The organism is Fibrobacter sp. UWH4, assembly GCF_900142475.1.
Lineage (GTDB): Bacteria > Fibrobacterota > Fibrobacteria > Fibrobacterales > Fibrobacteraceae > Fibrobacter.
In genome coordinates, this window is the sequence record NZ_FRAY01000002.1 from 57,672 (window position 1) to 173,014 (window position 115,343).

A 115,343-nucleotide genomic window follows, 5' to 3' on the forward strand; every position below is an offset into this window, starting at 1 on the left:
TGCGTTTCATCAATCCACGACTCCGCTAATCTTAAGCACGGCGAAATTCACGAACTTGCCACAGGAAGTATCTTCGGGCGACAGAAACCTCTCCAACTTAAAAGACTTGTTCAATGGTTTTTCGCGTTCGTTGACTTCCCTAAAATAGTACGACAACGACTCGACTGAATCCACTTCCGCCCCATAAGACGGCAGCTCGATTGCACGTCCATTGCAATAAAAAGCGAGACGAACTTCCAGTTCATTCTTCGCACCGAAATTGAGCGAATCATAATCATCACGATACACAGCCTTCGATGTATCCAAACTGCCGCTGCAATCCCTGTATAAAAGGGAATCCCCCAAATAGACCTGCATTTCGAGAGAATCGACACCGGTCGGTTTTACTGCAAACAAATTAATGGATTTCGGAGGATCTACCCACAAGTCCGGATCGCAGCTCATACCACACAGGCATAGCGCAAACGCCAACAAAAGCCCCAAAAAGGGAAAACGAACCCACCTCACTAACATACAAATAAAATAAACAAAGTCAAAAACGGAGTCAAGTAAAAAAAAAATACAATCAACTCCGCGCAGTCAACTACAACAGCCTACAACCGCCCAAATCGGCCCTTGAGTTTGGCGAGGGCATCGTCTTCGATCACCTCTTCGGAATCGTCGCCCTTGCGCTTGAATTTGAGGATTTCGAAGTCCTCGAGCATGGCGCAGGCCTGCAAGTAAAGTTCCGGGAATTCGGCTTCGTCAGCAGAGAGACGTTCCATTTTCGAAAGAAGGTCGCGCGCCTTTTTCAGTTCATGATCCTTCATGAATCGCGCCTTGAGGAAGGGGCGGAACTTTTCGCGGAGCGTGCGCACCGATAGTTCGGGTTTTAAGGGAGCCTTGTCTCGGAGCAGGTTCGGTGCGCCCGGAATCATCTCGCCCAGAACGCAAAGCCGTTCGAACAGGGTCGTCTCCTTATCGGAGGTATAGAGGGCTATGATTTTACCGATGGATTTGTGGTTCGCCGTGATAACACCGAGGGCATCGCGGGCGTGCTCGCCACCTTGGCGCATGGCGACCGAGAATTCGCGGAGAATGTCCCAGAAGGTGACAAAAGCTTCGGCGCCAAGCAGGGCCGACTCGTAAGTCGCACGCACCAAGGCGAGGCGTACCTCGTCATCTTCGCTGCGGGAAGACACGGCCAAGTTCTTGAAATCGTTGATTTTCTTGCCGCGGGAGAATTCCAGACCCGAAAAACGCACGCAGCGGTTCGCATCCAAATTGTCAGCAGCAAGGGACTTTAACACCCAGGCCTTGAGGGCCGTCTTGAAACCGTCGGCATAAAGTCCGCCGGTCTCAAGCAGGTTCAGACGATCGGTAATGAGCGTATCGGGCTCGGCCGGAACTTCAACACGTTTGCGGAACGCCTGCCAGAAAGAAGATTCCGCCGGAGTCATGAGGGCCGATTCGCCGAGGCGCCAGCCAAAACGCATTTCATCCAAGGCAAAGTCGATACCGAATGTCACCACCACCAGGCGAACCGCTGCAAATAGGTTAAAGCTCCCCCATTCCGGCGAAAGTTCAAACGAAAATTTAGGAGAAGTGTATGAAACCCCTCCCTCGCTACGCTCAGTCGAGGAAGACTTTTGGGCCTTGAATACCTTTATGTGAAGGCGCAAGTGATTTTCCTTTTCGGGAGTCACCGTCGGGATGTCGCAATCCAGCTGCTTCATACCCGCAAAGACTTCGTACAAGAGCAGGAGTGGCGATTTGTGCGGATTCGCCTTGAGCTTGTCGCAGAAGGCATCGTCGATAAAAGTGCGGCGATTTTCCAACTGTTTCTTGGCGGCCTTCGGCATTTCGCGAATAATCGATTCCGCCATCCATTCGCGCCATTGGTGAATCGAAAGCGCAAGTTTTGCAGGGGTCAGTTGCGGAATCAAGTCGTAGGGCAATTCCAGCGTAATACCGTCGTATTCCTTGGTAGCGTCAAAGACCATCTCGCCCACCACCATGCGACTGGAACCGTCAAGGCCTTCAACGCGGAACTGTTCAATGGAACCGCCTGGCAAACTCGGATTTCGGATTTCGGATTTCGGAGTTTTCGTTAGTGGAATTTTCACACCAAATTTATTGGATTCAATTCTGAATTCTGAATTCTGAACTCCGAAATCATTCTGGTCCAGCCAAAATTTCGCATCAAATTTCAGGAACTGGTCGGTGTGTTCCTTGATGTAGTCCTTGAGCGTCTTGATGGAATTGACGCTGTGAGCGATGCGCACGTAATAATCCACCAGGGCGTCTTCGCTGGGGGCAAGCCCGAACTGGCGTTTGCGAGCCTCCAAGGCATGCAAGTCTTCGACCACGCGCTCGTTGTGCGTCATAAAGGCGAAGGGACGCGCCATTTGCCCAAGCACCACAGCCTCGCGCCAGAAAATTTCGGCACATTCGTCGGGATTTACGCGGGCGTAATCCACCCGGTGTCCGCGACTGATGACAAGACCCCTGAAGCTCACTTCTTCAACCGCTTCCACGAATCCGCGTTCCTGGTTCCACATCGGCGAATACCATCGGCGGGTGCAGAAGGGTTCTGCCACCTGCATAATCCATTCGGGCTTGATTTCGGCACCCTTGTTCAAGAAGATGCGGCTCGTCTCGCGGACTTCGGCGCTAAAGAGCCATTCCACACTCTTGCCGTACAAATCGCTACCGGGGAACACATGCGTTTCACGACCGCTCACCAGTCGGTAGCAGCCGTTTTCGATATCGCGGCGGGCAATTCCCCCGAGGAAACCCGAAAGAAGCGCGATGTGCAAGTTATCGGCGTGGAAACTATCCAGCGGGCAGACGCGGTTTTCGTATTTCACGTCGAGAATGCGGCCAAACTGTTCGTAAAGGTCAATCCATTCACGGCAACGCAAAAAATGGAAGCTGAACTTGTCGCAGAATTTGCGCAACTTGTTCCAAGATTTTCCGTCCCATTCAGCGCAGAAGGCGTTCCACATGCAAATGTAGGTGAGAAAGTCGCTCTTGTGGCCCGCAAACTTGCGGTGCAGCTGACGGATTCGGGTGCGCTCCGGCTCCTCGCCGGGGACCACTCGCGGGTCCTGAATCGAGAGTGCCGAGCAGACAATTAACGCGGGTTGTAGCACTCCCGATTCGCGCGCCCGCAAAAGCACCGCCGAAAGCGCCACATCCATCGGGAGCCGCGTCATTTCACGGCCAAGCTTCGTCACATGGCCACTGGAATTATCCGCAGTCAACGCGCCGAGTTCAAAAAGCGTCTTGTACGCGCCGCGGAACGCCGAATGCGGTGGCGATTGCAAGAACGGGAAATTTTCCAGCTCCAGCCCGAGGCTTCTGAGTTGCAGAACCACGTTCGCGAGATTACTGCGCCGGATTTCCGGCTCCGTAAACTCGTCTCGCTTCTCGAAATCTTCGGGAGAATAAAGTCTTATACATACGCCGGGCTTTACACGCCCCGCGCGTCCTGTACGTTGTCGCGCAGACGCTTTTGAAATTTCTTCGACCGGGAGTCCCTGAATACGCGACTGCGCATTGTACCGCGAAATGCGGGCCATGCCCGTATCCACCACATAGGCAATTCCCGGTATCGTTAAGGAGGTCTCGGCAATATTTGTCGCAAGCACCACGCGGGTTTTGCCCGTATGCTTAAAGATGCGGCGCTGTTCATCGGGACTCATGCGGCCGTAAAGCGGAAAAATATCGAAACTCGCCGAATCCAGCTCGTGCGCAAGCTCCCCCGCTAAATCCTGAATGTCGCGTTCCGTCGGCAAAAAACACAGCAAATGGTCGCGATGGCGCGTTTCCAAATCGAGAATCGCATCGCGGGCTTCATCCAGCAAACCGGAATCCCCTTTACCGCTGGCATCTCTCAATTCCGAATTCTGAATCCCGAATTCCGAATTAAAATAATACTCCACATCGACCGGGTACGTTCTTCCCTCGGCTTCGAGCACGCAACTGTTGTCGTAAAATTCCTCAAAAAGCTTCGCATCCAGCGTCGCGGAGGCCACAATCAGCTTGAACTCGGGGCGAGCCTGTAAAACCGTCTTGAAAATGCCAAGCAGGATATCGATATTCAGCGAACGCTCGTGCGCTTCGTCAATCACGATCGCCGAATACTGGCGGAACAGCCTGTCGCGGCGGAATTCCTGCAACAAGATACCGTCGGTCATCACCTTGATGGGCGCATCACTCTGGCCCTGTTCCCAGAAACGGATCTTGGTGCTGACGAGCGTTTCGTCCTTGAGTTCTTCGCGCAAGCGATCCGCAATAGAAATCGCAGCCAGGCGCCTCGGCTCCGTCACACCGATTTTAAAGGGGTTCTGAGGACGCGCTTCGCGCTCTGAGGTATGGGCTCGGACTTCGCCCTTTGAGGAATACCACTCTAGCAAAAACTTCGGCAACTGCGTCGACTTGCCCGAACCGGTGTCCGCCTTGACAATCACCACCTGATGCTTTTCAAGCAACTCAAAAAATTCTTCCCGATGTTCAACAACAGGAAGTTCCGGGTATTCGATTTTCAGCGAAGACAAATCCATCAGAAGCTACACCGACTTGACGAGTTTCGCGCAATAAATGGGGCCCCTGCCCTCGGAACGGTCCGGCAAGATATGCACACCAAATTCCGTGCGGTCTGCACCGGGCAGCAAGTTTTCAATCTCGACCATCCGCATCGACGGTCTTTTTTTCAAGATTTTCTTCACCACGTCGTCATTTTCCATCGGCGACAGGGCACAAGTTCCATAGACAACCGTTCCCCCCGGTTTCAGCGCATCGACCGCCGAAGCAAGGAGCGCCCCCTGCTCCACCGATAGCCTTTTGACTCGCTTGGCTGACCACACCTCCAAATGCGCCGGGGAATTCAATACATGACGATCCGAAGAACAAGGCGCATCCAACAGAATCTTATCAAAGCATTCTTTCTTGTGGAGTCCAAACTTCATGCCGTCGTAGCCAGTCACCTTGATGATGCCGCGCCACGCTTCCGGCAGGGAATTTTCGATTACATGCTGCAACCGAAGCCTTCTATCGGGCGACCGGTCATTACTCTGCAAGGAACCTTCCCCTTTTAAAAGGGATGCGATTACCAGGGTCTTTCCACCAGGGGCCGCACACATATCGAGTACGTCATCTCCCGGTTGCACATCCAGGGCCTTCGCCGCAAAAACCGAAGCTTCATCCAAATAATACGGCTCAAGACCTTCGCCAAAACGCAATTCCGTCGCGCAACCATCCCCCTTCAGGGATTCCAGCAAGGCCGGCCAGCGTTCACCGAAAAGATTCTCGTAGTAGTCGAAAAATTCCATAGCGCAAATATAGTAGACTGGAGCTAGGAGCAATCATCCTGGAAGGAGCATCTTAAAAAAAACTCTCTGCTCAGGGGTATGAGCAAAGAGTCTTCGTTGAGCTACCAGGATTCGAACCTAGACAAACAGAGTCAGAATCTGTTGTGCTACCATTACACCATAGCTCAGTGCGCCACCAAAGTTAGTAAATAAAAATCAGTTCGGCAAGGGGTTATTTGAAAATATTTTGACTTGGCGGCGTATAAGTCATCCATTGCTGCTGCTGGACACCCCCTTCAGGAAGCGTAACAGCCGTAAAAGTCACGTAAAACAGCATCGGAACCTCCGATTTACGCAGCTTGTTCATCACCTTGGGGTCACCCGAATAGAGAACCACCTGCTGGTCTCCCGACGGAAGTCCGTCCAGCATGAGCATATAGCAGGTCACATCGCGCACGAAATGCGAGGTTCCCTTGATACCCACCACCACGCTATTGACCATACAGTTGTTCGACTGCGTCGTATCTTCGCGGTCAACGACAAGGCTCACGCCACTCACCAGCGAAGAAGCCTTCGTGAGGGATGTTTTTCCGATATTCAAGGTATCCGTCAGCCCTTCAATTTCCTTTTTGGTCAAGTAACGGGAAATTCCGACTTGAGCCACCTTTTCGTCCTGAACCCAGCGGAATTCAAACCTGAAAGAGTCACCGGGCAACGAATCCGGGACAGGCAACCACCAGCGACCGAGACTGTCCGTCGTTGTCTGCGCCACAAATTCCAAGGAATCGCCTTCAACGAATTCAAATCCGTAAATGTCGCGAATAGTCATCACCTCGACATTGGCACACGGGTCCCCGTTCTTGCAGAGCAACGTTCCTGAAATTCTCGCAACATTCTTCGTTTCCTTTTCCGATTCCTTGATTAAAGTATCCGCCTTGGCCGTCATACTCCACACGACAGGGCCAGGGCTCACGGTATCGCCTTCGTACATACGGTTCAAGTTCAAGCTGCGGTAGATCAGGCTATCCGCAAAACCCAGCGAACGCATACGGGCAACCATCAGGGAATCTCCCGGGAAAATTTCAAGTTCCCAGTTACCGGCAGGAACCAACATATAGAAGCTATCGGCAGCAAAGACGTCATTGCAGAACGGCGTTCCCGAAAGGCAGGTCACAAAGTGTCCACCCACAGAAACAGCGGAGTCCTCAACCTCTTCAAAATAAAGCACGCTGTTCACGACAGCCGCCTTCGCAAGCTGAATACTGTCAAAAGCCTTCGCCTTCAAGGTCGTACGAGGCAAGAAGAACACTTCCACAGCCGAAGTATCAATTACTGCCAGCTGGAACGTATCCGCAATCACCGAATCAAAGGCGTACACGCCATCGGAATCCGTGACGACTTCAATCTGTTCCGGAACATGCAGGACACTATCGAAAACGGCCATACGAGCCATACGGACAACAGCTTCGGACGCAGGCGATCCATCGACACGACGAACGACACCGGCCACCACATCGGCCTCGGCAACCGTATTGCCCGTATCCGTTACAGTCCCGGCAGTCTTGTCGTTGCTGCAAGCGGTAAAGGCTAACGCAACCGCTGCTGCCAAGGTCAAAAATGCAAATTTCAAGTTTTTCATTTTTCCTCCTCGGTTTCCGGCGGCAGTGCCACCTTTTCCTTGCTCAACGGGAAAAACTGAATATTCATCTGGCAAACCATCGTCTCGCCCTCGTCGGAGCGGATGATGTCGACCACTTCCTTGCGGAACAGGTCGATTTTGCTGATGATGCGTTCCAGTCCTTCGGCAGAAACGCTCATCGTCATACAAGATACATTTCTGCGCTCGGTGCTGTAATGATCCAGGGCGTCTTTACCCAAATCCATCATCTGTTTCTGGAACTGATGAACGAAAAGCGACGAAATTTCGGAACCGCTGAAGATGGCCTTGTTTACCGAGCGGTAAAAGCCCTTTTCATCCAGTTCGATCAGCTGCATCGACAGGAGCAGTTGGATAGCCTGCTTTGCCTGCGGAAGCGTGATGCGCGGGTTCAGGAACAGCGCCAGTTCCTGGATATTTTTAGGACCCACATCGAGAACGGACAACGCCTCGCGGACCGCCACATAATACCACTTACTATAATACTCCTGCTGGCTCTTGGTAAGCGACTTGATCGCGCTCGGGAGGAGCGCCGACATCTGCTCGAAGATTGCCTGCTTCGACGCCGGCGTAGTCGCGTGCGTGAAGTCCACCATCAGCGTAAAGTAACGGCCTTCCTTTTCGTTCAGGCCTAAAGCCGCAATAAACTTGGGCAACATCTGGGGCGTAAGCGACTTGCGCCCGCGGACCAGGTCCAAATAGAATCCCGACGAGGAATACCCCGCCTTCTTGGCGAAGGACCTGTAAGAAAAGTAACGTTGCACGGACTTACGGTAATCGTAATAATCCTGCAAATACTTTCGGTAGTTGTAGTAAGCGTATACGTTCATCACTTTTAAATATAATTTTTTCTTGATTTTTTGGGAACACTTTTTTTTTACATCGGAGTAAAATTGCGTAAATTTCCGTAAACAGAACAATCTGTGAACACTTTTAATTTTCGAAGTGATACGCTTCGTCATTTTTTTAGATATATTCAAGGAACACCCAATCCCATCCTATGGACTTTCGTTTGGAAACAGGCGAAAGTCCTTTTTTCTAAATTTAGACGCAAATGGAAAAAATAAAGCTTTTTCTCAGGAACACCCTATTTCGGCTTTTGCGCTTTGCAGGGATTCTTTTAGTTATCTACGTCAGCATGGTTTTCTACCTTGCACTCACCGAACGCAGGAACGCTTTTCCACGCGCCATCTACCATAAAGAAGCGAACGAGGCCATCCAGGGTAAGGCAAGACCGCTCACCTGCACCCTCGAAGACGGAGTCGCGCTGGACGGTTTCAGCATGGGAAACGAGAACGACCCCATCCTGCTCTACTATCCCGAAGCAGACGAAGACGCGGCGCAGTTCCTGGCGCAGGTGGAAACACTTCCCGGAATCCACATCGTCACTTTCAACTATCGGGGCTCCGCCCAGAACAAGGGAACTCCCTCCGAAGAAAATTTCGAAAGCGACGCCAAGCAGATTTTCGAATGCGCCACCCAAGTCAACGGGAAAGCACCGCAATACCTTGCCGGGCGCGGAATGGGAGCCATATCAGCCATCAACCAGTCAAACGGACATCAGGACGTCATCCTGATTGATCCCATTTTAGATATCGCCGACGCCATCGCTCAAAAATACAAGGCACTTTACCCCAGGTTCCTTATCCGCACCCAATTCAAGGCAGACTCAAATAAATTATCGAACCCCACCGCGCGCCTGTCCGTAATTTACGACAAGAAGGCTGTAGAGCAACAGGCCAAGGCATCTGTGACCGCCGTCACATCCAAAGAGGAATATTTTCGGAACGGCCAAACTCTTGCCACAATCCTCTTGCAAGTTATAAGTAAGAATTTATCACCATAAACGCAAACAAATTCACCCCCAACTACATTACTTTACTTACAAAGCCCTTATTTTTCGAGAGTTTTTTGCATATTTTTTCTAAATCACTTGCTTTTGTTAATTTTTTTTATTAGTTTACCTTGAAAACCACAAACAAAAAAAAGAGGTGTTATATGGACAATATTATTGTGAAGATGGATATCCGTGGTTTCCTACGGTTTCCGGAGCAGGCCATCAAGGCGATGAAGCTCGACAAGATGGCAAAACAGGGGACTGCAGCCAACGGCAAGACGGTTGAAATCGGTCCCTACGCAGACATCGAGGTGGACCCCGTCGGAAAGCGCTTCGCCATTACCCCCACTAAAGAAGCGAAAACGACCTCCTTCCGTTTCATTGTCGGCGTCAACTCCACCAAGTCCAAGTTCCTGTACGTCAAGGGCGCCCTGAACGCCATCGGCTCCAAGATTATCACAGGCGCTTACACCTTGGAAAAGGAAGGCAACCGCTACATCTTCACGGCCAAGGGCGAATCCAAGAAAAAAGGCCCGTGGCAGCTGATCGCCTGCCGCAACTCCATCGCCAACAAGACGATGCTCTCGATTGACTCTCGCGGCACAATCATCTTCAACCGCCACACCAGGGACGCCGTGAACACCCAGGTGAACAAGACCATGATTGCCGAATACGACCGTGCCAAGAAGGTATTCAAGCTCACCTTCAGCAAGGACAAGGGATTCATCAACGTGCGCACGATCGCAAGCCACGCCAACGCCTCCTTCATGGGCACGTTCTCGTCTCACGGAATCGCACTTCCCAAGCAGAGTTTCCGCACCGAATGCAAGGTCGAAGGCAAGACAATTTCCTTCAGCGTTGCCGCCCTGATCGCCGAGCAGAAGGCTGCCGAAAAGAATTCCAAGAAGTAACAACCGAGGTCAACTATGATCGACATTCTCAAGTTGTTCTACACGACCCACTATAATCTGGGTGCACTTGCAATCCTGATGTTACTGCTTTTGATTTTCTTCCTCACCAAGAAGAACTTCAAGGGTGCCATCATCGTATTCATCCTCCTTATAGTATACAATGTCGGCATCTACAAAAGAACCGAGGGCAAGTCCTGGACCATCGAAATCGATCCGCCGGAAACGGCATCTAACGGTTACGACAGCTATAGCAAGCCGCAGCCGATCAAGATGACCTTCTCTGCGACTCCCGAAAAATGGACCATCACCGATAGCAAGGGAGAAACCCATCATTGGTGCTGGCTCGACGCGGCATGGGACAAGGTTGCAAATACGGACGTCGTCGCCTGGATTTGGGGCGAAAACTCCAGCAAGAAAATGATGAAATCGACCGAAAACCGTGCTAACGACGCACAAAACGCCGACTAGCCGACAAATTCGAATTCATTGAGCGTTATCTCTCCTGCTTCCATCCGGAGGTAGGAGAGTTTTTTTATCCACTCGCCTGCCGAGGCGACCATACCGCCATCGACAGTCCAAAGTCCCGAAACGTGATGATGTCCGAGAACGCAGCAATCGCACTTTTTCGCGCGAAGCATGCGTTCAGCCCAATGCAGGTACTCTTCCATCTTGATGATGCGGGACTCCCCCACCTTGCGGCTATTACGCCCCACAAAACGGGCTAGAGCCATCCCCCAGTCCGGGTGAATCTGGCTGAAAAGAAACCGATTCAACGGGAAATCGAGAATTTTGCGAAAAATTCGGTAGCCGAAATCGGACTTCGCCACGCCGTCGCCGTGTCTAAAAAAGACTCGCTTTCCCTGAATTTCCAGGATAACATCCTTATGGACCTGAACCCCGAGACTCTTCGGGAAAAAACTTCCATACGCAAAGTCGTGATTTCCCTGCAGCAGGTGAACTTCGCAACCGGACAGCACCAGTTGACGCAGCGCAAAGAATAGATCAAAATGGTTACGGTTCACGTAGTCGTTGTACTCGTACCAAAATTCGAACAAGTCGCCCACAATGACCAAGTGCGAAGCTCGCCCCCTGAGGGTCTCTACGAAACGGACCAAGGCTTTTTCGCGGTCAGGAACAGCTCCCGGCGGGTTCACGCCCAGATGCGCATCAGAAATAAAGTAGGCGGGTAAAGTCATCGTGAACGAATATAGCAACTATTCGTAATCCGAATTTATAGCGGACCGCGAACCGCGACTTCAACAACGAAGCAAATCAAATCTAGCGACGATGAACTCTTTGTTATATTTTGTTACGATGAAAATGTTTTGTGCAAAAGCCGCATCCTGGGTTGCAATGGCGACAGCTTGTTGTGGCTTTTTAGCAAGTTGTTCCGTAAGCCACACGAAATACGATCTCCAAGAATACCCGAAAGCGGCATCCTTCTTCGAGCCGATCACATTCACCTTCGGAGACAAGACTTCCTATCTGGATTCCAACCTGCAAAGCGCCTATTCGACCGCCATCGACAGCCTGTTTTTCCCAAAAGAAAGTTGTAGGGGCAACGCCCAAATTACGGCAAAGGTTGTCCCGGACAACGAGACCAACGATTGGGGCATCGGCGCCGCCTTTATTCCCTTCTGGCCGGTTCTCCCCGTCAGCGAATCGTGGCATTACCACATGGACGTTCGCATTCTCTGCAACGGAGCATTGGCATTCTCGGCGGAATTCGAAGAAAGCGAACATGTCGAAGCCTTCTGGTTCGGGCGTATGCGCGCAGACCTCGTCAACGACGCGTCACAAGAAATGCACCGGAAATTAATCGAACGCCTCAAGTTCGAAACGCAGCTAGGGCGATACACCGACCTCAATTCGGCGCAGGACTTTTAAATCAGGCGACCGCCACCTCACGCGTTCTTCCCGCCTGCAACCAAGCCACCAGCAAGGCAAGCACCAAATACAGCACTCCGAAAACGAGCAGCGTCATTTCTACCGCATCACCGATATGCGTGTAGACCGTGTCGCGCGACCTGAGCGGCATTTTTCTCTGGATGACGCGGTCGGTAAAGATTTCCGTATTGCCGTCAAAATGGCCGTACTGGTCGATAAATACAGATACTCCGCTATTCGCAAGGCGCGCCACCGGCATTCCGCTTTCAACCGCGCGGTAACGGATCAAGTTCAAGTGCTGGTAAGGGGCTGAACTCCGGCCGAACCAGCCGTCGTTCGTAATGTTCACCATCAGGCGTGAACCGCTGCGGATAGCCTCGCGCACCAAGTCACCGAAAATGGCGTCATAACAGATATAGGGAGTCCAACGGAACGGACGATAAACGGGAGTTTCCTTGCCCGCCACGAAATCGCCCTCGCCCAAATCCACATAGTTCAAAATCGGGAATACCTCGTCGAACGGAATTCTTTCGCTGAACGGCACCAAGTGTTTTTTGATGTAACGATCAGGATAGCCTCCGACACCCGGCGTGAACAGGAAGGCGGCGTTATAGATGTCGAACTTGCGCACGCTTCCCGGTGGATTCCTCCGGTAGTCGAGCGCTCCCGTCAAGATACTCGCCTTTTTTTCATCGGCCGTCTTGTGAAGAAGATCAATCACCCGAGGTTGCCTGCGAATATGATCCGGAATGGCCGTTTCGGCCAGGACAATCAAATCCGCACCATCCTTGACGCTGTCGTTCACCATGCCGACCGTCTTTTTCACGATGGCGTCGAAACGTTCCTTGCTCCACTTGGCCCCCTGCTGGATGCTCGGCTGCACCAGAGCTATATCAGGAGAACCTTCGCGTTCTTCCCCGTAAAAAGGGGCGGCCTCGGGCTTCGAGAGCACGATACTCCCCTGCACAAGCAACGCTACAAAAATGACCGCCGGGAGCGCCAAAACGGGAGCCGCCTTTTTCAAATTACGCGCCCTGCAAAACACATGCGCCACGGCCTGGTTCGAGGCCACCACGAGAATCGTATAGCCAAAAATTCCGATATACGAAAGCATCTGGATCAATTCCAGCTGGTTCCCGAAAACATACCCCAGGTGACTCCACGGAAACGCAAAGTCGCCGTAAGTCCGCGTCATTTCAAGTCCCGCGTAGAACACCGGATAAAGCAACAAGAAAACGGGGCGAAGCTTTTGCGGCGCATCCTTCGCGAGCGTATAGGCAAAACCCGCCAAGGTGTTATAGGCGCTAAAGAAGGCAATCAGCAGAATCAGCCCGAAAAGGATCAAGCCCGAAGGCGCTGTTTCCACATGCATCACATTATAAATCCAGTAGTAGTTGACCGCATTGTAGAGCATGCCCGACCAGAAGGTCGCAAACATCGCCTGTCCGCGCGTATAGCGGTTCAAGACAATAAACCACGGCACCAGCAACAGCAAGGCGGCAGGTCCCAGCGGCATCGGCGGATATGCGAACGCATAAAGGCCCCAGCTAAAAGAAGAAAGCAGGAGCGCCACGAGCGAATCGCGATTCCTCAAGTGCGAAAAATTCCAAACCGCAAATAAAATCAGCCAGAAAAGCCCTATAGGGCAAAACGCCAGAACCACCTGGACAAGCCCCGCATGCCCAGCACCTGCAAAATCACCTATATTATAGTCCAGCGCCAAGAACAGGAACGAAAGCAACGCAAAGGCGTAGAGCATCCGCTTGAAATTCTGACGGATTCCCCTAAAAACCAGGAACGGCACCGACACCGCCAACGGCAACCATTGCAGATTCATCGTGTAAAGCCCTGGCGTATCGGGACGCAAGGCGAACACGACAATTTCTGCGACTAGAAGGACCGCTACATAAATCCAAAAAATCTTCGGGAGTACCTTAAGCCGCGACTTCATTCTTTCAAGCATCAGAGCCCGCTCTTGTCCTGAGGGTTGAAAATCAGCACGAATTCGCCCTTGGGCGGATGCGCCTTAAAATGCGCCGTAATCTCGGCAGGAGTCCCTACCAGATGTTCCTCGAACTTCTTGGTCAGTTCCCGCATCAGGGCAATCTTGATTTCACCGAAAACTTGGCCGATTTCTTCGACGAACTTGTCGATGTTATGCGGGCTTGCATAAAAAATCTGCGTCGCCTCTTCTTCCTTAAGTTTTTCGAGGAGGTGAATGCGCTGGGCACTCTTCTTCGGCGAAAAATACTGGAAGCTGAAATGGTCCGTCGGCATACCGCTCGAAACCAGCGCCGTAATCATCGCACAGGCACCGGGAACCGCACGCACGTCTATACCTTCGCGAACGCACTCGCGCACCAGATTGAACGCAGGATCTGCCACACCGGGCGTTCCCGCATCACTCACGAGCGCAATGTCACCTTCATTCTTCAGGAATTCCACATACCGAGGAGTCACCTTTTCCTTGTTGAAATCATGGTACGCCTCCATCGGAGTGTCGATACCGTAATTGTCGAACAGCACCCGCGTATGGCGAGTATCTTCGGCAAGGACCAACGGCACTTCCTTCAGGATACGCACGGCGCGGTAAGTGATATCTTCCATGTTCCCGATCGGGGTCGCGACAATATAAAGAGTATGCATAGCCCAAAAATAGAAAAAGCAAACTATTTTCAGAAAAGGGAAAACGTTATCCGCCGCAAAAACGATTTTGTCTTGCCAATGCACTCATTTTTCAAGGTTGGACATAAAAAAAGTGAATTTCAGCCACATTTATATGTCCAGCTGCAAAAAAAGCTATTTTATAGGAACGCAAACCCATCAAAGGGACAGGTTAAACGCACTTGCAGCCGGAGTAGTCCATGTCTTTAAATCAAGAAGAAGAATTTCAACTCGAGTGGATCAAAAACCACCACATGGAAGACAAGGACGAGCAGGCGCGGAAGGACGCCGAAGAGCAAGCCGCCGCACGCCCCGCGCGGTCCCCGCGCGGGCGCAAGATGCGCCGTAACCCGGCCGCCTGGGAACTCCCCGTGCCCGAAGACGAAATCGACCTGCACGGCATGACCTCGGACGAGGCGGCCGAAGCCGTCGAACGGCGCATCGATGACCTGATGATTGCAGGCCTCAAGATTCTCAGGGTCATCCACGGCGGCGGAAACCCCAGTTACGGCAACGTGAAGCGAATCATCGACCGCAAGGTACGTTCCGAATGGAGCAACCGCATCCAGCTGTACAAAGTCGAGCCCGACAACGCTGGTTCGAGCATCATGATCCTCGGAAAACCGCTCCCCGCCCCCGCCAAACGCCCCCAAAAGCACCTGAAAAAGTAAAAAAAGAAACCTTTTTTCACTTTTTTGTGCCTATCCCCTTTAAATTCTTCAAGTTTTTTTCTATTATTGGACCACCGAACCGGAATATAGCTCAGCCTGGTAGAGCGCTTGCTTCGGGAGCAAGAGGTCGTGAGTTCGAATCTCGCTATTCCGATAAAAACGAAAAGGACACCATTTGGGTGTCCTTTCGTTTTTTTATTGCAACTAGCGCGAGATGAGAACTCACGAAGTGAGTTCGATTACGCTCTAAGTGAACGAAGTGAAACGCAGAGCGGAAGCCTTGACCTGCAACAAAGTTGCAGGCAAGCCCGAAGGGCGAAACGGGAATAACAAGACCGTTTCGGCAATCTCGCTATTCCGATACGTCGAAGGCGTCACCAAATCACGCCATGAGCGAAGCGAATTTTGCGTGATTTAGAGATTTTGGCGAAGCCAAAACCCGGAGGGCAAAGCCTGAAACGAAGTGAAGGCTTTGTCTAATCTCGCTTCATTCAATAAAGGCTTGACTAAATGCGAAATGAAATGAGCATTTTGTCTAATCTCGCTTCAACAGGCGTCACTCTCGCTATTCCGTTTCGTCAATCTCGCTATACCGGCACAAAAGTCTTAATTTTGTTCAATTCCTCGGCAATTTCAATTTTAAGATTACGAATGTCAATATCATCTTGCAAAGAGATGAAGTAATCGTCAGAAACGCCAAAGAATTTTGCAAGCCTCAAAGACGTGTCAACCGTAATTCGTCTGCGATCATGAAGAATGTCCTGGATTCTTGAAACCGGAACATTGATTGCCTGGGCGACCTTGTAGGCAGACAAACCCATAGGCGTAAAAAACTCTTCGTTCAGAATTTCTCCGATAGTAGGCGTTTCAATATGTTTGCTCATGGTTTGCTCCTAGTGGTAGTCAACAATCTCAACGTTATAAAAGTTTCCTTCGTTCATAGAAAAACAAATGCGCCATTGATCGTTTATGCGAATGGAGAATTGTCCTTCTCGGTCTCCATGCAAAGCCTCTAAACGATTGTTCGGAGGAATCCGCAAATCGTTCAAATTTTTGGCAATGTCTATCATCATGAGTTTTCTTAGGGCCACCTTTTGGATTGTATTTGGCAACCGTTTTGAAATCTCCTGATTATAGACGAGTTCTGTTTCTCTGTCTGCAAAACTTTGTATCATTTAATATACCTATTCAGCGTGTATATGTCAAGTAGGTAGAACGTATTTACAGCACGTCCCTATTACTATACACGCTCTTTTGAGGCGTTTGAATACCAATTTTTTGAAAATTTATTTCTTTTGACAGGAAGTCAAACGCTAAGCCGACAGCGTCTTCAGCAATTCTTTCTTGGTTGCACCTAACGCGAAGAACATCTTGATCATCAGTTCAAGGGAAACGCTGGAGTCCGCATGTTCCACTTTGGCGTAACGAGACTGGCTCGTTTTCGCGATAATTGCGGCAGAGACTTGAGTTTCACCAAGAGACTTCCGCTTGGCAACCAACGCCTTAGCCAAAGCGACCTTCATTTCAACAATCGCCATTTCAGCGGGACTCAACCCCAAAAAATCGTCAACATCCCCGACTTTCCACCCCTTTTTCTGCAATCTTTCTTTTTTCAACTTATCCATAAACTAATCCTCCGCATCATAAGTTTTCAATCGTTGACGACACAACTCAAGAATTTCATCAGGCGTTTTGCTCGTTTTCGTTTCAACCCTCGCTTTTTGAGATAACGGTGGTGTCTGCGGCTGTTCATGCAGCCAAACCAATGGTTTATGACTCGGACTCATAAAATATATATCAGATTTGACATAAAGTCAAGGGCTAAGGTGAATTTTTATACCCCCTATTACTATACACGCTCTTTTGAGGCGTTTGAATACCAATTATTCGAAAAAATTTATTTCTTTTTACAAAACGAAAAAAAATTGCACCGAAATCCATATAATCGGTCGCGAATTGCGGCAAGCATAAATTTGATTATTTATATTTGCCCCAAAATGAAAGTTTGGTGGGATTTTACAACTGGAGGTCTTCTGTGAAGATTTTTAAAAGCGTTCTTGCCCTATCTGTACTCCTGACCATGCTTGTCGCATGCGGAGATGAATCCTCTTCTTCTGTTTCGCCGGAACCGGGCGACGATTCTTCGTCTTCAGTTATCCCCGCCTCGAGCGGGGATCTCCAATCCTCGTCTTCTCAAAAGAGTTCCGGCAAGGATAAGTCTTCTTCCTCGATTGAAGAGAAATCTTCTAGCTCTGTAAGTGGCAAGAATAGTAGTTCGTCTGTAGTTGAGTCGAGTAGTTCTGAGTATCTTTTTTGTAACGAAGGTGATCGGGATACGGTTGTAAAGGATTGGGGAATAAAATATTATCGTTGTGAAAATAACGACTGGGTTGTAGATACAATTGTCTATGTTGATTTACCCAAGGTCTACCCCAATATGGACAGTCTCTTTGCTACGGAGTATAGTCCCATCTATAGCGAGTTTGAAGATCCTCGTGATCATCAAGTGTATCGGACGACAATCTTAATAGACCGTAATGGCTCTGATAAAACAATAGAGGTCTTTGCGCAAAATTTGAATTATGGGGCGATGATAGATACTAGCGTACTTGTGCGTGATGACAACAAGGTTGAAAAGTATTGTGATTTAAATGATGAATGGTTTTGTAATAATGGCTGGGGGGGGCAATATGCTTGGAGTGAGGCAATGGGCTTGCCTGCCAAATACGATTCTGTTCTTTGGAAAGATACTGTAGGTGGCGATACCCGTATACATCAGGGAATATGTCCAGAAGGTTGGCATATCATGAATGGTTATGAATGGAAAAATTTTGCATCAACTGCGGGACAAGATCTGGTTTCAAAGGCAAACTGGAAGTTGAATGAACGGTATGTAAATTCCTCTGGAATGTCGGTTCTTTTCAAAATGAGAGCGTATGAACTTAGTTGGATGCAAGCGTATTTCTTGCTCCCTAATGAGTCTAGTGCTATTGGAACTTATGCGGTTACCATTACAGATAAATATGTTTGGTTCGGGGATAATGATCATTTAGGGAAGCATATTCTCTATAGTGTTCGCTGTGTAAAGGATTACTAATCCTTTAATAATCATCTACCAAAAAGTTTAACAAAAAAAATAAGGGCTTTGGGGAAAAGCCCTATGGGAGTTATATATGTCCAAGAAGAACTAAAAGATGTCTAAGAAAAACAATCGCAAAAATTACAAGATCGAGTCTCTTGAACCGCGCCTGCACTAAAGCGACGGCGAATGCCTGGCCGCTAAGCGAACAGTAAAGGCCGAAGGCCGTAATGTGTCCGCGCGCGGAGCAGGCTGAGCCGGAGCGCTGTTTTTTCAGGGATGGAGAAGAGAAGCCGGGGCGTTGCGGGGCGGCGAGCGCCCGCAGAGGGGGTGCTGGAAGACTTGCCTTGGATTCTATCGCTTCACTCCAGAATGACAGGCTCCAGGGTGACAACAAGGCAAGGCTGCAAGCAGGGGGATGCCTCCCCCCCCTCCTAAAAATAATCGCAATTTTGCAATCAATAGATTGCACGCACCAGCCATTTCTTGTTTTATCTTTGGGCAAGAATTAAGGAAATTGCGAAAAATGACAAGACCGCCCACTTTACAACATTTGCACTACAGACACTTTACAAACGCAACCAATTGTTGTATATTTAGAGGTATGAGTACCGTGGTAACAAACATACGAATCGACAAAGAGCTCAAGGCTCAGGCAACCGAACTATTCAACGACTTGGGTTTGACACTCTCCCAAGCGTTTACGGTTTTCCTGAAACAAGCCATTCTGCACCACGGCCTGCCTTTTGCCGTTACAAGACCTCCGTCCAAAGAACTCCTCGAAGCCATCAAGGAAGGCGAAGAACTCGCCCACGATCCTAATGCAAAAACTTACGCTTCGTTCGATGAACTGCTTGAGGAACTGGACATAAAAAAATGAGTTCTAAAGACGGATTCAAGTATAATTTACGGATTACAAGCCGCTTCAAAAAGCACCTTAAACAAATTGCCAAAAGAAACATTGAACACGTCAGCAAGATTGAAGGCGTCGTTAACTCCCTGCAAAAAGGAGAAACTCTTGAAGCTCGATTTAAGGACCATGCTTTAGTCGGAAAATGGAACGGCCATAGGGAATGCCACATTCTTCCCGATCTTTTGTTAATCTACAAAATCGAAGAAAACATTCTTATTCTAGAACTTGTAGACACCGGCTCTCACGCCGATTTATTCGGGAAATAATTACCGCACGCACCTGACCGAGAATCCGAAGTTCTTAGGTTTGGACATGTAGCCAAACGCCATGGATTTACTGGTGAGGTACCACACGCGGGCAGAGCCGGGAGCAACGCCTTCGGAGGAGTCGTCGCTACTCCAGAAGAAGGCGAACTTGGCGGTGTTGCCGTAGGTTTCGTCGTCGAAACGGTTGCCGGCAGGCATGGCCGAAAACTTGAGAGTGTCGTTGCCGTTGGTGTCGCCCGACCAGCCGTAATCGGCCTTGATTAAGTAACCCGCGTTAAAGTCGGCGCCCGCCGCAGTCCAGAGGCTTTCGAAGTCGGCGTGCGTGGGCAAGCGGAACCCGGCGGGGCATGCTTTTTTGGCCGCGTCCCAAGTGTAGAGCCTGCCGTAGACCATGCACTGGTCGTCATCGTCTTTGTAGCAGAAACTGCCCTCGGTTTTGTAATTCAGGTTGTCGCCCAGCCATTCGAGGCCGGCAATTTTGACCGTGCGGTACGTCTGCTTGTCGCGCGGATCCTTGAACTCATTTTTCTTTTTGGATTTAGACGCCGCAAACGCAGAGCCGCAGACAACAAACAAACTAGCAAACAGAATAAACCATTTTTTCATATTAATCCTTTACAGATTATGCCGCTAAAGCGAATTGCCCCACCGGCGTTCTGGATTCGGGCAATGATCCTCATGACCGTCGGGCCACACCCACACTTCATTTTCGAAAGGGCAAGCATCGCATTTGCCCCCGACGGAACAAAGGCCTGCGTCCTGCTCAAAAAACAAGCTGCCCCCGTATTTCACTTTTGACGACCGTAGCGCTCCGGACTGCATTTCCTGCCGAAGCATTTCAAACAGGCGATTATCCACTCCGAACCTTTCTCGTAACGAAGGAGAATTTTTCTCCAAGAATACGACACGATTCCACTTGATGCGGTCAATTCCCAAATTCTCGGCAAAACGTACAATTCCTTTAGCCCATTCAACCGTTGCCATTTCGTTCGCGGCATTTTGCCCATGCAACGTCACCTGCAACGACACTTTCGACAAACCGTTTCCAGTAACATTTTCAGCCCGATTGCGGCACTGCATCAGACGCTCAACGTTTTCGCTCCAAAGCGAATAGGGAAGTCCACCCGTTTCGTAAGAAAGCGTACTGATCTTGATATCCGAGCAGGATCCCAGAAGCCTTTCCATGCCGCTGTCGCTCCCCCACGGACCAGGAAACGACCCGTTTGTCGTCAGGTTCAACTTCAGTGATTTCGCCTCACATACCTGCAACAACTCGTTGAATTTCGAATAAAGTAAAGGTTCCCCCATCGTCGAGGGAATCACTTCGCGCAACAGCCGATTTCCATATTCATCGCATTCCGACGCATACCTTTCAATAGCCGCTCTAGCCACCTTTATAGGCATTTCACCAAAGCGTCCCGTGACACCGCACTGATTCAAAAAACACAGTGGGCAATGCAAGTTGCACAAATCTGGGTTTGTAAGGAGTGTTATTCGCCGCATAGGGAAAAACGACTGAAGCAGGCTAGGCCCAGTTATTCAACCGAAGCCTTACTTCCTATGTTCGCGCAAGTACTTAATCGCAGCAAGTCCCGCCTTTGCACCTTCGCCCACGGCTACGGCGACCTGGAGAGTTCCACCGGTACAATCCCCCGCGGCAAACAATCCGGGAACGGTCGTCTGGAAATCCTTGTCGAGCACGAGCATTCCACCGTCAAATCCGGCACCAGCCTTTTTGGCGAGGTCTGTCGCGCTTGCACTTCCGAGCGCCACGAAAAGTCCGTCAAAATTTTCTTCGGTACCGTCTTCGTAATGAACGCCGCTGAATTGGCCTTCACCCACCAGCGACTGCAAATGGCGTTTTTCGATCCTCACATTTTCAGGGAAAGCTGCAGTTAGTTCCGCCCCGTTCGTCAAGAGCGTCACCGAGTTCACGACCTGCAGGAGTTCCTGCGCCTCGTGAAGGGCATATTCGCCACTTCCAAGAACGGCCACGTTCTTTTTACGGTAGAAGAAAGCGTCACAGACGGCACAGTAGCTCACGCCATGACCTTCGAGTTCGGCCATTCCCGCAATCGGATGCTTGTTACGGGCCGAGCCCGTCGCCATAATGCAGGCCTTTCCACGATATTCACCCGCAATGCCTTTCGCCACAAATTCCGTGCCGTCAAATATCAGATCCGTCACTTCGTCATCGGCAATCTTTGCGCCAAGGTCCAGAGCCTGTTTCTTGCCGACGTTCATCAGGGCTTCGCCCGTAAGCGGCTTTTCCAGGCCATAATAATTCTGGATCATGTGCGCCTTGGCAAGCGCACCACCATCCTTTCCGACCAGCTGCACATTGAGTCCAGCGCGGAGTCCATAGAGTGCGGCAGAAATCCCCGCCGGTCCGTAACCAAGAATTAACATGTCGGACATAAATACCTCTCTGTTTTTTGAGTTCATTCTCTTATCAAGATACAAATTATTTATTTTAAACAAGGTTGTATTGGGAGATTCGAAAGAAGGAACACCATGCAGAGATATACACCGCGCGATATGTTCGTCGAGGCCGGCTACGGCCCCAGTTTTGCAGCTCAACTTATACAAAACGCCTATAGCAAGCTCTTCGAAGGCGATCCTATCAACGAACGGGTTTGCTTCGACGCATCTGAGGACATGAGCTATATCATCGATATCGGCCATGACGACATCCGCTCCGAAGGCATGAGCTATGGAATGTATATCACTGCCCTCACGGGCCACGAGCGCCAGTTCGACAAGTTATGGAACTTCTCAAAGCGTTACCTCCGTAACGATGACGGTCCGCACGTAGGCTACTTTGCCTGGCAAGTTTCCACGACCGACTTTAGCAAGATGGACCCAGGTGCAGCCCCCGACGGCGAGGAATACTTCGCCATGGCACTCCTGATTGCCGCCGAAAAGTTTAATCGACCGGACCTCAAGGACGAAGCTATCGGCCTTATCAACTGGCTACGCAACAAGCCGAACAACGGCATTGTCGGTCCGATCATAGACCCCGAAAACAACCTTGTCAAATTCTCCCCAGTTCTCGGCAACGATTTTACCGACCCGAGCTACAACACGATTGCCTTCTACCGAGCCTTTGCCGAAGCCACCGGCGACGAACGGTGGCTAACGACAGCAGACAAGAGCCTCGAATACCTGCAAAAAGCAGCGCACCCCGTAACAGGGCTTTGCAGCGAATACTCCGAATACGACGGAACCCCGCGCCCCACCCCCTGGTATCCCGAAAGCGGATGCTTCAGCGGCGACGCATGGCGTGTAGCCATGAACCTGAGTCTGGACTACGCGCTGTTCCACGGTCACGAGTGCGAAAAGAATATCTGCGAACGCCTGCTATTCTTCTTTGAAAGCCGTCGTCCGTACCTTGCCGACTACGCCATTGACGGAAGCGACTTTCCACGCCAAGGCCGCAACGCAACGCCGGGAGTCATCGCCATGAACGCAGCGGCCACGCAAGTTCTTCCCGAAGGGGACCCGCTTATCAAGCCGTTCGTGAAAGATCTCGCAGCGCTTTCCGTCCCTTACCGATTCTGGCGCTACTACGACGGCATGCTCTACTTAATCGGCCTTTTGGCTACGGCTGGAAAGATTCGTTTTTAACAATCATCGGTTGGAGTTTTGGGACAAAAAAAGGAATAGAAGATGAACAAATTAAGCAATTTCATACATCCCGCAATTGTCGCGGGGAGTCTAGCAACCGCTTTGTTCTTCGCCGCCTGCGAAGATGTTCGCACCGAGGAATACCCGAGCGGAAAAATTCGAATCCAGTCCACCTACGTCAAGGACAAGAAGGAAGGCCCCGAAAAGGAATTCTACGAAAACGGCAACCTCAAGCGCGAAGCCAACTACGTGAACGACCGTCGCGAAGGTGTAGTCAAGGAATACTACGAAGACGGAACTGTCGAAGCGGAATACAACTACGCCGACGGATACATCGATGGACTCGTCACCCGCTACCACAAGAACGGCAAAATCGCCTCTAAAGCTCAATACAAGCAGAACAAGCAAATCGAATTCGGCGAATACTTCGACGAAAACGGCGAACCTGCTACTAGCGGAAGCTACAAGGACCCGCGCGACGGCTACGCCTACGAATGGATTCGTATTGGCACGCAGCTCTGGACAGCCGAAAACATGAACTACGCGACCGCGTCGGGTTCGCTCTGCGCCCAGTGCAACCACTGGGGACGCCTCTACAATTTTGAAAACGCCAAGAAAGCCTGCCTCGATGGATTCCACATGCCCTCCAAGGAAGAATGGGAAGTGCTACTCACCTATGCCGGCACCAGCAAGCCCGTCGGGATCGTCCTCAAGGCCGGTTACGGCTGGGATCCCATCAAGGGTACCAACAACTACGGCAACGGCAAGGATGAGCTCGGATTCGGCGCCAAGGCCGGCGGTGGACACTTCGCCAACAGTGACGTTCCCCTCAAGGAACGCAAGCTCGAAGGAGCAGGACAAAAGGCTTACTTCTGGACCGCCGAAGGTGAAGTCCTCGTATTCTTCCACGACAAGGACATCGCCAAGTTCGAGAAGTTCAATCCCGAACACGGCGCCAGCCTGCGCTGCCTAAAAGACTAACGGCAGTCATCCTCGACCGAGTGTAACGAGGGAGGGGATCCAAAGAAGCTTTTCAAGCAAAATAATCTGTCTACGGAATCAGACATCTTTTATAAAGCAAAACTCCTCGGCAAAACCGAGGAGTTTTTCAATCACTGGATTCCTCGCCCCTTTGGGGCTTAGAATGACAATTCTTTTTTCAGATTACTTTGTAACCAATTACGTGGTGTATTCAGCGTTAATCTTCACGTAGTCGTAGCTCAAGTCGCAAGTGAATGCGCTCGCACTAGCGTGCCCGATGTTAAGAACGAGCGTTACTTTGTATTCACGCTGGCGGACTACCGCATGCAGAGCCTTCATCTGTTCTTCGTCGAGCTGCACCGGGCGGCCGTTAGACAGCACCTGCACATCGCCGAAGAAAAGGTCCGTATGTTCGGCGACCATGTTGCAGCCGCTGCTGCCTGCACTGCTCAAGATGCGGCCCCAGTTCGGGTCTTCGCCGAACATAGCGCACTTGGCCAAGTTAGACGTACCAATGAAGCGGGCCATGCGCAAAGCCTCTTCGTGGCTTTCGGCCTTTTCGATGCAGAGTTCAATCAGCTTGGTCGCACCTTCACCGTCGCGAACGATATCCTTGGCGAGTTCCTTCATCACAAGCATCAGAGCGGCACGGAATTCACCCTGTTCAGTAAGCGTCAGGTCTTCGTACTTGACGCCGCTCATGCCGTTTGCAAGGAGAATGCAGGTGTCGTTCGTGCTGGTGTCGCCATCGACCGTAATCGCATTGAAGGAATCCGCGATATCGGCGCGGAATTCGGCAAAGAAATCAATCGGGAGAGCCAAGTCCGTGGTAATAAAGGCAAGCATCGTCGCCATATTCGGATGAATCATGCCCGAGCCCTTGCAGGCGCCACCAATCGTCACCACACCCTTTTCAGTCTGGATTTCAACGGCATGGCTCTTAAGCGCAAGGTCAGTCGTGAGGATTGCACGACCAAATTCTTCGGAAGCATCGGCGTGCAGCTTTTCCACAAGCTTCGGAATACCGGCTTCAATCTTGTCCATCGGCATCAGGTGGCCAATCACGCCGGTGCTGCAAACGAGCACACTCTTCGGAGTAAGTTTCAAGGCTTCTTCAGTAAGGGCTGCCATGCGTTCTGCATCGCGGAGACCCTGTTCACCGGTACAAGCGTTTGCGTTACCGCTGTTTACCACTACGGCAGAGGCAAAATGGGCATGTTCAAGGGCAGCCTTGTCATAGAGCACCGGAGCGGCCTTCACCTTGTTCGTTGTAAACACGGCAAAGCAGCGTGCAGCCTTTTCACTCTTCAAAAGCGCCATGTCGGCGTTACCGCTGGCCTTGATACCGGCACAAATTCCAGACGCGGTGAACCCCTTCGGGGAACAGACGCCGCCTTTTTCCAATACAGTGTACATAGAATCTCCTATTGTTTTCTACCTCATAAATTATAGAAAAATGCAACAATGTTGAACACCCCCCACATCTGCCCCGCAAAAAAATTCTAATTTAAGGTCATGGCAAAAACACCCTGTACTAAAGAAACTTACGACAAGCTGGTTGAACGTTACACCTTCCTCAAAAAGGTCGAACGTCCCCGCGTTGTCGATGAAATGGAAGAAGCCCGCAAACAAGGCGACCTGAGCGAAAACGCCGAATACCATGCCGCCAAGGAAATGCTGGCTCATATCGATCTGGAAATTCCCAAACTTGAAGACCAGATTTCCAACGCGATTATCGTTGAATTCGACGCAAACTCCGACACCGTCCGCTTTGGCGCCACCGTCACTGCCAAGAACCTCGCGACCAAGAAAGAAGTGGTCTACCAGTTGGTGAGCCCCGAAGGCGTCGACCCGATGAACGGCAAAATCAGCTTCAAGAGCCCCATGGGCTCCGCATTCATGGGTAAAAAGAAGGGTGAAATCGTCGAAGTCGTGACCCCCAAGGGCAAGAACCGCTTCGAAATCATCGACTTCAAGTAATCTATGATTGTCGCCCTTATCGGTAAGGACCAGTTCTCCAAGGACAAGCACATCGACAGGTTCCTGTCCGAAGCCCTTGGAGACAACGTCAACGACCCGTTTGCCAAACAGGTCGTGTATGCTACCGATATCAACATTCCCTCCGTAGCGAACCTCATCATGGAAAGCTGCGGAACGGTCTCGATGTTCGCTCCGGAACAGGCTGTGGTCGTCCGAAAAGCGAACGAAATGAAAGCGGACGACACCAAGGCACTCGCCAGTTGGCTGAAAAACGCCCCAGACTGCAAACTTTTGCTGGATTTTGACGAACTCAAGGCCACCTCCGAACTCTACAAGGTTCTCCAGAAGGTGGGTACGGTCGCCAAGTACGAAGAACCTCGGCAGTACAAGATGCAGGAATGGATTTCAGCGACTATCCCCAAGTTCTTCGGAAAACCGATTGAACCGGCCGCCAGCCAGTACCTGGCCGACGCCCTCGGCACCGACACCAAGCTCGTCTGTGAAGAAGTCGAGAAAGCGCTCATCTACGCCCCTGACAGTCCAAACATCTCCTACGACCTCGTCAAGACGATGATCACGCCCCGTCGCGAAATTCCGCCTTACGAGATTCTGAATTTCTTCGGGATGCGCGATTCCGTCGGTTATGTGCACAAGCTCCACGAAATCCTCTACGGCAACAAGAACACTGACGCCATTGCGATCGTGAACGCCCTTTACAGCCATGCAGTTGACCTGCTCAACTTTATGATGCTTTCACCGAAGATGGGCGCCGAAGAAGCAGCCAAGGCTCTGGGCAAAAACTACTTCCTTTTCTGCAAGCAGGGCAATGCCCCCGAATGTTGCCGCCGTTGGGGCAAGCCGCTCCTTTGCCGCGTCATTCGCCGTCTTGCAGACCTCAACTATGAATTCAAGAGTTCCAGTTGGACCGTCACAAGTCAGGAACTCGCCCTTGCCGCCCTCGTGGTGAGATAGACTTAGTTGGTAGAACGTAGTTAGTAGAACTTAGAAACCTTTAGCAAATCAAAAAACCTCGAACTTTATGTTCGAGGTTTTCTACTAAGACCTAAGCTCTATCAATCAAACTAGTTCCAGTCTTCCACTTCTTCAGCAGCGGGTTCCGGTGCAGCCGGAGCCTTGGCCGGAGCGGGCTTTGCAGCCGGGGCGGCCTGCGGAGCGGGCTTTGCGGCAGGAGCGCTCTGATCAGAAGGAAGCTTGCCCGTTGCAGGAGGTTCCTTTTCAACCACTTCCGGAGTAGCCATGGAAGGTTCAGAAAGTTCCACATCACCAATGTAGTTGCGGATGATGCGCGGAGTCACGAAGATGATCAGGTCACGCTTTTCAACCTTGTTTCTCGTATACTTGAAGAGGTTACCGAGCAGCGGAATATCCTTGAGGAAGGGCACGCCTGTTTCGCTCTGGGTGTTTTCGTTACGGGTAAGACCACCGATCACGACTGTTTCACCATCTGCCACGACCACCTTGGTCTGAGCTTCCTGCGTACTGATAACCACCTGTCCCTGCGTATCGTAACCATAGGAGTCGTTTTGCGGATGCAGATCCAGCAAGATGCGGTTGTCGCCGGACACGTGCGGAGTCACGGTCAGCTTGATACCCGCTTCCACCAGCTGCGTCGAAGATTCACCGCTATCGTCAATCACGCGGATAGAAATCTTATCGCCCATGTAGACCTTGGCTTCGGTATTGTCGAGCGTCGAGACCTGCGGAGAAGCAAGCACTTCCGTTTCAGCATCACTCATGATATTTGCAATCGCAATCTGGAGGTTGTTATCCAGAAGGCTTGCCGTAATGGCGGTCGGAGCCGGATTGTCAGCCGTAGCACCCACTGCATTCAAGCTACGAGAAGGCAACGAATGGGCGCCCATGCTTGTACGGGTCGTACCTACCCCACCACCGCTAAGACCGTTTGCATCGGAAATGGTTCCCGGAGAAAGAGCCGTAGATCCGGAACGCAGGGCCCAGTCTACGCCAAGTTCACGGGACTTTTCGCTACTCACGACCACGAGCTTAGCCGTAATCATAATCTGCAAAGTTTCCACATCGAGTTCCGTCAGAGCCTTTTCCATCTGTTCGATCTTTCCGTCGGTATCGTAAACGATAATGGAATTCGTTCTTTCGACCGTGGTAATGCGGCCGCGGTTCGACTTCATGCTTTCGAGGACTTTCACCAGTTCTTCGGCCTTCGCATGACGGATGGGGAAATTCTTACGCACGAGCGGAGCATTCTGCTCGGCCTGGGCTTCTTCATCCGCAATTTTCTTCTGTTTTGCCTGGTAGGTGCTAGACCTCTGGATCATAATATACTTGTCTTCGACAACCCAGGTCAAATCGTTCATACCGCAAACGATGTCCAAGGCTTCCTGCCAGGTCTTCTTGGTGATATTCAGGCTCGTCTTGCCCTTGACTTCGGGAGCAAGGATAATATCGATCTGGGCCACCTTGGAAACCGAGTTGAACACGGCGTCGAAACTCATGTCGACAAAACTGAAATCATACAGTTTCGTATTAGGGGCTTTCACCGAACCTTCGGCGGGAGCAGCGATAGATATACCTACCGCCAAGAGAAGAACAGTCAGTATTTTAGTCATATTTTTCACTTTTGACCCCCAAATTTATCGGGAAGACCCATGGTGTAGCGACGGCTCACCCCGAATTCCTGAATCAGGAAGAGGACGTCAGTTTGAGTAATTTTTAAGACCTTTCCATTAAGAATCTTGTCGTCTTCCTTAAGAGTGTAGGAAATCGACGGATTCTTCGTATCGACCAGAATTGCCATCGGCACATCGGATTCCCAAATGATACCGACCAGTTCGACCTGGTTGATGTTGATACCTTCTTCAACAAGTCCCTTGACTTCGACAAACGGATCGCGACGACCGAAGGAGCTGTAGGTCACCTTGTCTTCGTAAAGTCCATCCAGCTGGCTCGTTATGGCCCCCGCATTGACAGCGAGGTTCGTTCCACGATCCAGGTCGACCTGCTTCAGGCGTTCCGCCTGCACCGAGGTCAGTTCGTCATAGAATCCCACGGAACGACGGTTCACGTAACCCACACGGTTGCCGTATTGCACCTTGCGGTAAAGTCCCGTAAGGTCAAGGCTAACCAGGCGGTCGCCGAATACCAGACGCTGCAGGACCTGAGAATTTTCATTGGGTGCGGCATAGAATTCGATTTCATCGGCCACCACGATGAGCTCACGCAACACCGGGCGCAAGTGGAAAGTCTGCGAACCCGAAATAATCTTCTTGCTTTCCTTTTCCAGACGCTTGACGAACACGTCAAAGTCGGGTTTTTCTTCGACAGCCCTCATCCAATCGCGGATAAAGATTCCATCCGGACGGGCACACCACGAAATCAGGCCATCCTTGTTAATGGCATCTTCTGCAACCTGCAAGACCAACACGCCGTCCTGAACCAGCATCACCGGCTTCACAGCAGTCTTCAACTGTATCTTAAGACCGTTCGCACCCCAGGTAACAGACTTCACCAGGGAACCCGAACCAATCCTGAACAGCGGGGACCTCTGAGGACCGGCAAGACCAACCGTAAGGGTATTGTTCTTGTCGGGGCCAGAGACGTTGCGAATATCAATCGGGCTCTCGGCCACCAGGCGGAACTGTTCCATACCGGAGCCCATCAGAACCGTCATTTCCTTCAGGTTCGGGAGCAGGGCGGAAATCTTTCCGCCTTCGTTGATAGCCTTGTCCAGCTGCTTCTGCTGTTCCGCCAAAAGCTTTTCCTGTTCGCGGGCAGCCTTTTCGGCAGCTTTCTTTTCTTCGGCTAGGCGCTTTTTCTCTTCGAGAGCGGCCTTTTCAGCGACCTTCTTTTCTTCAAGAGCCTTCTTCTCGGCAGCCTTCTTCTCGGCGGCTAGGCGCTTCTTTTCTTCGAGAGCGGCCTTTTCAGCAGCCTTCTTATCTTCGATAGCCTTTTGCTCGGCGGCCTTTTTCTCTTCGAGAGCGAGCTTGTCCGCCTGTTTCTTGCGATCGGCAAAAAGCTTGGAAAGCGTCCAGGACTTACCGCCCTTGTTCTTGAACTTGATCAAGAAATTGGACCTGTCCAGACCAATCTCGTTCTTGTCCGTCGTTATCGAGGAGCCCACCGTCATTTCGAACTTAAGGAAGGCAGTCCCCTTGTAAGTATCCTTAACGACACGAACAGACTTGATGAACTTGGAATCGGCATCTACATCAAAGTCGCCTTCACCAAGGGCGAAAGAGGTTCCCGAGAAACCGACCGTCAGCTTTTTGGCAGACGCATTGAACTTTTGATAGAACGACGGCAAATCCTTATCGGATGCAAAGGCAAATACCGTCTGGCATCCCGATGCATCACAGACAAAGCGCACATCCTTAATTTGTGCGGAGTACGAAGCGACCGCAAGCGACATCAGTAAAAGGAGGGACTTGCACTTCATCATTTACCCACCTTCTTGGAAGTGTAAGTGGTCAAGTTGAACGTTGCCGACATGGTAATCGGTGTCCAACCATGGGTTTCCGCTTTCTGAAGTTCTGCGGCAATACCCGAATAACGGCTCAACCTCAGATTAGAAATAGAGGTCGGATACTTAAAGTTCGCTATAGCGGCAAACAAGTTTCCCAACTCATGGTAACCGGAGTTAACCGCAATGGAATAGCGGTTTTCCTTGTAGTGTTCCTTTTCAGCCTGACCTTCGGGATTGAACTTCTGGATAAGCACACCCGTGCTGCGGATTACCGCATAGAGATCCTGCAAGCGGAGGGGAACCTTTTCGTCTTCGGGGAACATGTTCTTCAGTTCCTCGAAATCCTTTTCGGCCTGCACCAGCTCCATTTCAAGACGAGCAAGGTCATGTTTCTTGGCATTGATCTTGTTCAGTTCTGTCTGAGCGGATTCCAGATCTCTTTCAAGAGATTCCCTCTGGTAGACATACGGATCCCACATGTAGTTATACACCAGATGCGCCGCCACCATAATCAACAGGCTAATCGCAATGGCGTATACGTTGCGTTTGTCTTTAAGATCTATCTTACCCATTATCACCCTCCCCAGCATTGAGGTCCTGACGCAGGACAATCTTGATGGTGAAGTTGTAGGCTTCGTCGCCATCGATCTTTGTCGTAGATATGGTGACGAGAGAAACAGACTGGACGCTCACCTGCTTTTCGAGTTTAACCATGTACTCGGCAACCTCGGGGAAGTCCAGCGTGACACCGCGCATTTCCATGTCGAATTCACCCAGCTGGTTGATACTGGTAATCCACATATTCGGCGGCAGCACCGAGGAAATGTTTTCGAACAAAACAACCCAACGCTTCTTGCTCACCTGGATTGACTTGAGCGCGTTGATCTTGGTCGTCACGACGCCCTTCTTTTGTTCTAAATCACTGATCTTGGAAAGCAGCGGACGTTCGCGTTCCACTTCTTCTTGGACACGGCTCAATTCGCTGCTCAAGCTGCCGATTGTCTCGGCGATAAATGTCTGCAACATCAGCACGGCAACAATAGCGACAACAGCCGCCACGGTCGGCCAAATGATACGACGGTCCGTTACCCAGGTAAAATCCTTCTGCTTCTTGCGGAACTCCGGCGGAAGCAGGTTGATGGATATCGCCAAGGCATTCTTAACAGGTTCTTTTTTATTAGACGCCATTAGAACTTCCTCATCGCGAGACCCAATGCAGGGGCATAGATGTTAGACAGCGCAATAGAAATACCACCTTCACCGAACACCTTGGAATCACAGGGAACAAGCCTAAACGGATTCACAGTATCGGTTTCGATTCCGGAACGTTCCTCGATAAAGTCCTTCAGACCGGGAGCGGCGGCACCACCACCACCCAGCAGTATCTTGTTGAGCGGCTTAGAGTCTTCCGAGGAAGAGAAATAGCGGATACCGATGTCGATCTGGGCCATCAGGTCCTCGTATGCCAGTCTAAGCGCGGCTTCCACTTCGGCTTCGGAAAATCCGTCCACCACCGACAGATCGCCCTTACTCAGAATTTCATGGCATTTTTCGGAATCAATACCCAGGTTCATACAGGTCTTGCTGACCACCATGTCCAGCGAACCACCCGCCATGGCACGCATCGAATGGAAAACACCGTCCTGCACAAAGGCAACACTCATCTTCTTTTCGCCCACGTTGAACAAGGCCACGGTCTGATCGCGATCCTTGTCTTCCATGGTAGCCACGTAAGCATTCAACATTCCAAAAATATCGACATCCAGCGCAGCCAGTTTGACTCCCCGGCGGTTGAAGAACTGAGCCCAGGAATCAAGCAGGGCACTTTTGGCGGCCACCACGTTCACCTTGAGTTCATCGTTCTCGCGGGATGAAATTTCGTAGTCAATCACGTTGTCCTGGTCATCGAAGGGCGGACGGGACTGGGCGGTCTGAAGAATAATCGCCGCCTCGTTACCGTTCTTGGGAACCTTCACGGAGATTTTGTCGACCAGAACGCCTCCGGCGCCGGCACCACAATTCACAGAAGCCACAACATCGCAAGAGTCATCAATCGGATGGCGGAGCAACAATTTGTTCAAGGCATCGCTCAAGAGTTCCGCGCCGTCTTTTTCGCGCTGACCATTCTCGTTAGTAGGAGCATCGCCCTCACGCACCTGGATTTCGCCATTGACGATAGAACCATCAGGCACTCGTTCCAGGTCCGCGTCGACCACAATCTTGTTCCCGCTGGCCCCGTGCAAGACCTTGACGTACTTGATGCTGTAATGACCAACATCAATACCGACCGTCTCGCGCATGCCGCGGATTTTTGAAATCAATCCTAAAGCCAAAGTAAACTCCGATTGTAAAACATTTCCTTACTAATTCTACCTTTATAATAGACGAATGTCAAGCGGAAAATTCATCTAAGTCATTGAAAATGAAGTAGTTAGCCCTCTTTTGCCCATTTATGGGACTCTTTTTCGGCCTTATTGACCTCAAACAGATACTGAAGGACCCTTTCCTGGGTCCAGCCGAAGGCTCCGCGGAACGATGCCGTAAAACAGTTATAATGAGGATAATCCTTGTTTTTTCGTCCTAAATTGCGCAAAATCTCAATTTCAACGTCTTCGTCGCCAAAACTCGGCAGTTCAAACTGGATTCGCAAATGCTGTCCTGGATAGCAATCCCTGGGAAGCCCGACCATAATACCGCCTGCGGAAAGATCCAGGAGAGTCCCTCCGATGTTGGATCCGTCATCAAAGACGGCCGTTACCGTGAAAGCGACCTGTTTACGGACCCAGCGACGCAACTGACGCTTATCGAGGTTCGAAGAGTGCAAGAGCACCAAATGCCCCGCTTCCGCGTAACGGACCGGCAAGACCGTCGTGTAAATGGCGTCGTCTGGCCTAGTACAGCGGACCTTGATTTCCTTATTGACCAAGGAGAACGACGAACCGTCGCTCGTATCGAACGAGATTGTCCAATCCCTTTCGGTACGAGCCATGATTTCGGAAAACTTGACACGGAGTCCGTTTTCGAGCAACAGATCAACACGATCTCCCACATTGAACTGCCTTGTCGAAAAGACTTCCGACAGCGGATTTGACGCCGTGAAATTCAGCTTGACGCGAAGCCGTTCTACAGCAGCAAGCGTTTTAAGCATTTCTTCTTTATCGTCAAACACATCATGCTTGTCGTAATAAGTCGAAACAGCCTGTTCAAAAAGACCTGACGAATTCAAGATGGCATCCTTATTTTCAAAGGACGACGCTCTGATTATTTTGTCCAAAGTCTCTTTTTCACTGTCCGTAAAACCGATTGCCGCGGTCTGTTCGTCAAAGACCTTTGTGCCAAACATAACCTCGTTCTCGCGACGATAGTTGATGCGATGTATTTCAATCAGCACCAGCAGCGCGAGACACATGCAGGCGATAAAGGCAAACCAGACAAGCTGAAGAGGATCAATCATACTAATTCAGAATTCGGAGTTCAGAATTAGGAATTCAGAATCGTTGGAATTCCGAATTCCGAAATCTTAATTTAACTTAGTCCAGACTCCGTTGATGTAGGTTGCAAGAATCGACGACGGGAGTTCCTTGCCGAGGAGCGGAGAATTGCAGACATGGCCCGCGAAGTCGCTTTCGACGACTACGTGCGGTTTATCTGCAGCAAGCACGACCACAGCGGCAGCATGATTTTCGCCACGGACTGCATTTGCCAAGCGAGCGGGAGCCGTCGAGAGAAGCTCGATGGCACGAGCATCGCCCACGCGTTCGCTCAGCTTTTTCCAGATGGCAGGCAGCGCGATTTCTAGCGAAAGGGCTCCCGGTACGGAATCTTCAAAGTTCACCACTTTGTCCTGACGGAGCACCGGCGTATGGTTCATGCTGATGGCATTCACCGTACCGTCTTCGATTCCCTTCCACAGAGCTTCGCGGTCTCCCGCGGAGCGAATCGGCGGCATAATGTGATATGCCGAGTCAAGCGTTTCAAGGCAGGAATCGTCGAGCAGCAAATGATAGAGTCCAACATCGCAGGTCACATCCATTCCCTGCTTGCGGGCGTTACGAATCAAGTCCAGAGTCTCGCCGCAAGTCACCTGCTTAAAGTGGACAGGCACCTGCAGGAAGCGAGCCGTTTCAAGCACCGTGTAGGCGGCAATCGTCTCGGCGATGCGAGGAATGCCCTTCATGCCGAGCATATCGGAATAGGCGCCTTCGTGAACGCATCCGCTGTGGCGAAGCGTCCTGTCCATCGGCTGGAAGAAGAAGCGCTTGCCCGTCATCTTACCGTATTCCATGGCAAGGCGGAGGAAACGGGAATGTGGAATAGCGGCATTACCATCGCCGAAGCCAACAACTCCCGAAGCAAGCTCCATCATTTCGGCAAGGCTATCTGTACCAAAGCCCTTGCTGTAGGCACCGAGGAAACGCATATCATAAGCCGTACCACCAGGACCTTCATTAAAATCGCAGGGTCTACGGTTATCGGCAGCGGTCAACTTATCGACATCATCAATCGGGTTGGCGGCACTTTCGTATATGGCTCCATAAAAACCGCCCCTGCGCATAGCATCCACACCATCCACATAGGTATAGACATCGTCGCGAAGCGGTTCCATAAAGTCAACGCCAAGAGCAAAGAGCGCAGGCAAAACAAGCGCGCCATTGCAGTCATATTCAAGAGAGTCGCTGTTGCTAGAGGAACCCGTCAGACGGACTTCATCACGCAGTTCAAAGGACTTACCGTTCCAGAACTTCGCGTTTTTCAAGACAACATTCGCATAATGTTCATAACTAGGCTTACGAGTTTTCATTGCGGCCTCCTGCCAAAAGGAAGAGAACGGCCATACGGACAGCAACGCCGTTGGTCACCTGATCAAGAATTACAGAATGTTCGCCATCGGCGATGTCGGAATCGAGTTCCACGCCGCGGTTGATTGGCCCCGGATGCATGATGATAACCTTGTCCTTGGCACATTCCAGGAGTTCTTCGGTAATGCCGAATGTATTGCGGTATTCGCGCATGCTCGGAAGCAGTGCGTCGTCCATGCGTTCCTTCTGCAAACGGAGTGCAATAATGGCATCAGCATTTGCGACAGCCTTCTTCACATCCGGTTCCCACGTCACGTGGTTCATGAGGTCGGTATTGCGCGGCACCAGGGTAGACGGTCCGCAGAGTGTCACATGGGCACCCATCGTGGACATTCCCCAGAGGTTACTGCGGGCCACGCGGCTGTGGCGGATATCGCCAATGATGGTCACGTTCTTGCCTTCGAGCGTTCCGAGCTTTTCTTCGATCGTCAGCATGTCAAGGAGTGCCTGCGTCGGGTGTTCATGGGCACCGTCGCCAGCGTTCACGATAATGGCATTGCTGTTGTCCGCAAGGAACTTCGGCACGCCCGTCCCCTTGTGACGGACGACCATGATGTCAATCTTCATGGCTTCGATGTTCCTAAGCGTATCGACGAGCGTTTCACCCTTCTTGACGCTGGAGTTAGAGCTTGCGAAGTTCACCGTATCGGCGGAGAGTCGCTTTTCGGCAAGTTCAAAACTGGTGCGCGTGCGGGTGCTGTTTTCGAAAAACAGGTTCACGACCGTCATGCCCCTAAGGCTCGGTACCTTCTTGACCGGGCGTTCGAGAATTTCGCGGAACTGCTTTGCGTTATCCAAAATAGTACGAATATCGGACTTGGATACCCCCTGAAGTCCGAACAAATGCTTGATCTGCAATGCGCCCATCTTAGGCCTCCACCTCTACGAGATAAACGGAATTTTCTTTATCGATCGGTTCAATCTGCACGCGGACTTCCTGGTCCTGTGCGGTTTCAACCGTAAGACCTACGCAATCGGGTGCAATCGGAAGTTCGCGGTGACCGCGGTCCACCAGCACACAAAGGCGGATTGCCGCCGGGCGCCCGAGGTCTAGAATCGCCTGCATGGCGGCTCGCACCGAGCGGCCCGTATAAAGCACATCGTCCACGAGAATCACCGTCTTGCCTTCGACCGATGCAGGCATTTCGGTAATGCGCATCTCGGTGGAACCCACATGCTTGCGGTAGTGGAAGTCGTCACGGTAGAAGGTTGCATCAATGCTCCCCATCGGGACCGTCTTGTTAAACTTTTGACTTAAGCGCTCGCAAATCTTTTTAGCGAGAGGGATTCCGCGACTTGCCATGCCGAGCACCACCATGTCGTCGGCAGTCGGATGCATCTTGGCAAGCTTTGCCGCCATTTCGTCGAGGGCGAATTCCATCGCCTGAGCAGACAGAAGCTCTCTGATTTTTTTACAGTTGTCTTTCATATAGGTATCAGGTCGGTCGCAAAGCGCCCTCTGAGGTTCGAGGTCACTCGCGCCGCTCGTTTTGAGTTTTTCTGCTAGAAATTAGTTTTTTTCTTGACTTTTTTCTTGAAAAAGTTGTAAAACACCCCTATTTTTTATATATATAAGGAAAACAACATATTACGCTTTTTGCTAGAGACTATTCCTTTCAAACTCGCAGCTCAAAGCGTAGCGAGCTCATACCTCACACCTATAGGAGATTCCATGTTCAATCAGCTGGGTAAACCCGAAGCAGGCGAAACCATCGCCATCATGAAGACCAACCACGGCACCATGAAGCTGCGCCTTTTTGAAGAACTCGTCGGCGAATGTGCCACGAACTTTATTGAACTCGCCAAGCAGGGCAAGTATGACGGCGCCCCGTTCCACCGCATTATCAAGGACTTTATGATCCAGGGCGGCGACTTCACAAACCGTAACGGTACCGGCGGACACTCTGCCAAGGGTCCGGGCACCACGATCGGCGACAAGTACGATTCCCGCCTCACCCACATGCGCGGCGCTCTTAGCTGGGCAAAGACCGCCATGCCGCACAGCATTGGCAGCCAGTTCTTCATTGTCCACGGCGACAATGTGCATTTCTTGGACCACGACCAGGTGGGCCCCGGCCCCGCTGACGGTTACTCCGTATTCGGCCAGCTCTACGAAGGCTTCGAAGTCCTCGACGAAATCGCAGGTGTCAAGACCGACCGCCGCGACGCACCGTTTGAAGACGTGATCATCGAATCCGTGACGATCGAGAAGGCTTAAGAAGTAAACAGTAGGCAGTGGTTAGTGGTTAGGAATGCAATAAGAACGTTTCTTTTACGTCCCTACTTGCGAACAACTAAATCCTTTCCTGTTTACGGCCTAAAGGCCTAATCACTGTTTACTAACCACTGTCGAAAAAAAAATTCATTTTTTTTCATATCCACCCTTGACAAGGCGAACCAAACATTCTATATTTGGGCCAGCCCTCGGGGTTATAGCTCAGTTGGTAGAGCGCCTGCATGGCATGCAGGAGGTCAGGAGTTCGACTCTCCTTAGCTCCACTGAAAAACCGCTTGATAATCAAGCGGCTTTTTTTTCATTTACAACAGCATTTGAAATTCTGAATGCAACACATTCTCGAAATTTATTCTTTTTCCGGAAATTTTATTCCAACATCGGAGCGACCGTCAAAATGACGAGCCCGATAAGCACCGCATTCAAGAAGAAAAAGGAGCGGCGCACAATCTTGTAGAAAAGAGGCAACCAGTGAAACTCATGGTCGGACGGTTGCAACAGTTCCTTGAACCCGAGAAAAATGCTTATCGCCCCCGTCACGATCATCATCATTGCACCAACAAAATAGCCTTCGTTCCAAACGGCCACCGTAAGGATGGTTCCCATCAGCATCGCAATGACTCCGATAACGACTCCTATGCGTAAAATCAGCGTGTTCAATTTTTGCAGTTTCAAGGGAATTCCTCTAGGTTGGGGTTCTTAAATATAAAAAAATAAGCTCCGATTCAAATTACAAATCTGTAGCAGCTCCGCTACGGTAACAATAACAGCGCAAAAATGTAACTATGATTTTTCAAAAGACGTTTCTAATTTTGCTCCATCCAAAATTAGGATTCTCCATGAAAGCCCAAATCATCGCAATTATTACGGGAGCAGCCGCGGTTTCTATTTTTGCCGGCGGCCTGAACACCAACACCAACCAGTCCATCGCCTACCAGCGACACGTCATGCGGTACGCCACCACCGACAACGATGCGCCTATTTTTAACCCGGCGGGAACCGCATTCATGGAAGACGGATGGCACGTATCCCTGAACTCCCAGGCATTCTGGCAGACACGCACCATCTATACAGAATCTCCACTTTTCGACGAAGAAAAGAAATTCGAAGGCAAGGCACAAATTCCTGCAATGCCAAGCCTGCTTGCTACATGGCACCGCGGCGATCTCGCCATTTCAGGCTATTTCGGAATCGTAGGCGGAGGCGGAAAACTCGACTACAAAAAAGGCATTCCCTCTTTCGAAACCGCCGTGGCGCAGATTCCGGGGCTTTTAACCAAGAACGGACTTACAACCACCGACTACAGTGCCGACCTGTCGCTCAAAGGAACCTCGTACGTCTTCGGTTTCGGTCTCGGCGCCGCATACCGCATCAACGAGATGTTCTCCGCCTATCTAGGCGCCAAGTTCAGCTACGCCATCAACCATTACGAAGGCAAACTCCAGAACGTACAGGTCAACCCCAAAAATGCGCAGCTCGGTCTTGACGGAGAAATGGTCAAGGCGGCGGTCACCTTCAACCAGCTCTCCGAAACCTTGGCAAGCTATGCCGAACAGGCCGCCGAAGGCGCCCAAAAAGCAGCAGCCGCAGCCAAGCAATATGAAGCCGCGGGTGACAAGGCTACAGCAGCCCAATATACAGCCAAGGCAAACGAGCTGAAGGAATCCGCCAAGGAATACACCATCAAGTCCAAGACTTTCGAAGCCGTCGCAGAACAGGTTTCCGACAAGGAACTTGACGTGGAACAGACCGGATGGGGCATCACCCCGCTCGCCGGCATTTCCTTTAAATACAAGGACCTGACTGCCGGTATCAAATTAGAGTACAACACCTCGATCGAAATGAAAAACGACACAAAGAAAAACGAAGTCGGCCTCGCTGCTTACGACGATGGAGTCAAGTCACACAGCGACATTCCTGCATCAATCTATATGGGATTGACTTACGCCCTCTTCGACAACTTCCGCATCAGCGCCGGTTACGGACACTGGTTCGACTGGTATGCCGATTTGCCGGGCGATCAGGAAAAGCACGCCGAAGGTACCGACGAATTCTTGGGTGGCGTCGAAGCAGACATCTTAACGCGTTTGACTATCAGCGGAGGCTTCCAGATTTCGCAATACCACCTGGATGACGAATACATGAGCGACATGAGCTTTATCATGGATAACGTGACCCTCGGCTGCGGACTCGCTTTCCGAGCCACCGACTGGATCAAGATTAACGTTGCCTACTTCCATTCCATTTACGACGACTGGAAAGAAAAGGAAGCCTACGGCAGCAACACCTACAAACGCACAAGCCACGGAATCGGACTCGGGGCCGACCTGGATTTCTAACCCACACCCCTTAAAAAATTTGGTGAGCCATAAGCGGCTCTGCGCAAGCGAGCCGTGATGGCGACCTTTGACCACTTAGTGCTTTAGCACTTATGTGGGCATGGCCACCTTTAGGTGGTAGCGAGCGCTTCGGGGACGAACTTAGTTATTTGGGCGCGAGCGGTCTTATAAGGAGAAGGCTTCCTCTAATAGAGGAGGCTTGTTGCATTTGGGAAAGGGGGGTGTTAGGGAGGGCGAAGCCTTCCCTAGTCGGAGAATGCCTCCGCTGTTAGCGGAGGCATTCAGATAAGGGGCGGTTGTAAGCCGGGTTTTGTTCCTTCTCGCGAAGGCGATGACCATCTCTCTGGACGAATCGTTACCGACCGCCTCAAGCAACCTACCCGAATTCCAGCTGGCGCGGGCCGCTCCAGGTTCACTTGCGTGAACGGAATTCTGCTTGGTCTTGCACCGGATGAGGTTTACCGTGCCACTCCTGTCACCAAGAGCGCGGTGAGCTCTTACCTCGCCATTTCACCCTTACCGCGCAGAGCCGAAACCCTACGAGGCGGTTTACTTTCTGTTGCACTTTCTGTCGTGTTTCCACGCCTGGACGTTATCCAGCATCCTGCCCTGCGGTGCCCGGACTTTCCTCCAGCATTGCTGCCGGCGGCCATCCGCCACCCCAAAGTCAAATATAGGAAATTACCCCTAAAAATAAAAGGGAGAACTATTCCTTGATATGCCCACACTTGTCGCAGGTGAGCTTGTAGCTGTTATCCGGGTCGACAACCATCACGCCGTCGCATTCAGGAACTTCACACGGGAGCTCCCCCGGCATGACTTCGCGGTACGTTTCTTTTTCGGCCATATTATTCTCCGATTTCCTTGAGGTAACGGGCCAAGGCATCTTGCCATGTCGGAAGAGGCTTGAAACCAGCTTCAACGAGCTTACTCTTGTCGAGACGGCTGTTGAACGGGCGCGCCGCCTTGCTCAAGCCATATTCGGCGGTAGTTACCGGCAACACCTTCGTGGAGAGGCCCGCCTGTTTGTAGATTTCACAGGTAAAGTCGTACCAGCTGATGTACCCGCCTTCGTTGGTGGCATGGTAGTAGCCGTACTTTTCCGTTTCGTTCATATCGATGAGCAAGCGTGAAAGGTCCAGCGTATATGTGGGCGTACCAATCTGGTCATTCACCACGCGCACGGTATCGTGAGTTTTCCCCACATTCAACATCGTCTTGATAAAATTCTTGCCATTCAGGCCGAACACCCAGGCGATTCTCACGATAAAATACTTCTCAAGCGTGTTGGCGACCGCAAGTTCGCCTTCGAGCTTAGTCTGACCGTAGACATTCAGAGGCTTGTAATCCTTGCAGTCGGGTTTCCACGGTTCCGTTCCCTGACCATCAAACACGTAATCCGTACTAATGTAGGTCATCTTACAACCCAAGTGATGGCAGGCATCGGCAATATTCTGCGTACCGCCGGCATTTACTGCGCGAACCTTCGCCACATTGGCATCGTCTTCGGCCATGTCCACCGCCGTCCACGCGGCACAGTGAATCACGGCATCGGGCTTGATTTCAGAAAGCACATTGTCAACTGCGGCGCTGTCGGTAATGTCGAGCTGCACATAGGGCATCGTCGTCACGGCGGAACCGTCGGCTACCCCGCTGTAAGCTGGCGCCATGTCGGAGCCAACGCCCGTATGTCCGCGCTTCGCAAGTTCGTTCATTACGTCGTGACCCAGCTGGCCACCTACACCCGTCACAAAAAATTTCATTTTTTTACCTCAAAGAGAAATATAGCTAATCGGCATTATGAGATTCCGCAAAGTACAAAAAACGCCCCGTGTGGCAGGGCGTTCTCTTGTCATCCTTGATATAGGAGTGCTTTAGGAATTGACAAATTCTTAACGGGTCACGCGCACCAGATTGAGCTTGCTTCCCTGCTTCACCATGTAGACTCCAGCCTTCTGGAACTTGGCGAAGAGAGCGTCGGCAACGGTGGCGCCATTGGCTACATCGACACGACCGAGCGTACGCCCCTGCATGTCGAACACCTGGTAGGTCTTGCCAGCAGCGTTCAAGCGCAGCGTCGATGCGATTGCCTGGGGATTACCACCTTCGCTACCAGTGGTGAAGACCAGCTTGACGTCACTAATCTTGACTGTACCTGTAGCTTGTCCCAAATTGAAGGCAAACTGAGCGGCTTCATCAGTATCTTCTTCCATAGCAAAGATAAATGAGTATTCCTTTTCCGTAGTGGTGATGTCAAATTCCTTAGTGGCGTATGCACCCCAGGGGTCTACGGATTGTTGGAAATTAACTTCAATCTTGCGATCTACATCAGCGCTAGCCTTAAAGGACAACTTGTACTTCATGCCCTTATCAAGAGCCAGATTGTACTGAACAAGCTGCGGCTGGTAAGTTTCTGCACCAATAGTGGTAACGTCAACCGTAGCCGTGCCACCAGAAACAGATGTCTTTGCAGCAGAGTTACCCCAGTTTGTACCCTGCCCCAGGAACCAAGATGCATCTTGGCTTGTAGAAATCACACTGCCGCTCGGGAAATCACCATCCTTAAGAAGGTTCACTGTGGTTTCGCCGACCAATTCAAACTTGGCGACAACAGACTTTTCCTTGTCCATGGTTACAGAAATGGTTTCGGTAGAGCCGGTAACATCACCTTCCCAACCCACAAACTTCCAGCCTTCGTTGGCTTTGGCGGTGAGCTGTACAGCTGTTTTTGGAGCATAATAGTTAGCTTCGGGGCTCTTTGTCACAGTACCTGCAGCAGCCGGAGATGCAGTTACATTGAGGCCAAGTTCATCGGCACTGCCACCGATTTTCAGCAGGTTCTTCTTAACGGTAGCATGACCTTTTGCAGAGCCCGTATTTCCGGTGTAGGATTCAATTTTCATGGAAGCAACTTCATACAGTCTACCCATCTTCATACCCACTTTAGCCCATTCGCTGAAGTGCTTGGAAATAGAAATGGTGCCCTTGGTGCGATGCTGGCTCGTATTCTTCGGGATGGACCAATACTGTTTAAAGGTGCTGGTACCCGAAAGAGAAGGTTGCTGAATACGGTCGGTAGTATAGAAATCGTAGTCAATACCATCGATCTTTGCAGAACCAAAATATTTACCGTTCGAGGTAGGATTGTAGGGTCCTCGATCCTGGATAATGTAGTATTCAATTTCATCGGTGAAACCACTGGGAATGTCCGCCTTGTCATAATAGCCCCAGCCATAGACACTGACATACTTCACGTTGTCGGTGGAGCTCCATTCCACTTCAAATTCGGAGGTAATATTACCCACATTCTGTACGGTAACAGTAGAGTTAGACCCCCAACGCTTTCCGGAACGGGCCAACATGTTGATAGTACCACTCCATTCAACGGAGAATGCACCACCATTTTCGGTGCTCGGGTTAAGCGTCATAGTTGCGTTACCGGCACCATTCTGGCTCCAGAGTTCGTAATCATAGCCTGCGCCGCTACCCATTTTCTGGGACGTGCCATTAGAGCAGTTAAGGGTGGTCTGCCCCCAGGAAATGGATGACGAAATTGCGGCTACGGCAAAGGCTGTTGTTAAAATTTTCTTTACACTCATATTTTTCCTCTTAGGGGGTGGTTTGTATTCCCTTCTAATTTATACTATTCTACATAGGCAATCAAGTTCTACTGGATAAAATCCGTTGTTACCTTTTACAACAGAAAAAAAAAGGAAAAACGGCGATTTTTGAGTAAAAAAGCCTGTTTTTGATACAGAAAAGCCCCTCTCAAACATGAGAGGAGCGTTATTTATATACGGATTGCATAGGCCCCTTTCGAGGCCCCGCACCGTTTTATTCTTCGTCGTTTGCCGGCACACCGATCTGCTGTTCCGGCTTGTCTTCGACCTTTTCCACAGAATCGTCGTCAACTTCGACGCCTTCCACCTTGTCGAAGGTTTCCTTCGCCTCGGCGCTATCCTGTTCGATATCCTCGACGCTCGGGAGTGCGGTCGCATCTTGCACCACATCGCCTTCGCGCAGGCTGATTGCCTTGACACCCTGGGCGTTACGGCCCGTGAGGCGGATATCGGCAGCCTTGATACGAATCACCTGGCCTTCGCGGCTGGTAATAATCAAGTCATAGTCATCGGCGACGCTTTCCACGAACACGGCGGAGCCCACCTTGTCGGTCACGTTCAAGTTGCGCACGCCCTTGCTTCCGCGGCGGGTAATGCGGTAAGTCGAAGGTTCGCTGCGCTTGCCATAGCCGTTTTCGGTGATGGTCACGATCTTGTTGCCGGCCTTGAGCCACAGGAGCGAAATCACTTCGTCGCCTTCGGCGAGGGTAATGCCCTTCACGCCGTGCGTGCCGCGGCCCATGGCGCGGAAGCAGCTGATCGGGAAGGTCACGGCCTGACCGTTCTTGGTGGCAAGCATCAGCAAATCCTTCGGAATCGGATGACCTTCGATATCTTCTGCGTCTTCGGATTCCTCGGCGATGGCGGCCTCGGCAGCCTGTGTTTCGGCTTCGGCATCAGCGTCTTCGCCTTCGGCAGCCTGGCTAGCCTTGAAGTCTTCGGCAGACATGCCCACGAGCTGCACCTTCACCAGTTCATCGTCTTCGTCCAAGCTGATGGCATTCACGCCCGCCTTGCGCGGACGGCTGAAGAGCGTGAGGTCCATCTTGTTGATGACACCCTTCTTGGTCGCAAACACGAGACAGAAGTTGCCACCGAACTTGCGCACCGGCACAATCGCCTGTACCTTTTCGCCTTCGGTAAGACCGATAAAGTTGATGATTGGGCGGCCCTTGCCGTTACGGGTTCCTTCGGGGAGTCGGTAAACCTTGGTCCAGTAAGCGCGACCCTTGTTCGTGAACACGAGCAAGTAGCTGTGGGTGCTTGCGGTAAAGATCTGTTCGACGTTGTCTTCTTCCTTGAGAGTTGCGCCGATAATGCCCTTGCCGCCACGGTTCTGGGCCTTGAAGGTATCGATCGGCAAACGCTTGATGTAGCCTTCGCGGCTGAGCGTAATCACCTGTTCTTCTTCAGCAATCAGGTCTTCGTAATCGTAGTCGTCAACAGCGTCTTCGATAGAAGTACGGCGGTCATCGCCACACTTGTCCACGATTGCATCGAGACGGTCGAGCATAATCTTCACGCGGCGTTCGCGCTTTGCGAGAATGTCCTTCAAGTCGGCAACAGTTGCAACGAGTTCGTTGTATTCGTTTTCCAACTTTTCCAAGTTCAGGCCAGTGAGCTGGGCAAGGCGCATGTCGACGATCGCCTGCGACTGAATGTCGTCGAGGTTGAAGCGGTCCTGCAAGGCAGTCTTTGCAGCTTCGGTCGTCGGGCTCGACTTGATGATCTGCACCACTTCGTCGATGTTCTGCGTCGCAATGCGGAGCCCTTCGATAATGTGCAAGCGGACTTCGGCCTTGCTCAAGTCGAACTGCGTAGAACGCGTAATCACTTCCAAGCGGTGGTCCACGTAAACCTGGATAAGGTCCTTGAGCGTCAGGAGCTTCGGCAGGTTGTTGACGAGCGCCAAGTTGTAGATGCTGAACGTCGTCTGCAGCTGCGTATTTTTGAACAAATTATTCAAGACAACTTCGGCGACCACATCCTTGCGCATTTCGATCACGATGCGCATACCTTCGCGGCTAGATTCGTCGCGGATGTCGGTAATGCCGTCAACGCGCTTGTCCTTTACGAGTTCTGCAATCTTCTTACAGAGTTCGGCCTTGTTGACCATGTAAGGAATTTCAGAAACGATAATGCGCGGTTTGCCTCGGCTATCGACATCGATTTCGGTACGGGCACGCACGCGCACGCGGCCATGACCCGTCAAATAAGCATCGCGAATGCCCGCGCGGCCACAAATCACGCCGCCGGTCGGGAAGTCCGGACCGGACACATACTGCAAAAGATCTTCGCCAGAGATATCCGGATTTTCAGCCACCGCATGAATGGCGTTTGCAATTTCGCGGAGGTTATGCGGAGCCATGGAGGTCGCCATACCCACGGCAATACCGGTGGTACCGTTCACGAGCATGTTCGGGAGAGCGGAAGGCAGCACCTTCGGTTCTTCCAAAGATTCATCGAAGTTCGGGCCCATGTCGACGGTATCTTTTTCCAAGTCTTCCAGCATGAGGGCGCCCATGTTGTTCATCTTGGCTTCGGTGTAACGCATAGCGGCAGCGCCGTCGCCGTCGATAGAACCGAAGTTACCCTGACCGAACACCAGCGGGTAGCGCAGCGAGAAATCTTGCGCCATACGCACCAAGGTTTCGTACACGGCAGAGTCGCCATGCGGGTGGTACTTACCGATCACGTCACCCACGATACGGGCGGACTTGACCGTCGGCTTGTTCGGCACCACGCCGAGCTTATGCATACTGTACATCACGCGGCGGTGCACCGGCTTAAAGCCGTCACGCGCATCAGGCAAGGCACGAGCAACAATCACGCTCATGGAATAGCGCAAGTAGCAATCCTGCATGTCCTTTTCGATTAAGGACCTGATTTGCGAACCTGGTACCAATTCTTCTGACATTCTTTTTCCTCAATTAGTGGTTAGTGGTTAGTGGTTAGTGGTTAGGACATCCTAGCCGCAAGCACCTCCCGCTAACATTTCATTTATTACTTCTAAACTTTCTTCGTCGGTCTGGTCGATGCGGTGGGGCGTAATCGTCGCATAGCCCTGATTCAACAGATAGTCATCGCTATCCTTGGGTTGTTCGTCCCACAGTTTATCGCCATCCAGTTGCCACAGTCCGTTTTCATGGGAGTAGTGGTCCGTAAACATTCCAAGGGCCATCTTGGTCGCCTTGTACCCCTTGAAGGTATCGGCTGTAGCCTTGGGAAAATTCACGTTCCAGAATACACCTACGGGAATCCGTTCGAACAGACGGTCCTTGACCACTTTCACGGCAAATTCCTTCGCCGTTTCGAGCATATTCGGAGTCGTTCCCCTAAGTGAAAGAGCGATGCCCGGCACACCCCAAAGGGCAGCCTCGCGGGCACCAGCGACAGTCCCCGAATAAAGCGACGACACACCGGAATTTTCGCCGAGATTCACGCCCGAGAAACACACATCAAAAGTCCCCGGACCGGCCCCCTCGGTAGTAAGTCCATGGGCGGCAAAATGGCCCAACGCAAACTTGACGCAATCGGCAGGGGTCCCCGACATGGAATACGCCTCAATGGCTGAATTCTCTGTAATTTTGACTTTTTTGACCGAAAGTCCGCGTCGAACAGTAAAGGCGTGTCCTACCCCGCTCTGTTCCACTTCAGGCGCAAAAACGCACACGTCCGCATAAGGGGCGAGTGCACACGCCAAAGCGAGCATATAGCCACTCTGGATTCCATCATCGTTTGCGATGAGGACACGTGTCTTCGGGTAGTCTTGCATGTAAGATAAAAGATAGAAAATAGTGCGCAGAAATTAGAGCCTAGAACTTAGATTTTATGGCATTTACAAGCCCATCCAACCCAGTTCTGCCAACTGCCGACTAAGTTCTAAAATCTATCTTTGGAGCATGTTTTCCGAGAAGAAGTTTTTAGCTACCAAAGAGACCTCCAAGGCCAAGCGCATGGCCGAACTTTTGCGCGTCATCATCTTGCAGCTGGGCGATGACGTGCCCCGCGCCAAGCGTGAATTCGAAACCTACGCCGAATGGATGAAACTCCCTGAAAGCGAGCGCCTTACCGGAAAAAACCAAGCGCAAATGATCGACCTCTACAAGACGTTCCGCACGCGGGCGGGCCTCGGGTTCGAACGCGACGTTTACCTGGAGCAGGAACCGGGGGACCGCGAAGTCGCAAACGAAGCCCCACTCCCGTTCGCCGTACTCGTGCACAACTTGCGTAGCGCCTTTAACGTAGGCTCCATCATCCGCAGCACGGACTGCTTCGGGCTCGAAGGAGTCCACCTGAGCGGTTACAGCTGCGGGCCCGACCACGTAACCGTAAAAAGCGCCGCTCGCGGCTGCCAGGAATGGATCCCCATCAAGCGCTGGGACAGCCCCTTCGACTGCGTCAAGTGGCATAAAGAAAACGGCTACGAAATTATCGCCCTTGAAACCGGCGAAGATATTCCGAGCATCAACAACGTAACATGGCCCGAAAAAGGTCTGATCATTCTCGGGAACGAAGAATTAGGAATCGCCCCCGAGCTGATGGCAGAGGCGACCATGAAAGTGACTATTCCGATGGCTGGCCGCAAGGCGAGCATGAACGTTGCCGGTGCGTTCGCCATTATGGCATTCTGCCTACGGAGCCGTTGCGGCAGGGGCTGACGATTTCTCGTTATTCAACGCCTTCACCGCTTCGGTCAAGCGATCGATGGCCTGAATAAGTTCATCCATCTTGGCATCGCTTACACCACCGGCTACAGCGGCAGGCACATTTGCAACAGCTGCGGCGGCTTCGGCAGCAGGTTTCGGAGATTCCTTTACCGGAACCTTGCCAAGCCAGATGTCCGGCCAGCGGTCGTTACCTGTATGATACGTAATACGCGTTGCCGATTCCACCGGTTCGCCAATCTTCCAGATATAGAGCTCATAGTCGAACAAGTCGTGGTCGTGGCCCTTGTCGGTTGCCCCCCACACGAGCCACTTGCCATCGGGAGAAAGACGCGGGAAGTATTCGTGACTGCGGCGGCCAGGCAAGTCCATCAGCTTCACGTTCTTCGGAATGCCAAAGAAGCCCACCTTTTCAATCTGCTTGCCGTCTTTGGCGCTGAACCAGAGAATTTCGCTCGGAGCAGCGGTACCGCCGTTACCCGTGGGGTTCACGCGATAAAGCTTGCTACCATCAAAATTCCAGTCAATCTGGCAACCGTCACCGGACTTGGTCCAGGCGTTCTTCGACAAATCCCACACGCCTGTTTCGCGCATGGAACCGCGGAGCGTAATGGCCACGTGCTTACCATCGGGACTCATATTCGGCTCCTGCAGAATCACGCCGGACTTGTTGAAAGCCTTTTCGCCATCGAGCACGAGAGTCTCTTTTTTGCTGGCAAGGTCCATCGTAAACACTTTGCCTGCGCGGCTAAAAACGATTGACTTGCCGTCGGGCCTCCAGGTGCCCCACGTAGCATTGTCCACCACCTTGCGTGCATTTTCGCCCGAAATATCGACCATCCAAAGGTCCCACTTTTCGGGATAGTTCGCATCGTTTTCAGGTACCCAACCGCCCTTGCTGCGGTTAAACAGCACCGTCGAGCCATCCGGAGAAATGCGCGGGAACCAGTCCACATTGTCGCCGCTCGTAAGTGCGCGGGCATTCGTACCGTCAGCGTTCATAATCCAAATATCATGATGGGAATTTGCACGACTTGTCGCCCAAACAATGGCACCTTCAAGCTTACCCCTGAGGGCAGAAAGCGCCTTTTGTTCATCGGCAGTCGGGTCCACAGCTGCTCCCGTCGGAGCCCCTTGCTGGGCAAAAACAGTCGAAAAAGCCAACAAGGCGGGAATCGCAAACTTCATCATGTTCATATAAACCTCAAAAAAGGGTTCATTCCTGTAAGAACGGACCATACTGTATTGCGTAATCTAGTAAAATGCCTCTAAAAAACGGCACCCAAAGCCCCAAAAATATGACAGAACTCACACTTTACACATCCGTAAACAAAAAAACAGCACATTTTTTTTCCATCTACAAGATGAAAATTTATTTTCAATAAAAAAAGGGATGTCGACAATGAAAAAAACACCGAAAATTGCATTTCTGTCGTCTTTGGCACTGTGCACCTCGCTTGCAGTAGCCCAAGACATCACCCCCACCCGCGTGGGCCCTGTCAGCCAGTACGGTCAGCTCGTAACCGGCAAGAACTCGCAAGGCAAAGGCCGCATTTACGGCAGCTGCGAAGGCGTCAAGGACGGTGCCGAAGTCCAGGTACGCGGCATGAGCCTTTACTGGAGCCTTTTGCCCAAGGCAACGGAATTCTGGACATCCGAAGGCATTTCCACTATGGTCCGCGACATGAATATTCAAGTCGTGCGCGCCGCCATGGCAACCACAACCGATGACTGGTGGGGCTGTAAAGACGGTTCTGAAAGCTGCGGTGACGACAAGTCCAAGCACATCACCGGCTACGCATCCGACCCTGAATTCCAGACAAGCCTCATGAACACGGTCGTACAGGCCGCAATCGAAAACGACATTTACGTCATTATTGACTGGCATTCTCACCAGGCGCACTCTGAAGTTGACAACGCCACCAAGTTCTTTACCGAAATGGCCCAAAAGTGGGGTAAGTACGACAACGTCATCTTTGAACTTTATAACGAGCCCATATCTACATCTTGGAGCGAGATCAAGACTTATGCCGAAAAAATCGTACCCGTCATCCGTCAGCATTCCGACAACTTGATTCTTGTCGGCAACAGGCAGTACGACCAGAATCCGCAAGAAGCGATCGGCAATACAGTTTCTGGCGAAAACATCGCCTACACATTCCATTATTACGCCAATTCTCACTGTTGGAGCGGACAGACCTCCTGGGGATCTGCTTGCGAAGGCGCAAATGCACAGCAGGCAATCGATGCGGGTCTTTCCGTATTCGTTTCCGAATGGGGTACGGGTAACGCCGATGGCGGTGGCGAACCGGACCAGAGCAAGAACACGGGCTGGCAAAACTGGATAGACGGCAATAAACTCTCCTGGGCGAACTGGTCCGCATCCAAAATTAGCGAAGGAACCGCCGCATTCCAGGGTTCTTCGAGCAAGACCTCGCTCCAGTACACCACTTCCGGCAACATGGTCAAGGGCTACCTTGCCTCCAACCCCACCAGCTACACCAAGTGCGCGAACGGCGGTGAAAGCGGAGGAGAAACCCCGATATTTGCCAAGACCGATCTGAACTACAATGTAACCTTTGCGGGCAAGACACTCCACATTGCTGGAGCCCCAGCAACCGTTGAAATTTACAATCTCCAGGGAAATCGCCTGATGGTTCTTGAAAACGTGAGCGGTTCACTCTCGCTCGCAAGCCTCCCGGCAGGCAAGTACTTCGCTCGCATCATTAAGGATTCGTCCAAAATGACGCGCGTATTCCAGATCAAGTAAGTTCGTTATACCAACGAGAGAGAAGGAGGTGCGACACAGGTCGCACCTCTTTTTAGTTTTTATCGAATACGGCAAAATATTCGTCGCGGTAGGCAAGGTGCCAGCGGGGGGATTTTGCGAGAGTCTGCAGCAGGGCGTCCCAGCGGGCGTAATACTGCAGCGGGAATAAGGCTCGGTCGATGCCTAAGGAATCGGCATCCGACGGGAATCGCTCCGGATGGGTCGCGTACGCGAGATAATTTTCAAAGAAGTCGGCAGTTTTTAGAATGAAGCGCCCATCGATGTAAATGGAATCTGCGGGATTCACAAAGGCAAGGTAGCCCCCGGCGCGGTCATCATTAAAAAGTCGCCCCTGGTGCGGATGTTCTTGCATCCACCGCGTTGCTTCGACGGGAACACGCTGGTAGGCGACCATAGAATTGTCGTAGGCGGAAAGGGAACGCGCCCAGAGACCCAAGATGAAGAAAGTCGGCAGTAGGCAGTAGACTGTAGGAAGAGGAACGCGAAGGATGAGGGACGAGGTCGCAACCTTCGGTTGCTTTGAGGAGGTTGTCAACACTCCTATTAGTACCGGTAAGAACAGCACAAAGTTGCGCTCGGCAACAAGGGCAAGGATGGCTGTTATCATAAGCCATATCAATTCTGAATTCCGAGCTCCAAATTCTGAATTACGGCAAATGAAACGTTTTATTGCAAAAAAAATTCCAACCAGGCACAATACAATCATCAAGGCACTTTGGAGTGTATTCTCCCCCGCCAGCAGCAAGGTAACCGGCGAGCGGTTCTCTGCGATTTCACTGGCAAAGATTGCAGCAGAAGGAGTCATACCCAACAGACGGTCCAGCAAGCCGAACGGATACAGGAACAGGTTCAATCCCTCACGGTGCAAGAAGGGCATCGCAAACAACGCTGCCACAAAAGCGACGCGCCACGTAACAGCCTTTGGCGGAAAAACTTTTCCACCTTTGCGAGAATCCCAAATTTTCGCAAGCAGCACAAGCAACGCAAAAAACGGACCGAGAATATAAAGCCCCTGACATTTGCACCAAAGGAATTGAACGACAAGGACTAAAGTTACAAACATCAGTTTACAGGTTTTAGAGGATTGAAAACAAGTTATTGAATCTTGAAATGGCTCTCTGGATCCCATCGCGCGATGCGCTCCAGGATGATCGTTACTTGAAAATGCCGCATCCCGGAGGGAATCGCTATGACAATATCCAAAAATACGAGGCAAGACATTCCAGTAGATTCCGAGGAACAGGAGTGAAAAAAGCACTGGACGAATCTCAAAATGATAGCGGAATATAAAAAGAAGAACAACAGCAACTAGAGGTAGACTCATGCAACTAGAGAATGCCGCGACTTTTCGGGTTTCGCAACGACATTTTTGGGAGGCCGGCAGCAAGAAAAGTGTAAACGTGACGCCCCAAAGAAACGCCTTGAACGCAACGAGAAGCGGAGCGCCACCGAGACTGTAAACAAAGCCTACCACCAGCTGAAAATATTCATGCACATTCACAACGGGCGTTCGCACTGGAGTCCATGTCGTCACCCACTCCCGGGCACATGCCAAATGCCACCAGATATCCGTATCGGTCAGTGGAAAGATGGAAAAAAGTATGACGGCAATCGACAGCAACCGCATCTATGCTATTCCAAAGTAATTAACAGGGAATCCAGACGGGCAGTCAACTGTTCTGCACCTTTGATACTCAAATGGTCCGTATTGAGAGCCATCTGGTCGATGTAATCATGATTTCCGTTACGGTTTTCATCAAGAACGTTAAAATGAGGGATGCGATCAGCCAATGCCTGAACGGCTTCTATATACTTTGCGGCGGCAGAACGCTGAGGGCCGTAACGGCCCCAGGAACCCGTTTCTCGATAACGGGGATTCTGGGGGAAGATCACCCCGATCACGTTGATTTGCAAACGGTCCATTTCCTTCGCGAAAGATTCTAGACGAGCCAAGTTCCAATCCAGAGCCTGCGCTTGCGTCTTAGACCAATTAGAATCAGACTCCACCAAAGGGACGCCCCATTCAGCCGCTTCATTTCCCACCCAGCCCCTTGATTGTCCGTAGACCTCGATCGCAATCGTCGAAAAAGGCGAAACGGCCTCGACGATCTGCGAAAAATCAGCCATATCCTCATTTTCCCAGAAGAAATGGTTCTTGTCATAAATGTAACCTGGAATATTCATGAACAGGTAATCAGAGAAATCTGTTTTATTTTGCCACAAATCAAAATCCAGCGAAACAACAACTGTCTTCAAATTTTTCAGATGCTTCGCCCCATAATTTTCTGCAACATAAAGCGAGGCGTTCATATCATTTCCCGAATGTCCCATATTCAAGGCGAATCCCGACTTTATTTTGGTTGCAACAATGCCGTCTTCGGTTCTGGAGCTGCCGACACACAGAATCTCCACCTGGTTCGCATATTTCCACATCAGGTTCATCTTATAGGCCAACGCCTCGTGCGGCCAATCCTGGCCTTCCACAAAATACACTCCCGCACTGTCCAGGTCAAAGACAAATTCGCTCACCGAAGTCTGGACATCACTACTCCACAAGCTCGGGTGCCAAAGTTCATCCCCCTCTACAAGTTCCACGATGTTGCCGTCGTTTAAGTCAATAAGTGCAATTTTTGTATGGGCGCCGTTCGCATTCGCAAGGGTCGCCACGGCATAATTACCGTTCGTCACCCATTCGCTATGGTCAAAGGAATAACCCGCAGGAGCAGCAAGAGTCTGAACCAGATTGCCGACGCTATCAACAACAAGAAGACGTTCGTGCGTTCCATAATTGACACCCGCATATTCGCGACCTGTTTTTCCACCGAAGTCAAGGAACAATGTACGCTTGGAGCTGTCCTTGGCAAGCGACGCATTGCAAGCCTGTTCGGCCACACCCTCATTTTGATACCACACCGTATCGTGGGCACTCGACATTACCGTTGAGCCTTTATTCGCCAGGCGGGCTCGCAGAAGTCTCGCCCCTGTCACGGCAAGGGTATTGTCTTCGCTGATACCGCCGTGGTAAGCTCCATCAAAAAGCTTTTGCGGCTTGCCGAATTTACCATTCGCAAAAGGCACCTGCCAGGTTGATGCCGACTTGAAAGCGGTTTCTTCCTTGTTGTTGCCCGCATCGGTCACATAGACGATTACCGTTTCACCTGATTCTAGCACTCGCCAACGCGGAATCGCAGCCGATTCAACTTCCAGTTTCACCAAATTGGAAACTGCTGCATTCAGATCCCGCACATAAACATCAGATTTTCCAGACACTCCTTCAAGTCCCGTACAAAAAGCGACATATTTGCCGTCAGGAGAAATTTCAGGATGGTAAACCTCAAGCGTATCCTCTATTTCATACACAGAAAGATTTCCGCTGGAATAGTCGATATACGCTAAATTTCCCGACTTATCGTCCCGGAAAGCCAACTTGACCCTATAGGTTTGAAATAGGGAACGCACCGTTGCGGAACTCGTCAAAGGGACTACGCGACTCGATGACGCCTTACCATCGTTTCCCATCCAAGTCGCCCCAGGAATCGCACCAAAAGCAAGACGGAAACCCACATAATCAGCCCTCGTCGACGACGTCACCGTGTATACATCCCCGCGACTGTAAAGAGTAACGGATTCCGCTGAATTGCGGTAACTACCTCCCTTCACGATACGCTGTCCAAGCGCGCCACCATCGGGAGCTCCGACAAAGTTCGTCACCGTCGTATCGCGGAACTTTCCGAGCCAGTCGTTCACCCACTCCATGGCGTTTCCCGCAACATCACAAAAATGCACAGACGAATCCGTTTTTTCGCAGACGGGATGCAACCTGTAATTCGAATTTTCGGAGGTCCAACCGCCAGCTACGTTCCAGCTCGCCGTTGTCACAAAAATCCATTCCGCTTCGGTCGGCAAACGATACGCGTTCTTTTCGGGACGGTACGCAAAGCCTTCCAAATTTAAGCAATGTCCTTCCGAATCAAAAATGGCGCGGCTGTAAGTATAAGCCGTATCAAAGCCCTCGGACTTGCTACGTTCATTTGCAAAAAGGACCGCATCGTAGTAGGTAATGTTCGTCGCAGGAACCGAAGCCTCACACGACAAAGAAAGTCCCCTTGCCGTCATCAAATCGTTAAATTCAGCACAGGTGACTTCGGTGCGTCCCATCGAAAAATCATAGTCAAAACGAGCCTTCATCGACGGTCGCTCATTTGCTTTCGCCGTCACCTCGTTGGTTCCCAAGAGAATCGATTCGCCAGTAGCCTTGATACGGTGCATTCCTACTAACGAATCACCCTCAATCTCTATGTTCGTAGAATTTTCCGAAAACACCCCTTCCGAATTGGAACAAGCTGCCCAAAAGATGAATAATATGACCGGTAAAACAAATCTCAAGAAGTCCACCCTCCCCTATTCCAATCCATTTAAAATGAGGTCAACAGTCGCCGTAAAGGACTTGGCACCTTCGATACACAAATGGTCGTCATCCACGAACCACTCACTCGGATAACCATGATTACCCATCCTGTTTCTATCAATAAATTTAAAATTGGAATAACTTTTTTCAAGTTCTTGAAAACGGGAAACAAATTGTTCTGCAACACTTCTACGCAACCCATAACGACCATAGGCACCCGTATTCTGATAATCCGGATTTTGAGGGAACAAGATTCCAATGACAACGATATCCTTATTTTGTGCACTTTGAATAATGTCTACAAGAGACTCAAAACTTTTTTCATACAAATTCTTTTCCGAATCATACGCGGAACTATCTCCTTCAACCAACGGAGGATTAGCCCAACCGCCGCAGAACGGGTTCATAATAGCGCCACGATCAACTTCATGCAACAAGTACGGTTTCACCTCTAAATAGTTTTTCGTATACTCAAGCAAACCTTCTGGATAGCCGTCTTGCCAGTAGTTATGATTTTTGTCGTAAACATAGCCCGGATATTTCTTATAAGCATTCTTGAATAAGTTATCACTATTATCGCCATCCGGCTTGTTCCAGAAATCAATATCCAAAGACAGCACAACATATTTCAGCTTTTTCAGATGAGGGAACAAATACAATTCAAGAAAATCCCTTGACATGTGAATGCTATTGGGAGTCTGCGCAAAATTCACCATAAAGAAACGGTTACTCATCAACGATGGCCACAAGGAGTACAGAGGTCTCGAAGAACCTACCACAGCAACATTGACGGAATCCCTGTATTGCCACAGCAATTCCATATTGTAGCGCATCAGGGCTACTCCCCAGTCATCACCATCGTTCATATAAATTCCAGCACTATCCGAATCAAGCGAGATATTCACCTCATTGTTTTTTTCTTGACGGATCCACAAGTTCGGATGCCAAAGTTCATCACCTTCGGCAAGGTCCACCACGTTCCCTTCGGTCAAGTCAATTAGCACCATTTTCGTATGGGCGCCGTTCACATTCGTAAGCGTTGCTACGACAAAGTTACCATTCGAAGCCCATTCGCTATGATCAAAAGAATATCCCGTCGGAGCAGCCAGCGTCTGAATCAAGTCACCTATACTATCAACAACAAGAAGCCGCTCGTGCGTGCCATAATTTTCTCCAGCATATTCACGCCCAGTTTTGCTTCCAAAATCAAGGAACAGAGTACGTTTGGAACCATCTTTCGCAAGAGACACATTACAGGCCTGTTCCCCATTGTACCATACAGTATCACGGCCGGAAATGCGGGCACGAAGAAGGCGAGCCCCCGTTACAGCAAGGGAGTTGTCTCCGCTGACACCCCCATGATAAGCTCCGTCAAAAAGTTTTTGCGGTTTACCGAATTTGCCATTTGCAAAAGAGACCTGCCAGGTAGACGACATTTTGAATGCTGATTCTTCCTTGTTGTTCCCCGCGTCACTCACATAAACAATCACCGTATCGCCCGAATCAAGTACGCGCCATCGCGGAATTGCCGCCGATTCAACCTCCAACTTGACTAGGTTCAAGCCTTCGGCACTCAAGTCCCGCACATAAAGGGACGATTTTCCCGATACACCTTCAAGCCCCGTACAGAACGCCACACGCTTGCCGTCCGGAGATATTTCCGGATGATAGACATCAAGGGTATCCGCAATTTCAACCACCGAAAGAATTCCGCTAGAATAATCTACATAGGCCAAATTTTCAGTCAAATCGTTACGGAACGCGAGACGAACCTGATGCGCTCCCACCACGGAACGTAACGTCGCAGAGCTCGCAAGCGGCACAATTCTGCTTGATGCAGCTTTTCCGTTATTTCCCATCCAGACCGCAGCAGGAATTGCGCCAAAAGCGAGTCGGAAACCGACATAATCTGCACGAGTCGAAGATGTCACCATATACACGTCGCCTCGACTATACAAATTAATCGATGTTGCAGAATTGCGGTATGAGCCCCCCTTGACAACACGCTGTCCCAAGGCACCTCCATCAGGGGCACCGACAAAGTTCGTCACCGTCGTATCACGGAAAACGCCTAACCAGTCGTTGACCCATTCCATGGCGTTCCCCATCATATCGCAGAACTGCACCGTTGAATCCATCTTTTCGCAAACACGGTGCAGTTTATAATCGGAATTTTCCGCAGTCCAGCTATGCTCCGCATTCCATTCGGACGACGCCACTAAAATCCATTCAGCTTCCGTCGGCAACCGGTAGGCGTTCACCTCCGGTCGATAAGCAAAGCCTTCTAAGGCTGTACAATGCTTTTCGGAGTCAAAAACAGCCGACGCATAGGTATAGGCCGTATCAAATCCCTCGCCCTTGCTTCGTTCATTCGCAAAAAGAACCGCATCATAGAAAGTGAGACTTGTTGCCGGAAGGCTATCATTATCGCAGTCTAAAACAAGTCCAGAAACATTTTCCATCACCGAATTGAACTCTCCACAGGTCACCTCATGACGCCCTATCGAGAAATCGTAGTCAAAACGGGCCCGCATTTCGGGGCGTTCATTCACCTTCGCCTTGGAATCCAAAGTTCCAAGAACAGTAACGGATTTTAGCGTCTGCACACGCAGCATTCCTGCGAGGGTATCCGTAGAAACATCCACCAAAGGCTTTTTTTCAGCCGACACGCCCACCGAATTAGAGCAGGAACAAACCAGCAGGGAAAAGAATCCGCATATCAACGCAAGCCATTTCATATTCAAATTTCCTTTTCCCTAGCAGTGACAAGTCCTACTCAAAAGTCCTCAAGACTGCATTGATCCGCCTCGTCATTGTCGGTGCACCGATAATGCACAAGTGATCCGTATCAGCAGCAAATGCATCAGGATAATCGTGATCCCCCATCTTGTTTTCGTCCATGAGCTTGAAATTGGGGTAAGATTCATCCAGTTTCTTGATTTTTTCAATCAGTTTCTTGGCAGTACTCCTACGAAGGCCATAACGACCAAAAGCACCTGTTTTCTTGAAAGCAGGACTTTGTGGGAAAATCACCCCGACCACATTGACATCGTGTTCTTGCGCTTTTTTGATAATCCCTTCCAAGGTAGCCATATTATCATCTAACAGATACTGCTGATTATCATAGAGAGTCGAATCCATTTCTGCTTCTACATCTTCCCCCCACGAACGGCAATTTATCCCTAGAAGGCGCCCGCGGTCTCTCACAAAATTAGGTTCATCCGAAACAGTCAAATAATTTTCAGTATACTCTAGCAAGCCCTCCGGATATCCCGATTCCCAATACCCATGATTCATATCATAAACATAGCCTGGATAATCAGCATAACGAGTCGCAAAGAAGTTATCCCCTCCAGGACCATCGATTTTATACCAGAAATCAATATCCAGCGAGATGATAATATATTTCAACTTCTTAAAATGCTTGTACACATACAGATCGAGAATATCCCTTGATGTATAAATTGAATTCGGCGTCTGAGCCAAATTAACCACAAAAAAATCTTTGTTGAAAGACCAGGGAGAAACCGAATTCAGCGGCCTCGAAGAACCAACGACAACCACATTCGCCGAATCGCGATAGCGCCAAATCAATTCCATGTTGAAGCGCATTAAAACGGCGCCCACATCGTCATCGGCTTTCATATAGACGCCCGCACTGTCAGGTTCAACTTTAAATTTTGAAAAATTCATCGGCGTATACGCCCAGAAATTTGGATGCCAAAGGTCATCCCCTTCCACAAGGTCCACGACCTTACCGTCATCCATCTGGACAAGAACGATTTTTTCGTGGGAGCCATTCGAATTCGAGAGAGTCGCTACAGCCAAATCCGAACGGCCACGCACCCATTCCGCATGGTCAAAAGTATATCCGTCCGGAGCAGCCACCGATTGGATCAATTTTCCGGTGCTATCAGCGACAAGAATTCGCTCATGAGTCCTGTAGCTTTCGCCCACGAATTCCTGCCCCGCTTTTCCTCCGAAATCAAGGAACAACGTCTTTTTTGCAGAATCCTGCGAAAGCGAAACATTGCAAGCCTGTTCTCCTCCATACCACACTGTATCGCGGGCATTCCCCGTCACCGTCGCCCCCGACTCTGCAATTCTTGCACGAAGCAGACGCGCCCCCGTTACGGTAAGCCGCCGATCCGTTGATATTCCTCCGTGATAGGCTCCATCAAACAGTTTTTTCGGCTTCCTAAAACTTCCCTTTCTAAACGGGACTTGCCAAGTTTCCATTTTTGCAAAGGTAGAATTTTCCTTGTTGTTTCCCGCATCGGTCACATAAACGATCGCAGTGTCGCCGTTTTCAAGGATGCGCCATCTCGGAATGGCAGCATTTTCGACATCGAGTTTCACTACGCTTCCATCTTCAATGTCCAGAGACCTCACGTATATTTCCGACTTTCCCGAAACACCCTCAAGCCCCGTGCAGAAGGCAACAAACTGACCATCCGGCGAAATCTCAGGATGGTAGACCGGCATCGTGTCCGCAATTTCCTTTACATAAAGGACTCCGCTTGAATAATCCAGAAGCGAAAGGTTTCCCGAAATGTTATTCCTGAAAGCAAGCCTCATCTTGTAGGTTTTCGTGAATTTTCGGATTGACGCGGTATTCAATAGCGGCAGGGCGCGACTCACAATCGTACTACCTTTATAATCAATCCACATCGCTTCGGGAATACTACCAAAACCGAGACGGAATCCTACATACACCGCTCGCGTCGACGAGGTTACAGCGTAGACATCTCCACGACTGAATATGAAAAGATTCTTTTCTGTCGTCTGGTAAGAGCCGCCCTTAATCACTCTTTCACCAAGGCTCCCTCCATCCGGCGCCCCCACATAATTCACGACTGTCGTATCGAGAAATTTGCCAAGCCAATCATTTGACCATTCCATAGCATTTCCCACCATATCGCAGGGAACGTTTGCATTTTTTTCTAGCGAACAAACCTTGTGCAACTTATAGTCCGAATTTTCGGCCACCCATCCTTTTTTAGGATTCCAATTCTTGTTTGCAACAAGCATCCACTCTGCCTCGGTGGGCAAGCGGTACGCGTCTACTTCAGGATGAAATACGAGGCCCTCGATTCCGGTACAATGATGAGCATCGTCAAAAGACACATCGGTATAGGTATAAACCGTATCCAGACCGATAGCCTTGCTCATTTCGTTCGCATAAAGAACAGCGTCGTAATAAGTCAGATTCGTCGCAGGAAGGCTATCGTTTTCGCATTCCAATTTAAGCCCTGTTTCAGGAACCATCTTTGCATTGAAATCGCCACAGGTTACCTCATGACGCCCTATAGAAAACGAATAATCAATCTGAACCTTCATGGAAGGGTGCTCACGATCCAGCGACAAGGGAGCATTCGTTCCCAAAGTAACCGATGCATTCGTGGGTTTTACACGAAGCATTCCCGGAAGAGAATCCTGCTTAAGTTCCACACGCATTTCATCGGGAGTTTCCGGCCCTACCGAATTTGAGCAGGCTAGCAACAACGATGTTATGACAAAGACTAGGAATAATCGCATTTGCTAAAAATAGCAATTTTGCCCTACCGGCACCCTTACAAAAAAGCTACAAATGGTCCGGCAAACGACTTTTCGCAATTTCTTGATTTACCTTGATTCCAGGATATTCCGGGAAAAATTCCTCGGCCATGCGGTACCAGGTCAGGGCCCTACGCAAATCCGTATCTAGGAACAGATTTCCCATATCAAAAGCGGCCAATCCCACAAACTGCGTAGAGGTCAACGGCTTAAATTCAAGCCCCGTCCAGGGGCCAGCCTTGTACTTTTCCCGGTACTCAGCATCCGTATAAGAAAATCCCCGACGATTAGGTTCCAAATTGGCCGCCGTTTCAGAATTTCCATAGCGCAAGAACACATGCCCCGGAAGGAGAATCACCGAAAGCGGAACATTCCTTTCCTCAGAAACCATCATCGCCAGCCACGAAAGTCCCATGCAGCCGGATTTTCTCGTTTGCAGAACACGGGTTGGCAAAATGGCATTTTCCGAAACCGCAGAATCACCTGCACCCGCAAATTCAATGTCCCAGAAATCCCACAGAAGTGACTTTAGACTAAGCAAGGGATCCCCAGATCGGGCAAATGAACTGTCAAAATAGGCAAGCCCCGCCTTCCACGCCACAACCGAATCCATGCAGCCAGGCATTTTGTCTTCAAAAGAACAGGCTGCGTCGCGAAACCCCATCGTTTCTGTGCGACCACTCCAAAGCACCAGTGCCAAGGACATCGCAAATACGAGAATCAACACCGGCCAGAAGAATCGTTTAGCAAGTGCCGAAATATAAGAGAAAAGGCGCATTCCAAGTTCCTGATTCCGAACTCCGAATTCAGAATTCCGAATTAAAGTCCGTCCCATTCCATCGGGGATTGCCAGAAGTCACGGGCGGTCATCATGTAAATGACCAGTCGCTTGCTCTGCATATCCTTCTTCATTTTCATCATACGGTGATACACGCCGGGGCCGCCACCCCAACTGGTAAGCACCTGCACATCGAGGCCCGTTGCATAGGCCAGGAGCGCCCCTGGGCCACCGCTCTTCTGGTCCACGGATTCAAACACACCCGTAAACGAATCGCCCATCAAGAGAATCGGCGCATTCTTGCCGCCCTTGTAAGCTTCGGTGCCCTTGAAAATCTTCATTACAGACAAAGTGTCAGCAGGATACTTGGACTTTTCGGCATCGGGCATATGAGCCACAAGGTCGCCCTCGCGAAGTGTCTTGGTTTCCTGCATATTGAGCGTTCCCGGTTGAGCTCCAGATTCGCTGTACCAGGAATACTGCGTCACGCGGGAAGCCAACTGTTCAAGCGCAGCAAGCATTCCCGGAAGCGCCCAGTGCGTATCGTAGCGCTGGTAACTAAAGTGGGGCGGTTCATCCCCCGCCTTTGCGGCCATGAGCGCCGGGTAGACATCCAGGACATCGAGTCCCGCGGCAAGCATTTCGCGGGTAAATTCACGACCCGCCGGATTCACGCAAAGATCCGCAGCAGTTCCTTCTACAAGGCGTTCCCCGTAAATTTCTTCCTTCACGGGAATCGGAACCACCAGCAGCTGGACGCCAAGGGAATCAAGATACTTCTTGAGTTCCAGAAGGCGAGGCAACGGATTGTGCAAGCTATCCTGCGCCGTAATCTTGCCTGCGGTCAGGTAATTGGCGTTGCGGCGGAACCAGAGCATTCCATTCGATGCCCAGGCGTTCTGTTCCTTGGGCAATTTATGGAGCATTTTCAAAAGTTCATCGCGGAATTTTTGCGTCGCATCGTTCTCCGGGCAGGAACCTTCGACCGAAGCAAGCGTCTGCAGGCGGAACGCAGAACTCGTATCAAGAGCGCGATTCACGGGAACCACCTCGCCCGCCTCGGCCAGGGAATCGGCGGTTCGCTTTGCACGCAAAGCCTCGTCGCTCAAGCGGAAGGCCGGAGCCTCAAAAGCAACCCACATCGGAGTCCCCATCGGGTTTCCGCGCATCACCGCAAACGGCCTGTTCTTATCACCTTCCCAGGGCGCACCCGCCGTATGCGGTTCCAAGTCCGTATTCAAGGTCGGATACCAGTAAGACGACAACGTTCTTGCCCAATTCATGGCATCGTCGGCATTCATTTCGCCCGTCAAGTAGTAATTCAAGATTTCGGCTGTTTCACCCTTTGACGCCAGTTTCAACTTTCCGTAGAACACGGTACGCCCTGTCCACAAGGCAGGCATCACTTCCACCCACCATTCCACGGAACCATCGCTCAAGGGCACACCCCACAAGCGTGAAACGGTCTGGAATGCACGGAAAACCTCGGGTTCGTTCCACTTGACCGCCTCGACCGCATTCAGCAAAACACCCAGCGAATCGTTCCCGGTCTGCGCATAGAGAATCTTTGACAAAGGTTCCCAGGCCAGGGGCTGTCTTTCTGCAACAACGGCGGGTTCATGTTCCGAAAGCGAATCGAGCATCGGGAACGGGTATTCCGCAAGCTTTGCCGACGCCATTTTTCCCGCATAGTTTTCAGGCTTTTCGTCCTTGCCCGCCTGGCGGATCGGATTGTTGAAATAGGCCGCAAAATCAAGCGCAGCCAAGGTCGGTTTATCGACAACACGCACCTGCTTGTCGGCACTCATCACCTTCAGTTCAAAAACCGTAACCGGCGTAGAAGGTTGCGGAGGCATCACCTTCGGGCGTTCCGATTCCTGCACAGCACTTTTTGCGGAACCTTCCACGGCATCCGGTTTACTAGAGGCACAAGCCGAAAGCCACACAGCCGCCACAGAAGCGACCACCGTCAAGCCAAACATCGTCTTTATCGAAAAATTCATATTTCAAACCTTACTTTGAAAGGTACCGGGCCGCCCTAAAAGTCCCCACAAATGCGACAGAGGCTACAGTTAAAGACAAAATTAGGGTTTTCAATAAGTTCATAACGCACCGTGTTTGAGTGAAAATAGAAAAAAGAGCACTTCAAATTACTAAATTTGGGGTACTATGAGCTTAAAATTTGAAACCCCCATTACCGAAGTTCCGCTGTTCCACCAGGGCAAAGTACGCGACATGTACGACCTGGGCGACAGCTTCCTGATGGTCGCCAGCGACCGTCTTTCCGCTTTTGACGTGGTGCTCCCCACCCCGATCCCTGGTAAGGGCAAAATCCTGAACCAGCTTTCGCTGTTCTGGTTCCAGCACCTCGGCATGAAGAACCACCTCATCACCGCCGACGTGAACGAATACCCGGCCGTGCTCAAGAAGCACGCCGACTACCTCCGTGGCCGTTCCATGATCGTGAAAAAGGCTCACCGCCATTCCGTCGAATGCATCGTCCGCGGCTACATCGTGGGTTCCGGCTGGAAGGACTACCAGAAGACCGGCAAGATCTGCGGTCATGTTCTCCCGGAAGGCCTGCAGCTCTGCCAGAAGCTGGAAAAGCCGCTCTACACGCCGAGCACCAAGCCCGACGTTGGCCACGACGAAAACATCAGCTTCGAACAAACTTTCGACATCGTTGGCGAAAAGGTTGCAACGACTCTCCGCGACATGTCTTTGGACATCTACACGAAGGCCCGCGACTACGCCGCAAGCAAGGGCATCATCCTCGCCGACACCAAGTTCGAATTCGGTGAAATCGATGGCGAAACCATCCTCATCGACGAAGTGCTCACGCCGGACTCCAGCCGTTACTGGCCGGCCGACAAGTACCAGGTGGGCAAGAACCAGGAAAGCTTCGACAAGCAGTACGTTCGCGACTGGCTCGAAACTCTCGACTGGGGCAAGACCTACCCGGGTCCGGAAATCCCGGCAGAGGTCGTGAAGAACACGCTCGCCAAGTACGAAGAAATCTTCGTGCGCCTCACCGGGAATAAACCGGAACTGTAAGAGGAATGAGCTCGGGCGCTATGCGCCCTTTGAGCAATGAGCTTTGAGCAAAAAGAACCTAGTATCAACTAGGTTCTTTTTCTGTTTATTAAACAGAAGAGCGAAGCGACCTCATCGCTCACCGCTACTTTTTAATTAACCTCAAGACACCCTGTTTGTTGTACTCGGGGCTGTCTTTCGGGAAGGGATTCTTGGCTTCGGCGCGGAGCACGTAATGAACACCTTCGCCGAGGTCGACTTCGGAGCCCGACTTTGCTGGGATACCATCGCCGAACAAAGAGTCTGCTGCCATTAGCAATGCTTCTTGCGGGTCTTCAGCACTGGCTGCAATGCACAAATCCGGCAACACAAACGTTGCAAGTCCGAGTGTATAAATCGTATCGCCCGCTTCTACAAAATTGATCCACGGGTCCATCGGGTATTCGCCATCGCCCACTTCTTCGCGGAAGCCCGCATCGGTCCAGGCGGCGCCGCATTGCTGCATGTACACGCCAAGCGCACCCGCGTTAAAGACCTTCAGAACGGCCATATTCACCTGGGTCACTTCTTCGATATTCTTGACTTCGCCGAGCAAGAACAACAGCGACTTGTGTGCTTCAATTGCCGCGGCAGTCTCTGCCGGAATATCCTGGTGTTCCTTGAAAATATCGGCAAGGCCCGCCACACGTTCTTTGCGGATTACCTTGAACATCACGCTGCATCCGGGAATAATCGCCGATGCGGCATCGGCAGCAAGCGTCACGGTTTCGGTTAAAGCGAGTGATTCGTTAACTTCTTTAGTGAGAGGGAAAGCGAGAATGAATTGAGGCATAGTTAGTTGAATGAAGAATTAAGAATGAGATGAGTCATCCTGGAGCGTGTCATCCTCGAAGCGTAGCGGAGGGGAGACGGGATCCAGCACTGGATTCCCTCCCTTCGGTCGAGAATGACATAAGTTCTTTAACAGCATCTTTCAGTAGGTTATTCTCTCCTGGTTTTGGGAGGGCCACGCAGGCTTTTTCACCAATCGTTGCAAGCAGGCTTTCTGTCGAAAACCTGGATTCATCGATAGTCGCGGCGAAACCTTCGCGAGCAAGATCGCGTCCGAGAATCACCTGTTCATACTGTCCCGGAGTCGGTACAAATACACAACGGGCACCAAGGACAGCCATGTCCATCACGGTACTGTAACCGCCGCGCGAAATCACCCACTGTGCCGACCGCACTACAGAAGCAAACTGCTCGTCCGGCAGATGCGTGAACAAGTCCAGGTTATTTTCATTGGATGTCTTCAACCCAAGCGACGGTTTTCCAAGAATAATCGCATGACGTCCCGGAATTTTGACAAGTGTTTTACGCAACAGGTTCTCGAAGCGGGTTCGGGCAGGTTCCACCCCCGAAACAACCGCCACGAAACAATAGGGACCGAGTTTACCCAAACAAGTCGAAGAATCCGTCCCCATTCCGCTGAATCTTGACAACGCCCCTACATACTTTACCGGCACCGGACAATTTTTCACATGCGAAAGCGAGCCCGCATAGCCTGGAAATTCCGGCAAGTCCGGCACCCAGACCTCGTCAAAATGTTTCATCACCGAGGCATGCCAAAGCATCCCGAGTGGTTCAAACGCTGACAGCACACGGGGAAAGGCAATACGCCGCTGGTGCGTCATATATATCGATTTGGCATTCCGGCTATAAAATCCAAAACGATTATCGGAGACCAGCACATCGTAGTGGAAACGTTTCACCATTTCCTCGGCAATACGATGTTCATAATTCATCACCGTCCGCAAATGGGCTCCGTTCTTCACAAGCCAGAGTCCCATATTGTAGCCGTGCTTCGGGTACACAATGTTGTAAGAAGGCACTAAACGCTGCCGAAGTTCCGGGAATATCCCCCGTAAAAGCCCCGCATTGGAACGCACCACGGCAAGTTCGACTTCAGCCCCCTGATTCAGGAACTCGCGGATGACGGGCACGCAACGCGTCGCATGCCCAAGCCCCCAGTCAAGTGGCGCTACCAGGACCTTCAACGAACGGCCTCCAGCCAGACATTCGCCCAATCACCGTGGTCGCAGTCCTTGTCCTTCTTGTCACCTTCATCCAGACGGAGTTCCAATACTTTCACGCCGGATACGTCAACATTGATATTCTGCTTTTCCGTCGAATACAAACGTTTGCTGCGGAAAAGTTCACGGTTGTCGCCCAGAACAATAAACGAAGCACCATCGCCGCAAGCACTTTCGTCATCCAGGCCGATGGTCGCATGTAACATCGAATAACTACGCGGCAAACTGTAGCGGACAAACGCTGGGGCATGGGAACCGATACCGTAGCGGAAGACTTCCTTGTCAAGCGTCAACTTGCGATGTTCAACCGTCGCATTCATCTGCGGCTGTCCCCACGCCTGTTCAAACGCATCGATTTTCAACTTCGAAAGCAGCAACACTTCCGGAGTTTCCACAAAGAAATCCTTCACGAGTTCAAGCGTATCAGAATCAGGCATCATGCATTCAAACTTCACGCGGTTCATACCCGCCGTAATCTTCGCGGAATCCAGCAGCAAGGTATCGGCTTCCTGCGTAATGACCAATTCCTCCTGCAGTTCGCCATTCAGCGAGTAGTTGCAGGTAATCGCCTCGGGGAAACGCTTGTTCACGACCATCGCCCCGTCGGCCATATCACCCACGAAAAAATTCTGCTGGTAAGTCGATACACCCTTCTTCGCAGTAATCTTATATATCGCAAGAGGATAACCGAACAGCTTTGGTTCAATCAACACGCGCTCACTCTTGTAATCCTTCAGGATTTCGTCTACCTGGTCCGTCGTCTTGAATCCCACCACACGGGACTTCCGGTTGAGTTCACCGTAGCCATCCTGTCCGCGAACCATGTAGATATTTCCACCGGACTGCTGTTGCCACTTGGCAAAGGTCTCGGTATCCCACCCCATAAAGGTGCGTTCGCTAAAGGAACTATGCCTAGAGGCAAGCATCTGCCAGGGGCGTGCATAGATAAATATAGAGTTCTCGGGGAAAGACTCCAGAGATTTGTCCAAATAGTCTTCTTCACCCAGCAGCTTATTCTTGTAATAAAGCATATTGTGACGGAAGCTATCCCCATGGTAAATCATGAGCCCCACCGAAAGGGCCACCGATACAGCCAAAACAATCTTTCCTGCCGCATCAGGTTTCATCTTGGTAGTAAAGGCAAGAGCATCAAAGAGTCCCAATGCCATAATCAGAGCAAACAGCGGAAGCGCCACCAGCACGTAACGTTGGTTGATGTCAATCGTAAACGTTCCCGACACGTTCAGGAGGATTACAAAAATCTGCACGCAGAAGGTAATTCCAAGCAAGGCCCCACGCCAGTAACGACGCGAATAAATCAGACGGAATAGGAGCCACGCAGTCGCGGCCAGAAGAATAATCGTAAAGGTCGTGTAGAACGGGTTCATCATGATTCCGCCAAAAGACGGATCCTCTTTTAAGTTCAACATGATTTCGATATTTGTCTTCAGGTTGAACCACAGATTCTCAAGCGAATGAGCCGCATGTTCACCCCCCTGGAAATCGTAGCCGCGGTAGGCCGCCATCGTATTCACCGAAGGCCAGCTCACCACAATCACAGATGCAACAAAAAGCGGAAGCCTATGCGCCTTTTCAAAGAAGTACTTGTAGTAATAAAGTGCAAAAGGAATAAAGGCAAAAACAGTCTCTTGGCGAGTCTGTGCAAAGAAGCCGAGCAGCGGAACCGTCAGCAGGAAATGCTTCCAGTTCACCTTGTTCGCCGGAACAAAGGCATACCACGCCATCAGAGCAGCAAGCAAGAAAATATAAAGCACTTCCGTCGATGCCGATCTGGCCTGCAACAAGTAAATCGGCATTCCACCCAAGAAAGCGGTCGCCGCAAGTGCAGCCCAGTCATTCTTGAACCACTTGGAAAGCGCAAAGAAAAAGAACAGAAGACTCAACAGGTAGAAAGGATAGTTGACCAGCAAGGCCGTGTCGCGCCCCGGTTCCATGAAGTTGAACACCAGCGAATAGACGAACCCGAGCGCCTTTCCCTTAAAATTATTCACTTCGGTCTTACAATCCAGGCCCCCGTCTTTCCAGATTCCCTCGTTACAGATGCCTCCCGTATGATCAAAATACATCTGGAGTCCCATTGACTCCCAGCTTGTCTCGTCGCTCAGCACACGGTGCGTATTGCTGATATTCCCGAACATGAACACCGAGAACACAAGTGCAATTCCGGCAAAGGCGCAGATACTTTTTCCCGAAGGCTTGAAATTCTTTCCGCCGCGCAAAATCTCGGGCAAGTTCACCGCCAGCCCTACAACCAGCAGGATAAAAGTCGAAAGAATGGCGTAGTAGCCCCAGTCGATATCCCAACGTCGAGCGTACGAAACAGTCAAATTGTTGAAAATAAGGAATGCGCCCACCAATACGGCAAGTGTAATTCCCAACACAATAAAATGCCTGCGGCTGTTACCCAGGCGTTCAAGAATATTCTTCATGTCCCTAATTTAGTTAATTATTTCGTTCAAAATTCAGAGTTCTGAATTCAGAATTGCATTTCAACTCCGAATTCCGAATTCATAATTCTGAATTATCTACGCACTCACATATTTGTCCATAAAATCGTTAATAGGCAACGGTTTCGAATAGTAGAATCCCTGCAAGCTCTTGATCTTAAAGCGCAGCAGGAATTCACGCATTTCAGGCGTTTCGATACCTTCTGCCGTCACCGAAGACGAGAACGAATCCGCCAATTCCGAAATAAAGCGCACCGTATTCTGGTCCGAATTGTTCTTTTCGATATTCATCACGAAACTGCGGTCAATTTTCACCGTCGTTACCGGAAGTTCTCGCAGCACGCCAATCGAACTGAAACCCGTTCCAAAATCATCAAGCGCCACCTTAATGCCATGCTTACGGAGTCGCGTAAAGATATCCTTCAGGAGCCCCATATCCAAAAGACGGCAACGTTCCGTAATTTCTAGGCACAGGTTCTGCGGCGGGAAATTCACATCCTCGATAATCGCAAGGACGTCTTCCACAAAGTCGGACTTTTCCAGCTGCGTATAAGACAAGTTTACGTTCACGATAAAGCCCGGATAACGAGCGAGGAACTTTTGGGCATCGACCAACGCCGTCCGCAAAATCCACTTACCCAATTCAGGGAACAAGTTGTCCTGTTCCAGTACATCCACGAACTGCACCGGCGGCACCACGCCATATTCATCATTTTTCCAACGGATAAGCGCTTCTGCCCCGATAATCTTTTCGGTAGTCGCATCGACAATCGGCTGGTAACAGTGGAAGAATCCTTCGCAGTTGTTCACGATACTGTTGCGAATCACGTTGATGCGTTCAATCGCAAAGCGCTTGTCATCGCCCACATTGTTCTTCAGGACAAAAAGTTCGCCCAAGTGGTTATTCTTCGATTCGTAATAAGCAAAACGCAGGCAAGAATACACAGTTTCCGCCGAGACTGCCAAACTATCCAGGTTGATGGCCCCAGCAACAAACGAAAGAACTACGCGGGTTCCGTCCACGTTAAAGTCATGAATGGAATTATACTGAATTCGCTTATACAGGTTCTTCAGGTCATCAACAGAAGCTTTCTGACAGACAATAGCGAACTTGGTACCGTCCATTCGATACCACGTTCCCATACCATGCGCCTCAGTCTTAATCATTTTCGAAAATTCCTGTAGCACACGGTTTCCAAAAGTATAGCCGTAAATTTCGTTCAGGCGAGAAAAATCATTAATACCCAGAATCATAATCTGCAAGCATTCTCCACGACAACTTGCCGATTGCAGATCTTCCAGAAAACCGTACAGGCTCCTCATATTGGAAATATCGTCAAAATAACTCAGCGTATCGTTATTCTTGATTATTCCGCCAAAGAAATCCGGAGAACCATTCCCATCACGGAGCACAACACCTCGGCACGTGCAAACAATATAGCGACCATCTTTTGTCAGCACGCGATACTGAAGATTATGCTCACTTAGTTGGCCACTCATGACCTTATCGATATTTTCTTTATAAGCGGTGCGATCATCCGGATGGATACGCTCCATCCAGGTATAGGCGACCCCCTGCATATACTCGTCAGGCAAGCCGAAATAGCGAACAGCCTCCTTGGACCAGCGGGTCCAATCCGTCCTCATATCGGTTATATAGGTATACGCACCATTCGAAAGTACAGAAAAAGCCTCGTACAAGGAATCTATTTTCGCTTTGACAACGCTATCCATCATTTTCTCCTTCAGACGCCACAACGCGGTTCTTGCCCAACTTTTTAGCCCTATACAGAGCTTTGTCGACACGAACGATCGCTGCATCTGCGCTTTCGCCCTTCCGAAGTTCAGTTACACCGACACTCACAGAACGACGACCTGCATTTTCAAATGTAATATCATTGAACGCGATACGAACCCGATTAGCGAAATCTACAGCCGTTTTTAATGAAGAATCATGCAAAAGCGCCATAAATTCTTCGCCACCCCAACGGCCAATTGGCGTTTTCACGTTAAAGATTTCGAACTGCAGTGCATCTGCAAGATCCTCCACAGCCGTATCCGCATACATGCCGTCAATATCGTCAAATGTCACATTATGGGCATTCACTCCCGAAAGACCACATTCATCAACAACCTTACGCATCACGTACGAGATGCCCTTGATGACATTGTCTCCTTCCTGACGCCCAAACGTATCATTAATTTGTTTAAAGTTATCAATATCAAGCATCACCAGGCATCCCGGAATTTTTTCGGAAACGCACTGGTTAATGCGTCGTTGAATTTCGCCACGGTTAAAGAGACTTGAGAGCGGGTCCGTAATCGCCATCAAGGATAGTTTCTGATTCGCTTCGGCCAGTTCCTGGGTAGCAGCATCGATAAATGTCGCAAGGCGGTTGATCATCGAAACCTTGCCGGAGAAAGCCTCCTGTTCCATATCGAAATCGCAATGGTCCCCATTTTTTCCTTCGCGCATAGCAGCAACCACAAGAGTCACATTATGCTGGTTCACATATTCGCCCGTGCGCAAGAACTCGCCTGAAGTATAAAAACCCGATGTCGACGCCAGGCTTTGGAGCGGAAGTGTTTCGCTACTGATTTCTTCCCTGCCCCAAAAAGTGCGCCTGGCCGCACAAGAAAAGACCTTAATGATTTCAGGATTGAATTCGCCAATCTTCTTTCCGTCTTTTCGGACACTCGCAAGAATGGTCCACGGATCACCGTAAGCAAGGCGCGCCTTCACGTTTTCATCAATATCGGCCGTCATGACCAAGGAACCATCTTCGTTACAGGCAATCGGGGCACGCAAGATATTGATTCCATGATGGCTATAGAAGAACGGGAACTCCAAGGAATTATTGAAGAAATGCTCGTCCTTCAGGATATTCAGATAACGATGGTAGGCGTCGTAAGCAGGCTTGCCATCCAATTCATAAAGAATTGCATTTTTTGCCTTCGTCACCTGGAATTCTCTACCCAGCGGCTTCCATCCCGTAATATGGGTCGTGTATACATTAAAATCTTCACCACCCATCAAAAGAAAAATAACCCCCTTCTCGGAATATCCCTTGACATTCGAGAAGACGCAAGCATCATTGCGGTTCAAATCCGGATTAAACGCCCCGCCACCAAAAAAGGCTACAGATGGTTCAATTCCCTTGAAAGCATCGCAGAACGGAGTCAGAGACATTCCACGAATGGTCAACTGCATTTCAACTGCCTTGACCCACGGATTTTTCTTGATTTCCTTTTTAACATCTTCAACCACATCGAGAGCCGTTTCCGAATTCAAGGTATACTGCAACAGTTTTAGCTTGGTTGTCGGATATTCAAAAATCGTACAGATGACCGAAATAGAAGCCGAAGAAAGGCGCCCCTCCACGATATTTCCGTTCGTGGAGCAGCCCATGTAAATCGCATTGGGGAAATTTTGAGAAATCACGTCGCAAACAAGGTCAATCTGCCCCCTATCCAGCGAATCAGAATAAATTTGGAATACCACATGCGAAAAAATCTTCGACTTGCACCAAAGACTAATCTTATCCAGATCCCGTTTTAAAGACGTAATGCTATGATAATCGAACTGGAACTGTTTCATTTATATGGCATCCCCGTACAAAAATATATACATAAGATACCATATTGTCATTGGTTTTGTTCGAAAAAATTTGCGTAAATTATTCCAACTTGGAATATTTGGGATTAAAATGTCCTAAATGACGAATTTATGAACAATTTCGGCAATTCCACCGTGGTTGTTATCCGCTTTTGTCACATAATTGGCCACCGATTTCGCCACCTCGGAGGCATTTGCCATGGCAATACCAACTCCTGCAGCCTCGATCATGGGACAATCATTCTCCTCGTCACCCACTGCAATGGTATCCGAGAGAGGGACCTTGTAAAAATCGGCCATGAACCGCACCGCATCGCCCTTATTGGACTGCATGTGCGAAAATTCAAGCATTTCGGGCTTGCTGAATACATCAAAGAGTTTGCCCGCCGTCGTCTTGCGCATCTCGGTGCGGAAATCCACCAAGCTTGAATGATCGAACGGGGTAATGATATTCACCTTGATAGGCGGCTTCACCACCACGTTGATCGGCGCAGTCGGTGCTTTTCCCGAAACAACATCCGCTAAGCCAAAGAATTCGCGGATATCATCCACGACAGCATAATCCATCTGCATCAAGCGGCAGTAGGTCTTGAGCTGTTCCGTCTCGTATTCCGACACCACAAGGTCGCCCGCGTAGGTATGCGCATGCATCCCCCGCTTATGGGCCTCGTCCATGATGAACTTGACCGATTCCACCGGGATGCGACGAGTAAGGATAGACTGCTCGGTAGCGTAATCGTAGATGAGGCCACCGTTGAAGCTCACTAAAAAGAAGCCCGGCTTGTCGAAACCGTACCTTTGCGCCAACTTTTTGGCACTCGTAAGCGGGCGCCCAGTGCAGAGCACCAACTTATGACCGCACTTAAGCATTTCCTCGATAGCCTTCATGTCTATATCGAGAATGGTCTTGTCGTCGGTCAAGAGCGTGCCGTCAAGGTCGGTGAAAAGAAGCTTCATGCGTAGAATATAGTAATTCAGAATTTGGGACAACTATTGGTAGAGCCTAGAGAAGAAAGGATTGTTCTAAGTTCCCACCTAAAGGTGGCCATGTCCACCTAAGTGCTAAAGCACTAAGTGGCCAAAGGTAAGTTCTAAGTTCTAAACTCTAAGCTCTAAGCTCTAAGTTCTAAACTCTTTTTCTATATTCATCGATATGAGAATCGATGAATTTTTGAGCGAAGCAAAGACTGTAGCCATTTTCGGGCACGTGCGTCCGGACGGCGACTGCGTGGGTTCGACCACGGGCATTTACAACTACATCAAGGACAACTGTCCGGGCATTAGCGTGGACCTGTATCTTGAGAACTTCCCCGACAGCTACAAAATTCTTCGCGGGGCAAGCGACGCCCGCTCCGCCTGGACAGCCGAAAGCAACGGCGGCAAGCCCTACGATTTGGCCTTCTTGATGGACACCCCGAGCTTTGAACGGGTGGGCGCAAACGGTGCCGAATGCATCAAGGCCGCGAAAAAGACAATCAACATCGATCACCACATTTCAAACCCGCTGAACCTTTGCACCTTGAACCTGGTGGAGCCCGAAGCAAGTTCCGCAAGCGAAGTGCTTTACGTAAACCTCGACAGGAGCAAGGTTTCAAAAGAAGCGGCAAACAGTATGTACTTAGGAATCGTGCACGACACGGGTGCCTTCAAGTTCAGCTGCACCGGCAAACGCACCATGCAAGTGGTCGGTGACTTAATCGAAAAGGGCATTGATTTCGCGAAAATCGTGAACGAGACTTACTATACGCGCACCTACAAGCAGACGCTCGTGACCGGATTCGTTATGGAAAACTGCAAACTCGGGCTCGGCGGTAAAGTGGTCTACGCCCACATCACCCCCGAAGATATGCAGCGTTTCGACGTGACGCCGGTTGAGCTTTCGAACGTCATCGACACCATCCGCGAAGTCGGCGGCACCGAAGTGGCCTTATTCCTGTACCCCGTGAACGGCAAGTACAAGATCAGCCTGCGCAGCAACTATGTAGTCGATGTAAATGCAATCGCCCGCGAATTCGGCGGAGGCGGCCACACCCGTGCCGCCGGTGGCGACACCGGCGATGCACCCGAAGTGGCCATCGAAAAGATTCTCAAGCTGATTGAAAAGCAGCTATAGATCGCTTCGGGGTTTCACCCCTCGCGATGACGTTATTAAACTAGAAACAAGGCAACCGCAAGCAGCACGAACACGACACCGCTGAACCAGTTGAGGTTGCGGTTCGCTTTTGGGCTATTCAGCAAGAACTTTTTGACGGCACCCGCAAGTAACGCGACGGAACCGAACACAATGAACGTCGCAACGATAAATTCAGCGCCAAAAATTACCATTTGCAGGCTCGGGTGAATCGGGCGCTCCAGGCGAACTGCCGGCGGAATAAACGAAAGCAAAAAGAGAATCACCTTCGGGTTCGAAATGTTCATGAGGATTCCGCGCAGGTAAAGCTTGCGACCGGAAAGACGAGCCTCTCCCAGATTCTTCGACTCCGTCACTTCGTGACTCCGCTCAGGATGACACTCGGAAGCATCGCCAGCAGCAACCGTGCCGGCACGGACCTGAAAACTCTTGTAAGCCAAATACAGTAAGTACGCCGCCCCCAGGCACTGCATTACAAAGAACGCCTTCGGACTTGCAGCGACTAAGGCGGACACCCCAGCCACGAGCAAGCTTACCTGAATCACAATGCCGGTGCAAAGTCCCAAAATCACGCAAAAACCGGCTTTTGCGCCGTGAGTCGCACTCTGCGCCAATACAAATAGGTTATCTGGGCCGGGGGCAATTCCCACCACCAAGGCAGCAATAAAGAATTCTAGCATAGACGGTAGGAAGTAGACAGTAGACGGTAGGAAGTTGGCTGTAGACGGTTGAATTCTACAGCTTATCCAGGAAGCTGTCGACATCGAGTTCGTCGAGGTCTTTCTGCAAGTCCGAAAGCACATCGTCCGAAATGACCGCCGGCTGAACCGTTTCCGGTTCACTCGGGGCCATGGCTCCAGCAATGTTTTCGGCGGCGGCATCGAATTCCGACGGAGCAGAGCCCTCACGGGGACTGGGCAGGCGTTCGCCCTTTTCGGAGCGTTCTTCAGCCAAGGCCTCGGAGGCATCGACCATCTTTTTGAGGGCCTCGGCCACAGCACCCATGGCACCACCGTGGCTGACAACCGCGTCAATCGCACGGCTGAGTTTCTTGCGGAGTCCAGCAAATTCTTCGCGATCCAACTCGGCAACTTCGCCATGGAAATACATCAAAGGGGTCTTGCAGCGGGCGCAGCAAAACACCATCATGTTGGCGCCATCCCCTTGGATTTGGGCGTCGAAAGATGTACCGCAATGGGGGCAGTCAATATGGAATTCACTCATGACCTATAATTTAGCAAAAAACCGAGTTCTACAACATTATTTTTGGGGATATCGTTCCTATCGCTAACTTTATTTTTATTTTTTATCACGTCCTGCTTGTTTTTCGTGCACCTTTTTATGATTTTTCACTTTGTGAATATATCTGAGTTACAACTCCTAATTCCGAAATCCGAATTCTGAATTATCCATGCTTTGTCAGTGGCTTTATCATTTAACTAGTATTGACCTTTTCGACGGTCGTCTATTCCGTGCGGGTGTCGCCGCCATGCTCTCCATCATCCTCGTCATGACCTTCATGCCGATCTACATTCGAAAGCTCCAGAGCCTTGATGCAACTTCCGACTTCGATAAAGATGGAAAATCCAAGTCTCCCCCGATTATGGGTGGTCTCCTTCTGGTGATTGTGGTAGAAATCGTGTCACTCCTGGTGTGCAAGATGAACGGCTACACCATTTCGACTCTGATTGTGCTAGCCGCGTTTTCTGCCGTGGGTGCCATCGACGACATCGCAAAAGTCAAGGCCAAGCGCCTGATCAAGCTCGGCAAACTCAAGGCCGCCGACTACATGGACAAGGCCGACGGTATTTCCAGTAGCCTTAGACTTTTCCTCTATTTCTTGTTTAGCCTGGTCGTTGCCATTTTCTGCTACAAGTTCATTCCCGAACTCAAGGGCGATCTGACAATTCCCTTCTGCCCCATCGACGTGTTCCAGATTCACCTGCCCAACTGGGTTTTCGTGGGTTTCATGACCTTTGTAATCGCCGCCTCAGCCAACGGGACCAATTTTACCGACGGTCTCGACAGTCTTGTTTCGGTGCCGATTCTTTCGAGCATGATTTTCGTAGGGCTCGTAGCTTACGTGAGCGGCAACTTTATCTTTAGCCAGTACCTGAGCGTTCCGTACCTGCCCGGCTGCGACGAACTGTTCCCGCTCGCCATGTCGATTGCAGGCGCACTCCTCGCCTACTTGTGGTTCAACAGCCCTCCGGCCGAAATCTACATGGGCGACGCCGGTTCCGTAGGCTTTGGAGCCGCTATCGGTATTATGTTTATTCTGGTGCAGGCAGGGCTATTCCTCCCCATCGTCTGCATCATCATCATCGCCGAAGCATGCTCCGTGTTGCTCCAGATCAGCTGGTTCAAGTTCACCAAGAAAACCACCGGCGAAGGCAAGCGCATCTTCCTTTGCGCGCCTCTCCACCACCACTACCAAAAGAAGTGGGAAGGCCGTTTCCCGAGCAAGCCGCTCATGAATTCCAAAATCGTGTGGCGCATGCACCTCATCAGCATTTTCGCGCTCATCGTAAGCATGGTGATTTTCTTCGGCATTAGGTAAAATATGGACATTATCGAAACTTTGAATGCGGCGGGGCAGCAAGAGCTGGTCGCCAAGCTTGAATCTTTGAGCGGCGATGCCCGCAAGAATTTGGAACGCGACATAGCCAGCCAGGACTGGGAAGAACTGAAGGCGCTTTATACCGAAAAATCGAACGCCTCGCTTGACGACAACGTGTCGGGAGACTTGAAACCGATGCCGTTCAAAACCGCGATTGACGACTTGCGCTACGACTTTTGGAAAGAGACCGGCGAAATACTTTTGGGCAAGGGCCAGGTTGCCGCATTCCTGGTTGCAGGCGGTCAAGGTTCCCGCCTCGGCTTCGATGGCCCGAAGGGTATGTTCGATATCGGACTCCCGAGCCACAAGAGTCTGTTCCAGCTGCAGGCAGAACGCTTGCAGAACTTGGCCGCACAAGTCGGGCACCCCATTCCGTGGTGCATTATGACGAGCCCGCTGAATCACGAAGCGACCGTCAACTTCTTTACCGAGCACAACTTTTTCGGTTACGCCCGCGAAAACATCCGTTTCTTTGAACAAGGTACGATTTGCGCGCTCGACCCGAACGGGAAGGCCGTCGTCGACGAGAACAACCGTCTGGCACTGGTGCCCGATGGCAACGGCGGTTGCTTTAGGGCGCTCGCCCAAAGCGGAACTCTCGCCTGGTTGATTGAAAAAGGCGTTCGCTACGTATTCCTTTACAGCGTCGACAACGCCCTCTGCCGCATTTGCGACCCCGCCTTTATTGGCGCACTCGCGAGCGAAGGCCGCAGCATGTCGGCATCCAAGGTGGTACACAAGGCGGGGCCCAACGAAAAGGTGGGCATCTTCGCCTTGCAGAACGGCAAGCCCGGTGTCGTCGAATACAGCGACTTGCCCGAAAGCTACCGCGATATGACCAACGCTGATGGAAGCCTGACATTTGACGGCGGAAACATCGCCATTCACCTGTTCAAGCTTGAGGGACTGCGCAAGTTGCAGACAAGCAAGCTCCCGTGGCATACGGCAAGGAAGACCGTTTGCGGCATCGAAAAATGCTGGAAGTTCGAGCAGTTCCTGTTCGACGCCTTCCCGCAGCTGGGCACGATGATGCCGTTTGGCGTGGTGCGCGAAGAGGAATTTTCTCCGGTGAAAAACGCCGAAGGAAACGACTCCCCGAAGACTGCACGTACCATGATTGGCCGACTTCACCGTGAATGGTTGCGCAAGGCCCATATCGAAGTAAATCCGAACAAACTGTACGAAGTCTCGCCCACGCTGAGCTATGCAGGCGAAGGTCTCAGCCGCCGCGTGTTCGAACGTGAACTCGGAAGAAATATTCTGGAATTCGATGAATAATCTAGAATTCAGAATTCAGAATTGCCTTATGCAAGTAAAGTTCATCGCATATAATACATTGGTGAACATCCTGTTGCGAATGCCGGATATTTTTTATTCGGCACTTTTTGCAGTTGCTTTTCCGATTTACAAGGCGCTGCATACCGAGCGCGCTTACGGGCGCACGGTAAAGCACCTTGCAAGCGCGAAGAAATATGCAACTGTGGATTGCTTCGCCTCCGCATCGGAGGCTCGCAATGACGTGGGAGCCGTAACAGCGAAAGATGTATTCAAGGGAATCTTCTGGAACGCGCTGGATTCGTACCGGGGGCTCGCACGCTTCAAAAGTGTCGAAAGCCGAATCGTCTACGAAAACGAAGAAATCATCCGCGAAGCTATAGCGGAATGCGCCAAGAACGGAAAGCCCATCGCAGGCATCAGTATCCATCAAGGAGCATTTGAATTGCTGCACCGCGCTCTTTGCCGCTACAGCGAGCATGTGCACCTGATTACCGATTCCGTTGGCAACGAATCCTTCCGCGAAGTTCTCAAGGATCTCCGCAGCGATCCGCATCTCACCGAATACCACCCCGAAGAAACGGGAAAACTTATCCGTGACCTGTTCCATACCAAGGGAATCCTCGCGATGGTTTTTGACCAGGGCAAGAACACCAAGGGCAATTCCGTCGAACTCTTTGGACAAAAGAGCACGCTGTACTTGCGCCTTCCGCAAAAGGTGAACGAGATGGGCGCAGGCATCGTTCTTTTCCGCACCTGGACCGAATACGCACCACAAAAGCACATCGTCATCCGATTCGAAAAATACTATCCACCCCGATTCGACAAAACGCTCGTGGGCAACAACTTGCAAAAAGACGGGCGCAGTGCGCTCGTTTCAAGTATCGCAAAGGAAATGGAATCCTGGATATCCGAGCACCCAGAACAATGGAGCTGGAATTACCACGGAAATTTCCGCTAATCTCCGAACAGGGTGTCCTTGATGCGCTGCAAGGTAGACTCTTCTTCGCCGCTACGCACAATCACCACGATTTTTGACTTCGCATAATGGTCCGTAAAGTTTACGATCCGTTCGCGTTCTTCCGTGACCGAAAGTGCGGCAAGCCCAATATCGGCCTTACCTGAATCGACCGCGGCAATAATTTCATCAAAATCAATATCGACAATTTCAAGCGGACGTTCCATAAAATCCGCAATATAGCGCGCAATCTCGATATCAATTCCCTGGGGGCCTTTTTCGGTACGGAACTCGTACGGAGGGAACTCGGCATTGGTCGCAATCCTCAATACTGGGCCACTCGCAGAATCAAGTTTATAATGATAATCGCCCGTACCACCGATATACGATGCAAAAATAGAATCATAGACGCCCATCGTCCGCATCTGGATGAGCGCCATATTCACAGTATCAAGCAGGCCCCAATTCTTCTTGGCAACAATTCCCGCATATGATTCTTCCATAAAGACTTCATCAAGAATACGCAGGGACTGGTACTTGCCTTCAAAGACAGAAGCCGGAGCGTCGTCACCCAACACCGCATCTACATCGCCACGACGAAGCGCCTGGACGGCCTCTTCCAGGGTCGGATACTTTTCCACCTGAATCTTGGCTGTATCGCCACCAAAATCGGCTGCATAAACTTCAGCGGTACTCGCCTCCAGTACACCAACCTTCTTATTCGCTAAATCATTAATTGCAAAGACACGATTTTCTGGGACATTGGACTTTCCGCATCCCGTAAAGCAAATGCAAAACGCAATCAGTACCCCCCAAAACCACTTCGCTCTCATCGTTACATAAACCTCACAATATACTTACATCAGTTTCAATATAGTAAAAGAAGCCCCCAAAGAGGCTTCGATGGCATCATAAAAAGCAATTCCAGCCTAATTTAGTCAGGATTTGCCGCTAAAATAAGAGCATCGGGGGCCAATGTCCCGCCTTCGGACGTTCCTTGAACTCCGCTCCAGGCATAAAATCGGCCAAGGCCATCGTCATCGACGGAGGAATCGCCCGGTCCATGCGACCATAGAGGACCTGTACGCCACCACCTGCCGTATCAACCGAGGATTCAATGCGATTCTTTGCCATGTACTCCAGTCCCAAGCGCAACGCCTCAGGTTTTATGCGTTTGGCACATTTCAACCAGTCGTCCTGCCATTCCCCCAGTTCATCTTCAAGCAACTCATAAAACGCATTGATCGTCGCATCCGACGCAGTCAGTGTCTGATGAGCAATAAAGGAGAGGTTTTCTGCAGTCCACTCGCTTTCTTCGGAACAGTAATCCGCAAAAGGAGACAACAGAATCCAGCGTTGTCCCTTAGGCCGGGAAGCAGCATTCTTCAACAAGGCAAAAGCACCCAGTCCCCACCCCACGACAGTCGATGCCGAGGCAAGGTCCGGTTCTCCATACAAATGATCTAAATACGAAACCATTTTTTCGTAAGGAACAAAAAGATGGTCCGCCTCTGGCGACACCGTCGCCAGTTCGTCTTCCCACAACCCCATATCCGAGGCAAAATCCGGGAGCCATATCCATTTTTCTTTCATAACACGTTCCTAGAATTCTGTTCGTAATACATTCCTAAATATACAGAGTTTTTTAGAAATGGAACAATTCTCAGAAAAAAAATTCAAATTCGTCCATTTTTCATATTCCAATGTGGAATATTCTGAATGAAAAATAAAGTTCATAATCCACTTTTTTGCGATAAACATTATATTTTCAAGGTGATGTTTCAGAGAAATAAATTCATTTTTCGTTTTTTCATTTTTTTCTGCTTGAGCCTTGCGCTTTCCGCATGGGCAGAAACATCGACCGAAGCCCCTAGATACCCGCAAAGGCCCTCCGAAAGCAACATCTACGACGACAATCACTTATTAAATGCATCCGAGACTAGCCTTTTCAACAGCCTTGCGGACGAACTCTACCGAAAGACAGGCATCGAACTCACCTGCGTCCTGCTAGACGACATCGGACACGTGAACCAGTTCGAAAAAAGTGAACGCTACGCCCAGAATACCGCCAAGGAATGGAACCTCGGCAGGCAAACCGCCGAAGGAATCATGATCTTTGTCGCCCAGAAGCAGCGTTGGAAGAACATTGTCGTCACGCCAGCTCTAGAAAAAAACTTTGACGAAAAGACACTCGCCAAAATTCAGCAAAAGACACTGATTCCGGCATTCCGTGAATACAACTATGGCGAAGGAATTCTTTCCCTGTCTTACGCACTCGCCCAGATGGGCGCCAAAGCCAAGGGGAAACAACTCGACATCGATGCCACCCCCTACAAGCTGAGCGAAAACAGCGTTCCCGCACTCATGATCCTGTTCATCCTCTTTGTATTCTTCTTGCTCCTCATGGCCAAATTCAGCGGAGGCCGTGGCAACGGCATTCTCTGGTTCCTGTTCGGAGGCGCCATCAAGAACAAGAAAAAAGATGAAGCAGAAGTCGGGTTCGGCGGAGGATTCGGCGGCTCCCCGAAAGGTTTCGGAGGCGGTTTCGGAAACGGACTCGGCGGAGGATTCAGCAGCGGAATGGGCGGAGGATCTTCGTTCGGCAACGGAATAGGACGATTCGGAAAAAGGGATGACCTTTGGTGAGGTAGATTATGAAAAAGAACTTGAGCATCGTAGAACTGCAAAGATCCAAATGGCCGGGCATGTTGATGCAGGCTCTGGGCGACAACCTGATTTCAGCTTTTATCCACGGCGACGGGCTCGTGGAAGGTTTCAATGCACTTGAAACCCCCTGGACAGTGAGTTTTATCCTTCGCGACAATTCCACCGAAAAAATCAAGCCGTTGCAGGAATTGCTGAATGACGCAAAAAAAGAAAACGTGGAGTTCCGTTACTTTTTCACCCTTAAAGAAATCCAGACCTCCGAAGACGTCTTCCCGCTAGAATTCCTGCACATTGCAAACAGGAATGTCGCTCTCGCCGGTGCAAAGCCGCTCCCCAACTACGAACCGAACCTGGAATGCCTGCGCCTGGAATGCGAACGAGAACTGCGCGGGCTCCTGATCCATCTGCGCGAAGCATTCCTCTACATCCAGCAAAGCAGGAACCCGCTCGGATTTTTCGCCCGTGCCAATGCAACGCTGCTCCCGATTATGTACGGGGTTCACTACCTAAACCACCGCACCTACCCCGAAAACCACCAGCAGATCTTTAACGAATACCCTTCGCTCAAGGCTCCTATCAGTAGCCGAAACGAAAAGGCTTTCCTCGACAGCATAAATAACTATATTGCGACCGTCACCGACATCGTGAACCTTGTGGACTCGATGGATGTAGTGTAAACGAGGAAAGCATGATCTGCAACAGCATTCTAGGTACCACCCACCACGGCACCTACAAAAAAGTTATCGATGTTCTGTTCGAACGGCACGAGCTCAAGGAACATTCCATCCGCCGCATCGCCAAAGACGGCGTCGAAATCGAAGTGGAAGTCAACGAAGACCTACAAGAAGGCGACATCCTCGTCGAAACGGACCACTATGTTTATGCGGTGAAGATCTATGTTCCGAAGCCGCCAAAAGAAAATCTTGACCCCGTAAACAAGGTCAAGCATTACTTATAATTAATTCAGATTTTTTTGTTAGGCGGCTTCGCCGCGATTATAAACAACTCAGAAATCTGAACTCCGAATTCTGAATTATTTATCTACTGAGCATCTTGCCGTTAAGAGTCGCAATCCAATGCCTGTTCATCGCCTTGGCTGGAACCTTCAAGGTCGTGAGGCCCTTACCAATTCGCGTCTTGTACAGCACCGTTCCGTTCAAGTCGACAAGGGCAAACATTCCGCCCAGACTCGTCTGGATTTCGAGATGGTCGCCATTCACTGCAAAGTAGTTCGTCGGAGAAAGTCTGCTCAGATTTTCCATCTGAACATTCCTGTAATTTGACTGCGTTATGGTATCCTTCTGCCAATCCGGATCATGAATCACGGGCTCAGTCACAATGGGCTGCGAAGGTTCGGTAAATCCGAGTTGCTGGTCCATCCACTGCATTCTTTCTTTCATCTTCTTGCGAAGGTGTTCGAACTCGCCGTCCCAAGTGCTTGCATTATTGCCACCCATGGTGATGCCGCCACCCATGCCGCCACCCCACATTCCCCACGGGTTCTGGTTTTGGCCACCCTGGTTCTGGTTGTTGCAGTATTTCATCGGCTCCGGATCGGGATCTCCCTGTCCGCTACCCTGTCCCAGGTTAGGCCAACGCTTGAAGTTGCGGTCAGCCGCCTTGGTGATGTAGAGCTTCATGGAATCCAGGTACGCATCCATCGTCTTGGTATGCCACACTCCGCTGCGGAGTTCCGCCCAGCGCTTCTTCAATTCACTCTGATAATGGCTGTCCTTCCACATGCCGATAAGCCAGTTCGGAGCTTTCAGGCCACCACCCATCATCATCATTCCACCCTGGCCCTGTTTCTGAGGATTCTCGATTTGCCAGCCATCGGTCGTTGTCGACCCCATGCCGCCACCGTTACTCATGGCGAGGTTAAAGTCCCAAGCCGGGCCGAGAGTCACCTTGCCCCCCTTGCTGTCCTTGGGCTTGTGCAAGAAGAAACTGCACCAGTAGGAGTCGGAATTGTTGGTGACCTCTTCGTGCAGCACATAGTCAAGCGCAGAAGTCATATCCACATAATTTTCATAGCCGCTACCATTCTTACCGTTCTTGAACAGATTTTCGAGATCTTCCAGGTACTTTTTCAGGTAGGCCTGCTGCTGAGTTTGCAGGTTTTCCTTCTTGGGGTAGTGCATAATGACATTCAGGCCGTCAGCCGTGCTGAAACCTTCCTTGTTGATATCTTCCATGCCCATGCCACCGGTATTGGTACCCGTCTTGTCGAAAGCCCAGATGTAGCCGCCAGTCACGTCGTCGCCACTGATGTCGGTTTCCTTGAGTTTGCTCACGTTTACACGATACTTGCCGCGCTTGATTTTTTCGATGAGCACGTAGACGCCGCGGTACACACCGTTGATATACAAGTCGAAATGCCTGGTGCGGGGGCTGTAATGCCCAGCCTGCCTAAACAGCCAATGGGCAAGGGCGTTGCGCATCATGCTCTTGTCCACATACGGGCCATGCAAGACCCAGTCATCACCAGGAGGAAGCCCAAACAGGCTCACGTCCATGCCTTCGCCCTTCTCGTCGCGGACTTCGATGCTGTAACCCGGTTTCGGGAACTTGGCCGAGGACTGCCCACGAACCTTGATACCGATGTCATAGCGGGTTCCCTTGGCACTGTCGGCCACATTGTTCGTGGCGCCATCAAGAACCTTCATGGTGGCAGGGATTTTCTCGGTCACATTCTGATCGAGGCACTCGCCCTTGGTATCAATGAATACAATCGGCAGATCGTAGGTCTGCGCTAGCGAAAAAGACGCCAATAGCGCCGTGGCAGAAATGACTTTAGCCCAATAGCCCATAAAACCTCCAAATTGGATAATATAAAAATACACCCAAACGTGTAAAAATTATCGTTAAAATCAATTTACGCGTTGTGTAATTTTACAACACCACGGCATTTGTTGTGTAAAAACTTTTATATCCACCTTGGATAAATCTGTTTAGGGCAACTATCAGGGCGGTCTAGGCATCAAAATAGGCGTATACAAGCCAACAATGTAAAATTTTTGTATAATAGTAGCTGATAAAAGCTACAGGAGGTAAATCATGTTTACCGAATCAAAGGCTCAAAAAGTTTTCGCCTTTCCATTCAACGCCAGTCTTACCTGGCTGTGTTTTTTGATTGCCGCCATTCTATGCCTGCCGGGCACAACCCGCGCACAGGAGCAGTTTACGCCAGCGGAACTCGATACGCTCGTTTCGACCATCGCCCTCTACCCGGACCCGCTCCTGGTGCAGGTACTTGCCGCCTCTGTTCACGGTGACGAAATTCCGGGAGCATCCGACTGGGCAAACCAGCATAAGAACCTCAAGGGGCAGGAACTTGCCGAAAGAATCAAACTGGAAGACCTCCCCTACGACGAAAGCGTCCAGGCTCTTATTCCATTCCCGACGGTCCTTGCCACCATGGCCAGGTATCAGATATGGACCGATCAGCTAGGTGACGCCGTCGCCACCCAAAAGGAAGCCGTGATGGACGCCGTGCAGCGTATGCGAAACGCCGCCTACAACCATGGACACCTGCAAAGTAACGAGCAGGTCAAGATTATTAAAGAAAAGACCATCATCATCGAGCCCGTGCAAAAAGAATACATCTACGTGCCAGTCTACAATCCGCACGTCGTCTACTACACCTATTCCAGCGGCTATTCGGGACTGCGTTACCGCTCCGGCGTATGGATCGGCAGCTACTACGATCCCTGGGGCTGGAACAGCAGCCGGTTCGAATGGGATACGCACCTGATTTACGTTCACGACTACCGCTGGTACCACAACAGGCCCCGTCCACACCACCCGCCGCGTCGTTACGCACCGCCCCCTCCGCGAACCGACCGCCACACTCCGCCACCGCCCAGGGGCGACCGCTACGCGGTCCCACCTAGCAAACCGGCGAAGACCCCAATGAACCACCGCAACGCGCCCGTAAGCCACTCCTACGTTCCTCAGCCGCAACACACCTACAGCCAGACGAACGCACCCGTTCCCAGAACGGCAACCATCAAGAGCAACAACACCAACTGGCAGGAAGATTACCATAACCAGAGCCGCGGACAAACGTACGGCAACGTCACCGCCACTCGCAGCAGCGACAGGAACAGCGACCGCAACAGTTCAAACCGTAGCAGTTCAAACGGAAGCTCACGGGGTGGCTTCGGAAGAAGTATGAGAAAGTGATCCTGTCGCGAAAACAGGACTATCGCAGGTGACGCCCTAATCCAAGGTGCGTCACTTTTTTTGGATAATCAGGCAAATGACGGGGAGTTTCTTGTCGACCTCGTTTTCACTCGGAATGATTTCGCTAGAAACAACTTCACAGTTGAGTTCCTTCACGAAAAACTCGAGCTGGCTGCGTTCAAAGCCGAGCCAAATGTGACCGTGCGTGGTGCGGAAAGATTCTTCTTTGTGCTGCGCCAAGTCAAGGAGAGCAAGAGTTCCCCCGCGCTTGAGGATTCGCACCGATTCCTTAAGGGCCAAGCGCGGATCCGTTGCATGGTGAAGCACCTGGCTCATCAGGACGAGATCCGCAAAATTGTCGGGAAGTCCCGTGTTCACCATATCGGCCACCTTGGGCGTCACATTCAGGATGTTTTTCTGCTTCAAGATTTTCTGGAGGCCGCTCACCACCTTCGGGTCGTAGTCGAGCGCCGTCACATGCTTACAACGGAGACAAAGCATCAGCGTGAGGTCGCCGCCTTCGCCACAGCCCACATCAACCGCATTCTCAAAAGGATACATAAGGTGACCGAACAGGCTGATTTGCGCCTTGAGGCTTCCGCCGGCCTGGTCCAGCTTATGGATCTGTCCCTTGGTCTTGTCGGTGCGGTCTTCGAGCACCTGGGCGGCGCGACACTTGAGAATATCCTTATCCGGAAGAGCCTCGTAAGCATCGCGAATCATTGAGAGCATTCGGGTGCTCAGGTAAAGTTCTTCGCTCAGGCGGTAATACGCCTTGATGCCATCGCGACGGTCCTTGAGAAGGTTGCACGCAGAAAGCTTCGCCAAATGTCGGCTCGCATTACTCTGGTGAATATCCAGAATGTCCTTGATTTCGTTGACGGTAAATTCTGCCTGGTCCAGAAGCAACAGGATTTTGAGGCGCATTTCATCGGAAATGGCTCCAAACAGGTCCATGCTGGGTACAATCGGTTCGCGAGTATTTAAAGAATCTGCCACAAAAGCTCCATTCGTTTTCTTTGAAGCAATATAATTTTTTTAGCTTAGGGGCTGTATGCGTTTTTTCAAAAGGTCACTGATTGTAGGCATTCTGCTCCTGACTGGTTTCGCCCAGGCTTCCGAAGCAGAACGCCCTACATACAAACTGAGCCTAGAAAACGATTTACCGGCGACCTTGGCCGCAGGCGGTATGTTCGGGATAGGGATGTTCCTTTATTCCCGCATGGATACCCCCGAAACCCTGAAAGACAAAAACGACCTTTTGCCCTGGGACAAGCCCCTGGCCGGCCGCTACAGCGAAACCGCCGACAAGGCCAGCGACATCGGTTCCGTTTTGGCCGTTGCTCCGCTAGCGATAGGGGGAATCGCCTGGTACAACGGAAACTCTACCGGAGCTGAATTCGCCACCTTTACCGTGATGTTTTTGCAGGCCGTCGGTATCGGGAACGGGATCAACGTGGCCATGCGTTCGCTCGAAATCTGGCCACGCCCCTACATGTACGCCCCTTCGACAAGTTCGGGGACCGAAGCCGGCAAGGAAAAAGCCGAAAAAGCAAAGCCGGAAGCCTACGGGTCGTTCTTTTCGGGGCATGCCACCGCCGCCTTTACCGTCGCCACTTTTACCGACGAATGGTTCAGGACAACTTACCCGAATTCACCATACAAAGGAATCGTGAGAGCAACCGCCTACTCTCTTGCCGGCCTCGAAAGCATGTTGCGAGTCGCCGCCGGTAAACATTACTTAACCGATGTCATCGTAGGAGCACTCGTGGGAACGGGTGTGAGCATCGGAATCCTGGAATTGCACCGGGACCGTAACGAAAACTTTTCAGTTTGGGCCGGTCCGGGTGTAGCGGGAATCACATTTCGTATATAACATAAAATTGTAAGATTCGCTTTCAGAAACTCCTGTATATATTCAATAATGTAGGCGGGAAAACCGCCACAAGGAGTGCGAGTAATGTTTGGAATTAACTTCAATCGACTGGTCGCTGCGGCTGCCGTTATGGCATTCTGTTGCGGCACGTCCTTCGCCGCAGGTCCCAAGATGGGCCTGCACAAGGTCGCCAAGATTTCTGCCAAGAAATCCCACATGACACACTCCAGCAAGAAAGCGAAGATTGAACCAATCGAACAGAACCTTTCCGAAGAAGAACTTTTCGCCATTGCTCTCGAAAGCAAGAACATTTCCAAAGACGGCAACACGCTGACCGACAAGCGCGACGGCAAGACCTACAAGGTCGAAATCAAGGGCGACAAGGCATGGATGAAGAACAACCTCGCCTTCAGCCTTTCTACTCCCAAACAGTGCCTGCTCGAAGACGAAGGCAACTGCAAAAAATTCGGACGTTTCTACAGCCACAAAGAGGCCACCAAGGCATGCCCCAACGGTTGGCACCTTCCCAACGACGGTGAATGGCGCGACTACCAGAAAGACCAGTCCAAGCTCGACTGGAACAACCTGGGTAAGGGTGGCTGCAAGGACTGGGATGGCTACTGCGAAGGCGACAATACCGGTCACTACTGGTCCGCCTCCAAGGTGAAAAAGAACACCGCCCGTTCCTGGGAATTCCGTAGCGTCGCCCACAGCATCAACCGCACCGACGAAAGTCTCTCCAAGGGTCTCTACGTACGCTGCGTGGCAGACCTCCGCTAACGATCTTTCAAATCCCTCCATAAAGAAAGCCTCCCAAGGGAGGCTTTCTTTATACGTTTCCGTTCTGTCATCCAGCCCCTTAAGGGGTTGGACTCAGTTACTTAAGTCCGTCGACCACCAGCTTCACGACACCGCGGGCAAAATCAGCAGACTTGATCGACTTTGTCGTCGGAATACCCTTTTCTTTCTTGAGGTCCAGAATCAGGTAGTCAAGGCAATACTCGTCATCTTTGCCGGTGTAGGTCACATCGAAGTAGTAATCGTCGAAATTAAACTTCGGGGCCGCCTTGGTATCATTCTTGAAATCTTCATAAGCGGCTTCGCAATCCTTCTGTTCGTACGCATAACGCAGCTGGAAAGAAACGTTACAGGTCCGCTTGGCATAAGTAACCTTGATCGTACCCGAAGACGACTTGAAGTTTTCAGCCTTCAGCTTTACGAGGCCGTCGTACATCGAGAGTTCGCTACAGTTCAGGGCGCGGATATCCGAAAGCATCTGCTTTTCTTCGACCTTCGCTCCGTCTGCCTGGAAACGTTCATAGAAAGCGGCAAGCGTCGCATCCATATTTTCCAAGGCAGGAACACCGTTGCGGAACAACGAGTAGTAGTCCTTCATCAGGCAGTTGCCGTCATAACGGACGACATTCTTGAACAAGTCCTTTTTTTCGAAGCGAAGCCCGTTCTGGATGCGTTTGGAATCGTAATCAGGATCTGCCCAGAAGCCCCTCGGGAAAGCACCGTCATCCAAGCTGTACTTGATTTCTTCGGCACCCTTTTTAAGAGTGATGATTCCCTTGTTCTCGTAAGCCTTGTAGGTCACCGTATCCCATTCGTCGGCATCCTTAGGGCCCACCAGATTGCCGAGAGTACCTTCCTTACAGACGGGGTAAATCTGCTTGAGCGTGGAATCCTTCTTGTTGTAGGAATACTTCGCCTTCGACAATACCATTTCAAAGGAACTTTCCATGCTGAAAACGCCAGAGCTGGAGCTGTCGTCGCCGCAAGCCACCAAGGCCGCAGACGACACCAGGGCGAAGGCGCCCAGGATTCCGAAATTAACAAGGTGCTTGATCATATTTTCTCCATTTATAAAATCAGATTTCACCCTTGAAGAAGGATTCAAAGTCTATATCACTTACCATATCGACGACAATCTCGGGTTTGTCAATCAACTTATCCAAATCCTGCTGTTTGGTTTCGCCGCAGAGCGGAAGCACAAAGCGACAACCGCTGCGCTTGGCGAGTTCAAAGTCGGTATACAGGCGGTCGCCCACAAACAAAATCTCTTCGGGCTTAAACTTTTTCAAAAGACCCGATAGCATGGCAGGGTTCGGCTTGCCGAAGCTGCGTTCCGGTTCTACGCCGTAAGCGGTCTTGAGGAGCGCCATGAAACTTCCGATGTCCGGCACAGGGCCGTTGGCATCGGGGCAGACAAAGTCGGTGTGCGTGACCCAGAACGGAATCTTGCGCTGCACGCGGAACGAGAGTTCGCAAAGTTCGCGGTAGTCGAAGCTGTTATGGTAGGCAATCAGCACGAGTTCGGTATCGGCAACGTCCGGGCGCAGGTTGAGCGTCGGGTCTTGCGCGGCAAACCATTCCGTGACTTCGGGGTTTGCAAAGAAGAATACATTCTTGATGCCTTCTTCATGGATGGCATCGAGCGACAGGTACAGCGCCGAGATAATGGCATCGTCGGTGAGCGGGAGTCCCATGACCTTGAGGCGGTTTTCGTAGAAGACCGGCGACTTGCTGGTATTGTTGCTCAAGTAGTAGACTGGCACCTGCTTTGCCACGCGGCAAACCGTCTTGACCGCCTTCGGGTAAGGGCGGCCACTCAGGTAAAGGGTTCCATCGAGATCGAATACGACGGCTTTTACGGGGCAACGCTTTTGCATGTGAGTGAATATAGTAATTCAAGGACAATGTTAAAAAGAACAGGAGTTCAAAGACCCTTTTTCATCGACCTGTACCTATAAATAAAGAACTTACAGCTGTTTTATAGGTACAAAACGGATGTATTTTGCAATAAAAAACGGAGAGCAACAAATAAAAGACATTCTGCTACCTATAAATGCTGCTCACCGGCACGGTTTTATAGGTATTTTTATATTAATTTGTACATAAATTATAAAAAGAGTACCTATAAACAAAGCGTTTTTATGTTTTTTATAGGTACGGTCGAAAAATACAATCTTTGTCGGACCTATAAAAGTTCTATATCACCCCGGTTTATAGGTACCTTTGAAGGCTTCCAAGACACTTCATCTCTACTTTACGCCATTCAACTGATGATGCTTCGCATAAAACATTTTTATTTTTACAACTATGAAGACTCCTGATAGCCGCTTTTATTGCCCGCTGATTTCAGTCGGCACCATTACCCTTGACGAGAACGAGAGCAGCCACGCCGTGCGCGTGTGCAGGGCGTGCGCAGGCGACACTTTGCAGCTGTCCGATGGCGTGGGGCATTACGCGGATGCGCTCATCGAGGTGGCCGACGCCAAGGCATGCCAGGTGCGAGTCGATACGGTAATCGAGGCGGAGAGAGCGCGGCCCAAGGTGTCGCTCGGGATTGCATGCCTCAAGGACGACGCCTTGGAAGAAGTCGTATTCCATGCGGCTCAGACCGAAATAGACAAGATTATCTTCTTGCGCACGGACTTTTCACAGGAGCCCAAGAACTCCGACTTGAAAAAGACCGTGCGCCGCGCCGAGCTCAAGAGCCTCGTGAGCCTCAAGCAATCGAAGAAAGCCTGGATGACCGCAATCGAAGGCCCCATCGAATTCGACAAGTGGCTCGAATCCTATAAAGGCGACTTGATTCTCTGCGACATTGACGGAGAACGCCAGCTGAATTTAAGCGGCACGGACAACGCTTCGGCTAGCGACGGCTCGGGCGCAAACGAGAGCTCCAATGAAAACGTAACGCCGATTACTTTGTTAGTAGGCCCCGAAGGTGGATTCTCGCCACGCGAAATAGAAGCAATAAAGGCCTTCCAAAACGGGAAGGTCCACTTGCTGAATCTCGGCAACACGCGCCTGCGTGCGCGCACTGCCGCGATTATTGCTTTAGGAAAAATACTGTAATGGATCACCGCGGGGTTTCACCCCTCGCGATGACGTGATTTTTACAAAGACACTTTAACTTTTTCGCGCATGGCCATAACTTGCGCCTTGGCTTCTTCCACCGTGTCGCGGCGGGCAAGCAGCACGCCCAAGCGACGGTGGCCCTTGAGTTCGGGCTTACCAAACAGGCGAAGCGCAGTGTCAGGTTCTGCAAGCACTTCTTCGAGGCCACCGAACTTCACGTGGTCGGAATTGCCGTCCACGACGATAGCCTTCGAGGCGCTCGGGCCGTGGAATGCAATGTTCGGAATGGGCAAGCCAAGAATGGCGCGAGCGTGTAATGCGAATTCGGAGAGGTCCTGCGAAATCAAAGTCACCATGCCGGTATCATGCGGACGCGGAGAAACTTCGCTGAACAGGACTTCGTCCTTGCATACGAAAAGTTCCACGCCAAAGATTCCGCGACCGCCGAGGGCGTCGGTAACCTTTTTCGCAATCACCTTGGCCTGTTCCAACAGTTCCGGCTTCATCGGCTGCGGCTGCCAAGATTCCTGATAGTCCCCGCCCACCTGATGGTGGCCGATAGGTTCCAAGAAACTCGTGCCCGCTACATGGCGCACCGTGAGCAAAGTAATTTCGTAATCAAACGGTACGAAGCCTTCCACAATCACGCGGCTGGCGTGGCCCGTGCGGCCTTCGTGCTGGGAAATATCCCAGGACTTCTGGATGTCGGCTTCGGTCTTGATGACGCTCTGGCCGTGACCCGAGGAACTCATGACCGGCTTGATCACGCACGGGATGCCGATTTCAGCGACAGCCTTCTTGAAGTCCTCAAAATTGTCGGCGAAGCGGTACGGGCTCGTCTTGATGCCGAGTTCTTCGGCGGCGAGTCGACGAATACCTTCGCGGTTCATCGTGAGCTTGGTGGCCTTCGCGGTCGGAATGACGTTGTAGCCTTCCTTCTCGAGTTCCACGAGCGTGTCGGTCGCAATGGCTTCGACTTCGGGAACAATATAGTCCGGCTTTTCCAGTTCAATCACACGGCGAAGTTCGGCACCATCGAGCATGTTAATCACGTGGCTACGATGAGCCACCTGCATACCGGGAGCGTTGGCATAACGGTCCACGGCAATGACTTCAACGCCGAGACGCATCATCTCGATGATGACTTCTTTGCCGAGTTCACCTGCTCCGCAAAAAAGAACCTTAGTTGCACTAGAACTTAGAGGTGTACCGATTTCTGCCATAAATTATGCTCCTTGGTTTACAGGAATAATATAGGTAAAGTTTGCAGGCCCTTTACTTGCGACGCATCCAGAAAGCGAGGAACGCAAGCACCGAGAGAATACACACTGCGATAATCAGCCAGAATGCCATGGGCGAACCGACCATGGCGTCGCCGTTCATGCCAAAGGGCAGCTTCACGTTCATGCCGAACAAGCTTGCGAAGAACGTCGGGAGAGAAATAGAAATCGTCACGATGGTGAGGTTCTTCATCAGCGTGTTCACGTTGTTGCTGATAACGCTTGCGCGGGCATCCATCATGGACGTCAAAATGTTGGCGTAGATTTCAGCTTGCTGCAGGCTCTGGCGGTTTTCAATGACGATATCGTCCAGCAGTTCCCGTTCGCTTTCGTTCCAGTTCAGGCTGCGGCCAATCTGCAACTTTTTCAGGAGCGTGTCGTTGCTATTCAAGGCGCTCACGTAGTAAATCAAGCCCTTGTTCAAGCTGAACATGCTGAGCAGGTACTTGTTTTCCATGGCCGTACGCAGTTTCTGTTCCAACTCGTCGTTGATACGGTTGATAATCTTCAAGTGTTCGTTAAAGTGGAAGATGGCGTAGCTCAACACGCGCAGCACAAAGGTGTTCAAGCTGTCAATTTTGGAGAAGCGCTTTTCGTCCATTACCGGAATGTCGGAGTCGGTCAGCAAAAGCACCCAGTCCTTGAAGATGAAGATGCCGAAAGATTCCACGCGGAACTGGAAGTTGTCACTCGCGGAATAGTTCTTCGGCTTCTTAAACACGATGGTCGTAAAGTCGTCGTCGTACTCGATACGGGAAAGTTCGTCCGAGTCGAATGCAGAGGCTATGGTATGTTCCGTAATCTCATACTCTTTAACGAGCACGCTACGTTGCTCTTGGCTCAAGGAACCCATCATCACGATGTCGGCGCTGTCTTCGTTCGGGGCACTAGCGAGGCGACCCGATTCGATCTTGTAGTACTTCTTGAGCATAGGAGCCCCCTTTATCGAACGGGGGTAAAGATAGTAAATAGACGAAAGACTTGAGACGAAAAACGAAAGAAAAACGACAAAAAAGGGGGAAGATTCCCCCTAACTTTAGCCCCGGCTTCACCAGATCCGCACGCTCACATGGCCTCGGGCTTCGCCCGACGAATGTTCGCTTTGCGGACTGGTCATCGCCGTGTCTGCCGTTACCCCTTCGCCTAGGGGGGCCAGCCCCCTAAAACCCCGGAATTTTACCTAACGCTCACCCTCTGCGTCGTACTTTCAATCTTCAGAAGGTAGCTACCGGCCCTCATCACAGGGATTTCAAAGTTCGCTGTCCGCACACGTCCCTGCAACAGAACCTTGCCCTGCATATCGAAGAGCGCATAGGCCGCCCCGATGCGAGCAGCCGAAATCTGCAAGCTACGACCGTTCACCATCACCGAGAACTTCGGAACTACCGTTGCGACAATAGCCTCGGTTTTTGCGCTAGAAGACGAATTAATCCTTGAACTCGACGAGCTGGACTTGTCATTGCGAGAGCTCGAAGAGCTCGTGGCAATCTCCTGCTGACTAGAACTACTCTTGGGATTCTCAATGTACTTCGCAGTAATGGTAATGTCTGCGGTCACAGAGATTTCATCACCCGCTACACCAAGTTTCTTATCGCCATCGTAATATGCATCAAAGGTGTAGCCCTCTTTTTTCGGAGCTTCAGGCAGCGTGAACTTTTCGCCATCTTCAATAGTAGTGTTAACAATCTTATCGCCATCAACATCAACAACATTGACAGTGCGAATAATCAGTTCTTCAAACAAAGCCTTGACCGTCAAGGCCTCCGTCACCGTCGCAAAAGACGTATTCCAGCCTACAAATTTGTAACCTTCACGAGTCACATTAATCGGAGCAACGGCGGGATTACCATACGGAACCATCTGTTCATCAATGACGGTCGTGCCGTTCATGAACGTCACCTTATACTTAACCTTGCTAGAATCATAGATTGCAGTATAGGTTGCAGCCTCGGTGACATAATCTAAAGCAGGTTTCCAGCCCTTGTGAGAATATGTCCATTCAGCAGTTGCCACACGCGTCGGAGTCTTGCTGCAGCTAGGCATTTTTCCATATTCAAAGGTAGCACTTTCAATTTTGGAGCCATCTGCATTATTGAAAGTAACCGTGTACGAACGAATCGTAGAATCATAAACGGCATGATAATCAAAATCTTCTACGGCATTCGTGGGTTCTACATTCCAGCCCTTGAAAGTATAGGTGTATTTTGCTGTGGGAGCAAGTGTCGGAGCGACACCACCATAAGCAACAATGCTACCATGCTGATAGGACTTGGATTCCAACACAGTATCGGCAGGAGCTGCATTATAGAAGTTGATTGTCCAGAAAACATCACTTGCATCAACATAGACGGCATTGACAGTTTGATCAGCCGTAAACACCGTCGTCGGCTTGACCTTGATATCATCGGAGTTATACCATCCACTAAAAACATATCCTTCAGCAGGTTCAGGATTTTCAGGGAATGTCACAAGGCCCTTGTAATTCGTATAGCGATTACTTGTGGTTCCATCATCATCAAACACCACCTTGCGAATCGCCAAGGAATCTTCATTTGCAAAAGTCGGATAGCCATCCGTTCCGCGAGTCCACACTCCGCTATTTTCTTCGGCTCCGTTTGAAGTGTTTAGAATCCAAGCAAACTGGTCTCTCTGCATGTTTTCAGCGGTAGATTGGATTTTTTTATTGTTCAGCCAATATTCATTTTTTGACGTACTATAAGACCATTGAATGGATCCATTTTGTGAGCTGCCATTAACAAAATTGTTAGTTGAATTTCCGTCATATATGCAATATTTAATAGTGCCGTTATTTTCAATACCAATAATAGTACCAAAACCACCATCAGAACTGCCACCTGAGACTTTGCAATATGATATAAGACCAGAGAGATAATTTCTATAGACCAAAGACTTCGACTCTACATTTCCATAATAGGTACAATGATCAATAGTTCCGTAATTTTCATTTACAAACAAATTTACATCTTTTTCATTGGCATACGCAGTAACGTATTCTATTCTTCCTCGATTCACTCCCACCACAGAGTTAAATCTTCCCTGTTTGAAAAATATTTTTTACTACTCCGTTGTATTTTAATGTATCTATAAAGTAGCCTGCTCCATAACAGTATAATCCCCAAATAGTATAGCCGTTTCCATCAAAAACACCTTCATAATTATTAAAAAGTTGTCCTCTAAAATATCCTCCTTCAAATACAATATCGTTCGATAAAATTGCATTTATTGTCATTTTTCCGCTATTTACCTGCTCTGCAAACCAGGCCAACTCATCCGCCTTAGTAATTACATAAAACGATATACCATCAATTTTCCTCGTATTCTCTGGTTCGGATACAGATACCCACTCGCCAGCTAGCAAGTTTGTCACAAAGAAAAACAAAATCAGAACTAAAATGTTTTTCATTTTCGCTTCCCCTTCGTTTATCCGTTGTCGTTTAAAACATGATTGTCTATCAAAATCCGCTTGACTACAGCTAAGTCATGGTCAAGAGATCTGCGAATTCTTTTAGATTCACCAAAATCCTTGTATTGAATGACAACGAGCTTTATTCCATTTTTCGGAAGCACCTTTTCTCTGCGTTGATCGTATTTTTTTCGTTGCTCTCCACGGGAGATTCCACAACGGGTCATCTTGTTGTCAAAATACGGAGTTGGTTCCGTGTGTTGACGTTCCCAATACTCAATGACGAGATTCAATTCATCATAGTAGGCATCTACAGGAAGTGGACGACCTGAATTTTCTTCAACAACTCCATCCTTCAGGATATCGCCCCTCAAAAAATCAAAATGGTATTGTCTTTTTGCTTCCAACCCCAAAATTTTGTCGCAAAGGTCGATAACATAATGTTCGTCGGCCTTGTCCTTTCTCTTCAAAATTCTTTTCTTAAAACCCATAAAAGACTCCTTTCTCGACTATTTCTAGCGGAAATGAGATATGTTAATTTTTTCACACCAAATGTAAACAAAAAAAAATAAAGTCAAGGGTAATTGAGGACTTCAGCCATTTTTTTACATAATAGGCTCCCCTTTTTGTCCAAAATCACAATTTTGAAGAGGAAACAGACACATTTTGCCGCTAGAACGGAAGACTTTTGGATTCCGTCGGTCCTACGGACCTCCAGAATGACAAAACGACAACATACGCAAAAGGCGGTCATTTCAATCGACCGCCTTACATAGAATTTTTCAAAAATAATTAGAACTACAGCTTGCCAAGTTCGCGAAGCATTTTCTCGAACCTATCGGCACGGGCTTCAGCCTTGTCAGCACGCGCCTTTTCTGCGTCAGCGAGATTCTTCGCTTCGAAAAAACGCTTTTCAGCATCATCAGCACGAACTTTCTCTTCGTCTGCACGTCGACGTTCACGATCTACAGCGATATCGATTTCCTGTTGCCAAGTCATATAGCGTTTCCTCGTTTCGTTGTCCGTCTATTACATTTTCAAATTCTTCAGGTCGTAGTACATAAGTCGTGTATGCGGATCATTGTCATCAACATTCATGAAGTTGAATTTATTTTTGATGTAGAACGGGACCGCATCCAGATACGCGTCAACAGTCAAGAAACGGCAACCTGCTTTATTCTCGACTACGAACATTGACTTGATGTAATTCAACATCGTCGTTCCAATCCGATGATTTTTGACATTTTCATCAACTCCCAAGCGACACAACTTTACTGCAGGGTAGCTCTTGAGACGTTTAGAATTCGGAAACCCCTGCTCCCTGCGAAAACGGTTAAATTCGGTCTTGTCCTTGAAATCGGTAATCGCCACCTTGTCATTGGCAAGGCTGCAATAAGCCAGAATCCGACCTGAACCTGCTTCTGCACAAGCATAACTGACAGAAAGCAAGTTCTTTTGAAAATCCGATGCGCGATTGACTATAAAATCATTTAAATCCTTATCGCCGCAATCAAAATTTTTCACTTTGTTATTCGGATTCAACCGAACGAATGTCAAATTCTGCTCATCTATACATTGTCGAACCACGGATCCACCCCTCCATTTGCTGCTTCGCGGGCACGCTTTTCAGCCATGCCGATTTCATAAGCCTTTTTCATGAATTCGTAATCCTTCAAACGCTGTTCACGTTCTTCCGGTGTTTCCGGTTCAGGATTTTGCATACGCTCAAGAAACCGACGAGCATCTTCGCCGAAAAGTATAGGTGTTTCCCTTATAGGTCTAGCCATATAACATCCTTTGTTATATATCGTTCATATACCAACTTGGGGTGGGCATAGCCGCTTTTCTGGACCCGGCAACACACCTAATGGGGGTGGTATTTTTAATATAGATTCTTGCAAAATCAAAAACAAGGGGTCGAGCTGTTCACCGTTCATTTAGCAACTTACAGTTGACAAAACTTTCATTTCCATGGGAATAAAGAAGAAGCCCCGGTTTTGAACCGAGGCAATATCCTAATCATCGGTCACTTCGACACGCTCAGTGACCTTGACTATAGTCTAAATTACACACCCTTCTTGAAGCGCTTGCTCCACCAGAGAACCACCGGAGAGCAGATGCACACAGAAGAGTAGGTACCGATAAGGATACCGAAGCACTGGACCAAGCCGAAGTCGCGGATGGAAGAACCACCCATCACAGCGAGGATCACGCACACGAACAAAGTCGTGAGAGAGGTCACCATGGTACGGCTAAAGCACTGGTTCAGGGACTTGTTGATGGTTTCGGCGAAGTTGCTGGAACCATACACGGCAGTGTTTTCACGAATACGGTCGAAGTTCACGATGGTGTCGTTCACAGAGTAACCGATCATGGTGAGGAGCGAGGCAATCAAGGCGCCGTCGAAGGAAAGACCGAAGGCAGAGATGAAGCCGAGCGTAATCACGGTATCGTGCACCAGGCCGAGCACGGCCGCGACACCGAAGCCGAGACCGAACTTACCGAAGCGGAACCACACGTAAATCAAAATGCCGAGCCATGCGAGAATCACAGAAAGGATTGCGTTAAAGCGGAGTTCCTTACCGATGGTCGGACCCACATTGTCCTTAGCGACGATTTCGCACTTCTGACCGGCCTTTTCGAAGGCCTGAGCCATCTTGAGTTCGAACTGGGCGTCGTCAGAGGCGCGCATGCTAATCTGGTAGGAGTTAGCAGAAGTACCACCGAGCGTACGAACCTTCGTGCCAGAGATACCGGCAGCAGAGAGCGCCTTGCTCAAGTCCTTTTCGTGCTTAGCATCGTCCTGGTACTGCACGGTATAAACCTGACCACCAGTGAAGTCGATGCTGAAGTCGAAGCCCTTGACAGCGATGAAGGCAATGGATGCCACAATGAGGATCATCGAAATGAGGCCGAATCGACGGCGGTTCGGAATAATCTGAAGGTTCGCTTCGTTGATGGCCTTGAAGCCGGAACCAATCGAAAGCGTGGTACGATCAGCCTTGGCAAGACGCCAGTCAAGAATAGAGCGAGTCACCGTGATTGCGCAGAACAAGGAGGTCAAGATACCGATCGTAAGAGTAAGACCGAAACCCTTCACAGAACCCGTACCAATCTTATAAAGGATAAGGCCGGTAAGCACGGTGGTCAAGTTGGAGTCCAAGATGGCACCGAAGGCGCGTTCGTATCCCTTGGCCACGGCGGCGCGGGCGGTCAGGCCGTTCTTGAGTTCTTCACGGATACGTTCGTAAATAATCACGTTGGCGTCGAGAGACATACCGACCACGAGGATGAAACCTGCGATACCCGGCAAGGTCAACGTAGCGTTAAACACAGACATCACGGCGGCGGTCACCAAGGTGTTGATCACCATACCGAAGCTAGCGATAAGACCACCGAGGCGGTAGTAGGCAACCATGAACACCAAGCAGAGGATAAGGCCGATAGCACCGGAACCGAAGCCCTGCACAATGTTTTCTTCACCGAGGGTTGCACCCACGCTGCGGCTTTCAATAATCTTCATCGGAGCCTTGAGGGCACCGGCGCGGAGCACCACGGAGAGGCGGTTAGCTTCGGCCATGTCGTCGAGACCCGTAATCTGGGCTTCGCCGTTCGGGATACGGTCGCGGATCACCGGAGCAGAAATCACCTGGTTGTCAAGAACGATAGCCATCTGCTTGCCGATGTTAGCGGCAGTCACGGCAGAGAACTTCTTAGGACCAATGCCACCGAACTTGAGGCTCACGGCCACTTCACCGGCGCTCACACCATCAGACACGCGGTAGGGGCGAGCATCGACCACATCGTCACCGGCCATTTCGGCACGGCGCTTGAGGAGGTAAAGACGCTTGGCCTTAATCTTGGAATCACGCTGCACCGGTTCGAGACCGCTGCCGAAAGCGAAAGCGACATCGCGCGGAATCAGCTTCTGCACACCGTCAGTAGCGAGGAGCTTCTTGACCTTTTCGACATTTTCTTCGGCGATAAAGCCACCGTTACCAAAACTCAGGTAGTAAGCGGAAAGAGCAACGCCGACCTCAGATGCCGGTTGAGCCTCGACTGCAGCAGAATCCTTGGCGGAATCGGTAGCAGCGACTTCAGCGGCAGGAGCCTTACCGAGCAATTCGTCATCGGAAAGGGTCTTGGTAGCTTCCTTAGGAAGCGTATCCTTGGCGGAATCAGCCTTGGCGACCGTAGAATCCTTGGCGGTAGAATCCGTAGCGGCGGAATCAGCCACGATGTCGGTCGTCTGGCGGGTCAGGTACTGGTCGATGAGGCCAACCACCTGCGTAAACTTTTCGGCTTCGGCCAGAATCTTGAATTCGAGCTTAGCGGTCGAACCCACGAGAGCCTTTGCAGTGGAGTCATCCACGCCTGCCAGTTCAACCACGATTCGGTCGTCGCCGGACGGGGAAATCTGCGGTTCAGAAAGACCGTACTGGTCAACGCGGTTACGGATGATTTCGAGGGACTGTTCCTGAATGTCCTTGATATCGTCGCCCTTGATATTGGTTTTGTCAATTTCAAGGGTAATAGCCGTACCGCCAGCAAGGTCAAGGCCGAAATTGATGGATTTTGCACCCATCTTCGGATTTTCCTTGAGGAAGGTCTGCTTTTCTTCGCCCTTCTTGGTGTGAACCTGGATAGAAGGCCATACCGTGTAGGCAGACAAAACAATGACGAGGAGAATAATCAGTTCTCGCATGCCGAATTTATTTTTTTTCATTTGCAATCCCTTAATAAGGCATTATTCACTAAGTTTTGCGCGCAAAGATAGAAAAATAGACGAAAGATTAAGGACAACCGCCGGCAGAAAGCGGCCGAACTCGCCTAAAAAAGGCTCTATTCGGTAGGAGAATCCTTAATGCAGCGGACAGGTTGGGCATAATACTTAGGCGCCGCACCCATTCTCACGCGATCATTCGTACCTATAGCGAAGCAATACGAATCCCGTTGCACACCACCTAAATCCAAGCCCCACTCTTCTTCAGAGCTCCAAAAGCACGCGCTACGGCCACCCCCGTAGAACTCAAGTTTTGAAGTGGAAAGGTTTTCGCCAGCAGGAAACGCAGAAAAACCATAGGCATCGGATCCATTCATTTCATTTGCCCAACCAGTCGATGATTTGAGGATCCACCCCGCAATGGAGGCTCCTCCAACAAAAGAATACAACGTAAACCATTCTTCGTTATTGGGTAAATGCCAGCCGCTGGGGCAAATCCCCTTGAGGTTTTCAAAGAAACACTTGTTATTTCTATAGCCACAATATTGCGGATTATCGGCATCCGTCGCCAACATTACAGAATCTATGGTCGCGGCCCAAGTATATAGACGTCCCCATGAGTCGCAGTTTTCCGCAAGATCGTCATAACACCAAGTTTTGCCTTTAAGAGAAGGCGTTGCAACACTATCATCGTAATTCAGATTTTCCGCCATCCAGGTCTGTTCGCCAATTTTTACCGTCTTGTAAACTTTGCCATCGCGTTCATCGACCAGAGAGCCGTAGGTAACATCCGTTTGTATGGTATTTGTCTTGATTTCCTCAATCGTGCCATCCTTGATGCAACGGACACTGTTAACATCATCTTCTTTCTGAGTAAGCCAATAAGCATCGCGTGCAAAATCAACAGAGTAGATATCAGAATTCCAGGAAGTACTCCAATAACTGACGCTCAGCGCGGAAAAGCCCGTAGCATTGGAACCTTTCTCATCACGAGGAAATCCACTTTGAGACTTAACATCATTTTTCACTTCGTATCCGGAGCCATCCTCAAACAAATCCCACCATTCCGATTCCTCAGGCAAACGCCAACCAGCAGGGCAGCCAGAATCAGCAGCATTGAAAGTATACAATCGACCCAATATTTCGCAGTTTCCTTCATCATCATTAAAGCACTTACTTTTGCCGTCATCGTAATTCAAATTATCAGCCATCCAGACCAACGCACCGATTTTCACAGTCTTGTAAACATGACCATCGCGTTCGTCAATCAAGCTATCGTAAGCCACATTTGGATTCAGACGAGTTTCTTCTGTCTTGGGAGCGGGACCATCGTCCTTGAGACAGCGAACAGATGCATAAACTTCTCCACCCCATCTACTATAGGAGGCATATGACAAATCACCTCTCCTAACATAGATTTCGATATAACCCGAACCATATCCATCAACCTTCGCGGCTTGAAAAACAGCTCTTTCGCCAAAACCACCCCAAACATATCTTTCTTTATCACCTGCAAAACTAGAATCTTCCTTACTACCAAAAGCTACCGCCGAAAAGCCATAGGCATCGGTACTTTTACAAGAATCATTCGAGAAACAACTTATGTTAATCCAGCCACTATTCGACTTAAGATTTCCAGTATTTCTCACCGTTGCTTCTAGGGTACGCCACTCATCGAAATCTGGCAAGTGCCAACCATTGGGACACACCCCCTGCACTCTAGGAGGCAAGCAACAATCACCACAATACTGCGGGTTTTCCTTATTGTGAGACAAAGCCACAGAATCAATGGCTGCAGTCCAGCCATACATGCGACCAGCCACGGCGCAATTTCCAACTTTGTTGCCACAATCCAGCATTTTCCCCTTAAGACTGGGCATCGCAATGCTATCATCATAATTTAGGTTTTCTGCCATCCACACTTGATTGCCGATTTTCACCGTTTTATAGACTTTTCCATCACGGTCATCCGTCATGGTCCCATACTCGACATTCGGATTAAAGAAGGATTCCTTGGCTGCACCCCAAACTAATTCTATCGTATCGAGAGATTGTTCAGACGAGGACGATTTCACTTCTCTTTCGCTAGAATTGCCCGATTCAGTCCCCTCTCTACTGGAAGACAATTTGCTTTCCGACGTTAACGAGTCCGTTGAAGCATCATGATCAATCTCTTCGGCCCCATCATCAAGCCCCATGTCATCGATAACATCAGCGCCATTACCACTGCAGGCAACAAACAAAACGGCAACAGCAAACAACGCAAAAAACTTTTTCATAGAAAGCCTCCGGTAACCTCATGAATTCAGACTAAGCAAATTTAGTTTATTAAAACAGGAATCACGTTAGTGATTCCCAATCCGTGTGGCAACTATAGCGGTTTTATACTATGTTGAACTTAAAATCAGTGCCGTCTTGCAGCACAACGAGCGTCATCGTCTTTCTGCCGAGGGTTCGTTCGATGGCAAAGCCGTTGTCGGCAGAGCGAATTTCAAGAGCGCCCTCGCGAAGCACCGCATTCTTGTTACGGAGCGCAATCATCTGCTTGATAAATTCGTACAGCGGTTTGGCCTGCATTTCGGAGAGTTTACTCCACGGTACGCTACGGCGGTTATCGGGATCCTTGCCGCCCTTCATCGAAAGTTCTTCGCCGTAATAAATGCACGGCGCCCCCGGCAAGAAGAACAGAATCGTATACGCGAGCTTGATCCGTTCGAGGCTTGCGCAGGGTTGCGACATCAGGCGCGTGGTATCGTGGCTCCCGAGCAAGTTCATGGGAATGTCGCCGCGGCCTTCGGGGAAAGCCTTCTGCAAGCGCTCGCCGAATTCCTTGATCGAAATCGGATTCTCGTCGAACAGGAACTGCATCGCCGCCTTGCGGAACACGTAATTCATCACGCCGTCGAACTGGTCGCCCTTGAGCCAGCGAGAAGGCTCATCCCAAATTTCACCCACAATGTAGGCATCCGGATTCACCGCCTTCACGCGGCGGCGGAATTCCTGCCAAAAGCTATCATCGTCAATTTCATTCGGAACATCGAGGCGCCAGCCGTCAATGCCGCGTTTCATCCAGTACTCGCCTACCGAGAAAAGGTATTCGCGCACATCGGGGCAGTCCGTATTGAATTTCGGGAGCACCGGGAAGTTCCACCAACATTCGTAATTGGGCTTGTCGGTATAGGCGTTCAGCGGCCAGCCCTTCACATGGAACCAATCCACATACGGCGAATTTTGCCCAAGTTCCATCAGGCTATTGAACTGGAAGAATCCGCGGGAGCAATGGTTGAACACGCCATCCAGAATCACACGGAGCTTCAGTTTATGCGCCTTCTTGACCAGACGGTCAAAATCTTCGAGCGTGCCGAGCACCGGGTCAATCTCGAAGTAGTCCACCGTGTGGTAGCGATGGTTCGAATTGCTCTTGAAAATCGGGCACAAGTAAATGGCATTGACACCGAGGCCCGCAATGTATTCCAGCTTGTCCTCGATACCTGCGAGGTTTCCGCCGAACATATTTTCACGGGTAGGCTTGCTCCCCCACGCGACAAACTTGCCTACGGCATGATAACGCTCCGAACGGCAGAACCGGTCGGGGAATATCTGGTAGAAGATAGCGTCTTTAACCCAAGCAGGAGCGAACATAATTCAGATTTCAGAATTCAGAGTTCGGAGTTGAAATATTCTATTAAAATCAATTCATCATTCCGAAATCCGAATTCCGAATTGTTTTAGATTTTCCACATGGGGCGGCGCTTGCGGACATCCACGAGCATGCGGATATCGGAGCTAAGCGATGTGTAATCCATCAGTTCGTCCACCGAGCAAGGCATACGATAGCACCAGTTAGAACCGCCCACCGTTCCCGGGACATTCACGCGTTCCGATTCCGGAGACCCCTTGGAAAGGCTTGCCGACAGCGCCAGGTAATCCTGCAACGGCAGAATACAGAACAAACTATTAGCCGAATAGACATGCGCCAAGATCTGGCGCACGACAGACGGGGTAATTTCTTCGGGGGCCTTTCCCGGCAAATGGGCATGAGACCAATACAGGTCGCGGTCGAAATCCTTCTCGTACCAAAGTCCACGGAGCGTCGAGGAATCGTGGCAGCTCGTCGCACACACGGACATACGCGGATATTCACCCATTTCGTAGTACGGAGAATACGGGGCATTCCAGTTGCGTGCCCAGCGTTCGATACGCAACGAAAGAATGTTCAACTTATGCAGCACTGAAGGAACGCAAGGAGGCACGGCTCCGAGATCTTCGGCGCAAACAAGCATATCGGTTTCCTGAGAAAGGACCGTCAAAAGCTTCGTCGCATTTGCATCCCACAAGTCGTTCTGGGAATTTTCGTTTTCCTTGATCAGGTTACGCAGTTTCTCTTGTTCATATTCCGGCAAGGTAAAGAACACCGGTGCATTGTACCAGTACCAGTACGGGTAGAACGTATTTTCATCGCCCGACGGAACAAATACGCGGTTCCAATAAACCTTCAGCAGTTTGTCCTTGACTTCCTGCGGTTCATTCATTCCGAGAATTGCCTTTTCGGAAGAGTATTCCGGCTTCAGGATAAGGCGGTCTGGGTGACCTTCGAGCTGGGTAAAGCATACCGGAGCCAGACGGTCGGTATCGTTCCCCAAGAATTCACGAAGTTGGTCATAGCCGTAATTCGGACGACGCAGATATTCAAGCGTTTCACGGATAAAGCCCGCGGAGCTGAGCTTTTCCCAAGTGAGCGGCACGCACGGGTTAAAGTAACCCAAAATACCAGTGACCTCTTGCTGCGGAATCGACCAAATGCGGAAGAATCCGAGCACGTGATCAATGCGATAAGCATGATAGAACTTGCTGGCCTGCGCGAGGCGGCTACGCCACCATGCAAAATCATCCTTCTCGATAACATCCCAACGGTAAGTCGGGAAACCCCAGTTCTGGCCGCTATAGCTGAACATGTCAGGAGGAGCGCCCGCACGATCATCCAGAGAGAAGTACTTGCGGTCCGCCCATACATCGGCGCTATCTTCGTTAATCAAAATGGGAATGTCGCCCTTCAGGCGGAGGCCCATCTTCGAAATCTCTTCAATCACGGCGCTAAACTGCTTTTCGGCTTCGAACTGCATCCAGGCCTGGAACAGGTTGTCCTTCTCGAACTTTTTCCAAAGCTTATCGATATCCTTGGCCGACGGATCGCGGAATTCGGGCCAATCCTTCCAACTGGCTTCGCCGTTCATCGCTTTCAGAGTACAATAGACGCAATAAGGCTTTGACCACGGATTATCGTCAATCCATCGCTGAAGCAGCTTGTCCTTTTTGAGTTCGCTATAACGATTATCAAAGATCTTGCGGAGAACAAAACGCTTCCAAGAAGATATATGGTAATAGTCAATCTTTCCCAACTTGTCAAATTCGAGCTTCGCCGTGCGAATCTCATCTTCGACATCTGCAGAGCCTTCGACCGTCTGTACATTGATGAACACCGGATTCAATGCAAAAGCACTACGGGCACTGTACGGGCTAGATTCCGCCCCAGTGTCATTTACCGGCAACAACTGGATGATATTGAAATCGCAGAACTTTGCCCAACGGGCAAACGGAATCAAATCCAGGAACTCACCGATCCCGATACTCTGCTTGCTATAGAGGCTAAAGAGAGGAACGGCTACGCCACTTTGAAAATAAGAAATGTCACCATATCGCATGCTGCAAATTTAACAAAGTGCGTAAGCATCCGTAAACCGAAAAAAGTGAACTTCTTTCTGTTTTCTTTTTATATTTTGTTATAATTTTATTAAATTAAAATTATGAGCTACGAATGCAGACATTTGCGGAATACCTTCTGCAACAAACGCAAAAAAGAATGCGACCCGGGCGCCCCCGGATGCGTTCTGCGCGGACGATTCGTATTCCCCTTCAGCGAGTCCGCTAACGCACCCTCAAATACCGAAAAATCAGAAAAAAAGAAATAAGCCGAGCGGTCTTGTTAAGCCATTTTTGAAGCGTCGGTGCTCTTCATCGCGTCAAGCCTGACCTTCCCCGCAAAGAAGCTGTAAGCGGCAGGCACAATAAAGAGGGTCATGAACGTCGCGAAGGTGAGTCCACCGGCGATAGCGATACCCATCGCAATGCGGCTCGGGGTGCCGGTCATAATGAGCGGCACCGCGCCCAATACCGTCGAAAGGCTCGTCATCAAAATTGGGCGGAAGCGGCGTTCCGCCGCCATCCGAGCCGCCTCTAGCTTGCTACAGCCGGTACTCGCCGCAATTTGGTTCGCAAATTCCACAATCAGAATACCGTTCTTCGTCACAAGTGCAATCAGCAGAATCAGCGCAATTTCACTGAAGATGTTCAGCGTCTGCCCCGTCAGGAACAAGCAGGTCAAAGCACCCGCCAAAGCGAGCGGCACCGTAAAGAAGATCACGAACGGCGCACGGAAACTTTCGAACTGCCCCGCAAGCACCAGGAACACAAGCGCCAAAGCCAGCAGGAACACGATGTAAAGACCGCTGGAGCTTTCCTCGAATTCCTTCGAAGATCCGCTCAGCGCCGTACTGACATTCGGATAATCCTTCAGCAAATGCTTCGCGATGCGGCGCATTTCTTCGACGCCGTCGCCAATCGTCTTGCCGGGCACAAGGCCAGCCTGAATCGTCGCGGCACTGAATCGGTTATAACGCGGCAGCGACGGCGATGCCGACTGCTCACTATAAGTGATAAAGTTATCGAGGCTCACAAGCTCGCCCTTGTCGTTCTTGACCGTAAGCATCGAAATGTTTTCGGGCATGCTGCGGTACTGATAACCAACCGCACCAATGATATCGTACTGGCGGCCGTCCTTGTAGAATTCACCATAACTCTGGTCACTAATCGCAAGCTGCACCGCCTGGGCGATATCGTTCACAGACACTCCTTCTTCGTTCGCCTTGTCACGCAGAATTTCAATATGGAGTTCCGGCTTGGTAAAGCGCAAGTTGCTATTCACCACGCTAAACACAGGGCTCTTGCTCGCTTCTTCTTCGAACTTGGGCACAAGGGTTCGCAAGATTTCGATATTCGGCGCCTGCAACACAAACTGCACCGGGAGGCCGCCGCGCTGCGTACTGATACTCTGCGGTTCAAACACCATCACGCGCAAGTCGGGGTATTCGTTTCCGAGAATCTGAATGGCATGAGCGATTTCACTCTGCGGCCGACGAGCCTTTTTGTCGTCATTCAGCGTAATGCGCATTCTGGAATTGCCCGCATTCCAAGCACCCGCCTGGATTTCTGAATATTCGTTGCTATCCATGAGCGCAATTACTTCTTCGGCAAAGGCATCGGCCATGCGCTTGGTGCGAGTAAGCGTGACACCTTCGGGCATGTTCAAGTTCACCATGACCGCGTTGGAATCTTCGGTCGGAGCCATTTCGCTACTCATGTTGTTGAAGCAGAAATAGGCTGCCACCAAAAGCCCCGCCACCACCGGGAACAGGAGAATTCGCAGTCGAAGGAATCCGCCGAGCAACACGGAGTAAATACGGTTCAGCCAATCGAAGAACGGCTCCGTGACGCGGAAGAACCAGCCCTGCTTTTGCTTTCTCAAGAACTTGGAACAAAGCATCGGCGAAAGTGTCAAGGCGCATAAGGTAGAAAGGAACACGGTACCGATCATCACCGCAACAAATTCACGGAACAGAATCCCCGTCGTGCCACCCAAAGCAAGCACCGGGACAAACACGGCCATCAGCACCACCGAGGTCGCAATCACCGCAAAAAAGATTTCATTCGTTCCCGCAACAGCAGCCTGCTTGGGCGTCATGCCGCGTTCAATCTTATGGTAAATGTTTTCGACAATCACAATGGCATCATCAACCACAAGGCCAATGGCAAGCACCATCGCCAAAAGCGTCAGCACATTAATCGAGAATCCGCAAAGGTAAAGTACAAAGAAGCTACCGATCACAGACACCGGCACCACCACCATCGGGATAAGTGTCGTGCGGCCCTCGCGCAGGAACGCAAAGATAATGGCAATCACCAAAAGGAACGCAATAAAGATTGTCTCCACCACTTCTCGAATGGAGGCGCGGATATTCACCGAAGTATCGCGACCGTAAAGAACATCAACTCCTTCAGGAATTTCACGGCGGATATCTTCGACGCGCTTGTAGAACTCGTTGGCAATTTCCACATGGTTTGAACCGGGCTGAGCCATCAGGGCCAGGGTAATGGAGTTCTTGCCGTTACGGCGGAATCCCGTGCGGGTATCCTTGGGTTCGTAATGAACATCCGCCACATCCGAAATGCGGATCACGGTTCCGTCGGCGGCGGTCTTTACCGCAATATTTTCGAAAGCCTTTGGGTCCAGGATTCGTCCCAAAGTGCGGATAGAAAGGGTGGTCTCGCTGCCCTCGATAGTGCCCGAAGGCAATTCCAAATTGCCACGGCTGAGGGCCGCCGACATCTCAGCCCCCGACACGCCCAGGGCCTGCATACGCACCGGGTCTATCCACAGGCGCACCGTCGGCCGCTTTTCGCCCCAGATGGCCACTTCCGACACTCCGGAGATAGTCTGCAGGCGTTCCTTCACCTGGTTGTTCGCAATTTCCGAAACCTCCATGGGGTCCAGGTTGTCACTCACCAGGCTCACCATCAGAATCGGGTCATTATCGCTATCGGACTTATAGACCGTAGGTTCATCGACATCGTCTGGGAGCCTGCGGCGCACGCGACTCACGCGGTCACGAACCTCATTGGCGGCCGCCTCCAGATCCATGCCCGTTTCGAACTCGATGTTGATAGACGAAAAACCGTCACGGCTCGTAGAGGTAAGCGCCTTGATTCCCGAGGCACTGTTAATGGAGGCTTCCAGGATTTCGGTAACTTCGGCTTCGACCACGGCAGCGTTTGCACCCGGGTACGAAGTACGCACCTGAATCAGCGGATAGTCCACGTTCGGATATTCGCGCACGCCCAAGTTCGACGCGCCAAAGGCGCCAAGCAAGATGATGACGAGCGCCATCACGGTCATGAGCACCGGGCGACGTACGGAAAGGGTAGCGACACTCATCGTTTACCTACTCCACTTCGTAATCAGTGTTATGGCGAATTTCACGGATGCGGACAGATGTTCCTTCGCGAAGGCTAATCAAACCGGACGTTATCACCGTATCGCCTTCGTTGAGGCCTCCCGTCACATTGACCGAAATCGGCGTACGGAGACCCGTCTCGACATGCTTGATCTTTGCCTTGCCGCCGGTCGCCACAAACACGTAGGCGCCATCTTTATCGAGAGTAAATGCTTCGGCAGGAACCGGGATACTTTTAGCAGCGCCCGCCTGCATGGTCACATTCACCTTGGCGTAAGAGCCTGCCAGAAGTTCACCGTTCGCATTGTCAATTTCAACAAGGACCTGGCGCGTGCGGCTGCTTTCGGAAAGGGATGCTTCCAGGGCCTTCACCTTGCCAGACTTGGCCATGTTACGCTCTTCGTCCTTAACGTCTACCGCGTCGCCCACCTTAAGCGTAGTGGCATAGCGCTGCGGAAGCGCAAACTTTGCCTTGAGCTTTTTCACTTCGCTAAGCGTTGCAATCGATGTACCCGTCGTAAGCCAGGCGCCCACAGAAACATTCACAAAGCCGAGCTTGCCTGCAAACGGGGCACGCACTTCGGTCTTCGCGATTTGCGCCTTGATAAGTTCCACCGAAGCTTCCGCCGACTTGAGCGAAGCCTCTGCCGCTTCCATATCCGCCTGAGTGGCACCATCCTTTTCGTGAAGGGTCTTGGTGCGGTCAAATTTTTGCTGGGCCAGCTGCTGGTTCGACTCCGCCTGCTTGAGCTGCGCTCTCAATTCGGAATCGTCAATTTTAGCGAGAAGCGTACCCTTCTGTACCGAGGCGCCATCCTTCGCGTAAAGGTTCATGAGCCGGCCCGAAGTAGCCGCCGTCAGCTGCACGCTGTTCAGCGGTTCGAGCGTCGCCATTGCAGAAAACGTCTTGCCCGATTCATGGGCTTCGGCAATGTAACCTTCTACCGCGATTTCACGAGCGGGCCTGCCACCCGGACCACCTTTGCCACCAGGGCCGCCCTTGCCAGTAGCACCCTTACCAGGCGCCCCTGCACCGGGAGCGGAATCGTTACTGCAAGCAACCAATAGCAACGCGACAGATAAAAATGCAAATTTTTTCATAAACTTTAGATGATTAAACTGTATAAGGCGTTGCAAATTATTTGTCATTTCCAATTCCGAATTCTGAATTCCGAAATCTGAAATTTCTAGAATTTCACATTCATGATCAAACCGCTGCCATCCTCGTAGAATTCAGGCACAAATTCCATTCGTTCGGTAAAGGACTTTGAAGAAGTGGCACGGTAGACGCGGATGGTGTTCAGCATCGAGACCACGCGGTTCAGGAGGAGCGCACCGACCGACACTTGGAAAACGATGCGGCTCACGCGGTAATGACGCAGGCGGCTCTTGTATTCGTCGATATGTTCAGTCGTCTCGGGATTGTCGCTGGAGCCCCAATCCCACTGGATGCTGGCATTGAGGTCTTCGTCGATTTTCTTGCCGGCGCGCAGCTGCGCCTGGTTGTAGTCCTCGTCCATGTCAGGCGACGAGTTCTGCCCCGCGACACCCCCACGGCTGCGGTAATCGCCAACCGTATTGAGCATGTCCACATCCCGGCTATTCGATGTTAGCCCCGCATGACGCACCGCATAATTGTGCGCCGAGGTTATGTAGCGTTCACCGATGGCATACGAACCGATGGCGGTAAACCAGAGGGCAATGTCCGTCCACACGAAAGGCCGCACGAACTGCCGTTCGCCCAGGTAAAGTTCACCCATACCCGGCAACAGGGCCGAGGCGCCCATGCCCAGGTACCATTTTTTCTCGGAATTCTTGCTCACGCTTTCATCGACCGAAACCACCACCTGCGAAAAGGCGGTCGCCACGGCAAAAAGGAGCACTACAAGGAACTTCATCAGAATCCCCAACTAGCCTGCACGTTCACACCGAAGCCGTCCACAAAGGACACTCCGCTATCGAAATGCAAATGGTCATACCAAGACAAGTCTTCTTCGTAGAGTGTCTTGTTATGCGCGTTCGCCGTAAACAGGGCGTCCACGGCCGAAACGATATGGTTCAGAATCAGGCCGCCAAAGAACCACGCCTGCATGTCGGCATAATCGTTCGCCTTGCTGCGCAGCGAACGGTATTCCTTCTGGCGAGCGGACTTGCCCAGACCCACCGTCGCAGAATTCGGATCTTCCAAATCGAGTGCCGTCGCAACAGCAGGATCTTCGACATCGTCCCAACCCAGCACATACGCATTGTCGGCAATCAGCTGGTAGACTTCGGAAGGATTATCCATCTTGACCGTCTTCATTTCTTCGCCGAGGCTCTTCGGATCTGCCACAAAATCATTCACGTAGTCCACGTCATTGTGATACAGCTTGTCGCGATCATAGCAGCCGTGGCGTGTCGCATCGCCGAAGATTCCTTCGCAGAACGACTCGCGAGACCCCAGGTAACGACGACGGAATTCCGATTCGTAGTTCAGGCCATCGGCATTGTACAGGTCGCGCATTTCGCTTTCATAGCGACCGATGGAGTAATGCTTCTTCGCAAAGTCCTTGTACTTGTCCACCTGCTTGTCGTACTTGTACACCGAGTAGTAATACCAGCTACCCCACAGCGCCGCTTCGAGCGCCAGGTAGACCACCCCACGGGCGTACGTGAACGTGGAACCGCCCACATAAAGTTGACCCGAACCCGGAATCACGAGAGAGAGGAACATCGCCTTGCGCGGGCTCTTGTAACGGCCCCTCATTTCATCGATGCCGTTCACCTTGGATACCTTGACGGGGCCAAGCAACTCGCGACGACTCATGCTACTGGAGGAAGGCGCTTCTGCGACAACCGAGGAACTGGAAAGGGCGGCAAGCGAATCGCGCTTTTTGGCCTCTTCAATCGCCGCATTGATAGCGGCTTGCTTCTGGGCAGCATAATCTACGACCGCCGAATCAGCTGTCGAGGCCGAATCAACCACCGCAGAATCGGAGACAGCAGCCAGAGCCGTATCGGCACCGGCGACGACAGAGGAATCGAGTTCCGCGCCGCTCGACAGCCCTTCGGTAGATTCAGGGACATTTGCGCTGCTAGACGCGGGCACTTCGGCAGGTACAGCGACCTGAACGCTGCTGGAGCTTGCGACCTTCGCGCTACTTGAAACAGGCCCTTCGGCAGGCTCAGGGACCTTTGCACTGCTGGAGCTAGCGGCTTTAGCGCTGCTAGAAACTGGCGCCGGTGCTGCAGGGGTGACCGCGGCGCTTGAAACCGGAGCGGGGGCAACACTACTGGAAGACGCAACCGCGGCAGAGGACTGCTCGGCAGCCTCGGCCTCCGCCTCGAATTCCGCAAAAAGGTCACGCGGCTGAGCAAAGGACTGCACCGCCAAAAGACTTGCCACACAGGCTATAAAAGAAAACTTGCGCATACAACGATAAAATAGAAAAAACACTAAAAAAGAACCGCCCCCGAAGGAGCGGTCCGAAAGATTTCTAGTGATTTAGAAAGGGTTTAAGCCGGAACTTAAGCCTTCTCCGCAACCACCCAAACCTTGACCTGAGCTTCAACGTCGCTGAAGACCTTGATCGTCACGGTGTAAACACCGAGCTGCTTGATCGGTTCTTCGAGAGCAACCTGAGCACGGGTAACCTTAACGCCCTGCTTGGTGATGGCGTCAGCGATGTCGGCAGCGGTCACAGAACCGTACAGACGTTCGCCTTCCACAACGCGGCGTTCGAGGTTGACAGAAACCTGAGAAAGCTTGGCAGCCACGTCACCAGCGGCAGCGAGTTCCTTCTGGAACTGAGCTTCAACAGCAGCGCGGTTGTTTTCGATTTCGAGCTTGGCTTCCTTAGTTGCGCGAACAGCGAGCTTACGCGGGAAGAGGTAGTTACGGGCATAGCCGTCCTTAACCTTCACGACGTCAAGCATCTTGCCCAAGTGGGGAACGTTGGCCTTAAGAATAATTTCCATAGTCTAGTTCCTCCTTAGCGCAGACTGTCCGAAACGAACGGGAGAATAGCCATCTGACGGGCACGCTTGATAGCTTCGTTCAGCATACGCTGATACTTGGCGGAGGTGCCAGAAATGCGGCGAGGAATGATCTTACCACGTTCAGAGATGAAGCGACGAAGGGTCTTTTCGTCCTTGTAGTCAATGAACTTGATGTTGTTTTCCGTGAACCAGCAAGTCTTCTTGCGGCGGATACGCGGAGCCTGCTTCTTATCTTCAAAAGCCATTATTCAGCCTCCCCTTCTTCTGCGTCAACCGGGATGATTTCTTCGGTGGACTGGGTCTGAGTTTGGTCGTAAACAATTTCGCTCATCGGATAATCAGCGAGAGTCATCCAGCGGAGAACGTTTTCGTTCAGCTTGAGAGCGGCTTCCACAGAGGCGACCGTAGCGGCTTCAGCCTTGTAGTAGAAGATCACGTAAAAGCCATGCTGGCGCTTCTTGATGGAGTAGGCGAGCTTGCGCTTGCCCCAATCGTCGCGGCGGAGGATTTCGCCGTTGCCTTTGGTGATGTTGGCGGCGATAGTCTCGATTTCGGCCTTGATAGCGTCGTCAGAGATCATAGCGTCGATGATCACCATCGTTTCGTATTGTCTCATATAATG

General features: G+C 50.7%; 99 protein-coding genes, 3 tRNA genes and 1 other RNA gene (1 of these 103 only partly in view). 30 read left to right on the forward strand and 73 right to left on the reverse strand.

Annotation, left to right across the window (positions count from 1 at the left end; genetic code table 11):
* The 7 genes from BUA93_RS03030 to BUA93_RS03060 form a co-directional block, all read right to left on the reverse strand.
* Positions 1-10, reverse strand: partial view of a hypothetical protein gene (locus tag BUA93_RS03030; RefSeq protein ID WP_139257725.1) — the start only. It extends 767 nt beyond the left edge of the window; 10 of the gene's 777 nt are visible here — the first part of the coding sequence; its start codon is at positions 8-10; its stop codon lies off the left edge, out of view.
* Entirely contained in the window at positions 10-444 is a 435-nt protein-coding gene (locus BUA93_RS03035) for a hypothetical protein (protein WP_139257727.1), read from the reverse strand. Before BUA93_RS03035 ends, BUA93_RS03030 begins: the two co-directional genes overlap by 1 nt.
* 149 nt (positions 445-593) lie before the next feature.
* Positions 594-4,547 (reverse strand): ATP-dependent RNA helicase HrpA, encoded by a 3,954-nt coding sequence (hrpA, locus tag BUA93_RS03040; RefSeq protein WP_072977355.1) that lies wholly within the window; start codon positions 4,545-4,547, stop codon positions 594-596.
* A gap of 6 nt (positions 4,548-4,553) precedes the next feature.
* The gene (locus BUA93_RS03045) at positions 4,554-5,315 is read right to left on the reverse strand and encodes an RsmB/NOP family class I SAM-dependent RNA methyltransferase (protein WP_072977356.1); all 762 of its coding nucleotides are present in this window, start codon (positions 5,313-5,315) and stop codon (positions 4,554-4,556) included.
* 96 nt (positions 5,316-5,411) lie between these two features.
* Positions 5,412-5,482: transfer RNA gene (locus BUA93_RS03050), tRNA-Gln, on the reverse strand.
* A 44-nt stretch (positions 5,483-5,526) separates the two neighbouring features.
* The gene (locus BUA93_RS03055; RefSeq protein ID WP_254793824.1) at positions 5,527-6,933 is read right to left on the reverse strand and encodes a carboxypeptidase regulatory-like domain-containing protein; all 1,407 of its coding nucleotides are present in this window, start codon (positions 6,931-6,933) and stop codon (positions 5,527-5,529) included.
* Positions 6,930-7,781, reverse strand: coding sequence for a TIGR02147 family protein (locus BUA93_RS03060; protein ID WP_254793825.1), 852 nt, complete (start codon positions 7,779-7,781; stop codon positions 6,930-6,932). The genes BUA93_RS03055 and BUA93_RS03060 overlap by 4 nt, the downstream gene beginning before the upstream one ends.
* A gap of 308 nt (positions 7,782-8,089) precedes the next feature.
* Here BUA93_RS03060 and BUA93_RS03065 point away from each other — a divergent pair, with 308 nt between their 5' ends.
* The 3 genes from BUA93_RS03065 to BUA93_RS03075 all read left to right on the forward strand — a co-directional run bounded on the left by BUA93_RS03065 (position 8,090) and on the right by BUA93_RS03075 (position 10,167).
* Entirely contained in the window at positions 8,090-8,797 is a 708-nt protein-coding gene (locus tag BUA93_RS03065) for an alpha/beta hydrolase (protein ID WP_139257729.1), read from the forward strand.
* Positions 8,798-8,949: 152 nt separating this feature from the next.
* Positions 8,950-9,699: a hypothetical protein gene (locus tag BUA93_RS03070; RefSeq protein ID WP_072977361.1), complete on the forward strand. Its 750-nt coding sequence runs from the start codon at positions 8,950-8,952 to the stop codon at positions 9,697-9,699.
* A gap of 15 nt (positions 9,700-9,714) precedes the next feature.
* Positions 9,715-10,167 carry a hypothetical protein gene (locus BUA93_RS03075; protein ID WP_072977363.1) on the forward strand — a complete coding sequence of 151 codons (453 nt, stop codon included), beginning with the start codon at positions 9,715-9,717 and terminating at the stop codon, positions 10,165-10,167.
* Here BUA93_RS03075 and BUA93_RS03080 read toward each other — a convergent pair.
* Positions 10,164-10,895, reverse strand: a complete 732-nt coding sequence (locus tag BUA93_RS03080) for a UDP-2,3-diacylglucosamine diphosphatase (RefSeq protein ID WP_072977365.1) — start codon at positions 10,893-10,895, stop codon at positions 10,164-10,166. The two genes, BUA93_RS03075 and BUA93_RS03080, sit on opposite strands and share 4 nt — an antisense overlap.
* 118 nt (positions 10,896-11,013) lie before the next feature.
* On the opposite strand from BUA93_RS03080, the gene BUA93_RS03085 reads away from it, so the two are divergent.
* Positions 11,014-11,586 carry a hypothetical protein gene (locus BUA93_RS03085; protein WP_139257731.1) on the forward strand — a complete coding sequence of 191 codons (573 nt, stop codon included), beginning with the start codon at positions 11,014-11,016 and terminating at the stop codon, positions 11,584-11,586.
* 1 nt (position 11,587) lies between these two features.
* Here the strand turns inward: BUA93_RS03085 and lnt are convergent, their stop codons facing one another.
* Both lnt and rsmI read right to left on the reverse strand, forming a co-directional pair.
* Positions 11,588-13,549 (reverse strand): apolipoprotein N-acyltransferase, encoded by a 1,962-nt coding sequence (gene lnt / locus BUA93_RS03090; protein WP_254793826.1) that lies wholly within the window; start codon positions 13,547-13,549, stop codon positions 11,588-11,590.
* Positions 13,549-14,232 carry a 16S rRNA (cytidine(1402)-2'-O)-methyltransferase gene (gene rsmI / locus BUA93_RS03095; RefSeq protein WP_072977368.1) on the reverse strand — a complete coding sequence of 228 codons (684 nt, stop codon included), beginning with the start codon at positions 14,230-14,232 and terminating at the stop codon, positions 13,549-13,551. The genes lnt and rsmI overlap by 1 nt, the downstream gene beginning before the upstream one ends.
* A 218-nt stretch (positions 14,233-14,450) precedes the next feature.
* Between rsmI and BUA93_RS03100 the strand changes: the two genes are divergently transcribed.
* Both BUA93_RS03100 and BUA93_RS03105 read left to right on the forward strand, forming a co-directional pair.
* Entirely contained in the window at positions 14,451-14,921 is a 471-nt protein-coding gene (locus tag BUA93_RS03100; protein WP_072977370.1) for a Smr/MutS family protein, read from the forward strand.
* A gap of 80 nt (positions 14,922-15,001) precedes the next feature.
* Positions 15,002-15,075, forward strand: a tRNA-Pro gene (locus BUA93_RS03105).
* A gap of 433 nt (positions 15,076-15,508) precedes the next feature.
* Here the strand turns inward: BUA93_RS03105 and BUA93_RS03110 are convergent.
* The 3 genes from BUA93_RS03110 to BUA93_RS03120 form a co-directional block, all read right to left on the reverse strand.
* Positions 15,509-15,805, reverse strand: coding sequence for a HigA family addiction module antitoxin (locus tag BUA93_RS03110; protein WP_072977371.1), 297 nt, complete (start codon positions 15,803-15,805; stop codon positions 15,509-15,511).
* 9 nt (positions 15,806-15,814) lie between these two features.
* Positions 15,815-16,096: a type II toxin-antitoxin system RelE/ParE family toxin gene (locus tag BUA93_RS03115; protein ID WP_072977373.1), complete on the reverse strand. Its 282-nt coding sequence runs from the start codon at positions 16,094-16,096 to the stop codon at positions 15,815-15,817.
* A 138-nt stretch (positions 16,097-16,234) separates the two neighbouring features.
* The gene (locus tag BUA93_RS03120; RefSeq protein ID WP_072977374.1) at positions 16,235-16,546 is read right to left on the reverse strand and encodes a helix-turn-helix domain-containing protein; all 312 of its coding nucleotides are present in this window, start codon (positions 16,544-16,546) and stop codon (positions 16,235-16,237) included.
* A gap of 410 nt (positions 16,547-16,956) precedes the next feature.
* On the opposite strand from BUA93_RS03120, the gene BUA93_RS03130 reads away from it, so the two are divergent.
* The 3 genes from BUA93_RS03130 to BUA93_RS03145 all read left to right on the forward strand — a co-directional run bounded on the left by BUA93_RS03130 (position 16,957) and on the right by BUA93_RS03145 (position 19,179).
* Positions 16,957-18,018, forward strand: a complete 1,062-nt coding sequence (locus tag BUA93_RS03130) for an FISUMP domain-containing protein (RefSeq protein ID WP_072977378.1) — start codon at positions 16,957-16,959, stop codon at positions 18,016-18,018.
* Between the two features lie 586 nt (positions 18,019-18,604).
* Entirely contained in the window at positions 18,605-18,880 is a 276-nt protein-coding gene (locus tag BUA93_RS03140) for a type II toxin-antitoxin system RelB/DinJ family antitoxin (RefSeq protein WP_072977381.1), read from the forward strand.
* Positions 18,877-19,179 carry a type II toxin-antitoxin system YafQ family toxin gene (locus BUA93_RS03145; protein WP_072977382.1) on the forward strand — a complete coding sequence of 101 codons (303 nt, stop codon included), beginning with the start codon at positions 18,877-18,879 and terminating at the stop codon, positions 19,177-19,179. The genes BUA93_RS03140 and BUA93_RS03145 overlap by 4 nt, the downstream gene beginning before the upstream one ends.
* On the opposite strand, the gene BUA93_RS03150 is transcribed toward BUA93_RS03145, so the two are convergent.
* The 3 genes from BUA93_RS03150 to BUA93_RS03160 form a co-directional block, all read right to left on the reverse strand.
* On the reverse strand, positions 19,180-19,785 hold the full coding sequence (locus BUA93_RS03150; RefSeq protein WP_083597103.1) for a fibrobacter succinogenes major paralogous domain-containing protein: 606 nt from the start codon (positions 19,783-19,785) through the stop codon (positions 19,180-19,182).
* 24 nt (positions 19,786-19,809) lie between these two features.
* Positions 19,810-20,571: a hypothetical protein gene (locus BUA93_RS03155; RefSeq protein WP_139257733.1), complete on the reverse strand. Its 762-nt coding sequence runs from the start codon at positions 20,569-20,571 to the stop codon at positions 19,810-19,812.
* A gap of 159 nt (positions 20,572-20,730) precedes the next feature.
* Positions 20,731-21,597 carry an NAD(P)/FAD-dependent oxidoreductase gene (locus BUA93_RS03160; protein WP_072977387.1) on the reverse strand — a complete coding sequence of 289 codons (867 nt, stop codon included), beginning with the start codon at positions 21,595-21,597 and terminating at the stop codon, positions 20,731-20,733.
* A gap of 96 nt (positions 21,598-21,693) precedes the next feature.
* Between BUA93_RS03160 and BUA93_RS03165 the strand changes: the two genes are divergently transcribed.
* Both BUA93_RS03165 and BUA93_RS03170 read left to right on the forward strand, forming a co-directional pair.
* Positions 21,694-22,806 carry a glycosyl hydrolase family 8 gene (locus BUA93_RS03165; protein ID WP_072977389.1) on the forward strand — a complete coding sequence of 371 codons (1,113 nt, stop codon included), beginning with the start codon at positions 21,694-21,696 and terminating at the stop codon, positions 22,804-22,806.
* Positions 22,807-22,848: 42 nt separating this feature from the next.
* Positions 22,849-23,787 (forward strand): FISUMP domain-containing protein, encoded by a 939-nt coding sequence (locus BUA93_RS03170; protein ID WP_072977390.1) that lies wholly within the window; start codon positions 22,849-22,851, stop codon positions 23,785-23,787.
* A 198-nt stretch (positions 23,788-23,985) separates the two neighbouring features.
* On the opposite strand, the gene argJ is transcribed toward BUA93_RS03170, so the two are convergent.
* The gene (argJ, locus tag BUA93_RS03175) at positions 23,986-25,203 is read right to left on the reverse strand and encodes a bifunctional glutamate N-acetyltransferase/amino-acid acetyltransferase ArgJ (protein WP_072977391.1); all 1,218 of its coding nucleotides are present in this window, start codon (positions 25,201-25,203) and stop codon (positions 23,986-23,988) included.
* A 99-nt stretch (positions 25,204-25,302) separates the two neighbouring features.
* Between argJ and greA the strand changes: the two genes are divergently transcribed.
* Both greA and holA read left to right on the forward strand, forming a co-directional pair.
* Positions 25,303-25,767 (forward strand): transcription elongation factor GreA, encoded by a 465-nt coding sequence (gene greA, locus BUA93_RS03180; RefSeq protein ID WP_072977393.1) that lies wholly within the window; start codon positions 25,303-25,305, stop codon positions 25,765-25,767.
* 3 nt (positions 25,768-25,770) lie between these two features.
* Positions 25,771-26,739, forward strand: a complete 969-nt coding sequence (gene holA, locus BUA93_RS03185) for a DNA polymerase III subunit delta (RefSeq protein ID WP_072977394.1) — start codon at positions 25,771-25,773, stop codon at positions 26,737-26,739.
* A 110-nt stretch (positions 26,740-26,849) separates the two neighbouring features.
* Here the strand turns inward: holA and pilQ are convergent, their stop codons facing one another.
* The 9 genes from pilQ to pyrR all read right to left on the reverse strand — a co-directional run bounded on the left by pilQ (position 26,850) and on the right by pyrR (position 36,514).
* A complete protein-coding gene (gene pilQ, locus BUA93_RS03190; RefSeq protein WP_254793861.1) occupies positions 26,850-28,373 on the reverse strand; it encodes a type IV pilus secretin PilQ in 1,524 nt (507 codons plus the stop codon).
* A 5-nt stretch (positions 28,374-28,378) separates the two neighbouring features.
* Positions 28,379-30,202 (reverse strand): hypothetical protein, encoded by a 1,824-nt coding sequence (locus BUA93_RS03195; protein ID WP_254793827.1) that lies wholly within the window; start codon positions 30,200-30,202, stop codon positions 28,379-28,381.
* Positions 30,199-30,798: a type IV pilus inner membrane component PilO gene (locus tag BUA93_RS03200; RefSeq protein WP_072977396.1), complete on the reverse strand. Its 600-nt coding sequence runs from the start codon at positions 30,796-30,798 to the stop codon at positions 30,199-30,201. Before BUA93_RS03200 ends, BUA93_RS03195 begins: the two co-directional genes overlap by 4 nt.
* Positions 30,791-31,414, reverse strand: a complete 624-nt coding sequence (locus BUA93_RS03205; RefSeq protein WP_072977398.1) for a PilN domain-containing protein — start codon at positions 31,412-31,414, stop codon at positions 30,791-30,793. Before BUA93_RS03205 ends, BUA93_RS03200 begins: the two co-directional genes overlap by 8 nt.
* On the reverse strand, positions 31,414-32,559 hold the full coding sequence (gene pilM / locus BUA93_RS03210) for a pilus assembly protein PilM (RefSeq protein ID WP_072977400.1): 1,146 nt from the start codon (positions 32,557-32,559) through the stop codon (positions 31,414-31,416). The genes BUA93_RS03205 and pilM overlap by 1 nt, the downstream gene beginning before the upstream one ends.
* 98 nt (positions 32,560-32,657) lie before the next feature.
* The gene (locus tag BUA93_RS03215) at positions 32,658-33,680 is read right to left on the reverse strand and encodes a PilZ domain-containing protein (RefSeq protein ID WP_072977402.1); all 1,023 of its coding nucleotides are present in this window, start codon (positions 33,678-33,680) and stop codon (positions 32,658-32,660) included.
* Positions 33,681-33,746: 66 nt separating this feature from the next.
* Entirely contained in the window at positions 33,747-35,027 is a 1,281-nt protein-coding gene (locus BUA93_RS03220) for an amidohydrolase family protein (protein WP_072977404.1), read from the reverse strand.
* Positions 35,014-35,952 carry an aspartate carbamoyltransferase catalytic subunit gene (locus BUA93_RS03225; protein WP_072977406.1) on the reverse strand — a complete coding sequence of 313 codons (939 nt, stop codon included), beginning with the start codon at positions 35,950-35,952 and terminating at the stop codon, positions 35,014-35,016. Before BUA93_RS03225 ends, BUA93_RS03220 begins: the two co-directional genes overlap by 14 nt.
* Before the next feature lies 1 nt (position 35,953).
* Positions 35,954-36,514 carry a bifunctional pyr operon transcriptional regulator/uracil phosphoribosyltransferase PyrR gene (gene pyrR, locus BUA93_RS03230; RefSeq protein ID WP_072977407.1) on the reverse strand — a complete coding sequence of 187 codons (561 nt, stop codon included), beginning with the start codon at positions 36,512-36,514 and terminating at the stop codon, positions 35,954-35,956.
* Positions 36,515-36,757: 243 nt separating this feature from the next.
* On the opposite strand from pyrR, the gene BUA93_RS03235 reads away from it, so the two are divergent.
* Complete coding sequence (locus tag BUA93_RS03235; RefSeq protein WP_072977409.1) at positions 36,758-37,303, forward strand: peptidylprolyl isomerase; 546 nt, start codon at positions 36,758-36,760, stop codon at positions 37,301-37,303.
* A gap of 208 nt (positions 37,304-37,511) precedes the next feature.
* Positions 37,512-37,584 (forward strand) — tRNA-Ala (locus BUA93_RS03240).
* 103 nt (positions 37,585-37,687) lie between these two features.
* On the opposite strand, the gene BUA93_RS03245 is transcribed toward BUA93_RS03240, so the two are convergent.
* On the reverse strand, positions 37,688-37,993 hold the full coding sequence (locus BUA93_RS03245; protein WP_139257735.1) for a hypothetical protein: 306 nt from the start codon (positions 37,991-37,993) through the stop codon (positions 37,688-37,690).
* A 164-nt stretch (positions 37,994-38,157) separates the two neighbouring features.
* Between BUA93_RS03245 and BUA93_RS03250 the strand changes: the two genes are divergently transcribed.
* Positions 38,158-39,657, forward strand: coding sequence for a hypothetical protein (locus tag BUA93_RS03250; protein WP_072977413.1), 1,500 nt, complete (start codon positions 38,158-38,160; stop codon positions 39,655-39,657).
* Between the two features lie 283 nt (positions 39,658-39,940).
* Here the strand turns inward: BUA93_RS03250 and rnpB are convergent.
* From rnpB to surE, 6 genes are all read right to left on the reverse strand, one after another.
* Positions 39,941-40,322: RNase P RNA component class A (gene rnpB / locus BUA93_RS03255), an RNA gene on the reverse strand.
* Between the two features lie 41 nt (positions 40,323-40,363).
* Positions 40,364-40,504 carry a hypothetical protein gene (locus BUA93_RS16150; RefSeq protein WP_158212913.1) on the reverse strand — a complete coding sequence of 47 codons (141 nt, stop codon included), beginning with the start codon at positions 40,502-40,504 and terminating at the stop codon, positions 40,364-40,366.
* Position 40,505: 1 nt separating this feature from the next.
* Positions 40,506-41,420: a dTDP-4-dehydrorhamnose reductase gene (gene rfbD / locus BUA93_RS03260; protein ID WP_072977414.1), complete on the reverse strand. Its 915-nt coding sequence runs from the start codon at positions 41,418-41,420 to the stop codon at positions 40,506-40,508.
* A 129-nt stretch (positions 41,421-41,549) separates the two neighbouring features.
* The gene (locus BUA93_RS03265; protein WP_072977416.1) at positions 41,550-43,256 is read right to left on the reverse strand and encodes a glycoside hydrolase family 11 protein; all 1,707 of its coding nucleotides are present in this window, start codon (positions 43,254-43,256) and stop codon (positions 41,550-41,552) included.
* A 235-nt stretch (positions 43,257-43,491) separates the two neighbouring features.
* The gene (gene gyrA, locus BUA93_RS03270; protein WP_072977418.1) at positions 43,492-46,194 is read right to left on the reverse strand and encodes a DNA gyrase subunit A; all 2,703 of its coding nucleotides are present in this window, start codon (positions 46,192-46,194) and stop codon (positions 43,492-43,494) included.
* A gap of 51 nt (positions 46,195-46,245) precedes the next feature.
* Positions 46,246-47,052: a 5'/3'-nucleotidase SurE gene (gene surE, locus BUA93_RS03275; RefSeq protein WP_072977419.1), complete on the reverse strand. Its 807-nt coding sequence runs from the start codon at positions 47,050-47,052 to the stop codon at positions 46,246-46,248.
* A gap of 127 nt (positions 47,053-47,179) precedes the next feature.
* On the opposite strand from surE, the gene BUA93_RS03280 reads away from it, so the two are divergent.
* A complete protein-coding gene (locus tag BUA93_RS03280; protein WP_072977421.1) occupies positions 47,180-47,938 on the forward strand; it encodes a TrmH family RNA methyltransferase in 759 nt (252 codons plus the stop codon).
* On the opposite strand, the gene BUA93_RS03285 is transcribed toward BUA93_RS03280, so the two are convergent.
* Positions 47,912-49,141: a PD40 domain-containing protein gene (locus BUA93_RS03285; protein ID WP_072978071.1), complete on the reverse strand. Its 1,230-nt coding sequence runs from the start codon at positions 49,139-49,141 to the stop codon at positions 47,912-47,914. The genes BUA93_RS03280 and BUA93_RS03285 overlap by 27 nt on opposite strands.
* Positions 49,142-49,346: 205 nt before the next feature.
* Between BUA93_RS03285 and BUA93_RS03290 the strand changes: the two genes are divergently transcribed.
* On the forward strand, positions 49,347-50,714 hold the full coding sequence (locus tag BUA93_RS03290) for a cellulase family glycosylhydrolase (RefSeq protein WP_175547362.1): 1,368 nt from the start codon (positions 49,347-49,349) through the stop codon (positions 50,712-50,714).
* A gap of 52 nt (positions 50,715-50,766) precedes the next feature.
* On the opposite strand, the gene BUA93_RS03295 is transcribed toward BUA93_RS03290, so the two are convergent.
* From BUA93_RS03295 to BUA93_RS03320, 6 genes are read right to left on the reverse strand one after another with little or no spacing between them, the layout of a single operon-like run.
* Entirely contained in the window at positions 50,767-52,362 is a 1,596-nt protein-coding gene (locus BUA93_RS03295) for a hypothetical protein (protein WP_072977424.1), read from the reverse strand.
* Positions 52,363-52,367: 5 nt separating this feature from the next.
* Entirely contained in the window at positions 52,368-55,130 is a 2,763-nt protein-coding gene (locus tag BUA93_RS03300) for a TIGR02171 family lipoprotein (RefSeq protein WP_254793828.1), read from the reverse strand.
* A 6-nt stretch (positions 55,131-55,136) separates the two neighbouring features.
* A complete protein-coding gene (locus BUA93_RS03305) occupies positions 55,137-57,881 on the reverse strand; it encodes a TIGR02171 family lipoprotein (RefSeq protein WP_072977426.1) in 2,745 nt (914 codons plus the stop codon).
* A gap of 34 nt (positions 57,882-57,915) precedes the next feature.
* Positions 57,916-60,681 carry a TIGR02171 family lipoprotein gene (locus tag BUA93_RS03310; RefSeq protein ID WP_072977428.1) on the reverse strand — a complete coding sequence of 922 codons (2,766 nt, stop codon included), beginning with the start codon at positions 60,679-60,681 and terminating at the stop codon, positions 57,916-57,918.
* A gap of 46 nt (positions 60,682-60,727) precedes the next feature.
* Positions 60,728-61,477 carry a transglutaminase family protein gene (locus BUA93_RS03315; RefSeq protein WP_083597105.1) on the reverse strand — a complete coding sequence of 250 codons (750 nt, stop codon included), beginning with the start codon at positions 61,475-61,477 and terminating at the stop codon, positions 60,728-60,730.
* A gap of 41 nt (positions 61,478-61,518) precedes the next feature.
* Positions 61,519-63,480 carry an alginate O-acetyltransferase AlgX-related protein gene (locus BUA93_RS03320; protein WP_072977432.1) on the reverse strand — a complete coding sequence of 654 codons (1,962 nt, stop codon included), beginning with the start codon at positions 63,478-63,480 and terminating at the stop codon, positions 61,519-61,521.
* Between the two features lie 166 nt (positions 63,481-63,646).
* Between BUA93_RS03320 and BUA93_RS03325 the strand changes: the two genes are divergently transcribed.
* Positions 63,647-64,531, forward strand: a complete 885-nt coding sequence (locus BUA93_RS03325) for a phosphoribosylaminoimidazolesuccinocarboxamide synthase (protein ID WP_072977434.1) — start codon at positions 63,647-63,649, stop codon at positions 64,529-64,531.
* 124 nt (positions 64,532-64,655) lie between these two features.
* Here the strand turns inward: BUA93_RS03325 and BUA93_RS03330 are convergent, their stop codons facing one another.
* The 6 genes from BUA93_RS03330 to BUA93_RS03355 all read right to left on the reverse strand — a co-directional run bounded on the left by BUA93_RS03330 (position 64,656) and on the right by BUA93_RS03355 (position 73,623).
* Positions 64,656-65,342 carry a hypothetical protein gene (locus BUA93_RS03330; protein WP_072977436.1) on the reverse strand — a complete coding sequence of 229 codons (687 nt, stop codon included), beginning with the start codon at positions 65,340-65,342 and terminating at the stop codon, positions 64,656-64,658.
* Positions 65,343-65,391: 49 nt separating this feature from the next.
* A complete protein-coding gene (locus BUA93_RS03335) occupies positions 65,392-66,546 on the reverse strand; it encodes a glycosyltransferase (protein WP_072977438.1) in 1,155 nt (384 codons plus the stop codon).
* Complete coding sequence (locus tag BUA93_RS03340) at positions 66,543-69,032, reverse strand: NPCBM/NEW2 domain-containing protein (RefSeq protein ID WP_072977440.1); 2,490 nt, start codon at positions 69,030-69,032, stop codon at positions 66,543-66,545. Before BUA93_RS03340 ends, BUA93_RS03335 begins: the two co-directional genes overlap by 4 nt.
* 96 nt (positions 69,033-69,128) lie before the next feature.
* Positions 69,129-70,787, reverse strand: coding sequence for an EAL domain-containing protein (locus tag BUA93_RS03345; protein ID WP_175547363.1), 1,659 nt, complete (start codon positions 70,785-70,787; stop codon positions 69,129-69,131).
* On the reverse strand, positions 70,777-72,648 hold the full coding sequence (locus BUA93_RS03350) for a sensor domain-containing diguanylate cyclase (protein WP_072977441.1): 1,872 nt from the start codon (positions 72,646-72,648) through the stop codon (positions 70,777-70,779). Before BUA93_RS03350 ends, BUA93_RS03345 begins: the two co-directional genes overlap by 11 nt.
* 114 nt (positions 72,649-72,762) lie before the next feature.
* Positions 72,763-73,623, reverse strand: coding sequence for a Cof-type HAD-IIB family hydrolase (locus BUA93_RS03355; RefSeq protein WP_072977443.1), 861 nt, complete (start codon positions 73,621-73,623; stop codon positions 72,763-72,765).
* A gap of 196 nt (positions 73,624-73,819) precedes the next feature.
* On the opposite strand from BUA93_RS03355, the gene BUA93_RS03360 reads away from it, so the two are divergent.
* Positions 73,820-74,779: a DHH family phosphoesterase gene (locus BUA93_RS03360; RefSeq protein WP_072977445.1), complete on the forward strand. Its 960-nt coding sequence runs from the start codon at positions 73,820-73,822 to the stop codon at positions 74,777-74,779.
* A gap of 35 nt (positions 74,780-74,814) precedes the next feature.
* Here the strand turns inward: BUA93_RS03360 and BUA93_RS03365 are convergent, their stop codons facing one another.
* On the reverse strand, positions 74,815-75,477 hold the full coding sequence (locus BUA93_RS03365) for a LysE family translocator (RefSeq protein ID WP_072977446.1): 663 nt from the start codon (positions 75,475-75,477) through the stop codon (positions 74,815-74,817).
* Between the two features lie 55 nt (positions 75,478-75,532).
* On the reverse strand, positions 75,533-76,021 hold the full coding sequence (locus BUA93_RS03370) for a zinc ribbon domain-containing protein (protein ID WP_072977448.1): 489 nt from the start codon (positions 76,019-76,021) through the stop codon (positions 75,533-75,535).
* Positions 76,022-76,208: 187 nt separating this feature from the next.
* Between BUA93_RS03370 and mraY the strand changes: the two genes are divergently transcribed.
* From mraY to BUA93_RS03385, 3 genes are read left to right on the forward strand one after another with little or no spacing between them, the layout of a single operon-like run.
* Positions 76,209-77,357 carry a phospho-N-acetylmuramoyl-pentapeptide-transferase gene (gene mraY, locus BUA93_RS03375; protein WP_072977449.1) on the forward strand — a complete coding sequence of 383 codons (1,149 nt, stop codon included), beginning with the start codon at positions 76,209-76,211 and terminating at the stop codon, positions 77,355-77,357.
* 3 nt (positions 77,358-77,360) lie between these two features.
* Positions 77,361-78,695: a UTP--glucose-1-phosphate uridylyltransferase gene (locus BUA93_RS03380; RefSeq protein ID WP_072977451.1), complete on the forward strand. Its 1,335-nt coding sequence runs from the start codon at positions 77,361-77,363 to the stop codon at positions 78,693-78,695.
* 28 nt (positions 78,696-78,723) lie between these two features.
* Positions 78,724-79,653, forward strand: coding sequence for an LpxL/LpxP family acyltransferase (locus BUA93_RS03385; RefSeq protein ID WP_254793829.1), 930 nt, complete (start codon positions 78,724-78,726; stop codon positions 79,651-79,653).
* On the opposite strand, the gene BUA93_RS03390 is transcribed toward BUA93_RS03385, so the two are convergent.
* Together BUA93_RS03390 and BUA93_RS03395 are read right to left on the reverse strand one after the other, a co-directional pair.
* Positions 79,650-80,483: a transporter substrate-binding domain-containing protein gene (locus BUA93_RS03390; protein WP_072977455.1), complete on the reverse strand. Its 834-nt coding sequence runs from the start codon at positions 80,481-80,483 to the stop codon at positions 79,650-79,652. The genes BUA93_RS03385 and BUA93_RS03390 overlap by 4 nt on opposite strands.
* A 118-nt stretch (positions 80,484-80,601) precedes the next feature.
* Positions 80,602-81,243: an alpha/beta fold hydrolase gene (locus tag BUA93_RS03395; RefSeq protein WP_072977456.1), complete on the reverse strand. Its 642-nt coding sequence runs from the start codon at positions 81,241-81,243 to the stop codon at positions 80,602-80,604.
* A gap of 231 nt (positions 81,244-81,474) precedes the next feature.
* Here BUA93_RS03395 and BUA93_RS03400 point away from each other — a divergent pair, with 231 nt between their 5' ends.
* The 3 genes from BUA93_RS03400 to BUA93_RS03410 are packed head-to-tail and all read left to right on the forward strand — an operon-like array spanning position 81,475 to position 83,275.
* Positions 81,475-82,296 carry a TPM domain-containing protein gene (locus BUA93_RS03400; RefSeq protein ID WP_175547364.1) on the forward strand — a complete coding sequence of 274 codons (822 nt, stop codon included), beginning with the start codon at positions 81,475-81,477 and terminating at the stop codon, positions 82,294-82,296.
* An 8-nt stretch (positions 82,297-82,304) separates the two neighbouring features.
* A complete protein-coding gene (locus BUA93_RS03405; RefSeq protein WP_072977460.1) occupies positions 82,305-82,994 on the forward strand; it encodes a hypothetical protein in 690 nt (229 codons plus the stop codon).
* Between the two features lie 11 nt (positions 82,995-83,005).
* Positions 83,006-83,275 (forward strand): hypothetical protein, encoded by a 270-nt coding sequence (locus BUA93_RS03410; RefSeq protein WP_072977462.1) that lies wholly within the window; start codon positions 83,006-83,008, stop codon positions 83,273-83,275.
* A 79-nt stretch (positions 83,276-83,354) separates the two neighbouring features.
* Here the strand turns inward: BUA93_RS03410 and BUA93_RS03415 are convergent, their stop codons facing one another.
* Positions 83,355-85,127 carry a CotH kinase family protein gene (locus tag BUA93_RS03415; protein WP_072977464.1) on the reverse strand — a complete coding sequence of 591 codons (1,773 nt, stop codon included), beginning with the start codon at positions 85,125-85,127 and terminating at the stop codon, positions 83,355-83,357.
* 247 nt (positions 85,128-85,374) lie between these two features.
* Between BUA93_RS03415 and BUA93_RS03420 the strand changes: the two genes are divergently transcribed.
* Entirely contained in the window at positions 85,375-86,502 is a 1,128-nt protein-coding gene (locus BUA93_RS03420) for a DUF3300 domain-containing protein (RefSeq protein WP_072977465.1), read from the forward strand.
* A 51-nt stretch (positions 86,503-86,553) separates the two neighbouring features.
* On the opposite strand, the gene BUA93_RS03425 is transcribed toward BUA93_RS03420, so the two are convergent.
* Positions 86,554-87,501: an ArsR/SmtB family transcription factor gene (locus tag BUA93_RS03425; protein WP_254793830.1), complete on the reverse strand. Its 948-nt coding sequence runs from the start codon at positions 87,499-87,501 to the stop codon at positions 86,554-86,556.
* Between the two features lie 55 nt (positions 87,502-87,556).
* Between BUA93_RS03425 and BUA93_RS03430 the strand changes: the two genes are divergently transcribed.
* Together BUA93_RS03430 and BUA93_RS03435 are read left to right on the forward strand one after the other, a co-directional pair.
* Positions 87,557-88,378: a phosphatase PAP2 family protein gene (locus tag BUA93_RS03430; protein WP_072977469.1), complete on the forward strand. Its 822-nt coding sequence runs from the start codon at positions 87,557-87,559 to the stop codon at positions 88,376-88,378.
* An 84-nt stretch (positions 88,379-88,462) separates the two neighbouring features.
* Positions 88,463-89,158: an FISUMP domain-containing protein gene (locus BUA93_RS03435; protein ID WP_072977470.1), complete on the forward strand. Its 696-nt coding sequence runs from the start codon at positions 88,463-88,465 to the stop codon at positions 89,156-89,158.
* A 97-nt stretch (positions 89,159-89,255) separates the two neighbouring features.
* On the opposite strand, the gene BUA93_RS03440 is transcribed toward BUA93_RS03435, so the two are convergent.
* Together BUA93_RS03440 and BUA93_RS03445 are read right to left on the reverse strand one after the other, a co-directional pair.
* Positions 89,256-90,233 (reverse strand): hypothetical protein, encoded by a 978-nt coding sequence (locus BUA93_RS03440; protein WP_072977472.1) that lies wholly within the window; start codon positions 90,231-90,233, stop codon positions 89,256-89,258.
* Positions 90,234-90,252: 19 nt separating this feature from the next.
* Positions 90,253-91,053 carry an HAD-IIA family hydrolase gene (locus BUA93_RS03445; protein WP_072977474.1) on the reverse strand — a complete coding sequence of 267 codons (801 nt, stop codon included), beginning with the start codon at positions 91,051-91,053 and terminating at the stop codon, positions 90,253-90,255.
* Between the two features lie 430 nt (positions 91,054-91,483).
* Between BUA93_RS03445 and BUA93_RS03450 the strand changes: the two genes are divergently transcribed.
* On the forward strand, positions 91,484-92,245 hold the full coding sequence (locus tag BUA93_RS03450; RefSeq protein ID WP_072977475.1) for an RsmE family RNA methyltransferase: 762 nt from the start codon (positions 91,484-91,486) through the stop codon (positions 92,243-92,245).
* Between the two features lie 41 nt (positions 92,246-92,286).
* On the opposite strand, the gene purT is transcribed toward BUA93_RS03450, so the two are convergent.
* The 19 genes from purT to rpsF all read right to left on the reverse strand — a co-directional run bounded on the left by purT (position 92,287) and on the right by rpsF (position 115,337).
* Complete coding sequence (gene purT / locus BUA93_RS03455; protein ID WP_072977477.1) at positions 92,287-93,471, reverse strand: formate-dependent phosphoribosylglycinamide formyltransferase; 1,185 nt, start codon at positions 93,469-93,471, stop codon at positions 92,287-92,289.
* A 52-nt stretch (positions 93,472-93,523) separates the two neighbouring features.
* Entirely contained in the window at positions 93,524-94,459 is a 936-nt protein-coding gene (locus BUA93_RS03460) for a magnesium transporter CorA family protein (protein WP_072977479.1), read from the reverse strand.
* 245 nt (positions 94,460-94,704) lie between these two features.
* Complete coding sequence (locus BUA93_RS03465; protein WP_072977480.1) at positions 94,705-96,183, reverse strand: InlB B-repeat-containing protein; 1,479 nt, start codon at positions 96,181-96,183, stop codon at positions 94,705-94,707.
* Between the two features lie 391 nt (positions 96,184-96,574).
* Positions 96,575-96,952: a hypothetical protein gene (locus tag BUA93_RS03470; RefSeq protein WP_072977482.1), complete on the reverse strand. Its 378-nt coding sequence runs from the start codon at positions 96,950-96,952 to the stop codon at positions 96,575-96,577.
* Positions 96,953-96,969: 17 nt separating this feature from the next.
* The gene (locus BUA93_RS03475; RefSeq protein ID WP_072977484.1) at positions 96,970-97,443 is read right to left on the reverse strand and encodes a hypothetical protein; all 474 of its coding nucleotides are present in this window, start codon (positions 97,441-97,443) and stop codon (positions 96,970-96,972) included.
* 307 nt (positions 97,444-97,750) lie between these two features.
* Positions 97,751-97,951 (reverse strand): hypothetical protein, encoded by a 201-nt coding sequence (locus BUA93_RS03485; RefSeq protein ID WP_072977488.1) that lies wholly within the window; start codon positions 97,949-97,951, stop codon positions 97,751-97,753.
* Positions 97,952-97,981: 30 nt separating this feature from the next.
* Positions 97,982-98,539, reverse strand: coding sequence for a GNAT family N-acetyltransferase (locus BUA93_RS03490; RefSeq protein ID WP_072977490.1), 558 nt, complete (start codon positions 98,537-98,539; stop codon positions 97,982-97,984).
* Positions 98,521-98,739 carry a hypothetical protein gene (locus tag BUA93_RS03495; protein WP_072977492.1) on the reverse strand — a complete coding sequence of 73 codons (219 nt, stop codon included), beginning with the start codon at positions 98,737-98,739 and terminating at the stop codon, positions 98,521-98,523. Before BUA93_RS03495 ends, BUA93_RS03490 begins: the two co-directional genes overlap by 19 nt.
* 278 nt (positions 98,740-99,017) lie before the next feature.
* Complete coding sequence (locus tag BUA93_RS03500; RefSeq protein WP_072977494.1) at positions 99,018-101,678, reverse strand: protein translocase subunit SecDF; 2,661 nt, start codon at positions 101,676-101,678, stop codon at positions 99,018-99,020.
* A gap of 116 nt (positions 101,679-101,794) precedes the next feature.
* A complete protein-coding gene (locus tag BUA93_RS03505) occupies positions 101,795-103,954 on the reverse strand; it encodes an FISUMP domain-containing protein (RefSeq protein WP_083597108.1) in 2,160 nt (719 codons plus the stop codon).
* 103 nt (positions 103,955-104,057) lie between these two features.
* Positions 104,058-105,317 (reverse strand): glycoside hydrolase family 13 protein, encoded by a 1,260-nt coding sequence (locus BUA93_RS03510; RefSeq protein ID WP_072977497.1) that lies wholly within the window; start codon positions 105,315-105,317, stop codon positions 104,058-104,060.
* Positions 105,318-105,403: 86 nt separating this feature from the next.
* Positions 105,404-107,377 (reverse strand): 4-alpha-glucanotransferase, encoded by a 1,974-nt coding sequence (locus BUA93_RS03515; RefSeq protein ID WP_072977499.1) that lies wholly within the window; start codon positions 107,375-107,377, stop codon positions 105,404-105,406.
* A gap of 281 nt (positions 107,378-107,658) precedes the next feature.
* Positions 107,659-110,724 carry an efflux RND transporter permease subunit gene (locus tag BUA93_RS03520; RefSeq protein ID WP_072977500.1) on the reverse strand — a complete coding sequence of 1,022 codons (3,066 nt, stop codon included), beginning with the start codon at positions 110,722-110,724 and terminating at the stop codon, positions 107,659-107,661.
* 7 nt (positions 110,725-110,731) lie between these two features.
* A complete protein-coding gene (locus BUA93_RS03525; RefSeq protein WP_072977502.1) occupies positions 110,732-111,844 on the reverse strand; it encodes an efflux RND transporter periplasmic adaptor subunit in 1,113 nt (370 codons plus the stop codon).
* Positions 111,845-111,930: 86 nt separating this feature from the next.
* A complete protein-coding gene (locus BUA93_RS03530; protein WP_072977504.1) occupies positions 111,931-112,641 on the reverse strand; it encodes a hypothetical protein in 711 nt (236 codons plus the stop codon).
* Complete coding sequence (locus BUA93_RS03535) at positions 112,641-114,155, reverse strand: DUF5683 domain-containing protein (RefSeq protein WP_072977506.1); 1,515 nt, start codon at positions 114,153-114,155, stop codon at positions 112,641-112,643. Before BUA93_RS03535 ends, BUA93_RS03530 begins: the two co-directional genes overlap by 1 nt.
* A 95-nt stretch (positions 114,156-114,250) precedes the next feature.
* Positions 114,251-114,700, reverse strand: a complete 450-nt coding sequence (gene rplI / locus BUA93_RS03540; RefSeq protein WP_072977508.1) for a 50S ribosomal protein L9 — start codon at positions 114,698-114,700, stop codon at positions 114,251-114,253.
* Between the two features lie 14 nt (positions 114,701-114,714).
* A complete protein-coding gene (gene rpsR / locus BUA93_RS03545; protein WP_072977510.1) occupies positions 114,715-114,966 on the reverse strand; it encodes a 30S ribosomal protein S18 in 252 nt (83 codons plus the stop codon).
* Positions 114,966-115,337 carry a 30S ribosomal protein S6 gene (gene rpsF, locus BUA93_RS03550; protein WP_072977512.1) on the reverse strand — a complete coding sequence of 124 codons (372 nt, stop codon included), beginning with the start codon at positions 115,335-115,337 and terminating at the stop codon, positions 114,966-114,968. Before rpsF ends, rpsR begins: the two co-directional genes overlap by 1 nt.
* Positions 115,338-115,343 lie beyond the last annotated feature (6 nt).

Excerpts from the sequence above, each read along its gene's own strand:
- BUA93_RS03035 (WP_139257727.1), bottom strand. The coding sequence starts at position 444 with ATGAGCTGCGATCCGGACTTGTGGGTAGATCCTCCGAAATCCATTAAT.
- hrpA (WP_072977355.1), bottom strand. The coding sequence starts at position 4,547 with ATGGATTTGTCTTCGCTGAAAATCGAATACCCGGAACTTCCTGTTGTT.
- BUA93_RS03045 (WP_072977356.1), bottom strand. The coding sequence starts at position 5,315 with ATGGAATTTTTCGACTACTACGAGAATCTTTTCGGTGAACGCTGGCCG.
- BUA93_RS03055 (WP_254793824.1), bottom strand. The coding sequence starts at position 6,933 with ATGAAAAACTTGAAATTTGCATTTTTGACCTTGGCAGCAGCGGTTGCG.
- BUA93_RS03060 (WP_254793825.1), bottom strand. The coding sequence starts at position 7,781 with ATGAACGTATACGCTTACTACAACTACCGAAAGTATTTGCAGGATTAT.
- BUA93_RS03065 (WP_139257729.1), top strand. The coding sequence starts at position 8,090 with ATGGTTTTCTACCTTGCACTCACCGAACGCAGGAACGCTTTTCCACGC.
- BUA93_RS03070 (WP_072977361.1), top strand. The coding sequence starts at position 8,950 with ATGGACAATATTATTGTGAAGATGGATATCCGTGGTTTCCTACGGTTT.
- BUA93_RS03075 (WP_072977363.1), top strand. The coding sequence starts at position 9,715 with ATGATCGACATTCTCAAGTTGTTCTACACGACCCACTATAATCTGGGT.
- BUA93_RS03080 (WP_072977365.1), bottom strand. The coding sequence starts at position 10,895 with ATGACTTTACCCGCCTACTTTATTTCTGATGCGCATCTGGGCGTGAAC.
- BUA93_RS03085 (WP_139257731.1), top strand. The coding sequence starts at position 11,014 with ATGAAAATGTTTTGTGCAAAAGCCGCATCCTGGGTTGCAATGGCGACA.
- lnt (WP_254793826.1), bottom strand. The coding sequence starts at position 13,549 with ATGCTTGAAAGAATGAAGTCGCGGCTTAAGGTACTCCCGAAGATTTTT.
- rsmI (WP_072977368.1), bottom strand. The coding sequence starts at position 14,232 with ATGCATACTCTTTATATTGTCGCGACCCCGATCGGGAACATGGAAGAT.
- BUA93_RS03100 (WP_072977370.1), top strand. The coding sequence starts at position 14,451 with ATGTCTTTAAATCAAGAAGAAGAATTTCAACTCGAGTGGATCAAAAAC.
- BUA93_RS03110 (WP_072977371.1), bottom strand. The coding sequence starts at position 15,805 with ATGAGCAAACATATTGAAACGCCTACTATCGGAGAAATTCTGAACGAA.
- BUA93_RS03115 (WP_072977373.1), bottom strand. The coding sequence starts at position 16,096 with ATGATACAAAGTTTTGCAGACAGAGAAACAGAACTCGTCTATAATCAG.
- BUA93_RS03120 (WP_072977374.1), bottom strand. The coding sequence starts at position 16,546 with ATGGATAAGTTGAAAAAAGAAAGATTGCAGAAAAAGGGGTGGAAAGTC.
- BUA93_RS03140 (WP_072977381.1), top strand. The coding sequence starts at position 18,605 with ATGAGTACCGTGGTAACAAACATACGAATCGACAAAGAGCTCAAGGCT.
- BUA93_RS03145 (WP_072977382.1), top strand. The coding sequence starts at position 18,877 with ATGAGTTCTAAAGACGGATTCAAGTATAATTTACGGATTACAAGCCGC.
- BUA93_RS03150 (WP_083597103.1), bottom strand. The coding sequence starts at position 19,785 with ATGAAAAAATGGTTTATTCTGTTTGCTAGTTTGTTTGTTGTCTGCGGC.
- BUA93_RS03160 (WP_072977387.1), bottom strand. The coding sequence starts at position 21,597 with ATGTCCGACATGTTAATTCTTGGTTACGGACCGGCGGGGATTTCTGCC.
- BUA93_RS03165 (WP_072977389.1), top strand. The coding sequence starts at position 21,694 with ATGCAGAGATATACACCGCGCGATATGTTCGTCGAGGCCGGCTACGGC.
- BUA93_RS03170 (WP_072977390.1), top strand. The coding sequence starts at position 22,849 with ATGAACAAATTAAGCAATTTCATACATCCCGCAATTGTCGCGGGGAGT.
- argJ (WP_072977391.1), bottom strand. The coding sequence starts at position 25,203 with ATGTACACTGTATTGGAAAAAGGCGGCGTCTGTTCCCCGAAGGGGTTC.
- greA (WP_072977393.1), top strand. The coding sequence starts at position 25,303 with ATGGCAAAAACACCCTGTACTAAAGAAACTTACGACAAGCTGGTTGAA.
- holA (WP_072977394.1), top strand. The coding sequence starts at position 25,771 with ATGATTGTCGCCCTTATCGGTAAGGACCAGTTCTCCAAGGACAAGCAC.
- pilQ (WP_254793861.1), bottom strand. The coding sequence starts at position 28,373 with ATGACTAAAATACTGACTGTTCTTCTCTTGGCGGTAGGTATATCTATC.
- BUA93_RS03195 (WP_254793827.1), bottom strand. The coding sequence starts at position 30,202 with ATGATGAAGTGCAAGTCCCTCCTTTTACTGATGTCGCTTGCGGTCGCT.
- BUA93_RS03200 (WP_072977396.1), bottom strand. The coding sequence starts at position 30,798 with ATGGGTAAGATAGATCTTAAAGACAAACGCAACGTATACGCCATTGCG.
- BUA93_RS03205 (WP_072977398.1), bottom strand. The coding sequence starts at position 31,414 with ATGGCGTCTAATAAAAAAGAACCTGTTAAGAATGCCTTGGCGATATCC.
- BUA93_RS03215 (WP_072977402.1), bottom strand. The coding sequence starts at position 33,680 with ATGATTGATCCTCTTCAGCTTGTCTGGTTTGCCTTTATCGCCTGCATG.
- BUA93_RS03220 (WP_072977404.1), bottom strand. The coding sequence starts at position 35,027 with ATGAAAACTCGTAAGCCTAGTTATGAACATTATGCGAATGTTGTCTTG.
- BUA93_RS03225 (WP_072977406.1), bottom strand. The coding sequence starts at position 35,952 with ATGGGCGCATTGCAGATCAAGCATTTGTTCGGACTTCAGGGGGTATCC.
- pyrR (WP_072977407.1), bottom strand. The coding sequence starts at position 36,514 with ATGAAAGACAACTGTAAAAAAATCAGAGAGCTTCTGTCTGCTCAGGCG.
- BUA93_RS03235 (WP_072977409.1), top strand. The coding sequence starts at position 36,758 with ATGTTCAATCAGCTGGGTAAACCCGAAGCAGGCGAAACCATCGCCATC.
- BUA93_RS03250 (WP_072977413.1), top strand. The coding sequence starts at position 38,158 with ATGAAAGCCCAAATCATCGCAATTATTACGGGAGCAGCCGCGGTTTCT.
- BUA93_RS16150 (WP_158212913.1), bottom strand. The coding sequence starts at position 40,504 with ATGGCCGAAAAAGAAACGTACCGCGAAGTCATGCCGGGGGAGCTCCCG.
- rfbD (WP_072977414.1), bottom strand. The coding sequence starts at position 41,420 with ATGAAATTTTTTGTGACGGGTGTAGGTGGCCAGCTGGGTCACGACGTA.
- BUA93_RS03265 (WP_072977416.1), bottom strand. The coding sequence starts at position 43,256 with ATGAGTGTAAAGAAAATTTTAACAACAGCCTTTGCCGTAGCCGCAATT.
- gyrA (WP_072977418.1), bottom strand. The coding sequence starts at position 46,194 with ATGTCAGAAGAATTGGTACCAGGTTCGCAAATCAGGTCCTTAATCGAA.
- surE (WP_072977419.1), bottom strand. The coding sequence starts at position 47,052 with ATGCAAGACTACCCGAAGACACGTGTCCTCATCGCAAACGATGATGGA.
- BUA93_RS03280 (WP_072977421.1), top strand. The coding sequence starts at position 47,180 with ATGTTTTCCGAGAAGAAGTTTTTAGCTACCAAAGAGACCTCCAAGGCC.
- BUA93_RS03285 (WP_072978071.1), bottom strand. The coding sequence starts at position 49,141 with ATGAACATGATGAAGTTTGCGATTCCCGCCTTGTTGGCTTTTTCGACT.
- BUA93_RS03290 (WP_175547362.1), top strand. The coding sequence starts at position 49,347 with ATGAAAAAAACACCGAAAATTGCATTTCTGTCGTCTTTGGCACTGTGC.
- BUA93_RS03295 (WP_072977424.1), bottom strand. The coding sequence starts at position 52,362 with ATGCGGTTGCTGTCGATTGCCGTCATACTTTTTTCCATCTTTCCACTG.
- BUA93_RS03305 (WP_072977426.1), bottom strand. The coding sequence starts at position 57,881 with ATGAAATGGCTTGCGTTGATATGCGGATTCTTTTCCCTGCTGGTTTGT.
- BUA93_RS03310 (WP_072977428.1), bottom strand. The coding sequence starts at position 60,681 with ATGCGATTATTCCTAGTCTTTGTCATAACATCGTTGTTGCTAGCCTGC.
- BUA93_RS03315 (WP_083597105.1), bottom strand. The coding sequence starts at position 61,477 with ATGCGCCTTTTCTCTTATATTTCGGCACTTGCTAAACGATTCTTCTGG.
- BUA93_RS03320 (WP_072977432.1), bottom strand. The coding sequence starts at position 63,480 with ATGAATTTTTCGATAAAGACGATGTTTGGCTTGACGGTGGTCGCTTCT.
- BUA93_RS03325 (WP_072977434.1), top strand. The coding sequence starts at position 63,647 with ATGAGCTTAAAATTTGAAACCCCCATTACCGAAGTTCCGCTGTTCCAC.
- BUA93_RS03330 (WP_072977436.1), bottom strand. The coding sequence starts at position 65,342 with ATGCCTCAATTCATTCTCGCTTTCCCTCTCACTAAAGAAGTTAACGAA.
- BUA93_RS03340 (WP_072977440.1), bottom strand. The coding sequence starts at position 69,032 with ATGAAGAATATTCTTGAACGCCTGGGTAACAGCCGCAGGCATTTTATT.
- BUA93_RS03345 (WP_175547363.1), bottom strand. The coding sequence starts at position 70,787 with ATGATGGATAGCGTTGTCAAAGCGAAAATAGATTCCTTGTACGAGGCT.
- BUA93_RS03350 (WP_072977441.1), bottom strand. The coding sequence starts at position 72,648 with ATGAAACAGTTCCAGTTCGATTATCATAGCATTACGTCTTTAAAACGG.
- BUA93_RS03355 (WP_072977443.1), bottom strand. The coding sequence starts at position 73,623 with ATGAAGCTTCTTTTCACCGACCTTGACGGCACGCTCTTGACCGACGAC.
- BUA93_RS03360 (WP_072977445.1), top strand. The coding sequence starts at position 73,820 with ATGAGAATCGATGAATTTTTGAGCGAAGCAAAGACTGTAGCCATTTTC.
- BUA93_RS03365 (WP_072977446.1), bottom strand. The coding sequence starts at position 75,477 with ATGCTAGAATTCTTTATTGCTGCCTTGGTGGTGGGAATTGCCCCCGGC.
- BUA93_RS03370 (WP_072977448.1), bottom strand. The coding sequence starts at position 76,021 with ATGAGTGAATTCCATATTGACTGCCCCCATTGCGGTACATCTTTCGAC.
- mraY (WP_072977449.1), top strand. The coding sequence starts at position 76,209 with ATGCTTTGTCAGTGGCTTTATCATTTAACTAGTATTGACCTTTTCGAC.
- BUA93_RS03380 (WP_072977451.1), top strand. The coding sequence starts at position 77,361 with ATGGACATTATCGAAACTTTGAATGCGGCGGGGCAGCAAGAGCTGGTC.
- BUA93_RS03385 (WP_254793829.1), top strand. The coding sequence starts at position 78,724 with ATGCAAGTAAAGTTCATCGCATATAATACATTGGTGAACATCCTGTTG.
- BUA93_RS03390 (WP_072977455.1), bottom strand. The coding sequence starts at position 80,483 with ATGAGAGCGAAGTGGTTTTGGGGGGTACTGATTGCGTTTTGCATTTGC.
- BUA93_RS03395 (WP_072977456.1), bottom strand. The coding sequence starts at position 81,243 with ATGAAAGAAAAATGGATATGGCTCCCGGATTTTGCCTCGGATATGGGG.
- BUA93_RS03405 (WP_072977460.1), top strand. The coding sequence starts at position 82,305 with ATGAAAAAGAACTTGAGCATCGTAGAACTGCAAAGATCCAAATGGCCG.
- BUA93_RS03410 (WP_072977462.1), top strand. The coding sequence starts at position 83,006 with ATGATCTGCAACAGCATTCTAGGTACCACCCACCACGGCACCTACAAA.
- BUA93_RS03415 (WP_072977464.1), bottom strand. The coding sequence starts at position 85,127 with ATGGGCTATTGGGCTAAAGTCATTTCTGCCACGGCGCTATTGGCGTCT.
- BUA93_RS03420 (WP_072977465.1), top strand. The coding sequence starts at position 85,375 with ATGTTTACCGAATCAAAGGCTCAAAAAGTTTTCGCCTTTCCATTCAAC.
- BUA93_RS03430 (WP_072977469.1), top strand. The coding sequence starts at position 87,557 with ATGCGTTTTTTCAAAAGGTCACTGATTGTAGGCATTCTGCTCCTGACT.
- BUA93_RS03435 (WP_072977470.1), top strand. The coding sequence starts at position 88,463 with ATGTTTGGAATTAACTTCAATCGACTGGTCGCTGCGGCTGCCGTTATG.
- BUA93_RS03440 (WP_072977472.1), bottom strand. The coding sequence starts at position 90,233 with ATGATCAAGCACCTTGTTAATTTCGGAATCCTGGGCGCCTTCGCCCTG.
- BUA93_RS03445 (WP_072977474.1), bottom strand. The coding sequence starts at position 91,053 with ATGCAAAAGCGTTGCCCCGTAAAAGCCGTCGTATTCGATCTCGATGGA.
- BUA93_RS03450 (WP_072977475.1), top strand. The coding sequence starts at position 91,484 with ATGAAGACTCCTGATAGCCGCTTTTATTGCCCGCTGATTTCAGTCGGC.
- purT (WP_072977477.1), bottom strand. The coding sequence starts at position 93,471 with ATGGCAGAAATCGGTACACCTCTAAGTTCTAGTGCAACTAAGGTTCTT.
- BUA93_RS03460 (WP_072977479.1), bottom strand. The coding sequence starts at position 94,459 with ATGCTCAAGAAGTACTACAAGATCGAATCGGGTCGCCTCGCTAGTGCC.
- BUA93_RS03465 (WP_072977480.1), bottom strand. The coding sequence starts at position 96,183 with ATGCAGAGAGACCAGTTTGCTTGGATTCTAAACACTTCAAACGGAGCC.
- BUA93_RS03470 (WP_072977482.1), bottom strand. The coding sequence starts at position 96,952 with ATGAAAAACATTTTAGTTCTGATTTTGTTTTTCTTTGTGACAAACTTG.
- BUA93_RS03475 (WP_072977484.1), bottom strand. The coding sequence starts at position 97,443 with ATGGGTTTTAAGAAAAGAATTTTGAAGAGAAAGGACAAGGCCGACGAA.
- BUA93_RS03485 (WP_072977488.1), bottom strand. The coding sequence starts at position 97,951 with ATGACTTGGCAACAGGAAATCGATATCGCTGTAGATCGTGAACGTCGA.
- BUA93_RS03495 (WP_072977492.1), bottom strand. The coding sequence starts at position 98,739 with ATGGCTAGACCTATAAGGGAAACACCTATACTTTTCGGCGAAGATGCT.
- BUA93_RS03500 (WP_072977494.1), bottom strand. The coding sequence starts at position 101,678 with ATGAAAAAAAATAAATTCGGCATGCGAGAACTGATTATTCTCCTCGTC.
- BUA93_RS03505 (WP_083597108.1), bottom strand. The coding sequence starts at position 103,954 with ATGAAAAAGTTTTTTGCGTTGTTTGCTGTTGCCGTTTTGTTTGTTGCC.
- BUA93_RS03510 (WP_072977497.1), bottom strand. The coding sequence starts at position 105,317 with ATGTTCGCTCCTGCTTGGGTTAAAGACGCTATCTTCTACCAGATATTC.
- BUA93_RS03515 (WP_072977499.1), bottom strand. The coding sequence starts at position 107,377 with ATGCGATATGGTGACATTTCTTATTTTCAAAGTGGCGTAGCCGTTCCT.
- BUA93_RS03520 (WP_072977500.1), bottom strand. The coding sequence starts at position 110,724 with ATGAGTGTCGCTACCCTTTCCGTACGTCGCCCGGTGCTCATGACCGTG.
- BUA93_RS03525 (WP_072977502.1), bottom strand. The coding sequence starts at position 111,844 with ATGAAAAAATTTGCATTTTTATCTGTCGCGTTGCTATTGGTTGCTTGC.
- BUA93_RS03530 (WP_072977504.1), bottom strand. The coding sequence starts at position 112,641 with ATGAAGTTCCTTGTAGTGCTCCTTTTTGCCGTGGCGACCGCCTTTTCG.
- BUA93_RS03535 (WP_072977506.1), bottom strand. The coding sequence starts at position 114,155 with ATGCGCAAGTTTTCTTTTATAGCCTGTGTGGCAAGTCTTTTGGCGGTG.
- rplI (WP_072977508.1), bottom strand. The coding sequence starts at position 114,700 with ATGGAAATTATTCTTAAGGCCAACGTTCCCCACTTGGGCAAGATGCTT.
- rpsR (WP_072977510.1), bottom strand. The coding sequence starts at position 114,966 with ATGGCTTTTGAAGATAAGAAGCAGGCTCCGCGTATCCGCCGCAAGAAG.
- rpsF (WP_072977512.1), bottom strand. The coding sequence starts at position 115,337 with ATGAGACAATACGAAACGATGGTGATCATCGACGCTATGATCTCTGAC.